This window comes from Verrucomicrobiales bacterium (assembly GCA_016793885.1).
Lineage (GTDB): Bacteria > Verrucomicrobiota > Verrucomicrobiia > Limisphaerales > UBA11320 > UBA11320.
In genome coordinates, this window is record JAEUHE010000079.1 from 57,672 (window position 1) to 147,220 (window position 89,549).

Annotated in this window: 64 protein-coding genes and 1 tRNA gene (1 of these 65 only partly in view); 39 read left to right on the forward strand and 26 right to left on the reverse strand. The window is 59.6% G+C overall.

The features are described 5' to 3' along the window. The 5 genes from JNN07_09505 to JNN07_09525 form a co-directional block, all read left to right on the forward strand. On the forward strand, window positions 1–535 hold the 3' portion of the coding sequence (locus JNN07_09505) for an aminoacyl-tRNA hydrolase (GenBank protein ID MBL9167964.1). 56 nt of this gene lie to the left of the window's left edge; the window shows 535 of its 591 coding nt (coding positions 57–591); its start codon lies beyond the left edge, outside the window; it ends in the stop codon at window positions 533–535. 15 nt (window positions 536–550) lie between these two features. Next, window positions 551–877 (forward strand): 30S ribosomal protein S6, encoded by a 327-nt coding sequence (rpsF, locus tag JNN07_09510; GenBank protein MBL9167965.1) that lies wholly within the window; start codon window positions 551–553, stop codon window positions 875–877. A gap of 29 nt (window positions 878–906) precedes the next feature. Further along, window positions 907–1,404, forward strand: a complete 498-nt coding sequence (gene ssb, locus JNN07_09515) for a single-stranded DNA-binding protein (protein ID MBL9167966.1) — start codon at window positions 907–909, stop codon at window positions 1,402–1,404. A gap of 82 nt (window positions 1,405–1,486) precedes the next feature. Then, a complete protein-coding gene (locus tag JNN07_09520) occupies window positions 1,487–2,071 on the forward strand; it encodes a 50S ribosomal protein L9 (protein MBL9167967.1) in 585 nt (194 codons plus the stop codon). Window positions 2,072–2,658: 587 nt separating this feature from the next. Then, a complete protein-coding gene (locus tag JNN07_09525; GenBank protein ID MBL9167968.1) occupies window positions 2,659–3,468 on the forward strand; it encodes a hypothetical protein in 810 nt (269 codons plus the stop codon). A 6-nt stretch (window positions 3,469–3,474) separates the two neighbouring features. Here the strand turns inward: JNN07_09525 and JNN07_09530 are convergent, their stop codons facing one another. Continuing rightward, a complete protein-coding gene (locus JNN07_09530; protein MBL9167969.1) occupies window positions 3,475–6,444 on the reverse strand; it encodes a M28 family peptidase in 2,970 nt (989 codons plus the stop codon). A gap of 214 nt (window positions 6,445–6,658) precedes the next feature. Here JNN07_09530 and JNN07_09535 point away from each other — a divergent pair, with 214 nt between their 5' ends. The 7 genes from JNN07_09535 (at window position 6,659) to JNN07_09565 (ending at window position 17,949) form a co-directional block, all read left to right on the forward strand. Further along, window positions 6,659–7,087, forward strand: a complete 429-nt coding sequence (locus JNN07_09535; GenBank protein MBL9167970.1) for an RNA-binding protein — start codon at window positions 6,659–6,661, stop codon at window positions 7,085–7,087. 221 nt (window positions 7,088–7,308) lie between these two features. Next, on the forward strand, window positions 7,309–7,800 hold the full coding sequence (locus JNN07_09540) for a hypothetical protein (protein ID MBL9167971.1): 492 nt from the start codon (window positions 7,309–7,311) through the stop codon (window positions 7,798–7,800). Between the two features lie 143 nt (window positions 7,801–7,943). Next, a complete protein-coding gene (trxA, locus tag JNN07_09545) occupies window positions 7,944–8,276 on the forward strand; it encodes a thioredoxin (protein ID MBL9167972.1) in 333 nt (110 codons plus the stop codon). 70 nt (window positions 8,277–8,346) lie between these two features. Beyond that, window positions 8,347–9,348, forward strand: coding sequence for a type II secretion system F family protein (locus tag JNN07_09550; protein MBL9167973.1), 1,002 nt, complete (start codon window positions 8,347–8,349; stop codon window positions 9,346–9,348). Between the two features lie 134 nt (window positions 9,349–9,482). Then, window positions 9,483–11,642, forward strand: a complete 2,160-nt coding sequence (locus tag JNN07_09555) for a hypothetical protein (protein MBL9167974.1) — start codon at window positions 9,483–9,485, stop codon at window positions 11,640–11,642. A gap of 11 nt (window positions 11,643–11,653) precedes the next feature. Beyond that, a complete protein-coding gene (locus tag JNN07_09560; protein MBL9167975.1) occupies window positions 11,654–17,113 on the forward strand; it encodes a DNA repair ATPase in 5,460 nt (1,819 codons plus the stop codon). Next, on the forward strand, window positions 17,110–17,949 hold the full coding sequence (locus JNN07_09565; protein MBL9167976.1) for a hypothetical protein: 840 nt from the start codon (window positions 17,110–17,112) through the stop codon (window positions 17,947–17,949). Before JNN07_09560 ends, JNN07_09565 begins: the two co-directional genes overlap by 4 nt. A gap of 132 nt (window positions 17,950–18,081) precedes the next feature. Here JNN07_09565 and JNN07_09570 read toward each other — a convergent pair whose 3' ends face one another. From JNN07_09570 to JNN07_09595, 6 genes are all read right to left on the reverse strand, one after another. Next, window positions 18,082–19,137, reverse strand: coding sequence for a metallophosphoesterase (locus tag JNN07_09570; GenBank protein MBL9167977.1), 1,056 nt, complete (start codon window positions 19,135–19,137; stop codon window positions 18,082–18,084). A 20-nt stretch (window positions 19,138–19,157) separates the two neighbouring features. After that, entirely contained in the window at window positions 19,158–20,147 is a 990-nt protein-coding gene (locus JNN07_09575; protein ID MBL9167978.1) for an ABC transporter permease, read from the reverse strand. Then, complete coding sequence (locus JNN07_09580) at window positions 20,144–21,646, reverse strand: sugar ABC transporter ATP-binding protein (protein MBL9167979.1); 1,503 nt, start codon at window positions 21,644–21,646, stop codon at window positions 20,144–20,146. Before JNN07_09580 ends, JNN07_09575 begins: the two co-directional genes overlap by 4 nt. A 183-nt stretch (window positions 21,647–21,829) precedes the next feature. Then, window positions 21,830–22,873 (reverse strand): sugar-binding protein, encoded by a 1,044-nt coding sequence (locus JNN07_09585; GenBank protein ID MBL9167980.1) that lies wholly within the window; start codon window positions 22,871–22,873, stop codon window positions 21,830–21,832. Window positions 22,874–23,703: 830 nt separating this feature from the next. Further along, window positions 23,704–24,468: a class I SAM-dependent methyltransferase gene (locus JNN07_09590; GenBank protein ID MBL9167981.1), complete on the reverse strand. Its 765-nt coding sequence runs from the start codon at window positions 24,466–24,468 to the stop codon at window positions 23,704–23,706. Further along, entirely contained in the window at window positions 24,465–25,562 is a 1,098-nt protein-coding gene (locus tag JNN07_09595) for a pyridoxal phosphate-dependent aminotransferase (protein MBL9167982.1), read from the reverse strand. The genes JNN07_09590 and JNN07_09595 overlap by 4 nt, the downstream gene beginning before the upstream one ends. A gap of 131 nt (window positions 25,563–25,693) precedes the next feature. Here JNN07_09595 and JNN07_09600 point away from each other — a divergent pair, with 131 nt between their 5' ends. After that, window positions 25,694–27,052, forward strand: a complete 1,359-nt coding sequence (locus tag JNN07_09600; GenBank protein ID MBL9167983.1) for a DUF1080 domain-containing protein — start codon at window positions 25,694–25,696, stop codon at window positions 27,050–27,052. A 119-nt stretch (window positions 27,053–27,171) separates the two neighbouring features. Here the strand turns inward: JNN07_09600 and JNN07_09605 are convergent, their stop codons facing one another. Continuing rightward, window positions 27,172–28,017 carry a FliA/WhiG family RNA polymerase sigma factor gene (locus JNN07_09605; protein MBL9167984.1) on the reverse strand — a complete coding sequence of 282 codons (846 nt, stop codon included), beginning with the start codon at window positions 28,015–28,017 and terminating at the stop codon, window positions 27,172–27,174. Between the two features lie 500 nt (window positions 28,018–28,517). Here JNN07_09605 and JNN07_09610 point away from each other — a divergent pair, with 500 nt between their 5' ends. Continuing rightward, window positions 28,518–29,732, forward strand: a complete 1,215-nt coding sequence (locus tag JNN07_09610; GenBank protein MBL9167985.1) for a phosphodiester glycosidase family protein — start codon at window positions 28,518–28,520, stop codon at window positions 29,730–29,732. Here the strand turns inward: JNN07_09610 and JNN07_09615 are convergent. Then, on the reverse strand, window positions 29,729–32,338 hold the full coding sequence (locus tag JNN07_09615) for a glycosyltransferase (protein ID MBL9167986.1): 2,610 nt from the start codon (window positions 32,336–32,338) through the stop codon (window positions 29,729–29,731). The genes JNN07_09610 and JNN07_09615 overlap by 4 nt on opposite strands. A gap of 156 nt (window positions 32,339–32,494) precedes the next feature. On the opposite strand from JNN07_09615, the gene JNN07_09620 reads away from it, so the two are divergent. The 3 genes from JNN07_09620 (at window position 32,495) to JNN07_09630 (ending at window position 34,939) form a co-directional block, all read left to right on the forward strand. Continuing rightward, the gene (locus JNN07_09620) at window positions 32,495–32,983 is read left to right on the forward strand and encodes a cupin domain-containing protein (GenBank protein MBL9167987.1); all 489 of its coding nucleotides are present in this window, start codon (window positions 32,495–32,497) and stop codon (window positions 32,981–32,983) included. 74 nt (window positions 32,984–33,057) lie between these two features. After that, entirely contained in the window at window positions 33,058–34,107 is a 1,050-nt protein-coding gene (gene gap, locus JNN07_09625) for a type I glyceraldehyde-3-phosphate dehydrogenase (protein ID MBL9167988.1), read from the forward strand. Window positions 34,108–34,315: 208 nt separating this feature from the next. Next, a complete protein-coding gene (locus JNN07_09630) occupies window positions 34,316–34,939 on the forward strand; it encodes a riboflavin synthase (protein MBL9167989.1) in 624 nt (207 codons plus the stop codon). A gap of 182 nt (window positions 34,940–35,121) precedes the next feature. Here JNN07_09630 and hisA read toward each other — a convergent pair whose 3' ends face one another. Continuing rightward, entirely contained in the window at window positions 35,122–35,880 is a 759-nt protein-coding gene (hisA, locus tag JNN07_09635; GenBank protein ID MBL9167990.1) for a phosphoribosylformimino-5-aminoimidazole carboxamide ribotide isomerase, read from the reverse strand. A 97-nt stretch (window positions 35,881–35,977) separates the two neighbouring features. On the opposite strand from hisA, the gene nadC reads away from it, so the two are divergent. Next, complete coding sequence (gene nadC / locus JNN07_09640) at window positions 35,978–36,856, forward strand: carboxylating nicotinate-nucleotide diphosphorylase (protein MBL9167991.1); 879 nt, start codon at window positions 35,978–35,980, stop codon at window positions 36,854–36,856. Window positions 36,857–36,919: 63 nt separating this feature from the next. Then, window positions 36,920–37,258 carry a glutaredoxin gene (locus JNN07_09645; protein ID MBL9167992.1) on the forward strand — a complete coding sequence of 113 codons (339 nt, stop codon included), beginning with the start codon at window positions 36,920–36,922 and terminating at the stop codon, window positions 37,256–37,258. Between the two features lie 16 nt (window positions 37,259–37,274). Here JNN07_09645 and JNN07_09650 read toward each other — a convergent pair. Beyond that, window positions 37,275–37,362: transfer RNA gene (locus tag JNN07_09650), tRNA-Ser, on the reverse strand. Window positions 37,363–37,690: 328 nt separating this feature from the next. Here JNN07_09650 and JNN07_09655 point away from each other — a divergent pair. Then, entirely contained in the window at window positions 37,691–38,413 is a 723-nt protein-coding gene (locus JNN07_09655) for a YebC/PmpR family DNA-binding transcriptional regulator (protein ID MBL9167993.1), read from the forward strand. A gap of 186 nt (window positions 38,414–38,599) precedes the next feature. On the opposite strand, the gene JNN07_09660 is transcribed toward JNN07_09655, so the two are convergent. Further along, window positions 38,600–39,475 carry a phosphatidylinositol-specific phospholipase C/glycerophosphodiester phosphodiesterase family protein gene (locus JNN07_09660; protein MBL9167994.1) on the reverse strand — a complete coding sequence of 292 codons (876 nt, stop codon included), beginning with the start codon at window positions 39,473–39,475 and terminating at the stop codon, window positions 38,600–38,602. Window positions 39,476–39,628: 153 nt separating this feature from the next. Between JNN07_09660 and rlmN the strand changes: the two genes are divergently transcribed. Both rlmN and hisH read left to right on the forward strand, forming a co-directional pair. Further along, window positions 39,629–40,780, forward strand: a complete 1,152-nt coding sequence (gene rlmN, locus JNN07_09665) for a 23S rRNA (adenine(2503)-C(2))-methyltransferase RlmN (protein MBL9167995.1) — start codon at window positions 39,629–39,631, stop codon at window positions 40,778–40,780. A 59-nt stretch (window positions 40,781–40,839) separates the two neighbouring features. Further along, a complete protein-coding gene (hisH, locus tag JNN07_09670; GenBank protein ID MBL9167996.1) occupies window positions 40,840–41,460 on the forward strand; it encodes an imidazole glycerol phosphate synthase subunit HisH in 621 nt (206 codons plus the stop codon). A 7-nt stretch (window positions 41,461–41,467) separates the two neighbouring features. Here the strand turns inward: hisH and JNN07_09675 are convergent, their stop codons facing one another. After that, complete coding sequence (locus JNN07_09675; GenBank protein MBL9167997.1) at window positions 41,468–43,459, reverse strand: NAD+ synthetase; 1,992 nt, start codon at window positions 43,457–43,459, stop codon at window positions 41,468–41,470. 186 nt (window positions 43,460–43,645) lie between these two features. On the opposite strand from JNN07_09675, the gene JNN07_09680 reads away from it, so the two are divergent. The 3 genes from JNN07_09680 to ispH all read left to right on the forward strand — a co-directional run bounded on the left by JNN07_09680 (window position 43,646) and on the right by ispH (window position 46,316). Beyond that, a complete protein-coding gene (locus tag JNN07_09680; protein MBL9167998.1) occupies window positions 43,646–44,395 on the forward strand; it encodes a GNAT family N-acetyltransferase in 750 nt (249 codons plus the stop codon). A 30-nt stretch (window positions 44,396–44,425) separates the two neighbouring features. Next, complete coding sequence (locus tag JNN07_09685) at window positions 44,426–45,187, forward strand: 1-acyl-sn-glycerol-3-phosphate acyltransferase (GenBank protein ID MBL9167999.1); 762 nt, start codon at window positions 44,426–44,428, stop codon at window positions 45,185–45,187. A 268-nt stretch (window positions 45,188–45,455) separates the two neighbouring features. Beyond that, window positions 45,456–46,316 (forward strand): 4-hydroxy-3-methylbut-2-enyl diphosphate reductase, encoded by an 861-nt coding sequence (gene ispH / locus JNN07_09690; GenBank protein MBL9168000.1) that lies wholly within the window; start codon window positions 45,456–45,458, stop codon window positions 46,314–46,316. 397 nt (window positions 46,317–46,713) lie between these two features. On the opposite strand, the gene JNN07_09695 is transcribed toward ispH, so the two are convergent. Both JNN07_09695 and JNN07_09700 read right to left on the reverse strand, forming a co-directional pair. Continuing rightward, window positions 46,714–47,481, reverse strand: coding sequence for a polyprenol monophosphomannose synthase (locus tag JNN07_09695; protein MBL9168001.1), 768 nt, complete (start codon window positions 47,479–47,481; stop codon window positions 46,714–46,716). A gap of 67 nt (window positions 47,482–47,548) precedes the next feature. Beyond that, the gene (locus JNN07_09700) at window positions 47,549–48,862 is read right to left on the reverse strand and encodes a phosphodiester glycosidase family protein (GenBank protein ID MBL9168002.1); all 1,314 of its coding nucleotides are present in this window, start codon (window positions 48,860–48,862) and stop codon (window positions 47,549–47,551) included. Between the two features lie 168 nt (window positions 48,863–49,030). Here JNN07_09700 and JNN07_09705 point away from each other — a divergent pair, with 168 nt between their 5' ends. After that, window positions 49,031–49,927, forward strand: coding sequence for a hypothetical protein (locus JNN07_09705; protein MBL9168003.1), 897 nt, complete (start codon window positions 49,031–49,033; stop codon window positions 49,925–49,927). Between the two features lie 26 nt (window positions 49,928–49,953). On the opposite strand, the gene JNN07_09710 is transcribed toward JNN07_09705, so the two are convergent. Beyond that, a complete protein-coding gene (locus JNN07_09710; protein ID MBL9168004.1) occupies window positions 49,954–51,321 on the reverse strand; it encodes a hypothetical protein in 1,368 nt (455 codons plus the stop codon). Next, the gene (locus tag JNN07_09715; GenBank protein MBL9168005.1) at window positions 51,318–52,592 is read right to left on the reverse strand and encodes a glutamate-5-semialdehyde dehydrogenase; all 1,275 of its coding nucleotides are present in this window, start codon (window positions 52,590–52,592) and stop codon (window positions 51,318–51,320) included. Before JNN07_09715 ends, JNN07_09710 begins: the two co-directional genes overlap by 4 nt. Window positions 52,593–52,659: 67 nt before the next feature. On the opposite strand from JNN07_09715, the gene JNN07_09720 reads away from it, so the two are divergent. The 9 genes from JNN07_09720 (at window position 52,660) to JNN07_09760 (ending at window position 68,049) form a co-directional block, all read left to right on the forward strand. Further along, on the forward strand, window positions 52,660–53,952 hold the full coding sequence (locus JNN07_09720) for a hypothetical protein (GenBank protein ID MBL9168006.1): 1,293 nt from the start codon (window positions 52,660–52,662) through the stop codon (window positions 53,950–53,952). A gap of 359 nt (window positions 53,953–54,311) precedes the next feature. Next, window positions 54,312–55,307, forward strand: a complete 996-nt coding sequence (locus JNN07_09725; GenBank protein MBL9168007.1) for a PmoA family protein — start codon at window positions 54,312–54,314, stop codon at window positions 55,305–55,307. Window positions 55,308–55,384: 77 nt separating this feature from the next. After that, the gene (locus JNN07_09730) at window positions 55,385–56,836 is read left to right on the forward strand and encodes a Gfo/Idh/MocA family oxidoreductase (GenBank protein ID MBL9168008.1); all 1,452 of its coding nucleotides are present in this window, start codon (window positions 55,385–55,387) and stop codon (window positions 56,834–56,836) included. 66 nt (window positions 56,837–56,902) lie between these two features. Further along, window positions 56,903–57,763 carry a GntR family transcriptional regulator gene (locus JNN07_09735; protein MBL9168009.1) on the forward strand — a complete coding sequence of 287 codons (861 nt, stop codon included), beginning with the start codon at window positions 56,903–56,905 and terminating at the stop codon, window positions 57,761–57,763. 256 nt (window positions 57,764–58,019) lie between these two features. Then, the gene (locus tag JNN07_09740; GenBank protein MBL9168010.1) at window positions 58,020–58,649 is read left to right on the forward strand and encodes a hypothetical protein; all 630 of its coding nucleotides are present in this window, start codon (window positions 58,020–58,022) and stop codon (window positions 58,647–58,649) included. Between the two features lie 75 nt (window positions 58,650–58,724). Next, window positions 58,725–61,226, forward strand: a complete 2,502-nt coding sequence (locus JNN07_09745; protein MBL9168011.1) for a hypothetical protein — start codon at window positions 58,725–58,727, stop codon at window positions 61,224–61,226. A gap of 178 nt (window positions 61,227–61,404) precedes the next feature. Continuing rightward, window positions 61,405–62,343 carry a hypothetical protein gene (locus JNN07_09750; protein MBL9168012.1) on the forward strand — a complete coding sequence of 313 codons (939 nt, stop codon included), beginning with the start codon at window positions 61,405–61,407 and terminating at the stop codon, window positions 62,341–62,343. 44 nt (window positions 62,344–62,387) lie between these two features. Then, the gene (locus JNN07_09755) at window positions 62,388–66,275 is read left to right on the forward strand and encodes a hypothetical protein (GenBank protein MBL9168013.1); all 3,888 of its coding nucleotides are present in this window, start codon (window positions 62,388–62,390) and stop codon (window positions 66,273–66,275) included. Window positions 66,276–66,285: 10 nt separating this feature from the next. Beyond that, window positions 66,286–68,049 carry a sel1 repeat family protein gene (locus JNN07_09760; GenBank protein MBL9168014.1) on the forward strand — a complete coding sequence of 588 codons (1,764 nt, stop codon included), beginning with the start codon at window positions 66,286–66,288 and terminating at the stop codon, window positions 68,047–68,049. Here the strand turns inward: JNN07_09760 and JNN07_09765 are convergent, their stop codons facing one another. From JNN07_09765 to JNN07_09775, 3 genes are all read right to left on the reverse strand, one after another. Next, entirely contained in the window at window positions 68,050–68,586 is a 537-nt protein-coding gene (locus JNN07_09765) for a D-alanyl-D-alanine carboxypeptidase family protein (GenBank protein MBL9168015.1), read from the reverse strand. A 20-nt stretch (window positions 68,587–68,606) separates the two neighbouring features. Next, entirely contained in the window at window positions 68,607–69,956 is a 1,350-nt protein-coding gene (locus tag JNN07_09770) for an amidohydrolase (protein MBL9168016.1), read from the reverse strand. A gap of 335 nt (window positions 69,957–70,291) precedes the next feature. Beyond that, complete coding sequence (locus tag JNN07_09775; GenBank protein ID MBL9168017.1) at window positions 70,292–71,902, reverse strand: sigma 54-interacting transcriptional regulator; 1,611 nt, start codon at window positions 71,900–71,902, stop codon at window positions 70,292–70,294. A 189-nt stretch (window positions 71,903–72,091) separates the two neighbouring features. Here JNN07_09775 and JNN07_09780 point away from each other — a divergent pair, with 189 nt between their 5' ends. The 3 genes from JNN07_09780 to JNN07_09790 all read left to right on the forward strand — a co-directional run bounded on the left by JNN07_09780 (window position 72,092) and on the right by JNN07_09790 (window position 76,036). Continuing rightward, window positions 72,092–73,654 carry a TROVE domain-containing protein gene (locus JNN07_09780; protein ID MBL9168018.1) on the forward strand — a complete coding sequence of 521 codons (1,563 nt, stop codon included), beginning with the start codon at window positions 72,092–72,094 and terminating at the stop codon, window positions 73,652–73,654. A 318-nt stretch (window positions 73,655–73,972) separates the two neighbouring features. Beyond that, the gene (locus JNN07_09785) at window positions 73,973–75,484 is read left to right on the forward strand and encodes an RtcB family protein (GenBank protein MBL9168019.1); all 1,512 of its coding nucleotides are present in this window, start codon (window positions 73,973–73,975) and stop codon (window positions 75,482–75,484) included. 348 nt (window positions 75,485–75,832) lie between these two features. After that, window positions 75,833–76,036 carry a DUF2892 domain-containing protein gene (locus JNN07_09790; GenBank protein ID MBL9168020.1) on the forward strand — a complete coding sequence of 68 codons (204 nt, stop codon included), beginning with the start codon at window positions 75,833–75,835 and terminating at the stop codon, window positions 76,034–76,036. Here the strand turns inward: JNN07_09790 and JNN07_09795 are convergent. The 6 genes from JNN07_09795 to JNN07_09820 all read right to left on the reverse strand — a co-directional run bounded on the left by JNN07_09795 (window position 76,033) and on the right by JNN07_09820 (window position 87,759). Beyond that, window positions 76,033–78,072 carry an alpha-L-fucosidase gene (locus tag JNN07_09795; GenBank protein MBL9168021.1) on the reverse strand — a complete coding sequence of 680 codons (2,040 nt, stop codon included), beginning with the start codon at window positions 78,070–78,072 and terminating at the stop codon, window positions 76,033–76,035. The genes JNN07_09790 and JNN07_09795 overlap by 4 nt on opposite strands. Window positions 78,073–78,235: 163 nt before the next feature. Then, window positions 78,236–80,020: an immunoglobulin domain-containing protein gene (locus JNN07_09800; protein ID MBL9168022.1), complete on the reverse strand. Its 1,785-nt coding sequence runs from the start codon at window positions 80,018–80,020 to the stop codon at window positions 78,236–78,238. 527 nt (window positions 80,021–80,547) lie between these two features. After that, window positions 80,548–82,272, reverse strand: a complete 1,725-nt coding sequence (locus tag JNN07_09805) for a type VI secretion system tube protein Hcp (protein MBL9168023.1) — start codon at window positions 82,270–82,272, stop codon at window positions 80,548–80,550. Between the two features lie 72 nt (window positions 82,273–82,344). Continuing rightward, window positions 82,345–82,977, reverse strand: a complete 633-nt coding sequence (locus JNN07_09810; protein MBL9168024.1) for a type VI secretion system tube protein Hcp — start codon at window positions 82,975–82,977, stop codon at window positions 82,345–82,347. Window positions 82,978–83,646: 669 nt separating this feature from the next. Continuing rightward, a complete protein-coding gene (locus JNN07_09815; protein ID MBL9168025.1) occupies window positions 83,647–86,829 on the reverse strand; it encodes a protein kinase in 3,183 nt (1,060 codons plus the stop codon). Between the two features lie 180 nt (window positions 86,830–87,009). Continuing rightward, complete coding sequence (locus JNN07_09820) at window positions 87,010–87,759, reverse strand: sigma-70 family RNA polymerase sigma factor (GenBank protein ID MBL9168026.1); 750 nt, start codon at window positions 87,757–87,759, stop codon at window positions 87,010–87,012. A gap of 225 nt (window positions 87,760–87,984) precedes the next feature. Between JNN07_09820 and JNN07_09825 the strand changes: the two genes are divergently transcribed. Next, on the forward strand, window positions 87,985–89,361 hold the full coding sequence (locus JNN07_09825; protein MBL9168027.1) for a hypothetical protein: 1,377 nt from the start codon (window positions 87,985–87,987) through the stop codon (window positions 89,359–89,361). Window positions 89,362–89,549 lie beyond the last annotated feature (188 nt).

Genomic DNA, 89,549 nt, shown 5'->3' on the forward strand with positions numbered 1-89,549 from the left:
AACCCGTCACAACGCCGGGTTTCTTGTGGTTGAAAAGTTTTGCGAGCAATTCCGCGGTTCATGGATTGCTGAGAAACGATTTACTGCCCGGGTGGCGCGAGTTAATCTCGATGCCCGGGCGGTGCTCTTGTGTGAGCCGCTCACGTATATGAATGTGAGCGGGGAAGCGGTAGGCAAGCTCATCAGCTACTTTCGCATCCCTTTGGATCGGTTTATCGCGGTGGTGGACGATGCAGATCTGGCTTTGGGGCAAATTCGCCTGCGACCCAGTGGCAGCAGCGGCGGTCATCACGGGCTGGATTCGATCGAAAGCCACCTCGGAACCCGAGATTACGCCCGGTTGAGGGTGGGAATCGGCCGGACAGCGGACGGGCGCCGTGACATCGCCAACCACGTGTTGGGTAAATTCGGTGCCAATGAAGAGTCGGTATTGGGGCAAGTGCAGGATCGATGCTGTCGGCAGCTGCAGTGCTGGGTCTCCGAAGGCATCGGCAAAGCGATGAGTCAATTTAATGGGGCCGTGGGCCCCGCATGAAAAAAAGGCAATAGAGTGAAAAAGTACGAAGGTCTGTTCATCCTGAACACAGCTGGCAAAGAAGAAGGCATCAAGGAAGCCATCGACAAGATCTCTGCGGAGATCACCCAGGCGGGTGGAAAAGTGGAAACTGTCCAGAAGATGGACAAGAAGAACTTCTCCCGCGTGGCCATCAACAAGTTCACCTCGGGTTTCTATGTGAACATCATTTTCGAGGGCAAGCCGGCGATCGTTTCCCAGCTGCAATCGCGCTTCTCGCTCAACGAAGAGGTTTTTCGAGTTCTCTTCACTCACGCGGGACCTACACCGGTGACACCTCAGGTGCCAGCCCCTGTTAAGTAGCCGAACGCGAGGCATCCCCTTCCCCACCCATGGCCAATTTCAACAAAGTGATTATCGCAGGGAACCTGACCCGGGACCCTGAGCTTCGCTACACTCCGAAGGGCACCGCGACGGCGCGGATCGGAATGGCCATCAACCGCAGTTGGAAGGCGGAGACCGGCGAAACCCGCGAAGAGGTGACCTTCGTGGACGTGGATGTCTTCGGGCGTCAAGCGGAGGTCATCGCCCAGTATGTGCGCAAGGGCCGTCCGCTGCTCGTGGAAGGACGTTTGAAGCTGGACCAATGGGAAGACAAGACGACTCACCAGAAGCAAAGCAAGCTGAAGGTGATTCTCGAAAGCTTTAGCTTCCTGGACAGCAACCGCGGTTCTGAAGGGGGAGGTGCCCCTGGTGGTGGTGCCGGCGATATGCCCCGTGAGATGGCCCGGCCGAGATCCACAGCGCCGGCCGCAGCCGCCCCGGTCGCCAGCGCCCCGATGGGTGATGCCGACCAACCTCCTTCCGAGGAGGATGATGTTCCCTTTTGATCCCGTGTTGATCCCTGATTGAGAAATGGCCTGGTAAACGGCCTGGCTTCCAGGCCCCCGAATTTATTAAAGAAAGACTCTTATGGCAAAAGTTGAAGTGATCCTGGTTGAAAATGTAATCGGCCTCGGAGCGGAATCCGATCAAGTGAAAGTCGCATCCGGTTACGCACGCAATTTCCTGCTTCCCAACCGGCTCGCGATCCCGGTGACGTCGGCCAACAAGCGCCGGCTCGAAGTTCTCCGCCAACGGCGCGCGGAACGCGAAGCCCACGAGTTCAATGCGATGACGGAATTGGCCAAGAGCCTATCCAAGCTCACCGCTGTCCTCAGTGTGAAAACCGGGGATGACGGAAAGATGTTCGGATCCGTTACGGCGGGCACCATCGCCGACCAACTCAAAAACCAGTTCGATATCGCCCTCGATAAGAAAAAGATCCACCTCGCAGAACCCATCCGCAGTTTGGGTGATCATGAGGTCGAACTGAAGCTCCACGCTGAGGTCAAAACCACTCTCAAAGTGAAAGTCCAAAGCCTCACACCTCCGCCGGCCGCGACAACCGAAGACGCTGCTGGTAAGGACAAGCAGGGAGAAGCGGGCGGAGATCGCCGCACTGAAAAGCGCGGCCGCAAGCCCGCTGAAGGCAAAAAGCCCGAAGCCAAAGCGTAATCCACGCTTACCAAAGAAACCCATCTATTTGATAAAAAGGCAGATCCGAAAGGATCTGCCTTTTTTAATGAATTCATAAGAATAGTCTAAACTTCTCCTTAACTATTCCAAAAGAGGACCGATTAATTAGGTAGACTCGCAGGAGTCAAACGGAATCAGAGAATCAGGAACTTCGGTGGTTTGCGGGCAGCGAACGTGAACCAAAACCGACACGGATTCAAAATCTTCTAGGTGTGGTTACGAGAGCAGGCCTGTGACAGGGCGCTTCGGACACACAACCGAGAAACCAATTTGCGGGAGAGGATCAGTCGGTCCGCCCCCCCCCCTCTCCACCCCAGGCTTGCTGACCTGAACTCTCCCGCATTCCCGCCTCGCGCGAGGCGGACCTGACTAGGGGCCCCCCCTCTCCACCCCAACCCCTAGTCCCGGTCCGCCCGCGCTCTTCTTTTCTCAGGACTTCCCCCCAGACTTGCGGATTCTTCGAACTTGAGCGATTAATGACTCAATCCGTTATATCCTGGCCCACGATCACTCCGGACGTTTAGTTGAGCGTTCGGCTTGAGTGGCTGGTCCATGAGTCCCGTTGTATGAAGACCCTAAGATGTTTGTCCCTGCTGACCCTCTCAGCCTCATTCTGGCTCTCCCTGCCTGCCCCCGTGAGTGCCCTGGACGAAAAGCCAGTCTCACCGTCGTCTCTGGAGATACCGCAGTTTCCGGCGGTCATGGACTTTCCCAAGATCAGCGGAGTTTTCGTTCAAGGGGGAGCGTTGTTTCGCTGGGACAACGGGGTTAAAACGTCGATTTCAGGACCCCTACGCTTCGGGGCCGACTACGAGATCAAACCCGACGGAGAGGTGCTCCGGGCCACGTCCGCACTCTGGCGTCTGACCGAAGGTCAGATCCTCTTCCACGACGGCTCGATCCTCCTGGACGACGGCACCATGTCCTACCTTGAGGATCACTATATTCAGCAGGCCGGAAAGTTGGTTAAGGTGTCAGGAGGCAAACAGACCGTGCAAGCTCCGGGCCTGCGCCTCCCCAATGGGATTATCGTGAAAGAGTATGGCCGCATGCTCATGCCCAACGGATACCTTTCCATCCTGCAGGACGGTCAAGTCCTCCGGGCAGATGGTGAGGAACTTGCCGCGTGGGATACCATCCAGTTCCAGAACGGGGCGGTGACGCTTTTCAAGGATGGTTCCAAACTCGCGCTGGCTCCGGGGCGCCTGATGGTGATGAATGACGGCACCAAAGTATGGGGTAACGGGATGATTTCCCGACGGACACGGCTCAGCAACTGGGACGAGGTTAAGTTTCAGCTGCCCGAGGGAGCAACGGTGCGGGTGCCGCGCGTGGCCGGCGCTACCAATAAGCGCCGAGCCGAACGGGGATATTGAGCCGCATCACTTGCGGGCTTCCGGAGTCACCGTCAGCGTCAGGCTTTCGGCCCCCCGCTGCACGACCACCACCACCGGCTGGCCGATCTTAACGGCGTCGAGCGCGTAGGTGTAGTCGTAGATATTGGCGATTTTTTGTCCCGCAAACTGCGTGATGACGTCTCCCCCCTTCAAACCAGCTTTGTCAGCCGGGCTTCCGCCACGCACGCCGCTTAACTTCACTCCGCTGACCTCGGTCGCATAGTCAGGGATGGTCCCCAGGTAGGCCCGCAGATTGTCCCGGCTTCCACCCTCGGTGGCGGCCCGCGCGACCTTCACATAACCGATCGTTTCTCCAGGCTGCAGGAGGTCCTTCACCAACCGCGAGGCAAACTGAGTGATGCGTTCCAAACCCTCGTAGTTCAAGGTTTCCGGCTTGTCGGTGGGTCGATGGTAGTCCTCATGGCTGCCAGTGAAGAAGTTGAGCACCGGAATGCCCTTGGGGTAAAACGCCGTCACATCGGTAGGTAGATACGGGTCCTCCTGAAGATTGAGATTGAATCCCGCGGCCACGTTTCGTTTTTCGATCAAACGTCGCCATCCGGTGGAGGACCCGATGCCCTGTAAACTCAATCGGTTCTCCCGAAGCCTTCCGACCATGTCAAAATTGACGTAGGCAGCGATGTTTCTCAACCCGAGAGGCGGATGCTCCGCGAAATAGGAACTGCCGAGCAGTCCCATTTCCTCACCCGACCAGAATGCCACCATGAGACCACGTCGAGGCTCGCCGGCCCGGGCCGCTGTGGCCGCGGCAATCGATGAAGCCAACTCCAGCACTGCGGCAACGCCCGAGGCATTGTCGTCGGCACCCGAATGAATCTGGTTCTCCTCGCCTTTGTGGTGGAGTGAGTTGCCATCCCCATGGCCTAGATGATCATAGTGGGCTCCCACCATTACATACTCCGACACTCCGGTGCTGGGAGGCAGGATCGCCACGACATTTCGGTCCGTCTGCTTGATCTGTCGAACCGCGGCGGCCAGGGATAGCTTGGCCTTCGAAAGCCGGAAACCGCCCTCGGCATGAGGATTTTCGGTATCGAAACCGGTTTGCAGTTCCTTCAAGTCCTTGCCCTCGGCAGCAAACCAAGGCGCCACGACCGATGCCTTGACGGACATGGCCACAATGCCGGAGCCCGAGAGGCTGCCATCGGAGGACAGCGAGATCAGATCTTCCGGATGAGGCGAATTGGGACCGCTGACCACCAGCAAAGCGCGGGCTCCGTGCTCCCGTGCCATCATCGCCTTGTAGCGCAGACCTGCGTAACGGTTCAGCTCCTGGCGGCGCTTGGGCTCCACCTCCTCAGGCACATACCTCAGCACCAAAACCACCTTATTCGACACGTCCAAGCCCGCATAGGAATCATACCCCACCCCTGGCTTACCAGGCACCACCAACCCATATCCAGCGAACACCACCTCTCCTTCCACCGCGCCGTTGGCCGTGAAACTCAGCGGCCTAAAGTCCTGTTCCACCGCGTAGGTCCGCTGGGCCCCCTCAGAACTCGTCCAGGTCATCCGTGTCTCACCGGTGACCACCTGACTGCTGGCGGTGAATTCGAAGGGCTGAAAGCAGTTGGTGCCGCCGTCGGTCCCAGTCAAGGAAGCCTTTTGGAGCAAGCGGCTCAGATAGTCGGCGGCCAACCTCGCGCCTTCGGATCCGGTCAAGCGGCCCGCCAAACGATCGGACGCCAGGAAGTCCACATGTTGCCGGAGATCGGACAGGCGGATCTCCGGGCTCAGCTCACGGTCGCCCGCCAACTTCGCTTCGGGAGGATGAACATGAGCCGCACCCAGGCCGGCGGCTGGGGAGGTTCCCGTTGGGGAATGGCGCCGCGGGGCCTTAGCGAGCGCTTCCAAAGCGGCATCGTGATTCCACTGGGCAAGGAAAAGCTGAGACTGCTTTTCGGGCGTCCGATTGGAGGTCCAACACAGCTGGCGGCCATTGGGAGAGAAAACGGGCAGCCCGTCAAAGCCCTCCGAGAATGTCACCCGCACGGGTTCGCGCTCGCCCTCGCTGTCCACGAGGAAGAGCTCAAAGTTCTCAAAGCCGAGCTTGTTGGCAGTAAAGATCGCGTAGCGACCCGAGGGATGAAAATACGGAGCCCAGGACATCGCTCCAAAATCGGTCAACCGCCGCACGTCCGTGCCGTCCAACTTCATCGTAAAAACATCAGCGTTCACCCCCGTGGAATCGAATCGACGCCAGATGATGCGTTGTCCGTCGGGGGAGAAAAACGGCCCACCGTCATACCCGGGCTGGCGGGTGAGCCGCCTCACCTCGGATCCATCGATCCTCATGAGGTAGATTTCACCAAACCAGGACGGGTCCTGCGCCAGACGCTGGCGATCCTCGGCCGACAGTCGGTCGGCGGGATAAGCGTCGCGCAAGGAGCAAAACACCACCCATTGTCCATCGGGTGAAACCGCGCCTTCGGCATCGTAGCCCTGAGAGTCCGTCAGCCGGCGCAGTCCCCCGCCCTGGCGATCCGCCAGGTATATGTCCATCTGAGCATCGTAATCCCACGAATAACGACGGGTCTTGCCGCTGGCCCGAAACTCGAGTTCCTCCTGCTGCTTCTTGACCGCGTCGGGATCGGCGTGCGTGGAGGCGAAGAGCACCTGGTCGGTGCCGGGACGAAAGAAAGCGCAGGTGGTTTTACCCACGCCGGGAGAAACCCGATGAGTGTCACCGCTCCGGAGATCCAGCACGTAGATCTGATAAAATGGATTGGCGGGCTCCCGCTCACTCTGAAAAACCAGCTGGGTGCCGTCGGGAGAGAAGTATCCTTCGCCACTTCTTCGGCCCTCGAAAAGCAGCTGCCGAGTCTGGCTCAAAAAAGTGGATTCCAGTTCAGAAGGGGCGGCACTGGTCGATACACACATTGAAAATGCCAGGGCAGCGCTGAGGAAGATCAGGCGGTTCGAGAGTGGCGACATACGGTCGGAAACTACCGTGGGCCGCCGAAAAACTCGAGTGTGAATCTCAGATTGACGACCGTCCGAATTTACCGCAGCTTGCCCGGGTTGGTTCAAAAACGTGCGGTGTCGGTGTCACGGTGACAGCTTGTCCGGACTCCAGTCAAATGATGGGCAAACAGAATTCCTGCCAGGGCAGAATCTCCCACCGGTTTTTGGGCGTTTCAGATGGGTTATGAACGAATCGAGACTGTTTGTCGGCAATCTCTCGTACCAGACAACGGACAACGACCTCCAGGATTACTTCGCCGCCGCAGGGGTTGTGACTTCCGTTAACGTCGTGATGGACAAGCTCACCGGGCGCTCTCGCGGGTTTGCATTCATCGAATTCGGCTCGGCCGAAGACGCGAACAAGGCCGTGGAGATGTTTCACCAGAAGGAGTTCCAAGGCCGGGTTCTGACCGTCAACGTGGCTCGACCACGCGAAGAACGTCCTCCCGGCGGCGGGGGTGGCGGTGGCTTCCGCGGCGGCGGTGACCGGGGCGGACGCGGCGGCGGTGGAGACCGCCCAGATCGCGGCGGTCGCGGTGGTGACCGGGGCGGCGGGGATCGCGGAGACCGTGGCGATCGGGGAGATCGCGGCGAGCGGCGATACCGCGGTTGATAGCCCGCTCGGTTATGTCCGCGAGCTTAGGCTCGAGAGTCGTCTTGCGGTGCTGTTGGAACCAGGCTGGCTGACCAAGTCACCTGGGCCGGCTGAGTCAGGGTGAATTAGCGGCCTTTTTGATGGAACGGATTGGCCCTGAGTCCCAAAGATGATGTATTCCTTGAGTTGAGGTTTGACACCGATCCGAACCAACCCTAGTTTCACGCAGGAAACGTTTTATGTCCGAGAACACTCCTAATCCAGGTGCCGTTCCGCCCACACCGGCGGAAGCAGCGAAGGTTCAACCCAAAAAGGAAACCGTCCGCATTCCTCTTCCGACTCCGCCCCCCAAGGCGGCTGCCTCGACCATTAAGTTGCCCTCGATTCCGGCGGGAGGCCCTCCTCCTCCGACCGCGGCCACTCAAGCAGCGCCGGCTCCGGTGGCAGCTGCCCCAGCCCCCGCTGTGAGATCGGCAGCGCCGGCGGCTCCCGTGCCCCCCTCGACCGGTGCACCCAGCTCCACTTTGGCCAAGCCCGCCGGTCACCAGACCGCGGCTCCCTCTCCGGCGACCCCTGCCAAACAGGCTCCGGCACCAAGACCCGCCGCTGCGCCAAGCGGCCGCCTCGCCACCATTGATCTCGTGCTCGGGATTGCCGCAGCCGTCGCTGCGATCGCGGCCGTGGTAAGCATTTTCTTGCTGAACCAGTTAGCTCAAACGTCGGCGATCTGATGAGAGTGCGGATCACTTCAGGCCGAGTTGGCTCCCATCTAGGGATGGCGCTGACAGAATTTTGACTATATTTTGACCAAAAGTTGACCGAGTCCAAAGTTGACCGAGTCCGAACTTGATCTACCAAACTAAGACCTGAATTTATGGCCGCAGCCAACGTACTGACTTTCACCTCCGCCAATTTTAAACAAGAGGTTTTGAGCTCGAGCACCCCGGTTTTTGTAGATTTTTGGGCCGAGTGGTGCGGACCGTGCAAGATGCTCGCCCCAACGATCGATGAACTTGCCGGGGACTACGCCGGCCGAGTGAAGTTCGGCAAGGTCAACATCGATAACGACCAAGACTTGGCCGTTCAATACAACATTCAGTCCATTCCGACCGTGTTGCTCTTCCGCGATGGCCAGATTGCCGGCCAGATTGTGGGCAGCGGCCCCAAGAAGAAATTCAAAGACGCGATCGACAAGGTCGCGGTCTAGCTCTCGCTCGTTTGCGGAGCAGAGTTGGCCTGCCCAGGTGTAACGCTGCTCCGCAACGCATTCCGAGGCCATGATCCTCACGCCTCGACAGCTGGTCCAAAAAGCCGACTTTTACCGTCAGCTCGGTCAGATGACAGAGGTAGGACTGACGCTGCAGCTGGCGTTGGAGACTGCCCTTAAGCACGCCCAATCCGGCCAGATGAAGCGGGCTCTTACCCGCGTAATCGAATCGATCCATCAAGGCTCCAGCTTCGGCGAGGCCTTGTTAGCCCAGGGCCGGTGGATGCCCGCCTTCGACATTGCCTTGCTGGGTGCCGGAGAGCAAAGCGGCCGGTTGCCTGCGTGTTTTCTCAAGCTCGCCGGCTACTACGATGACCGCGCACGGCTTCTCCGTCGCGTGCTGGCTTCCCTCGCCTACCCTATCTTCCTCGTCCACATCGCCGCCTTGGTCTTTCCGATCGGCGCGCTCCAAAACCTTGTGACGCAGGGAGCCATCGGATATTTCCTACTGACCAAGATTCTCATCCTCGGCCCGATCTACCTCACCGCCGGAGCCATCGCCTACTACTCTCAAAGCGACCGCAGTGAGTTCGTTCGCCGACTGCTCGACCGGGTGCTCGACCTAACTCCGGTCGTCGGCTCGTCCCGCCGCAGCATGGCCCTCTCCCGCTTCTGCCTCGCGCTGGAGGCTCTGATTAATGCCGGCGTGGAAACCATCCACGCCTTCGAGCTTTCCGCCGTGGCCAGCGGGTCCTTCCGCCTTCAGAACGCCTCGCGCGATTTCCGCTCGCAGCTGGAGTCAGGCGTGCCGCCGTCGCAAATGCTGGATCAAGCCGGCATCTTCCCTACTGAGTTCCTCCAGCAGTATCATTCCGCCGAACTGAGCGGTAAGATCGATGAAACCCTGGTGCGCATGCACAAGTATTATGAAGACCAGGGAGCCCGCCAGTCCCACCTGGCGGTTGTGCTCGGCGGAGGCATCATCTTTGGGGTAGTGATCATCACCATCGCGTGGCAGGTCATCCAGTTCTGGCTGGGGTATTTCAATCAGATCAACCAGGTCATCCCCTAGCAGCCTGCCGCCTGCTAGCCCGCACAAATAGTGTTGGCTCTCCCAGCCCCATCTGGTAATCACACCTCTCACATTCGAGGTTAACAACAGATATTCGCACCTGCTCCTGTGATGAGCCAACTTTACTGAGAACCATGTCACCCATCCTTCTCATCCCCATCTTCGTCGTTCTCGCCGCCATCCTCACCATCGTGGCGCTGTGCATCCGCAAGATCCAGCCAGGCCGCGCCGGCGTCGCCACCGGCTTCGGCGGCATCAAGGTGGCCTTCGACTATCTGATCCGCCTGCCCGTGCTGCAAAGCTACCACGTGGTGGATATCTCCGTGAAAAAGCTGGAGATCTCCCGCAAGGGAAAAGATGGCCTGGTCTGCAAGGACAACATCCGGGCCGACATCTCGGTCGCCTTTTACATCCGCGTGGAAGCCACCGAGGAAAGCGTTCGCAAGGTGGCTCAGATGCTCACCCCGGAGCGCGTGTCGGATGTCAACCAGCTGCGCGAGCTCTTCGAGGCCAAGTTCTCCGAAGCCCTCAAAACCGCCGGCAAGCAGATGCAGTTCCATGAGCTGTTTACCGAACGAATCAAATTCCGCGACCAGATTCAGAACACCATCGGCAAGGATCTGGATGGCTTCATCCTGCAGGATGTCGCGATCGACTATCTGGAGCAGACTCCGCTGGACCAACACGATCCCAGCAATGTGCTCGACTCCGAGGGCATCAAGAAAATTACCGAAATCACCCAACGGGAAAGGGTCGTCGCCAACGAATTCTCGCAGCGCGCAGCGGTGCAGATCGAACGCGAGAATGCGGACGCCGACATCGCCAAGCGCGAACAGAAGCGCCGCAACGAGGAAGATACGGCCAAGCAGACCCGCGCAATCACGGAAATCAAGGCCAACGAAGAGGCCGAAGCGCGAAAGGTCATCGAGGGCCGCAGAATGGAGGTGGAGCGCAAGCGGCTGGAGGCAGATGAGGCAATCCGGCTCCGCACCGAGGACATGAACCGCTCCGTGCAGGAACGTGAGTTTACCGTGAAGAAGGAGAAACAACGGCTCGAGCAGGAATCCATCCAAGAGGGTGAGGAAGCGCGAGTTCGTCGAGAGCGCTCGGTGTCGCTTTCGGAGATGGATAAGGAGATCAAGATCGCAGAGGCGGCAGTCGATGTGGAACGCAAGCGCGCCGTGGTCGTCGCCGAGCAAAAGGCGGTTGTCCAGCAGCAGGAGGAAAAGACCAACATCGAGGCTCGGATGACCGCCGAGCGGGTTCGGGAGGTCACCCTCATCGAGGCGGAGATGATAGCCAAGAAAGACCAGGTCGAGAAGGTGGTTGCCTCGGAAGCTCAGCGGGAGGCGGGACGCAACTTGGCGGAAGCCGAAAAGATCAAGCTGGTCATGGCCGCCGAGGGGGCGCGCGAGGCCGCCCTGCGGGACGCCGAGCGCATGCTGACCATGGCGGATGCCGAGGCCAAGTCGTCCGAGAAGCACCGCCAAGCCATGGAACAGAACGCCGAGGGGGTCGCGGCGCAAGAAGCCGCGAAAGGACTGGCGGAGGCCCGAGTGATCACGGCGCGAGCCGGCGCTCGCAAATCCGAGGCGGTCGCCCTCCGCGAAATCGGCCTGGCCGAGGCCGAGGTCACCAAGGCCAAGGGTGATGTCAGCGCGGAGGTCACCCAAACGCAGGCGGCGGCCGAAGCGGATGGCACGCGGAACCGGGAAAACGCCACCGCCACCGGAATCGAGGCCAAGATGCGAGCCGAGGCCAAGGGCATTGAGGAGAAAGCCAAGGCCATGAAGCTCCTCCATGAAGCCGGTCAACAACACGAGGAGTTCCGGCTCCGACTCGCCAAGGAACGGGACATCGAACTGGCCGCCCTCACCACTCAGCGGGAGATCGCCCAGGCTCACTCCACTCTGGTCGGCGAGGCTCTCAAGAGCGCCAAAATCGACATCGTGGGCGGGGAGAATGACTTCTTTGAGAAGGTGGTTCGCGCCGTCGGCAACGGCAAGGCGGTGGACCGGCTGGTCCACAACAGCAACACGCTGACCGAGATCAAAAACACGTTCTTTAACGGCGACGCCGAACACTTCAAGGCGCAGCTCCGGCGCTGGGTGCAGGATTTCGGGATCAAGACCGAGGATCTGAAAAATCTCACGCTCTCGGCGCTGCTCGGAAGGATGCTCGCTTCAACCCAGGACGCCGACTTGAAGTCGGTGCTGAAATCCAGCTTGAACGCCGCGAAAGAAGCCGGGATCGCTTCCGCTCCCGCGAGTCAAGTCATGGGTGAACCGAGCTAACGCCTGTCAACATGGCCGAGGCTCCACCAGGCTCCTCTCCTGATACCCGGGAAGGCGCTCCGCCCCCACCATCAGGGGCGGCCGCCTCCAACGCCTCATTGGCGGGAGCCACTTACGACCTGATCCGAACCAGGCTCCAGGCCGAAGGAGCACGTCTCCGCGAGCGGATGACCGCCCTGGATGAACGCCGCCAGGAGGTCTTCGGATCCATCGAGTTTAAGCTCCTGCGGGCTGACCGCATCGTCACGGCTCATAACTGCCTGCCGAAGGACATGGTCCAGCTGGGGGAAAAACGCTTCCTGTTCGGGTTCAATGTTCAGTTCGGACTCAAGCGAGAGATGGACCTGTCCGACGTGTTCGCCATCTATGAGCATGACAGCGAAACCGGCGCCTGGAAAGAATCGCCGCTGGACGTACTGCGCGATAAGAATTTCCTGGTCGATTTCAAGCGGCTCTACAACGTCTACGAGAAAAGTTCATTTCAGAAGTTCTCGCTGGTCGAAGGCAGGCTCTATCTCATCTTTTCCACCGGCCCTGGCATCGACGACATTGCGGCGTTCAAATGGGAATACAACGACGGTGCGCCGCGTTACCTGGACGGCCGAGCCGAGGCCGAGTTTCGCCGGATCGGCTTCCCCCCTCCGCACGAGTTCAAGTGGCTGCTACCGGACCGCAACTCGTTCCGCTACGGGAACCATCCGCATGTGTCCATCGAGGACCGGGTGTTCGTCGAGTGCATCGGGGGCGACCTGACCATCAAGATCGAGGATAGCACCGTCAGCGGCGAAGGCATCTACTCGGAGCCGGTTGACGACAAGCACCAGAAGCTGGATGACGCCGAGATCGCCTACGCGATCGTCGATCACCTGATCCTCCTCAAAGTCCGCCCCTACAAGGAGAACACCGCACGGTTCTTCATTTTTAACGAGAAGACTGAGCAGGCTGTCCGCGTCGATTCCATAGGCCAGTCCTGCGTGTTCCTACCGGAGGGTCATGGGCTGATCTTCCCTGATGGCTACTATCTGGCCACCGGGGAACTCAAGCAGTTCGCCATCGATGAGCCATCGCTGGTATTCGAGCGCGTCATCCATGCGCCAAATGGAGAGGACTCGCTTTTCGTGTTCTTCGAACGGAACTCGGGATCGTACGCGCTCTTCCCCTACCGGCTCATCCAGCAGCGCGTCGAGGAGCGAATCACCTGCAACGGCTACTCGCTTTTCCCCAATGGAAATCTGGTGCTTTTCCGCGCCGATCGCGAGCCGCAAAAACACCACACCGTCCAGCTCCGCCAAACCCCTTTCCATAAACCGGGCTTCGAACCTCCCGGCAATCGGGACGCCTTTCTCTACCAGGTCGGAAACAAGGAGGTGGTCCGATGCCTCGCCGAGTGCAACGAGGTGCTGACGTTGGTCCGCAAGGAAAGTCCCTACGCCGCGCTCTACGACGACCTGGTCAAGCGCTGCCGAAGCATTCTGGACACATACGCCTGGCTCAACCACGCCGAGGGCTCCGGCCTCAATGAGGCGTTATTGAAGACTGCCGAGATCGCCGACAAGGCGGTGGCGGAGTTTGACAAAGTCCGCCGATTGCAGCGCGAGGCGGCCGATCGTCTCAAGGATGCGACGAAACGCTCTCAGGATTGTTTTCAGGACATTCGGCGCGGTTCGTTCCGCACGCTCAACGAGTTCGTGCGCAGCCTCTCGGCGCTTCGGCAACTGCGCGGAGAACTCATCACGCTCAAGGAAGTTCGCTACATCTCGATCCCGTCCATCGAGGCCCTTGAAAAATCTGTTGCCGAGCAGCTGGTCCAACTTTCCGGAACCTGCGTCCAGTTCCTGCTGCGCCCCGAGTCCTTGGATCCCTATCGAAAGCAGGCGGAGGAGCAGCGTGCCGCCGTCGAGAAGGTCGCCAAAGCAGCCGAAGGCCGAAAAATCGAGAAAGCTGTGTCGGATGCCGGCGCGGAGCTGGAGATGCTGATTGAAGTGGTGAACGGCCTCCGGATCGAAGACGCCACCGAAACCACGCGGATCATCGACGGCATCACCTCCGTCTACTCCACGCTCAACCAGATTCGGGCCGCGCTCAAAAAGAAGCTCAGCTCGCTCGTCTCCACCGAAAGCACCGCCCAGTTCACCGCCCAGGTCAAGCTGCTGAGCCAGGCGGCGGCAAGCTATCTCGATCTCTGCGACTCTCCGGCCAAATGCGACGATTACCTCAACCGCCTCTCGGTGCAGATTGAGGAACTGGAAGGCGCGTTCGCCGACTTTGAAGAGTTCACTGTCCAGCTGACGGAGCGGAGGACGGAGATCTACGAGGCGTTCGAACAGCGAAAGATCGCCTTGGTGGAGCAGCGCAGCCGGAAGGCCTCGGCGCTGATGAGCGCCGCCGAACGAATTCTGAAGGTGATTCAGAACCGGCTCGCGAGCTTCAAATCCCTCGAGGACATCAACGCCTACGTCGCGTCCGACCAGATGGTCGCCAAGGTACGCGACCTGACGGCCCAGCTGCTCGCCCTGGAGGATGCCGTCAAAGCCGATGATCTTCAGGGCCGGCTCAAGAGCATCCAACAGGAGGCGGTGCGCCAGCTCAAGGATCGTCAGGAGCTGTTTGCGGAGGGACCAGGAATCATCAAGCTGGGACGCCACAGTTTCAACATCAACACCCAGCCTTTGGACCTGACGGTGGTGATGCAGGACGACGCCCCCCATCTCCATCTCACCAGCACGAAATATTTCGAGCCTATCCTGGACGCCGCCTTTCTGGCCACCCGGGAAGCCTGGGGCCAGGAGGCCATCTCGGAGAGCCCCGAGGTGTACCGAGCCGAGTTCCTGGCCTGGCAGCTCGCCAAGACTCTGGTCGAACCCGGGCCTCAGCTTCCCGAGGCATCAAGGGACCCCGCCAACACCCTCGAAGCCATCCTGCAGGAATCATCCGCGCAACGGCTGGCCCGCGTTCAGGCAGGCATGGCTTCACGCTATCAGGACGGGTATACCAAGGGGGTGCATGACCTTGATGCGGCGCGCATCTTCGAGGCCTGGATTACTACCCACCACGCCCTGCAGCTCGCTCGCTACTCTCCCACGGCACGCGGTTGCGCACTGGTTTACTGGACCCGATTTTGCGGGGATCAGGAGCGGGTGCTTTGGATGGCCAAGCTCCGGGGCTTCGCCGAGCGAAATCGAGTCTTTCCTGGCGACGCCGTGCAACAGGGCTACATCGGCGAGCTGCGCACCTCGGTAGCCGGATTTCTCCACCAACATGGCCTCTTCCCGCGCGGGACCGAGTCCGAGGCCGGGGAGTATTTGTTTCATCAGCTCCTGGAGGGGGAACGCTTGGTCTCCAGCCAAGAGGCGGAGTCGCTGCTCACCGTGTTCCGACAACATCTCGCCGCCAAAGGCAGCGAGGAGACGTTCTTGAAGGCCCGCCTTGCCCTGAAGGACCACCCTGGCAGCGAACTCGAGCTGGTGCGGGACTGGGTGCGTGGCTTCCTGCTCGACAAACCGCAGGCCCGACCGTTCCTGGAGGAAGTCGCGGCCTTCCTCTTCGCCGGCGACACCGTCCAGCGTCAGCCCGTCCAGGCCCCCGCCCAAACGATGCTGGAGGGGATGCAAGGTCAGCACCCCCGGGTTCAAACCAGCCGTTACACGTTTGACTATCACGACTTCACCGCGCGACTCCATCGCCACGAGCGCGACTTCGTGCCGCGCTTTCAGGCCTACCATCAGATCAAACAGGGCCTGCTGGAGCGCGAGCGCAAACGGCTGCGACTGGGCGAATTCAAGCCGAGGGTCCTGAGTTCCTTCGTCCGGAACCAACTGGTCGACCATGTCTACTTGCCGCGAGTCGGCGACAATCTCGCCAAACAGATAGGCGCCGCCGGCGATGCCAAGCGAACCGATCTCATGGGCCTACTGCTGCTCATCTCGCCTCCGGGCTATGGCAAGACCACTCTCATGGAGTATGTGGCCGCCCGACTCGGAATCGTCTTCGTCAAGATCAACGGCCCCGCCATCGGCCACGCCGTCACGTCGCTGGATCCGGAGGAGGCCCCCAACGCCGCCGCTCGGGAGGAAATCCACAAGCTCAACCTGGCCCTGGAAATGGGCGACAACGTGCTCATCTGCGTCGATGACATCCAGCACTGCAATCCGGAGTTCCTGCAGAAATTCATCTCGCTTTGCGACGGCCAGCGGAAGATCGAAGGGGTGTGGCGGGGCCAACCTCGAACCTACGATTTGCGCGGGCGAAAGGTGGTGGTGGTCATGGCCGGCAACCCTTACACGGAGAGCGGACAGAAGTTCAAGATTCCCGACATGCTTGCCAACCGGGCCGACACCTACAACCTGGGCGACATCATTGGGGGCAGCGCGGAAGCGTTCAAAGCCAGTTACCTCGAAAACGCCATTACTTCCAACGCCGTGCTGGCGCCGCTGACTAACAAGAGCCAGAAGGACATTCGCTCCTTCATCCACCTGGCCGAAACCGGGGAGCGTCCTGCCGATGGGTTCGAGGCCAACTACTCCACTCAGGAGCTGGATGAGATCGTCGCCACGCTCAAGCAGCTGATCCGGATCCGGGAGATCATCCTGCTCGTCAACCAAGAGTACATCCGCTCAGCGGCGCAAACCGATGACTATCGAACCGAGCCGCCGTTCCGCCTGCAGGGGTCGTATCGGAACATGAACCGGCTGGCCGAGAAGGTGGTGCCCATGATGAACGACGAGGAGGTGCTCCGTCTGGTCACCGATCATTATCAGGGGGAGTCCCAAACTCTGACGACCGGCGCGGAGTCCAATTTGCTGAAGTTCCGCCAAATGATCGGGATTCAAACCCCGGACGAGAAGAAGCGTTGGGAGGATATCTGTGCGACCTTCCGACGAAACCTCATTGGAAAAGGAGGCTCGGACCAGGATCCGGTGAACCGCGTGGTACAGCAGCTCTCGGCCGTCCATACAGGCTTGGAGTCGATTCAGAGCACGCTGGCCGGGCACCTCGCCCAGAAGGCAATCCCGCCCCAGATCTCCATCGACCTTGGTCCGCTGAACGACAACCTGGGAGCCTTGCAGTCAACCCTGCGCGCGCAGGCTGGCTCGGCGGCGGCGCCCGCCGCGCTGGGCACACAGCTGAGTGACGGGCTTCGGGCTTTGCGCGAGGATCTCAGCCGCGCCATCACCGCCGTCCACACCGGAGCCATGGCCGAGAAAGTGAGCAGCCTCTCCCACGAGATGGAGATGATCCACAGCACCCTGGCGACCCTGAAAGACATCTCCGCTCAGCAGCGAGATCATGTTCGCAAGATCGACGAGATGCTGGTCGCTCGAGCCAAGGACGGAACCGTGGAACTGCCACTCACTCAGGAAATGTTGAACAACGAGCGGGTGTTCTTGGAGAAAATCCAGCAGGCGCTGGCCGAAGCCCAAAACCAGCCGACCGCCCCTGCCCCTCCCCCACTGCCTGGAAACCAAACATGAAAACCTTCGCCCAGAAAATCCAAGAAGCCGCCCAGAAGGCGATTCGAATGAAGCAAGCGGTCGAAGGCGCTCCGCTGAAAGTGGCGGAATTCCGCCACGCGCTGCAACAGACGACCCATGAGCTGCAAGGGATCGGCCAAGATGTCCAGTCCACGATCTCCGGGCTCAAGCTCACGGATCCCAGCGGCCTGCCCGAGGCAGTGCATCAGATCACTGCCGCCGCCCCGGTGTTGCGGGAGGCGGGGTATGAGGTTTCCGGATTCGAGATGGAATTGGGTCCGATCCACCGGTTGGTCCTCCTGCTCGACCGAGCTCAGGCCGTCCCCTTGCCCCTGCTCAGCAGTCTCGTTCAGCGGCATGCCGGCGAGGCCATTCTTCAGGGACTGCTGGAGGCGGTGCTCGAAGCGGAAACAATGGTGGTGGGCCTCGAGTTGCCAAAGCTCTCGTATCGCCGCCTGCGCATCCATCTCGGTGCGATCCCGACGATTCGCCTCATCTGGGAAGCCCATGAAAACGCCAAAGCGGCCTCTCGGTTCGTGGCCGGCCACGAATCCGGCGTGCTTCCCTCTTCCATGACCGGCTCAGTGCAGACGACCACTCCCAATATTCCCACCTACGGACAGTCTTCCTTCTTCGAGCGTCGGCCGACAGCCGCGCCCTCCAGTCCACCGCCGCTGCCCAACGCCGGGGTTCCACCTCACCCTGAGCATCCGGCCCCCGCTGCCACCCCGGCAGCAATCCCGCCCCCGCAGCCGCATAGCTACTCCAAGGATTGGGGACGTGGCGCTCTCGATCGTTTCAAAAAGATGCCCAACCTGGGATCCGACAATGGTTAATCACCCATAAAGATGATCATTTTTCACCACCCTCTCCCGATTATTTCATACGTACGTTAGGAATAATCGGGCATGGATCGTGGGCTAACCGGGGGAGGATGAGGGCTGGGCGGACGGTATCAAGTCCCGTGGCTACGTCCGATGTACCGGGTTACTGCCTGACGAGTTCAGGGGCTGGAACCGAAGATCCAGATGCGCGCCGAAGGCGTTGGCGTGGGTCACCAACTGAGGCACGCCTTGGATCACGTCTAACGCCGGTTTGTGAACGTGACCCGCACAAACCCCCAACAGCGTCTTCGCTGCAAACACCTCGCGATGAAACGCCAGGGTGGCACTCGAGTGCCCGCCCTCCGGCCAGCGAGGCCGCCGTTCAAGTTCATATCCTTTATCGGAAGACGCCCCCCAATCCGGATGGCCGCAACCGAACCCCACCGAACGCCCCGGAGCATACAAGGGGATATGAACCAACAAAACCATCGGCTGTCCGCGACGGACCTCAGTCCTCCAGAACCGCAATTGCGCAGGCGTAATCTGGTAGTCCGAGTTATCAATGCTCACGAACCGAACCCCCTGAACTTCGACTGAGCTGGCCATCGGATCCCGACCTTGGTAGAGCGGCAGCAGGCGCTTTTGGATCCAGGTGGCTCGTAACGACTCGATGGATCCCTCCATTCCCTCGTAGTGCCAGTCGTGATTGCCCGCGACGTACACATAAGGCAGCCCGGCGAAGCGCAACCGGTCCAACACCCATTCAATCGCGGCCTCCGAGGGAAAACTAAAGAGATCTCCGACAATCGCAACGAGATCGGCCTTGATTAGCTGCGCCTGGCGCAACGAAGCCTCGAAGCATTCCTGGGGATGCGTGGCCTGGCCGGTCAAAAAATGCAGTGGCCGATTGTAAGCGCCAGCCATTCGGCCGCTGAACGAGCGGAACGGGATCCCTCGAACGTCGTCCAGGAACAAATGGGTATCGGCCAACATCAGCACGCGAAGCGGCCGAGAAATCAGCGGGGAATAAAAACTGGCGTTCTGGCCCTCCAGCGCGAAGGTCCCTCGGGGCTGGGCTCCCGGAAATCGCGGGACAGTGCGACCCGCAGCTCCCTCCGGATAGGCCGCGGCTTGAGCTCCCAGAGCCACGCCGGCCGTGGCGGAAACCGACAGCGAACGAAGGAAACCACGACGGTTCATAACTTGTTGGACGTACCCGCTCAGCCAGCGGAAAGCTGGCGAGCCGCCTTACGCTTGGCCAGGTAACGCTTCACCACTTCATCAGCAATCACTCCACCCAGGATCACTGTTCCAATAATCGCGAATTCGATATTCTTCGGCAGGGCATCGACCAGGGTGATCATGGTTCGAAGCACTTGCATCAGGGCGGTTCCCAAAATCACGCCGATGATGGTCCCCTGCCCGCCTCGCAAACTGCATCCCCCCAACACGGCGGCGGCAATCGCATAGAGCTCATAAAAGTTGCCGAAGTCGGCCGGCTGTGCGGAATTAACATCGAGCACGAACAGCAGCCCGCCGAGGCCCGAAAGGGTAGCGCAGATCACATACGCCAGAATGATCATCCGTTCCGTGCGAATGCCGCTGTACTTGGCGGCGTCCTCGTTGCGTCCCAACGCCAGCAAATATCGGCCGTAGATGGTCTGATTGAGCAGAATGGCGGCCAGGATGGCGACTACCAGGAGGATGATGCAGGGAAAAGGAATGGCGAAGTTATCCAAGCCGGGGATGGCGATTTTCTCGGTAGCCAGCCAGCGTAACCCTTTAAAGTCATTTCCAAACCCCATGGTTTGGTCCCGGGTGATCCCGCGGGCGATCCCGCGGTAGATGAGAAGCCCGCACAGCGTGACGACAAAGGGCTGGATTCGAAGACGGGTGATCAGCCACCCATGCACAAACCCGATCGCGACGGAGACTCCAATGGCGATGCCCAGGGCAGCCCCGAGCGGCACCTTGATTTCAGTCAACAGCCACGGCAGGCCCACTCCGACCAGGCAGACGACAGACCCGATGGAGAGATCGATGCCGCTGGTGATGATCACAAACGCGACCCCGATGCTCAGGATCCCGAACAGCGCGGTTCGGCGAAACAGGTTCTCGATGTTGTAGGGGGTAAGAAATTGCGGGCTCATCAGGTGTGTGGCCACGCACACCACCAGCAGCAGTCCAAAAATACCCAATAGCTTCTTCATGACAAATCTCCCACCTGACCCGTCGCCAACCTCATCACGGCCTCTTCACTGAGCTGATGCCGCCGCAGTTCACCCGCGATGCGCCCCTCGTGCATGACCAGAGTTCGATCCGATAGCCCCAGAACCTCCTCCATCTCGCTCGAGACGAAGAGAATCGCCACCCCCTGCTCCACCAACTCTTCCATGATCCGATAAATCTCCGCCTTGGCCCCGACATCGATGCCCCGCGTGGGCTCATCCAAAAGCAGCACTCTAGGCTCCAGCGCCAGCCACTTGCCCAGAACAACCTTTTGTTGGTTGCCTCCCGAGAGAAAACGGACCTCCTGCCGGTCATTCGGTGTCTTGATCCTCAGCCGCTGAATCATGTCGACGGACAGCTGGACTTCGTAGGATTTCGGCAACCGTCCCCACCGCTGCTGCCGTCGCAGACTGGCCAGGCTGAGGTTTTCCCGCACCGCCATCTCGAGCACCAGCCCCTGCTGCTTACGATCCTCGGGCACCAAGGCCAAGCCGCCATCGATGGCATCCAGCGGCGTCTTGATGCAGCGCGCCTGACCGGAGATGGAAATCTGACCGGAGACAGCCGGCGTGATTCCAAAAAGAGTCTGTAAAACCTCAGTCCGACCGGCTCCCACCAAACCTGCCAGGCCGACCATCTCTCCAGCGAACAACCGAAAGCTGATGGGCTGGTCCGGATGCGCCGGAGTTCGGAGTTCCTGCACGTCCAGCAATGGAGCCTGCCGCTCAGCCTGATGCGTAGACTTCGCCGCGGCGGCGGATTGGCCGCGGCGATAGAACTGTGAAACATCCCGCCCGACCATCAAGCGCACCAAATTGTCATGCGTGATCTCCCCGGCGGACAGTTCCCCGGCATTCTCGCCGTCACGGAGCACCACCACGCGATGCGACAACTCGCGCACTTCACCCAATCGATGGCTGATGTAGAGGATACTCACCCCGCGCGAGCTCAGATCACGAATCACGTTCTTGAGCTGCTCCGCTTCGTGCTGGCTTAAGCTGGAAGTCGGCTCATCCATGATCAGCAGCTGCGCATTGACCGAAAGGGCTTTGGCGATCTCTACCATCTGCTGGTGCCCGATGGTCAGGTCGCTGACGAGGGTCCGGGGATCCACCTTCAGTCCGACCCGATCCAGGAAACCGACCGCTTCACGGCGGATTCGGGCATGGTCGATGAAGCCTCCGCGGAGAGGTTCCCGGCCGAGGAAAATATTGGCTCCGACCTCCAGGTTGTCGGCCAGGTTCAGCTCCTGATGAATCAGGGCGATGCCTAGCTCCAAGGCAGCTTCGACCGAGTCGATCACCACTCGACGTCCTTGCAGCACGAGTTCCCCTTCATCCGGCGGCTGAACTCCGGCCAGGATCTTCATCAGGGTGCTCTTGCCCGCACCGTTCTCCCCCACCACCGAAACCACCTCACCACGCCCAATGGAAAGACTCACGCCCCGAAGTGCCTTCACCCCGGGGAATTGCTTAACCATCCCTCGGGCTTCGAGGAACGGGGCTGCCGACTCAGTTGGAGAAGTAGGGGCGACCATGGATCCAGCAAAAATGGCAACCTTCGGGAAGTGCAACCCACCCAGGCCGGAGTTCGACATGCAAGTCGAACCTTACGGACACCAGCGGACTCTGGGGCTGCACCGCCGAAAGAAATCCGGGCTGCGTTATTTCTTGGTCATCTCCTTCAGCTCCTTCCAAAACTCCGCCACGTTGTCCTTGCGGATGTGACGAGCCGGGATGTCGATGAACTTGCTCGCTGGAATCACAGCTTGGTTTCCCAGGGCCAGCTCCTTGAGGATCTCAACGGAACGATAGCCATACAGGTAGGGGTTCTGAACCACAGTCCCATAGACGTTTCCCTTTTGAATTCCATCAAGGGTCTCATCGGCCTCATCGAAGGCGATCAGCTTGATCTTGCCGAGCTTGCCGGCTCGGTCGAGAGCTTCGATGAGCAAGGGAGGATTGTACCCAAACAGCCCGATCATTCCGTCGAGATCCGGGTAGCGCGCCATCGCGTCCTCGGCGTTCGCTTTGCCTTTGGCCCGATCGAATTGGTCCGTCAAGGTACCCAACACGGTGAACCCGTTGCCCTGGATGACATCGCCGGGCGGATCGTAGCGTGTAGGATCCTCCGATCGACCCATGATTTCATCAATCACACCCTGGCGGCGGCGCTTGGCGTTGTCCTGCTCCAGCCGACCGATAAAGATCATGAGTTTACCGCCGTTGGGCAAAGCCTCCTTCACCAACTGGCCGCACATCCGCCCGGCTTTGTAGTTGTCCATGCCGATGTAGAGCAGCCGGTTGGAGTCAGGCGCGTCGGAGTCGTGCGTGATAACTTTGGTGTTGGCGGCGGCCTTGTTCAAGATCTCGGTCTGATTGACCGGGTCGATCGGGCTTACCGCAATCCCGTCCACCCCTCGGGTGATGAGATCCTCGATCGTGCGTTTCTGATCCTCGATTCCAGCGGGAAAGTGGACACTCGCTTCCACGTCCAGCTTCTGCGCCGCATGGTTGACCCCCGTTTCAGCGATGGTCCAGAACGCCGCCACGCCGTTGCTGATAAAGGCGACTCGCGGCTTCTTGCCGGGCTTCTTGCCGGCATCGGATTGTCCAGCAGACCCTGGAGGAGTGGACGGCTGACATGCGGTCAGCATCAGCAAAGCAATGCCGACAAGATTCCATAGATGACGTGGACGGTGGCTCATAGGCGGAAAGTTAATATCGGAAATGGGGACCGGGTCAAGGCAAGCAACAACCGAGTTCAGGCCGAGACGGAACCGAGGATCTCAGGTTTCCGAAAAAAAATCTCGGAATTCTGTAATATTGGAGGCTCGCCAGCGTAGTACTTAAGAACAGGTGCGCGGTGTCCACCCGCAAATCGGGTCTTGGATCAGCAAGCCTGGGGCAAGAAACGGCACGATGCGGTTGATTTTCTGTCGCTTTTCGCATGCGACAGGCTGAGGAGATGGGGACCCGCCCGTGCGCACGGGCGGGTATGAGGCACAGGGGGTGTCAGTGGCTTCAGGGCTGCTGGCACCCTCCATCATTTCGGGGACAACCTCACGCTCACCTCATCGCGAGTAGCACCCTTCCCGAAGTGTCCACAATCCAGACAATCCCCCTCACAACCGGGCAAGAATTACCCCATTCGGGAGTCACCAACCCAGCGATTACGACTCGGTAGGATGCGGGTTAGATTAAGATTCACGTCGGCAGGCAACGAGACACTGCCGGGCACCGTCGTGAGTGCTGGTCTGAATCGTTAAGAAGTCGACATCGGTTCGAAGAAGAGAACACGATTTTGCTAATTTTTAGCAAAACCCTGTTGCATCCCGACCGTGAAAAGACTATCTAAAGATTGGTTTGGGCAGCTGAACGTTTCTTCAGCGGGGTTCTCCACCCCCACCTCCTTGGCGTCGGTTGCCCATTCCATCTATTTCGTCAGCTTCATGAAAAACTTGAGAACCAGTTTTTCAATGAGACCATTGCCTCGCAGCCACTCATCCATTGTCCCTCTCTTGGCGCGGGCTTGGAGTCATCGTTTGCGGAAGACTATCAAGTGTTGAGACGGAAGATCCCGCAAGGTTTCAACCCACTCGAGCGGATGCAACGCCATCTCGGCGCGCACTTGCGCCTCGGACATTTTGTGGACTTCCTTGATGGGAACGAGCGGATCTTCTTTACGAAACTCGACGAACGCCAATCGTCCTCCGGTCTTAAGGGCACGACACATCGCCACCGTCATCTCATAGGGATGGGAGAATTCGTGATACACGTCCACCATGATGATGAAGTCCAGGGACGCGGGGGGCAGCTTAGGATCAAGGATCTCCCCCAATACCGGAATCACATTAGTGATCCCCGCCCGACTTAGCTTATTGGTCAGCAGCACCAGCATCTCCGGCTGAATATCCACCGCGAAGATGCGTCCACCTGGTGAAACAAGCCCAGCCATGCGCCGAGTGAGATAGCCCGTCCCCGCACCGATATCCGCCACCTGATCTCCAGGCTTGAGCTTAAGCAAGGGAAGCAGCCGACTCGTCTTTTCTTCGGCTTCTCGGCTCGGCCGCTCCAGCCAATCGGCCGCCTGATGCCCCATGACGTAGGCGATTTCGCGCCCCATGAAGAACTTGCCGATTCCATTCGGATCATGCTCCTCCCGATACGTATAAAGCGGCTGCGGAACGACCGCTGGAGGCGGGGTGGCCCCCTCCGCAGCCTCGGCCCACTGAATCTCCCCCCAGCACGCCACGACCAGCGCCCAACAGCGAATACCACTCCAAAACAGTTTTTTTTTCATGGGTTCCATTCCTCCAATGCGGTTCTGACTTGTTCGAGTCCGGCCTTCACCGTCTCGCATGGGCCGCCAAGACCGATCCGAAAATGATCCGGATGACCAAAAAATGTCCCCGGCACCACCGAAGTCTGGTAACGGTCACGCAAGAAACGACAGAACTCGGTGGCATCACCCGTCTTGAGCCGCGGAAAAACAATGGTGCCATACCCCGGCGCGCAGACCTCCAAACGGGGATGCGGCTGAAGGATTGAACGAAAGGCCGCCTGGTTCACTTGAAGGTGCTCCAGAGTGCGTCGGCGCAAGTCTGGCATTCGACGAAACGCGATCACGCTCAGTCGTTCGGACAGGTGCGACGGGATGACGCCAAACAAGTCGTTCAACCGCCACATTTTCCGAGCCAGGGCGGGCTCGGCGAGCGCCCACCCACAGCGCAGCCCGTTGAGACCATAGACCTTGGTCAGGCTGTTGGTGGTGACGAACTCGGGACCCAGGTGAAAGGCCGATGGCGGCGGGGTTGGCCCCATCGCCTCCAGATAGACCTCATCCACGAGCACTCGCGCGCCCACCTGGCGCGCCAGCTCTCCGATTCGACGGAGAAGCGACTCAGGCATCCAGGCACTGGACGGATTGTGCAGCTGAGTGAGCACAATCAGCTTGGTGCGACTGGACATCACCGCGGCCAGGTCGTCGGGATCGGGAAGAAACCGGGTTTCTCGACCACGAGGAAAGCGTTTGATCCTTGCGCCCAGATAACCCGCCAGGGACAGGAGCAGTTCGTAGGTAGGATCCTCGACCAGCACTTCGTCGCCTGGCTCCACCAAGCTGGCCATGGCCAAGTGGTTAACCATCGAAGTCCCCTCCGCACAGACCACGTTTTCAGGAGCGACTCCGGAGTGCTGAGCCACCGCGCGGACCAGCGGCTCATAACCGTAGAAGCTCGGGCCATTGACCTCGAGATCCTCCAGGGTGCCCCCCAAGAAAGACAAAGGGCAGAACATCATCCCGCTGGTCAGGAGGCCGAAGCGAGCCGGGGTCTGCGTCTTCACCCACTCCATGTAGGCGGAGGATCGAGTGCGCTCGGGGTTCGCAGGGTGCATGTTGTGAGAGAGCCTAGCGGAGGCAGGACGTTTTCCCAGCCGTATGTTTTGGGAAGGCGGCCTGATTCTTTACTCTAAAAAATGGTTCGCGTTTCTCAGCGGACTGTTATGAACTCGCCTGAGTAAAGCCTATGAAGATTCATGTGCCCGCTCTATCCAAGATTCTCGCTCTGACCTCGTTGCTAGCCTCGTCCGCCCTTGCGCCGCACGCGCGAGCCGCCGTGGCCACACCGCCGGCCGGTTTCACCAGCCTCTACAACGGCAAGGACCTCACCGGTTGGCGTGGAGGTGACACCTATGACCACCGCAAGCTAACCAGCCTGCCCACCGCCGACCTCATCAAGCAGGTTTCCTCCTGGACCCGGTCCATGATGGCCGTGAATAAGGACACCGGCAAACCCCACTGGACCGCCCAGGGGGAGGAGTTGGTCAACGATGGTTTCGGAGCCTACGCGACGACCGAGAAGGACTACGGCGACTTCGAACTCCTGATCGACTACAAGACCGTCCCCAAAGCGGACTCGGGCATCTACCTGCGCGGCGTGCCCCAGGTGCAGATCTGGGATTCCACGGAACCAGACCCGCAGCAAAAACTTGGTCGTGCAAAAGGATCGGGGGGTCTCTGGAACAACAGCCCAGGCGCTCCCGGCAAGGATCCCTTGGAACTGGCCGACAAGCCATTTGGCGAATGGAACACTTTCCGTATTCTCATGGTTGGATCCCGAGTGAGCATCTGGCTGAACTCCAAGAAAGTGGTCGATTTCGCAAACCTGGAGAACTATTACGACCGCAAGACGCCCATCCCGGCCAAAGGCCCGATCCAACTCCAAACCCACGGCGGCGAGATTCGCTGGCGGAACATCTTCATCCGGGAGATTCCGGGCGCCGAGGCCAACCAGATTCTGTCGAACCACGGCAACGCCGGCTTCGAATCCAAGTTCAACGGCAAGGACCTCACCGGTTGGGCCGGTCCGCTGAACAACTACGAAGTGGTGGATGGAACGATCGGCTGCAAACCCAAGCAAGGCGGCACGATCTATGTTAAAGAGGAGCTCACCGACTTCGTGGCTCGCGTGGAATTCAAGTTGCCTCCTGGCGGAAACAACGGCCTCGCGATCCGCTATCCCGGAGAGGGCGACACGGCCTATGTAGGCATGTGCGAACTCCAGGTGCTCGATGACGGTGCCGAGATGTACAAGAAGCTCGACGCGCGACAATACCACGGCTCCGCTTATGGCATGATCGCCGCCCATCGGGGTTACCAGCGCCCGGTAGGCGAGTGGAATTTCCAAGAGGTCACGGTCAAAGGTTCGACTATCAAGGTGGAACTGAACGGCACGGTGATTCTCGACGGCGATCTGTCCCAAGTGAAGGATATCATGGCCAACTCCCCGCACCCCGGTAAGGACCGGACTTCAGGATACTTCGGCTTCGCCGGCCATGGGGACGCGGTGACCTTCCGGAACATCTCCTTAAAGTCGCTCAAGTAAGCTTCAAGAAACCGATTCAAAAAACAACCCCTGGCGCGGCCTTCTGAGAAGCCAACTGCGCCAGGGGTTTTTGTTTCCGTCGTTAAGGTCGGCGAAAAGTGAGCGCGACCGCAGCCGCGTCAGAAACTGTAGGGCTGCATAAAGCAGGGATCGCACCGTTGCAGACACCCTTTGATGGATTGCAGCGCTTGGGCATGAATTTGACAGATGCGGGATTCGGTCAGCCCAAACGCCGCGGCGATCTCCGCCAGCCGCAGCTCTTCAAAATAATAGAGCGCCAACACTTTGCGCTGCATCTCGGGGAGCTGATGAAGCTCCCGGGCGATCAACTCCGCTAACTCACGTCGGAAGGCCCCTTCGACCGGATCCTCCGCCCGAATGTCCGCCAAACTCTCGTATTGAGACAAGGAGTCGTCGGTCTCGGACTGCAGATCGGCATCCAGGTTAATGATCGTCGCCGGACGAATCTCCTCGGCCCAGCGCTGATACTCCTTCAAAGATAACTTCAGGCCTTTCGCCAACTCCTCTTCCGTGGCCGGACGACCCTTCTTTTGCTCAATGGTCTTCGCAACCGCCTGAACCTTCCTGGCTTTGGTATGGATCGATCGGGGGACCCAGTCCATCCGCCGCAATTCATCAAGAATGGATCCGCGTATACGCACTCGAGCGTAAGTCTCAAAACTCGTGCCCGCTCGCGGGTTGTAGGCTCGAATGGCGTTGAGCAACCCAGCCAAACCGGCGCTGTAGAGATCATCTCCATCCACGTGGGTAGGCAGGCCCAGGCTCAGGCGGGAAACAACGCTCCGAACCATCCCTAGGTTCTCCTCCACCATCTGAGCTTCCTCAGGTGTTCCGGGTTTCGGCCAGGGCCCGGTAAACGGCGTGGCCGCCGCGGACTTCTTCCTTGATTTGGTTGTCCGCGAAGAGGGCTTTTCTTCGAGACAAATGACGGAATTTTTACTCATACGACTTCCTGAATTCGCTTCCTTACAAACCGCAGGCACGAACGGTCGTCCATGACCGTGGGATCTCGTGGACGGCGACAATCGCCGTGGGTTCCTCTCACTGAAAGGGCGGGCTCGGGACAATCCGGGGGAGTCAGTTCGCGGGACGGTTCCTCGCTTGGATCAGGCCGCTTTTCGTTCAGCGCAGTCGTCCTTAAGCAGGGTGTTTGCCATACTTGGGACACCCACCGAGACAGCTGCCTGATTCTCGGTTCGAATCCCGGAACGGGACAATGTTGCGCCGGATCAGGACGATCCGTTCTCAACGCAGACCGAAATGAACCCCCGACGGCGCGGGGGCTGACGAAGCCAGCGAGGGCCGTCCCACAACAGGACGAAGTCCGGACACTCCTGGACAGTCCGGCAATTGGCTTCGTGTCCCGGCCTCAGACAGACACTCCCTAAATCCAGACACAAACCCGATTGCCTTCCACACCAGGGATCCTCTACAAGATGCAGCTATGAATTGGCACCCCTCCTCAGCCTGCCTGCTCCTCAGCCTGCTCGTCTGTGTTCAAGCCGAGGACACTTCGAAAACCACGGCCAGGGGTTCGGGAGCGAGACCGGAACCAGCCCATGCGCGCCGTTGGCCCGGAGTGGTCTACTGGCAGGATCGTATTCCGGACGAGCCGTGGTCTGTGCACGTCGTTAAGATTGACCGCGCGCAACCGGATCTAAAGCTCGTCACCGGCTTGGCTCGAAACACGGTGGTCGGCCTGGCAACTCTGGGGAGCATGATTCGATCGGTTCCCAAGGACTGGGGAAAACCCATCGCCGGGATCAACGGTGATTTTTACGAGGTCGACCGCGGTTCGTTCGCCGGAGATCCGCGCGGAATCCAGATCCTCAACGGCGAACTGGTCAGCGGCCCTGGAGATCAGATGGCATTCTGGATCGATGCAGCCGGCCAGCCCCACGTCCAGACCATTGTCTCGCGGTTCAGCCTCACCTGGCCCGACGGATCCAAATCCCCCCTCAAGATCAACGAGCAACGCGGCATGAAGGAGGTCGTGCTCTATACTCCTCGTCTGGGCACCAGCACCAGGGCTCCAGGAGGCCGGGAGGTAGTTTTGGAGGCCGAAGGCGAAGGACCATGGCTGCCCCTCGCGGCCGCCAAGGACTACCGAGCCAGGATTATCAGCATCAACGACAACGGTGACACCCCCCTTCAGCCAGGCAAACTCGTCTTGTCGTTCGGACAGAAAGTGACCCGGTCGGCCGGACTGGCGGTCGGAGCGACAGTGTTACTCTCCACCTCCACGGAGCCGGAGTTGACCGGGGTCCAGATGGCTATCGGAGGTGGGAATCACATGGTGCAGGGCGGCAAGGCCCAGACGTTCGATATGCCCGCGGGGGGAGCCTACAAGTATCGGTCGGTCGTGGAACGTCACCCACGCTCGGCCGTGGGATTCAACGCCACCCATCTCTTTCTGGTGCAGGTGGACGGACGCCAGCCGGAGCTTTCGGTCGGAATGACGCTTGAGGAGCTGGGAAGATACATGCAACGACTCGGATGCCAAGAAGCCATCAATCTGGATGGCGGAGCCTCCTCGACGCTCTGGCTGGACGGAAAAGTGGTGAACAGCCCATCCAGCGGCGGCGAGCGCGACATCGGCAACTCGCTCATCCTGCTCCGGAAACCTGCCCCGCTCCCGGAGAGCCGAGTCGGCCCCTAGCAGGCCGTCGGACTCGGACCTTCGAGGGGAATCAACCGTTTTCGAGGAGCGTCCCACTCCATGCGCTGCATGCGATGGCCCCGAGCCACCTCATCCAGAAACGCGGCGACTAGCCGCTGAAGATCCTTTTTCTCCTGCTCAAGCCACCAGGCCAGGATGGGAAGGGTGAGCAGCACCAGCCAAATCCAGGGAAAATCGGTCTGCATGACTCCGATGACCAGCAGCTCGATGGCGAGAAAACTGGCAAGCAGAAGTTTGGCCGGAAGAGACATCAGCGGGCGGAGCCGACAACGCACCAAGCCCGGCAGTATGCCCTCGGAAACCGTGGTGATCTGACACTGGCTCCAACGGTTTCCATAAATTTCCACATCATAATCGTTCCAGCCTTGATCCGTCTTGCTCTGCCATCCCTGCTGATCCAGACAGCGCAGCACGGTTGCCAGAAACGTGTGACGATCGATTCCAGCATCGGACCAGTAGCAGGCTTGATCCAACGATGTCGTCCGGGGCAACCGTTCCAAAGCTTCGTGCTGGGTCCAGCTCTCCGGAGGCGAATTGGGAACGCCGATACGACCTCGATACCGGGCAAACCCGCGAACAATCGGCTGCAGAAAGAAGAGGAGCCCAACCAAAGGCTTGGACCAAAGCCGCGACTTATCCACCGGCAACTCCGCCTGCGCCCCCGCCAGCACACAAACACCGAAGGTCAGCAGAATCGCCGCACACGCCAGGGGAAGCACCGGAGGGAACGCAACCGAGAGCACCAGCAGAGGCAAAGTAACCCCAAAATGATATTCGATGCTGATGAAGAATCCCAACACCGCCGCAGGCTGGGCCTCATACAGCGTTTGGAACAAACCCGTGCCGAACGGCCCCCGATAGATCATCGCGGGCCGGAACAGGATTCCCAGTTTCGCCGGCGCATAGATCCGCCCACGCCAGATGCTCGCCCCGATGGAATTGAAATTCTCCGGGTGCTTGCGAACAAGCAGCGCTTCCGCCTCTCCATAACCACGCTGTTGCTTGAGATACGCGCCCAGCGTGGAACGACGATAGTGCCAGACAAATCCGGCGGAGCTAAAACCGATGCGATATCCCCTCTGCTGCAAGCGCCAGCAGACGTCGACATCGTCGCCCGCCAGGCGAAAAATGGGATCGAAGCCCAAAATCTCTTCCAACGCCCACTTGTAGAACACCATGTTGCACCCGGGAATGTGCTCAGCCAGAGTGTCGTCCAACATCACGTGCGCCGGCCCACCAGGGGAGGCCATCACCGCAGCAGCGACTGGGGAATCGTCCGGAGGCAGCAGATTATGTCCGCCCATGCCTACGAAACCGTCCGCCAGCAGGTCCCCCACAATATAGTGAAGCCAGTCCTCATCCACGCGGCAATCGGCATCGGTGAACGCCACGATCTCTCCACGGGCAACTCGAATCCCCGTATTTCGAGCGAAGGAGAGTCCCTGGTTGATATGCCGCTCATACCGCACGGTCTTGTAAAGCTGGGCAATCAGCGGCGTGCTGTCGGTCGATCCGTCGTCCACCAGAATGATCTCCACATTCGGGTAGTTCAAGGTGAGCAGCGAATCCAGGCAGGCTTTGAGCGTTTTGGCTCCGTTGTAACACGCGACCACCACCGACACGAGCGGGTAGCGAGGCAAGGGAAAGTAAGGGGCCTTGAGGAACCCCTCGCGCACCGCCTCATACGAGGGCCGCGGTTCCCGATCCGCCGCCGTCAGTCCAAAGTTCCACCCCTCCACCTGCCGTCCGTCCTTGTACCAGTCGTCGGTAAAGCTGAAGAGGATGGTTCCCGCCAATCCCGAGCGAAACACCAGCTCGATCTGCCAGGCGAGGATGCGACACTTGGCGGCTTCGCCCTCCCGCAGCGAATCGATCCCGAATTCTCCAATGATCAGCGGCTTGGAATCCGCGATCATCTGCAGTCGGGCGAGGTAATTCTGAAACGGCTGGGGATGGTGAAGATAAACGTTGTAACAAAGAAAATCCAACTGACGCGGCCGCAAAAACTCCGTCGGGGGATAGTTCGCGAACGTGCAGAGGCAGTCCGGATCGATCGCCTTGGCCTCCGCGATCAGCAGATCAATGAAATCCTCCACCGCCCGCGCCCCGCTCCAGCGAACGATGTCCGCGGGAACCTCGTTCACCAGGCTAAAGGCGAAAACCGCCGGATGCCCCGCACAATGCTCCACGGCTTGACGAACCGCCGCACACGCTTCCTGCTGCGGCAGCGGATGGTCCAAGAAACACAGATGCTTGCTCCAAGGAATATCGACCAGCAGCTTGAGTTGAAACTCGTCCGCCAAGTCCAGCAGCCAACGAGGCGGAACATGATAAACTCGGATCAGGTTCGCGTTGAGGCGGCGAATCAACGCGAAATCCTGGCGCGTTCGCTCAGGGTCGGCAAAGGGCTCTCCTGCGGAGTTGGGAGCGAAGGGGCCATAGGTCACACCACGGGGATGGAATTTCCCGGCATCCAGCCGAAAAGACTTTCCATCCACCCTCACCCGATGGGCTAAACTGTGGTTGCCACCCATGAGTCTCAGACTGCACTGGAAAAATGATTCATGAACAAGAAAGGGCTTCATAGCAGACAACCCTTCCAGGAGCAAGTCGCTGTCACACAGGTCCATCGTCCATGGATTCGGGGGTGATTGGAAACGGGTGAGATCCAAAGCCTGCTCCGCGTGACGAGGCAGGTCGAAACCCCTTGCAAATCCGGAGCTCTTCAGGATCCTGGCCGAATGTCACAGCCAGCGCACTTGATCCATCTCGGGCCGGCGGAAGGCCAATCATTCTCCGCAGTAGGGGACGTTTACCGCATCCTCGCGTCCGGAGACCAGACTGGAGGCTCCCACGTGCTGGTCGAGGCCAAGGTGCCCCCCGGGGGCGGACCTCCGCCGCATATTCATCATCGAGAGGATGAATCTTTTTACGTCGTGGAAGGCGAAATCACCTTCCAGATCGACGGCAAACGCGTGGTGGCAGGTCCGGGAAGCTTCCTCCAAGGCCCGCGCGGTATCCCACACGCCTTCAGGAACGAGACGGCTAAACCGGCACGAATGCTGATCTTAGTGGTTCCGCCAGGATTCGACAAATTCATCGAGGAGTTCGCTCATCCCTTGGCCTCCTTCGATTCGCCCGCCGTGCCAGTCAGTCCTGAAGAGATCGCCAAACTTGCCGCCGCGGCTCCCAAATATGGCATCGAACTGCTCCCCCCGCCTCAAAACTAAGTTGACGCACCCGCCTTCACCGCTAGGATGCGCGGCGCTGACGTCAAGTCAGGCAAACTCAAACACAGAAAAGTATGGCAATCAAAGTCGGTATTAACGGGTTCGGCCGGATCGGCCGCCTGGTCTTTCGTGCAATCGTCGAGCAGGGCCTGCTCGGCAAAGAGGTCCAAGTGGTCGCGGTGGGCGACATCGTGCCCTCGGATAACTTGGCTTACCTCTTGAAATACGATTCGACCCAAGGTCGTTTCCAAGGAGAGGTGTCCTCCAAGAAATCGTCTCCTGATAAGCCTGAGGACGATGTCTTGGTCGTCAATGGACAAGAAATCCTGGTGGTCAGCGCCAAGGATCCCTCCGGATTGCCCTGGAAACAGCTCGGCGTCGACCTCGTCATCGAGTCAACCGGCCTGTTTGTCGATGCAGAAAAGGCCAAGGGTCACATCGCCGCTGGCGCCAAGAAGGTCATCCTTTCGGCCCCCGGCAAGAACGAGGACATCACCATCGTCATGGGCGTGAACCATGAGAAGTACGATGCCTCCAAGCACCATATCATTTCCAACGCCTCCTGCACCACCAACTGCCTCGCTCCGCTGGTCCATGTCCTGTTGAAGGAAGGCTTCGGCATCGAGGAAGGTCTGATGACCACCGTGCACAGCTATACGGCCACCCAGAAGACGGTGGACGGGCCCAGCAAAAAAGACTGGAAGGGCGGACGCTCGGCAGCCATCAACCTGATTCCCTCCAGCACCGGCGCCGCCAAGGCAGTCGGTCTGGTCTGCCCCGAGGTTAAGGGTAAACTGACGGGCATGGCGTTCCGCGTGCCTACCCCGACGGTCTCGGTCGTCGACCTCACGGTTCGCACCGTCAAGGAGACCAGCTACGAAGAGATCGCCGCTGCGATGAAGCGCGCGAGCCAAACCTATCTCAAGGGAGTCTTGGACTACACCGAGGACGAAGTGGTCAGCACCGACTTCATCCACGACAAGGCCTCCTCGATCTTCGACAAGACCTCGGGGCTCGAGCTCAACAAGCGATTCTTTAAACTCGTGAGCTGGTACGACAACGAATGGGGCTACAGCAACCGCGTCGTCGACCTGATGAAGTATCTCATCAGCAAAGGCCTCTAAGCCAAACTGACGTTTTCACCGGGCGAGGGGCATCAACACCCCTCGCCCTTTTTTGTTGGATCGGTCGGCTGCCAGTGCCTGGAGCGATACGGCCGCAAAGTAAGGAGTTCCGCCGTCAGGCGGTTCCCCAGACAACCATCCCAAGCGCAGGGGTAGACCTCGATCAACTCAGTCCGTTCGGTTCACTCAACCGCTTCTCACAAACCTGATGTTTACTGGAATCATCGAAGAACTCGGCCAAATCGCCTGGATCCGCCCGGGATCCTCAGGAATCAAACTGGGGATTCGTGCCCGCAAAACCGCGAAAGGGGTCAAACTGGGCGACAGCATCGCGGTCAACGGTTGCTGCCTCACGGTGGCTCGCGTTCAGCGTCAGACCCGAGGAACCGTTTGGACTTTCGATCTGCTGCAGGAAACTTGGGATCGCACCAATCTCAAAGACGCGGTCGCGGGACAAGGCGTCAACCTCGAACGTTCCATGGCTGCGAACGGCCGCTTCGGCGGACACTTTGTCACGGGTCACATTGATGGGGTGGGCCGGATCACGAGATGGGAGCGCAAAGGTGCGGACCACGTGCTCGAGGTGGAAGCTCCCGCGTCCATCCGACCCTACCTCGTCGAAAAAGGTTCGGTTGCGGTGGACGGAATCAGCCTGACCGTCGCCGCGGTCTCTCCACAGGGGTTTCGCATCTGGATTATTCCACACACCTTCGATGTCACTTCCTTGCGGGAGCGCAGCGTGGGATCGCCCGTGAACCTGGAAGCCGACCTCCTGGGCAAATATATCGCACGCTTTATCGAAGCCCGTGACGCAAACTCCTCTAATCGTTGAGTATCGGGAAACGTGCCAAATGCCTTAAGTTTCTTTCGGCATTTGACGATGGAAGGGATGGCGTCGGGCAGTGTGTGTTTCTGTTCTCATGTGGCTTTCCTGTTTGAAAGCCCACCGACGCTCCTTTTCCTCCGCCTTTGCAAACCCGAAGGCGGAGGAAAGGGTTTTCCCCGGGTTAAAGCCTAAGCCGTCCGATTGAAAGCAACTGCATCGGCATACTTCACGCCGGAGCCTCCAAAGATATCGAGCGCGGAGCCGATGGTTAGGTGGACCTTCCCCTGCCCCAAGCGCGAGACGGTAGCCAGATCTTCAATCGAGTTCGCACCACCGGCATACGTGAGGGGGATGGTGGTCCAGTCGCCCAAAAGTCGAACGAGTTCGAGGTCAATTCCACGACAGAGCCCCTCGACGTCGGCGGCATGAATCAAGAACTCAGCGCAGGATCCCGACAGCTCTAGCAGCAACTCACGCGACAGAGTTTGGTCGGTGAAGGTCTGCCACCGATCGGTGACCACCCAGTATTTCGAATCGCGCATCCGGCAGCTCAGGTCGAGCACCAACCGTTCGCGGCCGACTCGCTTCACCAAGGATCGAAGTCGCTCTCGATCGATCCGTCCCTGCCGGAACACCCACGAGGTTACGATCACATGCGAAGCGCCGCTGTCCAGCCAGGCGAGGCAGTTCTCCTCCTGTATGCCGCCTCCCACCTGAAGTCCGCCGGGGTAGGCGGCTAATGCCTCACGAGCGGGGGCTTCGTTGCCCGCGCCAAGCATGATGACATGCCCACCGGTCAACCCGTCGCGGCGGTACAGATCGGCATACCAAGAAGCCGGCCGGTCGGACACAAAGTTGGTGCGCAACTGGGCGGCAGCATCGGTCAGCGTGCCGCCGACGATCTGCTTCACCTTGCCTTCGTGCAAGTCAATGCAGGGACGAAACATAGTCCCATGTTCCTCGGGGCCCAGCCAAAAAGTCGAGCGGAGAGTTGTCACCTACTTTTTGCTTCTCCGGCCGCGCTTCCGGGGGCATCTTTCGGACATGGCACTCTCAGGAGATGAGCTCAGAATGTTGGTCCGGATGGCACTGAAGGAAGATGTCGGCACTGGGGACGTCACAACTGCGGCGTTAGTGCCCCCCAAGGCCACCACCTCCGCCATCATGGTGGCACGCGAACCCTTGACCGTCTGCGGGTTGGAGATGGCGGAATTGACGTTCCGAGAACTGGGGCCAGGAATCCAGATCGTGCGCTGTTCTACCGATGGCGAGGCGGTAGAGAAAGGTCGAACCTTGCTCAAGATCAGCGGCCCCACCGCCCCGATCTTGACGGCCGAACGGGTGGCCCTGAATTTCGTCCAACGGCTATCGGGAGTTGCCACCCTGACCGCGCGATACGTGCAGGCGGCAGCTGGCACCAAAGCGCAAATCCTGGATACCAGGAAGACCACACCAGGCCTGCGGCGGCTGGAGAAATATGCCGTCTCCTGCGGCGGGGGGAAAAATCACCGCATGGGACTCTATGACATGATCCTCATCAAGGACAACCATGTGGCAGCCCTGAAGACCGAATCGGACAAGCCGATCCGTTTGGCCATTCGACGGGCTCGGGAGTCGGACCCCTACATGAAGATAGAAGTGGAGGCCGATACGCTCGACCAAGTGCAGCAAGCCGTAGAGGGCGGAGCCAACATCATCCTGTTGGACAATATGGACACCGAAACCATCCGTGCCGCCATCCGACTCACTCAAGGTCGCGCCAAGACCGAGGCAAGCGGGGGCGTGAACCTGGAAACCGTGCGCGCCATCGCCGAAACGGGGGTCGACTTCATCTCGGTTGGTGCCCTGACGCACTCCGCCCGAAGCATGGACATCGCGCTCGATTTCATCGAAGGGGCGCATGGGGCGAATATCGAAGTTTGAATCGCTGCGATTTCCTTGCCAAAACGCTTGGCTATGACAGGTTAGCTGTCACAATAAACGACTATGGAAAAGCCTAAGATTATCGCCTATCTCAAACCTTCGTGTGGCTGGAGCATGGGTGTGCGTGCCATTCTCAAAAAGCATGAGCTTCCCTACGAGGATCGAGACATCATCAATGACCCTTCGCAGCGGCAGGAAATGATCGAAAAGAGCGGCCAAATGCTCAGTCCTTGTGTGGAAATCAACGGCAAGATGCTGCCGGACATCAGCGGCGAGGAAGTGGAGGCATACCTGCTGGCGCACAAACTGGTGCAGCCCAACGATCGCAAGCCGGAGGCTCCGATCAATCAGCCTTGCGCTCACGAGATACCGGCCCCTTCGGCCCTGAACTTCAAAAGGTAATCCCGAGAAAACAAAGTGGCGGAGAGAGTGGGATTTGAACCCACGGTAGTGTTACCTACGCACGCTTTCCAGGCGTGTGCCTTAAACCACTCAGCCATCTCTCCACCGAGGAGCGGATAATCTGCCGGACCGACGGGTCGCCTGCAAGTATTTTGGAGAGAATCCTGACAGGCGAACACGGAGTGCGGCAGTCCTCTGCCCCCTTGGTCTTCCTCAGCGGAGCTGGGATCCCCCTCCGGGGGTCGTGAAAAGCTGTAGAGGGCTACAGCACTCCAAGACGCTCCGCGAGGACGCTAACCCCTATGGAGTGCGGCAGCCCTCTGCCGCTTTCGTCCACCTAGCGGAGCTGGGATCCCCCTCCCACCTCCACGGCCGCCTTCTACGAATTTAGGTTGAATCTGCCTGCTCAAGCTTCCAAACTCACTGCCTCTCATGGGTGCTCAATGGAAACAAGCCGGTCGTGAAGCCAATGCCCAAAAAAAGGGGCAGATGGTGGTCAAATTGGTACGTGAAATCATGGTCGCTGCCAAATTGGGTGGCGCCGACCCCGATCTGAACGCACGGCTCGCGGCGGCGGTCGAGAAGGCCCGGAAAAGCTCGGTCACACGCGACACCATCGAACGCGCGATCAAGAAAGGTGCGGGGCTAACCGAAGAGAAAGTAATCTTCGAACAGGTTACCTACGAAGGGTTTGCACCCCACAAAGTTCCAGTCGTCGTGGAATGCCTGACCGACAACCGCAACCGAACTGCCCCCGAGATTCGCAACCTCTTTAAGGCCGGATCCCTCGGTCAGCCCGGCAGTGTCGCCTTCTTCTTCAACCATTGCGGGGTAGTGGAAGGCAACCATCCCGATGCCCAACGAGACGCCGAGGGAGATGCCATCGAGTGCGGCGCCCAAGAGATCGAACCGCTCGAGGCGGAGGAGACCCCGGAAGGCACCAAAGGGGCCCGCTTTATTGCGGCCATCAAAGATCTGGATTCGGTGTCCAAGGCGCTCAAAGCCGCAGGCTGGAAAGTCACCGCCTCTGAAATCCGTTACGTGGCCAAGAACTTTACGGAACTGAGCGACACGGCCCGCAAGGAGGTCATCGAATTCTTAAACGAACTCGACGATCACGACGACGTCCAGCACGTCTACGCGGCCATGAAATAGGGAGCAGAAGCGCGAGTGCGCTCCCGCGCTGCGGTCAGCTCTCGATGAAGTCTTTGCTCTCCGCGCTCTCCGCGCCTCCGCGAGAGATTCCGGCGGAACGTCAGTTCTCCGCAACAGCGGAGCCCGACCAGGTTCATGGCCCCGATTCACGTCCGCTCTTCGGAGGTGGCCCCTCTCCACGATCACCTATCGGTTGGTTCCGTGGTTCACTGAGTCCGTCAACCAACGGTGCAGTCCGGCCAGATCATCAGCTCCGAGGAGGTCAACCCCCGCTCTCTGCAACACCTTCCATCCGCGAGGATCATTGCCCGTGGCCCAGAAGCGGAGACGGCGATTCTGGGCGTGAGCCTTCGCCACCACCGCCTGCAGCTTCACCCAGTCCGCCGTTGAAATCTCCCCTTCCCCACGCCACGTAAAGTGAGAAACCCAATTGTCGCTGACCCAGGGGAAGAGATGCGGAGATGGGTTGGTTTCCAGATCCTTAAGCCGCCCATCGATTCCACACCACCGACGCTTCTGCTGCTCCACCAGCCGGATGGGCCGATCCCCTGAAAGCACCACGGTCACCGCCCCGGTGCGGGTGCTGTCAGCGGTAAACGACGTCAACATCCCGCGATAGCGACGCAGAAGGCGATCCAGCACCGGATACACCTTCTCCGCATCCTCCTTGATGTCGATCAGCAACGTGAAGGGCGCCTTTTCCGGGTAGACCCTGCCACCGTTCCGACGGACCCGGGCGCGCAAGGGATCCAAGTACAACCCCTCCAATGTGCGATCCGGCCGCACATCCTGGCGATCATGTGCGACCAGCAGCTTGCCTTCCACGAGATAGATATCCGCCTCTACATTGCAAAAGCCCAGCGCCAGGGCGTCCTGGAGCGGACGAGCCTGCTCGTAATCATTGTGGGAATGCGCCTGGATCAAGGGCTGAGGAGATCCTGCGAGCTTGACGGCTTCCGCAGCAGGGGCGGCCGGCAACCCGAACCCCGACAGGGTCAAGAACGCGCCCACGATGACCATGAGACCGAGGTTGAAAGGAGTCAGGCAACGGCGCGTCGTCATGAGCCTGGGGGAAAAGTGCATAACGGAGGCTGATTCGCCGCTCGCGATTTGAAAAGCCGAAACCAGCCAAAGCGCACCCCCTCGTCCCACCACACTTTGCTTCTTCACAGCGCCGCACAGAAGGCTACACTCTAGTCCTTCGAGCCGACGACGATGACGACGACCAAAAAGCCAGACATCCGATCCCAGACCCGCGACGAGCTTGTGGCCCAGTTTGCCGAATGGGGCCAGGCGGCGTATCGCGTCGACCAGCTCCTCACCTGGCTTTACCCGCGCCGGGCCGATTCCTGGGAAGCCATGACGAACCTGCCCAAAGCGCTGCGCGAAAAGCTGGGGGCCACTTACTCGCTCCACCTCCCTGCGCTGGTCACCAAGCAGGGTTCTCGGGACACCACTCAGAAGTTTCTTTGGCGCCTCCAGGACGGCTCGTTCATCGAGAGCGTGCTGATCCCGGCCTCCCCCGCCCTCTACGGCGAGCAAAGCGACCGACATACCCTTTGCATCTCCACCCAAGTCGGCTGTGCTTACGGCTGCAAGTTCTGTGCGAGCGGGCTGGAGGGGTGGAAACGGAATCTGGGTCCGGAGGAAATCTTGGGGCAAGTGCTCGCGATTGAACGTTGGCATCAGGAACAGAAACCTGAGGATCAGCGGGCCACCTCGACGGCCGACGATCGGCTGGTGAGCAACATTGTGGTCATGGGCATGGGCGAACCGCTGGCGAACTACGACTCCCTGATGCGCGCCCTCGGAATCCTCAACTCCCCCTGGGGAGGAGGAATTGGCGCCCGTAAAATCACCATCTCGACCAGCGGCCTGGCACCTCAGATTCGCAAACTCGCCGATGATCCGCTGCAGTTCCGGCTGGCCATCTCGTTGCACGGGGCCACGGATGAAGTGCGACAGCAGATCATGCCGGTCAATCGCAAGTACCCGTTGAAAGAACTCACCGCCGCCGGAGAATATTACCAGCAAAAGAAGGGGCGGATGATCACCTTCGAGTATATTTTGATCGCCGGCATCAACGATCACATCAGCCAGGTCAAACCCTTGGCCACTCTGGCCAAAAAGCTTCATGCGAAGGTGAACCTGATCCCCTATAACAAGGTGGAAGGACTCCCTTGGGAACGGCCAAGCGAGAAGGTCCAAGAGTCATTTCTGGCTCACTTGGAGCAGGAACGCGTCACAGCGACCTTGCGCCGGGAAAAAGGCCACGATATCGACGCCGCCTGCGGACAACTCCGACTGCGCACCGAGCGGGCAACGGTGCCCAGTGCCAGTGCCACCCCGGAACTCCCCGCTCGTTAACCTCCGCGAAACCGGACTTCACTATTTGCAGCCGGCCAGAACTCTGGCTCAATAGACACATGATTGCGTTGCTTGATTACGGTTCTGGCAACCTGAGAAGCGTCGAGAAGGCGTTGCTTAAGGTGGGAGCCGACGTGCGTCTCATCACGCGTCCCGAAGGCATGAAGGACGCGCGCGCCATCGTGCTGCCCGGCGTCGGCGCCTTCGATGACTGCCTCAGCGCCATGCAGCGCCAGGATCTCCAAGCCGGGGTGGTCGAGTTCATCCGCACCGGCCGTCCCTTTCTCGGCATCTGCGTGGGCTATCAAGCCTTGTTCGAACGGAGCGAGGAATTCAACAGCTGCGCCTTGGGACTTCGAGTGTTCGACGGCAGCGTGGTACGATTTTCCTCCAAGACCGGAGTGAAAATCCCTCAGATCGGCTGGAACCAGATCGAAATTCAAAACCCGGATTGCCCGCTCTATCGCGGGATTCCCAACCAGAGCTATGTCTACTTCGTACATAGTTTCTTCCCCCAGCCGAAAGACCCCTCGATCGTCGCCACCACCACCAGCTATGGGGAAAACTTCACTTCCTCAGTATGGCGCGACAACGTCTTCGCGACGCAGTTCCATCCGGAAAAAAGCCAAACCGTCGGGCTCAAACTGCTGCAGAACTTTGTGACTCTCGCAGGAGGCTAATGCCCCATTAAAGCTTCCGCACCGCCTGCCGAAGCTCCTCCAACTCGACTTCGAATCCTCCCGACAAAATCGGAAAACGACACCAGGTCTTGGGATCGAGGTTCTCGTCGTCAAGATGGAACGAGGGCGCATATCGCTCGCGCTTCCACTGATTGCGACACCACAACCGGAAAAACCGTTCCACCCAGACTCCCAGCTGCATCGGAGTATACTGGGGAAATTGGAGGCGCATGTTGCGGAAAACATCCACGGGCGTGTGCTTGTCCCGAATCGCCGCCCGCTCAATCGCGTCCAGAAGCGGATAAGGCATCAGGTCCGCCTCATCGGTCTGCAGCGACGAAGGCGGACGGAGTTCCGCGGTGGGAGCCTGCACGTTGACCACCGACAGTGCCGAAATCGGATGCAGCCCGGTGGGCCCCTGCTTCTCGAGCCAAACAAGCCACTCGCGTAGAAACGCTTTATCGATCCCCGCAATAGGACTCACCCCGCCGCTGGTATCACCGTCCATCGTGGCATAACCGACCGCCGCTTCCGACCGATTGCTGGTGGAAAGCAGGAGTGCCCCCTTAAGGTTGGCCAGCAACCATACCCCGGGCGACCGCACCCGAGCCTGGATGTTCTGCAGGGCCAGATCGTCCCGATCCCAGACCAACTCCCGCTTCAGGGCGGTGGAAACCAACTTGAGATAGCTCTCGTGGATTTCAGCCACTTCGAGCTCCAAGTGATCTGCTCCGACCGCGCTGGCCACGGTTCGCGCCGCCTCCCGGGTCACCGGACCGCTGTGACGGGTCGCCTGATAGACAGTCGTCAGCAAACGCCGAACAATCGACTTCACGTCCGGGCATTCCGCGAGCCCCGGAATGAACGCGAGTTTGGCCACAAAGCCAGCCAGCCCTAGCTCACGGACCCCAAACTCCACCATGAGAGAGATGAGGCAGGTGATGGCCGAGGAATCCGCCCCTCCGCTCAAGGACACCACAAACCCATGCGATCGACTCTTGCGCATGTAGTCGAAGAGCGCCAACGGCACGGCTCGGGCGAACTCCTCTTCCTTAATACACGAGGAGTGCTCCCAAGGTTCGGTTTGAGGTCGGGCCAGCTGAGGCTCAATGGCAGGAAAGTCAAACGGAACACGGATGTATCCATCGGTCGCATCCTGAAGCTGAGGGTCGTAGCTCGCGGTGCGGGATTGATTCATCCGGGTGACATCGATATCCACCACCGCTGTCGTGACCAGGGAATCGGCATAGCTGAATCGCGGACCGGTAGCGACCAACTTGCCCCCGGAGGCAATCATCGCTTCTCCATCATAGATCGCCCGCCCGGCCTCGTTTCCTAGGAGGTTCGCATACAAATAACTCACCCCAAAGGCCCTCGAACCCTCGAGCACAAAACGCTTTCGAACCTCAATCTTCCCGAACGCAAAGTGGCTGGCACTGGGGTTCAGAATCAGATCGGCGCCCTTCAACGCCAACTGCGTTCCCGGTCGGTTCGCGACCCAAGCATCCTCGCAAATCTCAAATCCCAGTTTGACCCCGCCAATGTCGAAAAACAAATCCCCGATCGGATGGCTTTCACCACCCACCATCACCCGGTTCTGCACCCCAGCAGGCCACGCCTTGAACCATCGAGGTTCATAATGGATGCCGTCCCCCGCCAGAAAACGCTTGGCCACAAATCCCACGATCTTGCCGTCCACCACCAGGCAAGCGGTGTTGAACAAGCCGTTCTGATGCAACACCGGCAGACCAAACGATACCACCATCCCCCGCGTGGCCGGTAAACAATCGAACAAAACCTTAACCGCCATTTCATGAACTCCATGCCCATGGAACGCATCTTCGCAGCCGTAGCCGGTAATGCATAGTTCGGGAAGGCAGAGAATCGAAGCTCCCGAATGCCGGGCTGACTCGATGGCGGCCAGGATGTGGGCCGCATTGCCACGCCAATCCAGCGGAGTTTGATTCAATACCGCGGCGGCGAGTTTGATGAGCTTCATAGCGCGTCGTGAGCGTAGAAAAGCCTGAGCTGAAGGAAAAGCCCCTTTCGTCCCCCGTTTTCGGACGGAATACCTCATTGACTAAAGCAAACCGGCTCGGAAGGATCAGCCGGACTCAGAGCGAGGTAGCCTTGCTCGGTTTCTCACATGGTGAATACAGACCCCACCAGCCCCGCCCCTAATTCCATGGGCGATCGCATCCTCGCACGCAGCGAGGCTCGATCGCATTACACATTACGCTTGGCCAGCTCCGAGAAGGAGATTCGTTCAGCTCAAGAGCTTCGCTTTCAAGTCTTTAACCTCGAACTCAACGAGGGATTGGACAGTTCTTACGAGACCTGCCTGGATGCCGATCCTTTTGATGAGGTCTGCGATCACCTCTTGGTCGAGGATTCCCGCTCGGCTCAGGTGGTGGGCACTTATCGACTGCAGACTGGGGCGAAAGCCAAGGCGTGTTTGGGATACTACAGCGAGCAAGAATTCGATTTCAGCCCGTTCGAACCCCGGCGCGGTGAGATTGTTGAACTGGGTAGAGCCTGCGTGCATGCCGACCATCGCAACCTGGCCGTACTCGGACTGCTCTGGAAGGGAATCTCGGCCTATGCACGGGAACATCAGGGCCGATACCTGATCGGCTGCAGTTCGCTCACCTCCCAAGACCCAGGAGTAGGGGCGGCGATGTACGGCGATCTGGAAAAGTCCTATCTCGCTCCCACCGAATGGCGGACCCAACCGCAGGAGGCCTATCGTTGTCCCCTCGACACGCTGGCGGACCGGTCCCCCAAGGTCCCCAAACTGCTCCTCGCGTATCTCTCCCTCGGTGCCCGAATCTGTGGCCCACCCGCCATCGACCGCGAGTTCAAGACCATCGACTTCCTAACCCTGTTGGACCTGGATGAGCTTCCACGAAATACGGTGTTGAAGTATCTCACCTAACCCGCGCCGAACCCTCGTCTCAGTCCATCCATGGGTGCCTCGTTCCGACTGCTCTATCGCTTGATCGGCTTCTGTGCTATCGCCTTGACGTGCGTGCTGGATTTCCTGCTTCGAATCTGGCTCACCGGCCGAGCCGGAGACATGCGGCTGCGCGCGAAGTGGTGCTGCCGGTGGGGAAATGCCTTCCTTAATTTGCTCGGGGTCCGCCTGACGATGCACGGAACTCCTCCCTCCGAGGGAATGATGGCGAGCAACCATCTCAGCTACTTGGATATCGTAGTCTATGCCGCCTGCCGCCCGTTTGTGTTCGTGTCCAAAGCAGAGGTCAAATCCTGGCCCATCGTAGGTCAAATGATTCGGTGCGCCGGCACGCTCTTCATCCAACGTGAGCAGCGGTCCGATGTGAAACGCCTCGCGGAGGCTTTTGCCCCCATCATCCGAGACGGAAACCCCATCGTTCTTTTCCCGGAAGGCACCAGCACCGGCGGCGATCGCATTCTTCCGTTTCATTCCTCGCTGTTCGAGCCGGCAGCGGCCAACCAATGGTCCGTTTCGCCCGCCTGGATCGGTTACGTGGTCCCCGGAGGCGACGCTTCGGAGGATGTGGCTTACTGGAAGGACATGACTTTCGCTCCGCATCTCCTGCATCTGTTCACCCTCAAGGAAATCCAGGCCACTGTTCGCTTCGCGCCCGCACTGCCCAAAGGTCTCTCGCGAAAAGAAATCGCGAGGCAGCTTCACCACACCGTCTGCGAGCTGGCCCGTCAGGAAGGCCGCACGTTGGTGTCCTGATATCAACCAGATGTCACCCACCATGCCAGGCTCGCGCCGCGGAGGCGCCCCCCCCCGCCAAGCGATCCCCCCGCGCGAAAGGCACCTCGTGTCCCCCTAGCAGGCCGTCGGACTTGTTTTCTTCCCCTCTCCATGAACGAAGCTGCGATCGGACTGTCTGATTCTGCGAGTATACTGGGTGAGTGAGCAACCAGGAGAGAGTGCTGTAAGGAAGTCATTTTCTGCCGATACCTCCTCCAGGCAGTTGAGTATCTAAGGTATCTAACGCATGAAAATTATTCGTGCCGAACATTTAGGCATGTGCTTTGGCGTTCGCGATGCAATCGCGCTCGCTGTCACTGAAAGCCGCCGCCAGCCGGTCACCATTCTGGGAGATCTGGTGCACAATCCCGTAGTGATTCGGGAGCTGCGCCAAAAAGGTGTCCAGATCGAACACGAGCTGGCCAGCGTGTCGACTCCCGTGGTCATGATCACCGCGCACGGCGCTTCCGAATCCGCCAAGACCCGTATTCGCAGTCAGGGACACCAGGTCATCGAAGCCACCTGTCCGCTCGTCCACGTCGCGCACGCGGCGCTGCATCAGCTGGTGAAGGACGGGTTCTATCCCGTCATCATCGGCAAACGAGATCACGTGGAAGTGCGAGGCATGACGGGCGACCTGACGCACCACGATGTCATCCTGTCGGAGGAGGATATTCTAACGCTCGAAGAGCACCCCAAAATTGGAATCGTCGCACAGACGACTCAGCCAGTGGATAAAGTCCGTCGTCTCGTGCAGCTGGTTCGAGAACGCTTCCCCCGGTCGGAGATTCGGTTCAAGGACACCGTCTGTCAGCCCACCAAACAACGGCAGGCGGCGGCGGTTGAACTCGCAACCAAATGCGACGTTGTCGTCGTGGTCGGCGGACATCAGAGCAATAACACCCGAGAGTTGGTGGAAACCTGCCGACGCCACTGCCGCCGGGTGGAACAGGTTGAAAGCGCCCACGAGCTGAAGCAGGAATGGTTTCGCGATGCGGAAACCGTCGGGCTCACCGCGGGCACCTCCACGCCCGATAGCACAATCGAGGCAGTGGAAGGGGCGATCCGAGCGATGAGCCCCAACCACACCCTGGCCTCCGCGAGCTAGCAATCACCCCGACTCGGAGTCGGGAGGGGGACGATTCCGACAGGCTCTCCATGAACTCTTTCCTCTCCGCGTTCTCCGCGCCTCCGCGAGAGATTCCGGCAGTCCTTCCGAGTCAGGGGAGGGATCTTTTCTCGCGGAGGCGCGGAGGGCGCGGAGGAGCACTAAATCAGTGAGAGCCGACGGATCGTGCCGACCAGCCCGATCATAGCCATCTCCCCTCCATGAACCAAGCCTCGTTACCTCCCTTCGGACGTCCCGTCCACTCGCCCCGCACCCGCGGTCGGGGTTGCGGTCTCTCCTCGGATCCGTGTGGTCCGCGTGGTCCGTGGGCAATATGTCCCCGCTCCCAAGGCTTCCGCACCTCACACCATCCGTGCCATCGCGACGGCGCTGTTTGCTAGCGGGGCTTCCGCGGCTCCTTGTTAGGTTTATCGCTCGGGGCCTTCGGAGACCGCCTCAGCCCGTGTTGGAACCACAGTCTCCACACCATCCAGAGCGCCTCCTTCACAATCTTCCCCGACATTTTGGAGTTCCCCTGAAAGCGGTCGGTGAAGATGATCGGCACCTCGAGCACGCGCAATCCCTGCCGCCAAGTCTTGTGGGTCATCTCGATTTGAAAGCTGTACCCGTTGGACCGCACCGCGTCTAAATCGATGCTCTCCAGCGTTCGACGACGAAAGCATTTGTAGCCACCGGTGGGATCCGCGAACGGCATTCCCGTGATCCACCGCACATACATGGCGGCGCCCATGCTGAGCAGCAGCCGGTTCAGAGGCCAATTGATGACGCGAATTCCATCCGTATAGCGCGAGCCCAACACCAAGTCTGCCTTTTGGGCGGCTTCGAGAAACGACGGAATATCGCTCGGGTTGTGGGAAAAATCTCCATCCATCTCGAACACAAAATCGTAAGACTTCGCCAGCGCCCACTTGAAGCCCGCGATGTAAGCCCGCCCCAGACCGTCCTTCTCCTGACGATGCAAGACGTGAACCCGAGGATTGGCAGCGGCAAGCTCGTCCGCGATCCGCCCTGTGCCATCCGGCGAATTGTCATCCACCACCAGCAAATCCACGTGGGCTGGCAGCGACATGACCTTGGCCGCCAGGGGCGGAAGATTCTCCCGCTCGTTGTAAGTCGGCACTATAACAAGGACTTTATCGCTCATGACATGGCCGAAGGCCTTGAAGATAAGTAAGGTAGGTTAGGAGCGAAAACAAGCCCCACTTTGGCAATCAAGGCGCGGTCGGCTTGCGAATCACGAAGATGGAGTTGGCCACCGTGTCCTCACCCTGACAGGGATCGTTCATGATCTGCCCCTTCATCCACATCTGAGCCGATTTGCCTCCATCCAGGTTCATCGCGTCCGTACAGCCCAGCTTGACCATGTACTGCGCCAACTCGGCGAGCTTCATACCTACCGACAGTCCCGGTTGACGGCCGTCCACCGTCACCAAATAAACATGGGTAGGACTCCATCCAATCGCCGACCTTGGATGACGCTGATACTTCGACGCCTCGCTGTAGTTTCCCGAGGTCCCCGCCGGCTGCTGCGTGAGCTTGAAGGGAACGCCATCCTTGATGATCGCCGGCCCTCCAGCGATGGCTGCATGGGCTCCGCTGAGGTCGGGCGTGGTGGCCGTCGAAAGCCGGATGACCGTTCCAACCGGAACCGCCTCCGCCAGGGGGGCGAGACGAGTGCCCAAGGAGAGCACCAAGGTCCCGGGAGCAATCTTGGAGTCTCCGCCCTCTCTCACCTGCTTGACTCGCGCTTGATAGCTTTGGCCGGCGCGCAGCGGCAACCAAGGATTGTCCCCATCGCGTTCCAGAACGATCTCCCGCCCCTCTCTCGGCGAACGAGTGGAAGATCCATACGAGGGGGTGTAGAGGACCGCCGAACCTCCCGTCCGCTCTTCATTCAGACCGAAAGGGGTTCGGCGGCCATCAGGCCAGGTCACCTCGAATCGGCCCTTCACCTCGTCCAGGTGCGGATTACCCGCGGCATCGAACCACACGCAGACCGTGCTCGGCCCACTGATAAGTTCGCCCTGGATAATCTGGATGCCCCGCGGATCGCCGGTATAGGTGGGATGATCCCGAATGTAAAAGTCCCCATTCACCCCCGCGATGGCCTGCCCCACCTGCGCAGGAATGGCCCGGGCCTGATCCGCGAGCAGGCTCACACCCAGGATCTGGTTGCGCGCATGCGCCGAATAAAAACCAAGGTCCGGGCGGGACCGATCCACCTGAACGACATGGATCGACCAGGGTTCGGAGGCGATTCGGTCGTTGCGATAGGCCACGCCCGCCTCGGACTTGGCAGGGCGCGCGGAGTGGCTCGATGCGCGGAGGAAGGAACCAACCTTGAAAAGAATCACCATCAACGCCAAAGCGATGGCCAGCATCCCCAGGATCCCCAACCGAAATCGCTTTCGCCCTTGGTTCGACGGAGGCAGCGGAGGCGGCAGAGACTTAACCCCGCCTGTTGACGAGGAAGGCGTGCCTGAGGGCCTGGTCTCACCGGGTTGGTCGCTGCTCGGATGATTCACAACTCTTATCAATAAGGCGGCCACCGCCGGCTGGGCAATTCCAGAGTTGTGACGTTTTTAACCACCTTTTTTATTGCCACCGCCAAACGGCCTGGTTTATGTGTTCGATACAAGGAGTCACTTATGAAGTTCACCTACACCACGGTCTCCGACCGTACCAAACTAACAATGCTACAAGAACATGCTTTCGGTGTCGAATGGCCGAATCTAAACCACAAGAACTGGTGCCTGCACTGCGAGAAGGAATTCGAGGGCCGATCCGTCCGAGTGCTCCAGGTCAGCGGGGGCGGTTTCTACCTCGAATGCGGAACCCCCGGCTGCGATGGCTCCCCCATCGACTGGGCTCCCTACCCATGGTGGGACCCAGAACACCCAGTCACCATCGCCTATCTCCAGGCCCACCCGGAAGAGGCGCAACACCTCGTCGAGATCGAAGACAATGCCGACCTCGACGGATTACTCCCTCCACCGGGGTCGGACGAACCCTGCGAATCGAATCGACTGGTTGCTTCGACCTCCGACTACGGCTTCTCCGATGTGCCAGACGCCAGTATGTCTGCTCCACCGAAGGCGCCGTTGTTCACCGAGCACCAGGCTTTTTCTCCCTATGCCCCCGGCGAGCAACTGCCTCGGTTCCTACCGCGATTCGGGACCGACAGCGGAATGCCAATCGGCTCGGGATCGCCAGACTGGGCCATGCCGCTGATCGAATTGGAAAACTGGTTAAAGGACGACCAGCACTACGAGTGTTCCTGGGATTGTTTTCTCCAATATTTCGCTGGAAACGCTGGCTTTTTGGCCAGCTCCCTCCGGGTCGACTATCCCCAGCTTTCATCCGCCTTCGAGGCCATACTCCGAAGGGCATTTCCTCAGGATCAATCCACCTGCCAAATCCTGATCATGCAGTTCGCTCAAACCGACCTGTTCCACGGCGCGATCCATTCAGAAAACTCGCTCTACCTGTTTTATTATCTAGCCCGCATCGACTATGGATTCGTCTGTCCCACCAGCGTGGGCGCAGGTAAGACCGTGGTGGCCCGTTTCCGAATCAATCAAGGCGGGTGAGGGCACCGACACCCCCGGTCTGCCTGCTAGAGTGGAGACTGAATGGAACAGGGAGCGAGCACGGCATCCCGCATGCCGTGAATGATTTTCTTGTCGGCCGGACAGGCGGTGGCCAGCACCCCGCCCAGCTGGGCGCGCGCCGCATCACCATCGCCGGCCACGAAATAGTAGGGACAAAGCCGCACTCGCGACGGCATAGGCACTTCCTGGCCCGCCGTAAAATCGAGGTAAGAAAAGTCCACCACCTTCGGCTTGTGATAGCGCTGGAGCACGAAGGGAGAACGATCAAAGTGGCCAACCGCCTTGTCCACCGCCGACGACCAATCCGCCTGCGACAGATCGCTGCCCAGATAAACCCCGCGCGCACCCCAGGCTTCCTCGGAGTAACCGGACACCTTCAAAATCAGATCACGCTCCTTTTGCGATAGCTGCTTGAGCTGCTGCCAATCGGTAAGCCCCAGCTCCGGAATGGCCGCATGGGGAGGCAAGGGCGTCGGATCCACGACCCACGAATACGGGACGATCTTCTGCAACCGCGTCAGGAAACCGTCACCCAATTCCTGCCGCCAATAGCTCCGCAAGTTGCGATTCCAGAGCAAGGCCAGGGACAGCTTTTCCTCGAGGACCGGCTTGTAAGCCGGAGTCAGCCGGATTCGCTTCTCCGCCGCCTTCTCCAGCCAGGCGCCCGATGCGGGAATGTTCGCCAGGTCGAAAAGCTCAAAGAAACGATAGATCGCGTCGCCATCCTCAGTCGGATCCGCATCCACTCCCGTGACCTGGAAACGTTCTCTGCCCAGTTCACCACACAGCCACTCCATCTCGGGACGATACGAGCCAGACTCGGCCGACACGGCGACATGAACGCGCCGGGCATCACCAAAGATGCTCCGAAATCCTTCGACCATCCCGTCCGGGCCACCGATCAGCCGGGGCTCCCCCGCGGTATTCCCCTTCTGGGCGGCTAGGGCTAGTTGGGAGTAAGTTCGATGCAGCCACGCCGTCAATCCGATGCCTCCCGGCACGCTGTCCAGCTCCGTCAGCGCGAATCCCTGCTCTGTCCACAGCAAGTCCGGCCGGATAACGCGCGGAAGCTCCCCCTTGAAGGCAGGATGACGCTGCCAGTCGAGCAGCGAAGCGGGCTTGCCCTGATCGTACAGATGAGCGATCCACTCGGGCTGCTTGCCGGCCACGCTCTGACGGTACAGGAGGTTGATGGCTTTGTAGAACTGCAGCAGCACCCGCCCCAGGCTTTCCAGCTCAGCGACCATCGAAGCCGGCAGGGCCAACGGTACTGGGGAGATGCGCCAATGCTGATCGGCGAATAAACCTCCCGGCGGGATCTGATCACGAACCCAGCGGGCCGATTGCTCCCGGCTCCATTCAGGGGAATTCATTGACGGATTTGCCCTTCACCATAGACCAGCCACTTGTAAGTCGTCAGCTCTTCCAACCCCATGGGACCGCGCGCTCCCACCTTGTCCGTGCTGATTCCAATCTCGGCTCCCATGCCAAACTCGCCGCCATCGGTGAACCGGGTCGAAGCATTCCAGTAGACCGCGGCTGAATCCACCTCCGCCATAAAACGTCGGGCGGTGGCTTGGTTGCTGGTAACAATGCTGTCCGAATGCGCTGAGCCATAGCGGGCAATGTGATCGACCGCTTCGCTCACTCCGTCGACCACCCGGATGTTCATGATGAAGTTATTGTACTCGGTCGAGTAGTCCGCCGAGGAAGCCGCGACCACCTTCAGTCCTGAGTCCTTCAGCCACTGCATCGATTCAGCATCGGCGTGAACCTCAACGGCATAGTTAGCGAGATCCGCAACCAAGGATGACAACACGGCGCCAGCCACCGGACGATCAACCAACAGGGTTTCCATGGCGTTGCAAGTGGACGGTCTCTGGCACTTGGAGTTCACCACGATGCGTCCCGCCATCGCCAGATCGGCATCCCGATCCACGTAAACATGGCAGACACCCTTGTAGTGTTTGATGACGGGCACCTTGGAACATTCAGTAACCGCTCGAATCAAACCCTCGCCGCCCCGCGGCATGCACAGATCCACATATTCCGTCAGCGAAAGCAGGACCGGGATGGCCTCGCGATCCGGGGTTGGAACCACCTGGATCGCCCCGCGGGGAAATCCAGGAACCCGGGCTCTCGCTGCGGACACCATCAGTTCGGCGATCATCTGATTGGAGTTCAGGGCTTCTTTTCCCCCGCGCAAAATGCAGGCGTTCCCGGATTTGAGGCACAGGCTGGCGGCATCCGCCGTCACATTCGGGCGCGATTCATAGATGATCACGACCACCCCGATCGGGGATGAAACCTTGTCGATGCGCAGGCCGTTCGGACGCGTGCGTTGATCCAGCAAGCGGCCCACCGGATCAGGCAAGGCCGCAACCTCGCGCAACCCGCGAGCCATTGCCTGGATTCGGGCCGAATTCAGTTCAAGCCGATCCAGCATAGCCGGGGTCAGCCCCAGCTGCCGGCCGACCTGCATGTCCTTGGCATTGGCTGAGCGCAATGCCTCGGTGTTGGACTCCAATGCATCGGCCATCGCCTCCAGGGCCGCATTCTTGTCGGCGGTCCGGAGTTGTGACAGCTGCCGAGAGGCCTGCTTCGCCCCCCGAGCCAGCTGCGTCAGTTGCTCGATCAACGTCATAGGACAAACTTACGGGAATTTCTCCTTGGGAAAAGGGGAAATTCAGCATTAGAATTGGTGAAACTCTATGCGCAGCCGTGGGTTATTCATCGGATTCGTGGTTTTAAATGTCGCGTTCGCCGTGGCGCTCATCGTCTTTGTGGCCGGTTCAGGGTCCAAGTCGTCGGTCCCGCCGCCGGCTACTCTGTCCAGCCTGCCCGCCCCTCCGATCTCGATTTCCCCTTCCAACACTGCCCCGACCACAGTGACCTCCACCCCTGCTGCGACACTCCCAGTCGAGACGACCGGCTCGACCGGCTCGGTTGCGAACGTCACCGCCCCAACCCCACCTGCCCCACCCGCTGGCAAGCAGTTCGGCTGGCAGGACATCGAGACTGCCTCCTATGGTGGCTATCTGGAGAACCTGCGTCGCGTTGGCTGCCCGGAGAAGATGATCCGCCAGATTATTTTTCACGATGCCAATGAGCTGTTCAACCAACGGCGACTCGAGGCATCCGTCAAGCATGACTTCAAATGGTGGCAGCCGGACGACCGCATGACCGCGGGTGGTTACAATCCGGAATTCCAATCGCGCATGCAAACGCTGGTTCTGGAACGACGCGAGCTGCTCACCAAACTGCTGGGCGAGAACTGGGAGCAGGAGGACAATGCGCCCTCGCTGGCCAATCACACTGTGGCTCTCACCGGTCCCGTGTTGGGAGGGCTTCCGGTGGAAACTTACATGGCGGTTCAGGAGATCTGCGCCCGATCCGTCTCTCGTCACCAGGATTACCTGATGGGCCGGTTCAACGAAGGTCAGGCCAGCAGCCAGGTGGAACTGGCCAAGCTGCGTGATATGACCCGCAAAGACTTGTCGGTGGTGCTGGATCGGGAGGGGCTGGAGGAGTTCCTCCTGCGCTTCTCCCACAATTCGAGCAAGCTCCGGCAAGACCTGCGCGGCCTCGGCATCGGGGCTGATGAATTTCGTAAAATTTTCCGGGCCACCGACCAGATCGATCACCAGATCCAGCTGGAATACGGCGGTGAAGAATCGTTGAGTTCGAAGCAGCGCGAGCAGCTGACCCGGCAGCGCGAAAAGGCCATCGCCGGAGTTCTGGGACAAGATCGCTACGAACGCCTCATTCTCAGCCGGGATCCGTTGTTCCGACAGGCTCAGATGATCGTGATGCAATCCGGAGCCGCCGAAAACCTCACCCAGCCGATGTTCGACATCCTGAAGCGAGCTCAACTCAAGCGTCAGCAGGTGCAGGTCAACACCGACATGACCCAGGAGCAAAAGCAAAGCGCCATGATCGCCATCAACCAGGAACAGGTGCAGGAGCAACGCAAGCTGCTGCAACCGCCCCCCCCGCAGAAATAGCTCGAAGGTTCGCCGACCGACGCGGCTTGACGGTGCACCGGTGGCCGCAAAGCCCGAGGGGGGCAGCGCCGGGTGTGATTAAATCCGGGTGAGGCTGTTGCTGTTCCAAGGTCGGATAGTACGATCGTTCTCTTCTATGGAGTTCCGCCTTGTATGGAGTTCCGCCTTCAGGCGGAAAGGCGGAGGAATTGTCCTAGCGGCATAGAATTTAGCCAACCAACAGACATCCATTCCCAGGGAACCGCCTAAAGGCGGAACTCCATACGGGGTCGAGCCTCACCCGGATTTAATCGCACCCGGTGCGCCTCCATCCACAACTCTCCTATTGACCCCGCGCAAGTCTTCCATAGGCTTTGACCATGAATCCGCTCTGGTCAATGTCCACGCTTGCGTGTGCTTTTCTGTCGCTTTGGACCCTATCAACTCCGCTGCGCTCCTGGGCGGCCGAAGGTGTTCAAATCACCGAAGGACCCGAGAAAGCTCGCGTGGAGATCAACGGGGAACTCTTCACCGAATACTGCTTTAAAGGGGCCCCGCACGTGTATTTCTACCCCCTGCTGGGCCCGGCCGGAGTGCCCATGACGCGAGACTTCCCCATGAAGAAGACCGAGGGGGAAGAGCAGGATCACAAGCATCATCGCTCCCTTTGGTACTCGCATGGCTCGGTGAACGGTCTCGATTTTTGGTCCGAGAGCGACACCGCCGGCAGCATCCGCCACGTCAAGTTTCTGGAGATCAAATCGGGAAAATTTGCGGGCTGGATTCGTTCCACCAACGAATGGGTCAACACGGAAGGCGGCGTGATCTGCACGGACGAACGGATGTTCCGGGTTTACACGCGCCCCAACAATGAACGCCTCTTCGACTTCGAGATCACTCTCTTCGCCGGCAACAAGGAACTGGTCCTCGGCGACACCAAGGAAGGCTCGATGGCCATCCGGTTGAACGAATCGCTGCGCTTAAAACCCAACAAGTTCAATGTCGGCAAGCCCGTGGGAACCATTCTCCAGGATACCGGGGTCAAGGACGACGCGACCTGGGGGAAGCGAGCTGCCTGGTGCGATTATCATGGCCTCATCGGGGGGAAGCGTGTGGGCGTCGCCATCTTCGATCACCCGCACAACCCGCGCCATCCCACGCATTGGCACGTGCGTGATTACGGCCTGTTTGCGGCCAATCCGTTCGGCATTCACGACTTTGAAAAGAAGGCCAAAGGTGCCGGCAACCTGGTCATCCCAGCCGGACGCAGCATCACCTTCCGTTACCGTTTCTATGTCCACGAAGGCGATACCGAGGCGGCTAAGGTGGCTGAACGCTACAAGGAATACAGCTCCATCAACCCCGTGCAGTTCTAGGTAGCGTTCGGACTGGCCTCAACTTTTTTGAAATACTACCGCATCTAACGCGTCCATTCTTTCCACATCACCCACTTATGAAATCGCTAAACCGTCGTTCCTTTCTCACCAAGAGCGCCCTCGCCGCCACGACGCTCTCCTGGTCCGCGCGCAGCTGGGGCCAGGTCAAGAGCGCCAACGAGGCAGTCCGAGTCGCCGTCATCGGTTTCGGCGGCCGGGGCAAAGACCATCTGGGTGGCCTCGCCAAAGTGGGCGGCGTGCGCATCGCGGGGCTTTGCGATGTCGACGATCGGGTTCTGAAGGCGGAAGCGGAGAAACGTCCCGGAGCGGAAACCTACACCGACATCCGGAAGTTGCTGGAGAGCAAAAATATCGACGCTGTTTCGATCGCCACCCCCAATCACTGGCATGCCCTGGGGGCGATTTGGGCCATTCAGGCCGGCAAGGATGTCTATGTCGAGAAGCCCGTTTCCCACAATGTCTGGGAAGGGCGCAAGCTCGTCGAAGCCGCGCGCAAATACGGAAAAATTGTTCAAACCGGCACCCAGAGCCGCTCCAGCTTCGCGATCCGCCAAGCCGTGGAGTGGGTGCAGAAAGGGAACCTCGGGAAAATCCTCGTGGCACGCGGACTCTGCTACAAACCCCGCCGCAGCATCGGAAAGGTCGATGGACCCCAGCCGATTCCCGCCGGAATTGATTATGACAAGTGGTGCGGGCCAGCCTTGAAACTGCCCCTGATGCGCAAGAACCTCCACTACGATTGGCACTGGGATTTCAACACGGGCAACGGTGACCTCGGCAACCAGGGCATCCACCAGATGGACATCGCCCGCTGGTTCCTCGGGGAAAAAGAACTCTCCCCCAGCGTGATGAGCGTGGGAGGGCGGCTGGGCTATGTGGATGATGGCAACACACCCAACACCCAGTACGTATGGCACGGCTACAAGAAGGCTCCTTTGATCTTCGAGGTACGCGGCCTGCCCAAGGGCAAGGAGTTCCAGACGGACAAGGAATGGAGCGGCAACATGGACAAGTTCCATGGCGGCAGTGTCGCGGTGATCATCCACTGCGAAGGTGGAATGGTCCTCGTTCCCAACTACTCGAGCGCCGTGGCCGTGGACCATGAGGGCAAGCAGATCCAAAAGTGGCAGGGCAACGAAGACCACTACGAAAACTTCGTCAAAGCCGTCCGCAGCCGGAAGCACACCGACCTGAATGCCGACATCCTGGAGGGCCATCTGTCCAGCGCCCTCTGCCACACGGGGAACGTCTCCTACCTCCTCGGCAAGCAGAGCTCCCCCGAGGAAATCCGCGAGCAGATCGCGTCGGACAAGGACCAATTGGAAACCTTCGAACGAATGGCGGCTCACCTGTCGGCCAACGGAGTGTTCATTGCCCAGGACCAGCTCAAATTGGGTGCCCTGCTGCGCATGAATCCCAAGAAGGAGCAGTTCATCCGGAATGACCAGGCCAACAAACTCCTGACGCGTCCGTACCGCGCGCCGTATATCGTTCCTGAGAAGGTGTGACCGACCCGCGGGCGATCGGGAAAGAAAGGCGTTCCTTAACGCCCAGAGCCTGCTAGGTTGCTGGCGATGTCCATCATTGGAAAGATCTGCACCCTGCGCGCCGTAAGACAAGCTCCTCCTGGGCTTTACCTCGACGGAGGGGAGAAGGGCGAGATCTTGCTGCCCCGACGCTACGCCTCGCACAACACCGTCGCCGGCGAGATGCTGGAGGTGTTTGTCTACCGCGATTCGGAGGATCGACTGGTCGCGACTACTGAAAGACCGCTGGCCTGTGTCGGAGACTTTGCCTGCCTTAAGGTAGTCGGGATAAACCCGAACGTAGGCGCCTTTCTAGATTGGGGGCTTAGCAAGGATCTCCTGCTGCCCTTCCGCGAGCAGAATTTCCCCGTCGGCGTCGGCGACAAACTCGTGGTTCACGTCAACCTGGATGTCAAAACCGACCGGATTATCGCGACCACCCGACTCAACCGTCACCTCAACCGCACCGCACCGCTCTACCGTGTCGGACAGCAGGTCGACTTGGTCATCGTGGGAAAAACTCCCTTGGGCTACAACGCGATCGTGGAGAACGCCCACCTCGGACTGGTATTCCACAACGGCCGATCCACAACCCTAGAGACCGGGCAAAAGGTCAAAGGCTTCGTTCGTGCCATCCGCCCCGGCGGTAAGATCGACCTCAACTTGGATGGATCTGGCTACAAGCGGGTGCTGTCCTTGCGCGATCAGATTCTCGAGGCACTCCAGGAGAAGGGCGGAAAGATGGACCTCGATGATGACAGCTCCCCCGAAACCATTCGACTCGCGTTCAACACCAGCAAGAAGGCCTTTAAACAGGCGCTGGGAGCCCTCTACAAATCGCGCCGGATCGAGTTCCTGAAACCAGGAGTTGCGCTGGTCGACCAAAAACCCTGGTCGCCTGGCGAATGAGCCGGCCTCAGTTCCGACGCAGCACCTCCGGTCGTGGCATAGAACCGGTCATCTCCTAGCCTCTCGTTAAACGAGGTAGGGCGAGACTCTGCTCGAGCCCATTCCTGCCCCAGGCTCAGGATAACAAAGAGGCAACTCCGCGAGGGCCACCAGGCTTCACATCACCACACACCCTTCCGAGGGCTGTGGAGGATCGCTATGAATAGCCGCTAATTTGTTGTGAACCTCCCTTCACCAGTCGTAATCTGTCGATGATATGAAACGGAATCTAGCTTCGCTCCTGGGAGGCGCTCTGATCTTCCTCGGAATCATGATCCCCATAGGCACAATCCCGGTCGTCTTTGCTCTCCCTCCGGAATATCGAAGCCAGACGAGGTTGATGATTCCACCCTCGCCCAAGGTGCTCTTGGAAAGCGAAGCCGAGATCATTCAATCCCGCCGGATACTTTCCGTGGTCGTCACCAACCTAAACCTACCCAGGCGTTTTGCGGAACAGCACAAGATGGAGCAGGACATGCCGCCCGAGGTCGCACTCGCCTTGCTCCAGCGACAAGTGAACGTGAAGGTCCATCCCACGACCCGAATCCTCGAGACGTCGGTCTACAGTCGAGACCGGTCGGAGGCCGCCGACATCGCCAACGAGATCGCCAATGTGTATCTCGCCTCGGCCGCCGCGGATGCCATCGATCCCGGAAACCCGGCCAGACTCCTCGATGCGGCCAGCCCCGCCTTCAGGCCGTCGCGCCCCAACCGCCCGTTGGCGATGGCCAGCTCGATGGCTGTCGGGCTGAGCTTGGTCCTGGGCGGGGCCTGGCTTATCTACGCGAGTTGGAAGAATCGAAACCGATCATCGAAACCCGTTCCCCCGGCACTCCCGGCAGTTTGATCTCCGGCCAATCGCCCCCGGCGGCGGGTCTCCGCTCTGAATAGCGACCTTGATTAGCCCGTCAGGCTCTAACGCATGATTGGATCCTCCCCGGCAATGATGCCTCAAACCCTTGCTCTGATGGTCGCTGTGACCTCGATCTTGGCTGAAGCCGCCTCCCCTGAAACTCACACCTCTATGGTCCGTCGCGAGGCCCTGGAGAAAATCTCCCAACAACGTGGGGTGTTCGTGCGTCCACCGGTCCTCATGCCTACGCGCAAACTTCCCGATGGCCCCCTACTCGGGAACGGGGACGTCGGAGTTGCCATCGGCGGTGTGATCGAACGTCAGCGCTACTTCGGCCTAGGACAACCCGGGGGTGCCCAGGTCAACACCCGATCCATTGCGGTGACCAACTGCCCCGAACGCCATCGCTTCTGGATTTCCAAAAACGATTTTTGGAAATCCAAATCCATCTATCCCAACGCCAGCCCCTGCCCCATCGGCGGCATCGACATCCATATCCCGGCCCTGGTCGACGGCCAATACTTGGCCGAGCAAGTCTTGGAGAACGCCGAGGTGCGGCACACGCTCCGCACCGCGATCCGAACCGAGGACCCGCCTCCGTTCACACGAGCCGGTGCCACGATTCACTTCCGATCCTGGGTTGCCGCGACCGAGAACCTCTTGGTGATCGAACTCACGGTCGAAGGCAATCCCGCCGACAACGACCCGTTCCGTCCAACCGATCTCGTGGGCGTCGATGTCACCCTCTGGCCCATGACTGGAAACGAAGCGGAAACCGCGACCGGAAATCTTCCCGATGGCTACTGGGCGGTTCGCCGGTTCACCTCCACCACCAACTCGATCGCCCTGGAGCAGAAACCTTCGAAGTGGACGAGCGAGGCGGCCGTGGCGATGCGGCTATTCAACCATCGCCAGCCCGGGCTCCCCTGGAGCCGCGGCGATGGCTGGTCGGCCGACCGCTTTGTCCTCTCACCCGCGCGACCGACCTACATCGTTGCTTCCATCGTCACGAGCGAAGAATCCCAAGATCCGCTGCGGGAAGCTCAGCGGCGGGTAGCGAGTCTTTCCCTGGACCGTATCGACTCACTGCGCCAGCAGCATCGGGAGTGGTGGCGGGCGTTCTGGAGCAAGTCGTTCATCGACATCGGAGATCCGCTGGTCGAACGTTTCTACTATGGATCCCACTACCTAATGGCGTCCTGCAGCCGAAATCCCAAGTTCCCGCCATCGCTCTTCGGAAACTGGACCACTGCCGATGGCCCCTCGTGGCAGGCCGACTACCATCTGAATTACAACCACCAAGCTCCCTGGTGGGGAGTCTTCTCCTCCAATCATCCCGAGCTGGCGGACCCCTACGACACACCCATCCTGGACTACCTGCCTATCGCGCAAGCCAACGCCAAACATTACTTGAAGTCTCGGGGTGTCTATTACGACGTGGGTGTGGGACCGAAGGGACTGGAAACCGCCTTCATGCCAGACGGACACTCGATCCCCGGCGAGGGCAACCGGATGTTCCTGGGCCAGAAGAGCAATGCGGCGTTCTCGGCCATGAACATGCTGATGCGCTTCTCACACACCTACGATCTGGACTACGCCCGCAAGGTTTATCCCTTCCTCAGCGAAACGGCGCTGTTCTGGGAAGATTACCTGCAGGAAGAAAAGGGACGCTATGTCATCACGAAGGATGCCTCGGGCGAGGTGGGTGACGGAGGGAGCGACAAGAACAACTGCCTCTCGCTCGGGCTGGTCAGAGCGCTGTTTCACGGTATTTTGGAGATGAGCGTGGAACTCGGCACCGACGCCGAACGTCGAGGCAAGTGGCGAGACATCCTGAATCGGCTGAGCGACTTTCCCACGGTGACGGTAGATGGCGTGCGCCGCATCCGCGGGGCGGACGCCGGACCGGCGTCGCAGCGCATCGGACCTCAGCGGGACAACACCAGAATCGAGTTCATGGGAATGGTCTGGCCCTCCGGAGTCCTGGGCCTGGGATCCGACCCCGCCATGCTTCAAGTCCTTCGTGAGGATGTGCGAGGCTGGCCCCTACCCGAATGGATCGGCCATTTCAACGGCTTCAGCATGACATTTCCGGGAGCCGTGCGAGTGGGACACGATCCGGAGGACATTTTGAACAAACTCCATCAACAGCTCACGGCGTCGACATTCCCCAACCTCATGATTTTCGGAGGCGGAGGTGGTATTGAGAACTGTTCAGGCGTTCCCGCTACGATCAACGAAATGCTTCTGCAAAGTCATGACGGGATCATGCGGTTGTTTCCGGTGTGGCCCAAACAGAAGCCGGCTCGATTCGGGCGACTCAGAACCCATGGCGCATTCCTGGTAAGCAGCGAATTTCGGGATGGCACGGTGCAATCCCTGGTCATCGAGAGCGAGCGGGGTCGCGAGTGCATCCTGCAGAACCCTTGGCCCAACCAGGCAGTAACCCTGAACCGAGACGGTCGGGACGCTGAGATGCTCTCCGGAAGCCGGTTGCGTTTCCAGACGAAGATGGGAGAACAGCTGGCAGTCAGCGTCAGCGCTCGGCCAGCGAAGAATCGGGAACCCTAGAAAGGGGAATCGAGCAATAACGAGATGCCCAACAGTTTGGATGGGCATGGCTTGCGTCGAAGCGAGTGCCACCCACCCGGCGTCAGATTCCTCCACCCCGGGATGATTGCGTTCAAGGAACGAGGGGCTGGAACCGATAGAGAATCAAGAGAAGGACTGTGTCCTGCTCTCAAGGAACATGACACACCCCCTAAAGCACCTACTCTGCCTGCTCGTGATCGGTCTCACCTCCGCCGCTTCCGCAGCGCTGCCGGTAGCCGTCCTCGACTTCGAATCATACGATGAAGGCAGTCAGGGTCTGGGCACCAAGGTGGCGAGTGTCATCACTGCTCAACTCGCAACCCTTCCGGAACTCACGCTGATCGAACGGGCCGAAATCCATAAAATTCTGAGTATCCAGGAGGAGGGTCAATCCGGCCTGGTAAGCCCCGAAAGCGCAGCAAAAGTAGGTCGATTGATAGGTGCCAAGGTTCTGGTGACGGGCAAGGTGATTCGGGTGGAACAAGACTACCTTGTCACCGCCAAGATCCTCAGTTGCGAAACGGGTCGGGTTCTGGGAGAGACCGCCCGAGGAAAGGCATCCGACCTTCTCACCAGCGTCGCTGGAAGCCTGGCCACCAAACTCGGATCCCGACTCAGCAGCTCGTCCGCCGAGCTGCTAGCGGCTGACCAGCCCGCGGTCGATGTAGCCAAACAGCTTCGTCAAACGCTCGGAAATAAACCCCTGCCCTCGGTATCGATCTCCATTCCCGAACAACACTACGGAGCGCCAGCCAATGACCCTGCGGCGGAAACCGAGATGTCCAAGATTTTGCTGAACGCTGGGTTCGTCCTCCTCGATCAGTCACACGCCGCCGAGGCGGATGTGCGAATCAGCGGAGAAGCCTTTAGCGTGGCTGCCTTGCGCAAAGGGAATCTCCACTCGTGCAAGGCGCGGGTGGAAATCAAGGCCGTGCATAAGTCAGGTAGAATTCTGGCGTCGGATCGAGAAACCTCAGTCAGCGTCGATATCAGCGAGCAGACCGCCGCCAAGAACGCCCTTCAGAAATCGGCCAATGACTTGGCTCTCCGGTTCATACCCAGCGTCATGCAACGCTTACCCGCTCCGCAGCCCTAGCAAAATCCCACCCCCTGCCCCGACAACGCATGGATGCCCACGCTATGACTGACGTTTGCCGCACCTGGTCAATCCGCCTTCTCTTCATCGGACTCTGCATCTGGCCCGCGGACGCCGCCCCCAAACCCAAGGCGGCGATGATGATGTTCCGGGCCGACACCACTTCATTCCAGGAGGCAAACACCGCCCGCCAATTCAGCGACATCCTCCAAATGAGCCTGGCTGGGTATGAGGGGATTGACTGGGTGGAACGATCCGATGCCCGAACCTTACGCACCGAGCTGGAACTGAGTGCCGCCGGATGGGTAGAACCCGAGACTCGCGCACGGGCAGGACACTGGGCAGCCTGCGATTTTCTCCTCTTCGGACGCTTCGAAACCTTGGCAAAACCCACCCCTCAACTGCTGATCGAACTCATTCACCCGGTTCGTGGAGAACTGATCGGCACGCTCCAACTGCCCTGGCCCAACCTTTCGCTGACGAACAAGCAAAGCACTTTCCAGGAGCTTCCCCGAATCAAGCTGGCCTGTGTGGAGTTCCTGAAAGAAGTGACGGAACGCCACTATGGAACAAGCCGCATCCCGTCGCTTTCGGTGATCGATCACGTCCATTCTCAGAGCATCCAGGCCCCGCATGATCTTCCGCTCCGGGAGATCAGCCGAGAGTTCCTCGATGTCCTCGATCAGTCAACGCTGCCAGGGCAATCGATCCGAATCCAGCCGAGCACGCGGCCTCGGCAGGGTCGCAGGGAGGTGGATCTGCTCGCGGGCGGATTCGTGCGCGGAGGGTCGACGGCCTGGAGCAACGCCTCCACCGCGCTGCTGGTGGTGCTGAGCAGCAATCAAGTGTCCCTAAGCTCTTCACCTACCGGGACAATCACCCGCGAAGTCTTCAGCCTCGGGGTCGCTTTGCTGACCGCCAGCGGGCAATATCTAACGCTCGGGGCCACCAACCTCACGGCCGAGAAGCTGTCGAGCGCGTACCGGGATCTCGCCACGAAGGTACTGAGTCAGGTCGCCGGTAGAGACGTTCAAACCCCGGTCACGACGGCCTCGCCGACTCCCTCTCTCTCGGGGCCACGTCTGATGGCCGACCACCTGGCCAAGCTGACCTGGGACGGCGGAGCCCCGTCCACGCGGCCCTACGATCTAGCAGCTCCCTCGATCCGGCGGCGATGGCTGCGCGAACTCCAGTTCATCGAGACAGCCTGCCTGCTGGCTCCAGACGATCCGGAACTTCGACGGCAGCAATTCCGCTTACGCTACCTGGCCGGGACCGGCACCTCGCAGGAGGAGGATCCCGAATTCCTGCGTGAGATGGGCGACTCCTGGCAGCAGCTCGTCGAAGACTTCATGTCTTCGGAGGGGCTCACCGCTGCCACCGCGGCTCGGGCTATCGAATGGCTGTCACCAGATGCACGACGACGCGTGCTCAACAGTCACTATCGGAACCTCACTCTTGTGCGGTCACCGGCGATGAAACACTATCCCACGGACGCCACCGCTCAGTTTATCCAGTTGGCGGAGCAGCGGCTTATCGACTGGGCGGCACTCATTTCAACGGCCGATTCGGGGCCCGAAGCCGCACTGTCACTTCAGACCGCCGACTACCTCTGCCAGCTTCCCGAGAGCATCCAGAGGCTCTCCGAACTGCGCCGACGCATCCGCCCCCTTCAACTCGCCCGCCAGGCGGAAGAAAAGCAGCACCGAGCGCTGCTGCCCCAACTGACGATCACCAACGAGAACACTCCGGAGTTCAATTGGGACCGGTTCTATCGAGTCCCTAATACACTTCCCGCCCCGATCCAGGTTGCGCTGGAGCCTTTGGCGTTTCGTCGCAACCCGAAGGTCGACCGAGTCGTGGACCTCTGCTGGTTAGAGGGAAATCTCTGGCTGCTCACCCAAGGCCACGAACGTCGCCAGCTTACCCAGCCGAAGGAACGTGGTCTCGAGGTGGACATCGAGGGCGTCACTCTGGACTCCTGGCGGGTTTGGGAATACTCGCTCGCCGAGCGCAGCTATCGGGAGGTTACTGGGTTCGAGACCACTAATCGGTTCAATCGAATCTTCACCCGTTCCAATCGGGTGTGGCTGGCCGGGGCAAAACTGGTGGAAATTGACGCCACCTCCCGAAAAGCCCTTCGTACGCTGCTGCTCCCCAGCCGGTTTTCGGGTGTGATCAACCAGATCGCAGTTCAAGGATCCCATCTCTATGTGGCGTCAAGTCGAGGATCGGCGTCGCGGTTCGATTTCGAGACTGCCATGTGGGGCAGCTACCCGAGCCTGCCTCCTCACTTTCTCTGGCAATCCGTGACCGAAACCGCGGTGGCGTCCGGAGGCTCACTCGTGTTCGGCGAAGCCGAACCAATGAAGCTCAATTCCGAAGGAAACGCTTGGATACCACTGCGCTACCAGTCTTCAGCCCACCCGGGACGTCAGATTGGTCCGCCGACATCGGTCGTTCCCGGACTCAGCAACTCGATCTGGATCGCCTCGTCGGCGGGACTCTTCCATTGCCTCCCTTCCGGGAACTTCGACGCCGCCTGGTTCACCCCGGCAGCCGGTGTTGGAAATATTCCCCTGGATGAGCTGCAGGCAAGTATCGAGAAATCACGGGGCCTTTTGGGTGCAAGCTATCATCCCGCCCTTGAGTTGAATCGCTTCCCCGGCCCGATTCAGAAGCTGATCCCCGATGGTGCCTTCTTGTGGGTGGTCTGCAGCTCATCGGATCCCGGGACGGGCTGGATCTGCGCCTTGCTGCACCAGCCCACCATGCGCTGGATCGGGCACTTTGCGGCCCCCACCGGGATGGGGTCTGATGCCAAGTCTATTGTGCTTCGAGACCGGACTCTCTGGCTCGGCGGCACGAAATGGAGCCCGCTGGGAATGTTGGCGCGAGTTGATTGCCGGTCGCTCTATGAACGACCCGAATCCGAATGGACTTCGTTGGAGATATCTCGGGAAGCGCTGCTCAAAGACGTGGCCCAATGGTCACCCCACCAAAGAGTGTTCCATCACTTCCTGGATGCCGATTATCCCCAAGTCCTGAAAGCCATCGATGAAATCTCTCCCCTGGATGAATCCTTCGAAATCGAATGGATGGGAGCGCTCGCTTCGCTCGCCAGCCCGGTAAACCAGCCTGAGCGGGCCCTGCGCCATCTGGACACGCTGCTGGCATGGCTGCCGCCCGGAAGCGGCTGGACGGGAATTGCCGAGACGCTTCGAGTGGATGCAGGAAACCGGATGCATCTAAACCAGTTTGGCAAGATCTCAACACTCGCTGTCGGCACCCATTCCACTGCCCGTGAGGCCGAAGCGGCTTGGGCGAGTCCGGACCTGGCGCGCAGCCTCTATCGTCGGTTCGATGCGAACGCGGATGGCAGGCTGGGGACCGCGGAGGTATTAAGCGTTCCGCTGGACAAAGACCCCTTCGCCGGACGCTTGTTCGTTTACGATCTCAATCGAAATCGGAAGCTGGATCCAGAGGAGACGCTCCTCCATTTCGGAGTCATGCGTGCTCGCGTTCAGATGCTCATCGCGGGGCGAGACAAAGATCACGACGGACTGATCGGGATCACCGAGGCGGAACCGCTCTTCACCCCGGAGAACCCGAAGCCCGGCTACGACTTCAGCCAACCGAACCTGGGCCGGACGTTTGCCGAGGCGATCCGAACTCTCGATGAGAATAAGGATGCCAAGATCTCCGCGGCCGAGGTGGCTTGGGACATGGCGAGGAAGGCCACGGCTGCCGCCTCCGAAAATCCCGGGTTGCTGACTCCCGAGATGATCGGTGGAGCCTCCTCTCCGGATGATCGGAATGGCAATGGCCGTTGGGATCTGGCGGAGATGGAGATCAAAATGAAAGAGTTGCGCACCTACTGGGCCAGCCGGGTGAAGCCGCTACCACCCGAGCAAACCAATGCGAGACGTTGAGGAAGATTCTATGAATGCCGTAGTGAAAACGCTCCGCTGCGTGTGGGTTCTTCTGCTTGTCACCGCTGCCGCCGACTCAACCGCGGCCGGACCAGCATCCGCTGACTATGAAAAGGAAGTGACGGAGTGGATGGGTAAGGATTTTCAGAGCCTGAAACAGGGGGCGGAGCAGAAGCTTCCGCCTGCGATGCTGGTTCTGAGTTTCGCCTATCGGGAAGGATATGGCGTCGGAGCCAACGCAAAGCTGGGCAAGCAGTGGCTTGATAAGGCGGTCGAGGCGAACTACGCGCCGGCGCTGTGTGAGATGGGTATCGTCAGCATGCTGGCGTTGACCAACGGGACGCCGGAGGTGGGCTCGCGTGAGGCGCACCATTGGCTGAAGCGGGCGGCAGATGAAGGTTTCATCCCCGCCTACCGCTGGCTGGCCAGTTTATACGCCATCCCGGGAACCGCCTGGGCCAGCCAGGAAAAGGCGGTGCTCTGGATGAGCAAAGGAGCGGAGGCGAACGACGCCCCATCGCAATACCTGCTGGGCCTCGCTTACGAGGCTGACGCCAAACGCAAATCAAACATCATGGGTGCCACGATCTATCCCTGGCGGGAATGGATCGAAAAGTCGGCCGCGCAGGGATTCCCCGCTGCGCAAATCAAACTGGGAGACCTGCACCTCGAAAAGACCGGCGATGATCCGGCGAACCTGGAACGGGCGCTGGCCTGGTTCCGCCGAGCCGCGGACCAGGGTTCGAGCGAAGGGATGATTCAAATAGCCATGGCGCTGTACCATCATCAGAAGGACGCAACAGAGGGCTTCGATGAGATTAAGATGTGGCTGAACAAGGCAGCATCGTCGGGTAGCGGAAACGCCAGGCACCTTCTGAAGCAACTCGCCAAAGGTCAGCCACTCGATGCCAAGGAGTATGACTCCATTCCCGACCCCGGACTAATGCTATACGCCGCCAATCAAGGCCGGGCTGATTGCATGTCCACTGTCGGAGAGATGTATCGGACAGGCCAGGGACTGCGAAGGGATCCCCGGGAGGCGGCCGCTTGGTTTCGTCGCGCCGCCCAGGCAAAGGATCCTCATGGCATGATGAGATATGCGGAATGCCTCGAACGAGGCTACGGAGTCCCAGTTTCATTTTCCGAGGCGGCGCGCTGGTATCAGCGGGCGGCTGACAAACAGATGGGATCGACAGCGGCGGCGTATCTACGCCTGGTCCATACCGGAGCCACGCCGCCAGTCGACACAGCGACATTTCATTATTGGATTGAAGGAAAGCTGACCAACAGTCCGGCCGATCGCACCACCTGGATGGCCGAGATCTACTGGAAAGGAGCGCTGGTGGAACAAGACAAGCGAAAGGCGTTGGAACTCTTTCGCGAGGCGGCTCTGGGCGGACATCCGCAGGCCCAGAATCGCGTCGGGGAGTTCCACCTGGCCGGCGTAGGCGGCACACCTGACGTATCTCAAGCGCTGCTGTGGTTTCGCGCCGCCGCCACCAATCATTTTCCAGAGGCGCAACTCAACCTGGCCAAGTTGTACGCGGCTGGACAAGGGGTCCCCAAGAACCTGGATAAGGCCTGGATGCTCGCCTCGGCAGCCGCCCGACATCCCCTACCACAGGCCGAGACGCTGGTCCGGAGCACGGCAGCGCAGCTCTCGCCGGAGCGGTTGGCGAAATTACACGTCCATCTCAAGAAGTATGAGGAGGCTCATCCGATCACGGAGCCTGACTGGAACCCCATCTTCTTCACCGCCCCCCTGGCCCGATGATCACCCTTCGCCCAGACACCAATGCCAGGGCTCGTAAACAACCCCATGCGGGTTGTTCCTAGGATAGCTCATCGCGAACCCAAACTGCCCGGCATGGGCTGCCAACCAGGTAAAGGCCGGTAGAGTCTCAAAAGCCTCCGTTAAGGGCTCGCATCCAGCTGCGGTCAAGTCCAACGCACGTCCCGTGTGATGCTCGCTATAGCCCGGAGGCGCGCTCACGGTCAGAATCTGAGCGACGCTCTGCCCGGCGGCTAATTTCCGATCCCAGATCTGACGCTGGTAGTCGACACTACGAAACGCCGACACCAAGAGCAGATCAACGCCCTGCCCTGCTGCTGACGAGCGCATCGCTTCCCAACCCGCCGCAGCCGCCGGAGTCAATCGCTGCTCGCGCCCATACATGTCCTTGCCCACCGAGACCAACTCCGTCGCCTCGCGATGAAGAATCATCCCTCGCTCCGTCCCATACGCGGCTGGGATACCCAACTCGGAGAGGTGTCGGGCGATGCGGTCTTCGTAAGTCTCAGGTGATGTCATGAGCGACGGAAGGATGCGGGCTATTTGTGAAGCAACTCAAGCACAGCAGCCGTCATGGAGCTCACACAGGCCTTGAGCGTGGGCTCGGCTACAGGGGCAAATGTGGGAGAGTGGTTGGAAGGCAGGGGCACCCCTGAACGCTCACTCTGCTCGATAAGCGCCGCATCCGTAGCTCCTACGAACCACATGCAGATGGGAATTCGATGAGCCGTGCGGCCCAACTCCGAAAAATCCTCCCCTCCCGTGATCGGCGTCTGAACGCGGACCCGATCGGATCCAAACCACTCAGTAAAGGTTCCAGCCAAACGACGCGCCAACTTGGGGTCGTTGCTGGTCACAGGAACCGACTCTGGAGTCACTACCACGATCGGTAGCAACGCATCGGGAACGCCTGCGGCCCGTGCCAACCCATCGCACACACGACGAATCGAGGCGACGAGCTGAGCCATCACCTTCTCGTCGAAGCTGCGAAGCGTCAGCTCCAGCTTAACCGAGTCCGAGATGATGTTGCGCTTGAGCCCACCCTGAATTGTCCCGACGGTGACCACCGCCGGAGTGCCTGGTTTCATCTCTCGACTGACGATCGTCTGCAACGCCAACACGATCTGAGAAGCGAGCACGATGGGATCCTTGGTGGTATGAGGCGCCGAACCGTGCCCACCCACACCACGCACCTGGATATCCATCGACGTCACACTGGCGAGCAATGGCCCCTCGGCATAGCCAATCACGCCCGCCGGCAATGCGGACATGACATGCAAAGCAATCGCGTAGTCTGGCTTGGGGAATCGCGTGAACAAACCGTCCGCCAACATCGCCCGGGCTCCGGCCACGATTTCCTCAGCCGGTTGCGCCATCAGCACTAGGGTCCCAGACCACTCGGCCTTCAGGGTCACGAGCAGCCGCGCGGTGCCGATCAAGCCGGCAATATGGGCGTCATGAGCGCAAGCGTGCATGGCCGGCTGATCCTTACCGGAAAGATCCTTCACAATATCCGTGCTGGCATACGAGACTCCGGACGCCTCCTTCACCGGAAGCCCATCCATGTCCGCGCGGACAAGCAAAGTGGGCCCCGCTCCGTTTGTCAGCACTCCCACCACCCCGGTGTTCCCGACTTTTTCGGTCACTGCAAAGCCAAGCAAACGCAGCTCACGGGCGACCAAGGCGGCCGTTTTCACCTCCATGAACGAGAGCTCCGGGTGAGCGTGCAGATTGCGGTAGATCGCTTCGATCGGAGCATATTCCGCCTGCACCCGCTCATTCACATGCTTTCGGAGTTCCTGGGAGACCGAAGCAGCCGTGGCCTGGAACCGCGACAGGGCTGCGATCAAACTGACAAGGACGGAAAGAGTGGCGAAGTTCGATTTCATGAAACCCAGATTGGTGACCCAGCCTAGCCTCACGGCGCGCCATGACAACCTCAAAGCCGGGTGGCGGAGGGGTAGCCGGGTGTGATTTGAAGTGAGCGAGCTGGAACTGATTGCATCGGAGGGGACCAAAGCGGCACAGGGGTGCACGCACTCCAAGACGCTCCGCGCGGTGGCAAAGCTATTTGGAGTGCTGTAGTCCTCTACAGCTTTCAGCACCCGACGGAGTCGGAAATACCGCTGACGAGGAAACACTCTCACCCACTTTAATCACACCCGCCTCGCTGGGCTCCCCGCGTTAGCTAATCTCTTCAAACCAGGGGTTCTCACGTGCCAAATCAAGTGGAACTAGCCCTCACCTCCTCCCAATCAAGCTGAAACCGGGCGAGGTACTTGCGCAGCCGATCAGCATCGTTCGCCGTTCGCCGATTCTCGCGAGTCACGGCAAACAGTTTCCTTCCCGCTTCGGAGAGGGTGGCGGATTCCCGACAAACCCGAATCACTCCGGCGAGTTGCACCCGATCGAACAGATCAAGCTCCTTGAGACGTTTGGGACCCACCAGCGCGAGCAGCGTGGCGTCATCATCCCCTTCATCCCGTGCCTCGCTCCACGCCACGCGGAGACGGGTCACTTCACCGGACAGCACCTCGCGGGTGATTCTTCCTCCCGACGCGAGGGTCGCCATTCGGGTAACACAGGCATTGAGGTCCCGGAAGTTGGCCGACCAGCGAGCGGCCGGAGACCGAGCAAATTCGAGGAAGGCCTCGCGCACTTCCTTGCTGAGCGTGACCCGCTGACCGGATTTCCGCGCATACTGGTCAAGTTCGTAATCTAGATTGGGTTCAATATCCTCCGGACGCTCCCGTAATCCAGGCAACTGGAAGGTCCAGAGATTGATTCGAGCCAACAAATCCTCACGAAAACGTCCCTCCCGCACACTCTGGAGCAGATCGCGGTTCGTCCCCGCGATCAGCTGAAAATCGCTCCTCACCTCCTCATCCCCCCCAAAGGGGAGAAAACGCTTCTCCTCAAGCGCGCGCAAGAGCATCGCCTGCTCGTCGGCCCCCAGTTCGCCGATCTCATCCAGGAACAACACACCTCGATCGGCCGTGCGCAACAACCCAGCCCGATCCTTTTGGGCTCCCGTAAACGCCCCTTTCACATGACCGAACAACGCGCTCATCGCGGAATCCCCGCGCAAGGTGGCGCAGTTGACATCCACAAATCCGCCCTCGAGCTGGTGCCGGGATTTCTTGAGTTCGTAGATGCGGCGAGCCAGCTGTGATTTACCGGCACCCGTAGGTCCGGTCAGCAAGATCGGCTCCCGAGCCTGGATCGCCACATGTTCAATCTGCTCGATAAGCTCATTGAACCGGGCGTTGCGAGTGGCGATTCCCGACTTCAAAAAGGTGCGGGCTTCACGCTGCTCCGTGCCGAAGCGCGAGGCCAGGCGATCATACTTGGACAAATCGAGATCGATGATGGCGAACTTGCCGTCGGCTCCACGTCGCTTGGAATCCAACGGGGCGCTCTGCACCAGCCGCGCGGGAAAATGCCGCGATTCCGTCAGCAAGAACAAACAGATCTGCTGCACGTGGGTGCCGGTGGTGATATGAATCAGGTATTCCTCTTCGTCCGGTTTGAAGGGATAAGCCCGAGCGAAGTCATGCAATGCAGCATAGACCTCCTCAAAATCCCAGGGATCCCGCAGCGGCTGCGGCGTTCCGCGTGCAATGATGGATTCGGACACCCGTCGCAGGTCCGACAAGACCACATTGGCGATATTCTGAAACTGAGGGTCGTAGATCAGCTCGAACCGATCCACCGGCAGCTCCGGATGCTTGCACAAGGAAACCGTCGGACGCCATTTAGACCACCGCTCTTCGTGGTAGCCGAAGTCCAACACACTCCCCAGCAGTCCAATCACGACTCGTTTCTTGGTTGCCATAGCTTTAATTCGCTTACATTAGCTTATCGGCTACTCGCTTGAAGAGGCAAATCGTTTCGACAGAGGGCCCAACCTACTAAAGAGGACGTTTTCTGCGCGTTTTCAGCATTTCCACGAGTTCGGGGCCATCATCTCGAGGTTGGCATGCGCCTTGCAATAGGGTCGGCAGAACGAGACGAAAGAATCGATATGGCCAACAAGAACTTATTCCGATCCCAGCGAGGAGCACTGCTCCCGCAAACGGATGCCACCAATCAAGAGGGTGCCCCGGCCTATGCGTTCGGCCCGAGGCACGCCCTCGCGCAGTATGTCGCAACGGGTTGCTTGAACTCCACCTTCTACGCCTCCGCGAAGGACCAATTGCAGCAACTCCTGAGCTTGGCGCGAGACGTCGATGATCCGTTTCTCGCGAAAGCGGCGGTTTACGCCCGAACCAAGGGATTCATGAAGGATACCCCGGCGGTGCTCTGCGCCCTCCTGGCGACCCGCGATACTCAGCTTCTGCGACGGGTTTTCGATCGGGTGATCGACGATGGAAAAATGCTCCGGAACTTTGTGCAGGTCATGCGCTCCGGAGCCGTGGGACGCAAGTCTCTCGGCACGGTGCCGAAAAAGCTGGCTCAGGGCTGGTTGGAGTCCAGAACCGACGAGCAACTGTTTCGGGCGTCGGTTGGGAACGACCCCTCCATGGCGGACCTGATCAAGTTGGTTCACCCGAAACCGAACAGTCCACAGCGCGAGGCCCTGTATGGATACCTGCTCGAGCGAAAGCACGAAGCCACCGCACTGCCCGAAATCGTCAAACAGTTCGAGGCGTTTAAGGCGGCCGTTCCCAACCAGCGAGGTGTGGTGCCGGAGGTACCGTTCCAAATGCTCACGGCGCTCAACCTCGGTCAAACGGAATGGGCGGCAATCGCAAAACAGGCGCCTTGGCAGATGACTCGCATGAATCTGAACACCTTCGCTCGTCACGGGGTTTTCAACGATCGAGCTATGGTTAACACGGTCGCTCAGCGACTCAAGGATCCGAGTGCCGTCCGACGCGCTCGAGCGTTTCCGTATCAGCTGCTGGCCGCGTTTCGGTCGGCCGGGAACGAGGTGCCCAGCCCGATTTTAGAAGCACTGCAGGACGCCATGGAGGTGGCAACCGAGAACGTGCCCCGTCTCGAGGGAAAGATCTATGTGTGTCCGGATGTCTCCGGCTCCATGAGTTCCCCGGTGACGGGGCACCGGAAGGGGGCGACGAGCTCGGTGCGGTGCATCGATGTAGCTGCTCTGGTGGCCGCTTCCATCCTGCGACAGAATCCGCAGGCCGAAGTCCTGCCGTTCGAGTCGAACGTCGTGCCGGTGCGTCTGAACGCCCGCGACAGCATCATGACGAATGCAGAGAAGTTGGCTGCAGTGGGCGGAGGCGGAACGAACTGTTCCGCCCCGCTGGCCGAGTTGAACCGCCGCCAAGCGAAGGGCGACCTGGTCGTGTTCATCTCCGACAACGAATCGTGGGTGGACGCGACCAATGGCCGCGGAACCGGGACAATGCGCGAGTGGACCGTGTTTAAGCGGTTTAATCCGCAGGCTCAGTTGGTCTGTATCGATCTTCAGCCTTCGGCGACCACGCAGGCGAACGAGGGAGAATCGGTATTGAACGTCGGAGGATTTTCCGACCAAGTCTTCGAGGTGATCGCCGCCTTCACGGAAGGCCGCCTCGGGGCCGAGCATTGGGTGGGCGTCATGGACGCCATCTCTTTGTAGGACGCCACCGGAGGGCGGAGCAGCACAGCAAGCTGTGACTGTTTCCGCCCTCCTCGAAAGACGAATTTGCGGTTCGAATGCCGCCGAGACTACACGAAACCAAACCGTCTCGGTAACCTTTTGTCGAACCGCTCTTAATAACGGGCTCTCGTCGAGGGCCAAGTCAGATTTGTGACGAATGCCGATGGAACTACATCTCTAAAGAAGACGCGGTTCCGGGTTCGAGTCCCGGTGGCTCCAACAGATGGGGCCATAGCTCAATGGTAGAGCACGAAAACGTTTCATCACTCTTTGTCGTCACATACTTTTGCAATAGATATGGAAACTGCCACAAACCAAATGAGCATCCAATCCACCGGCGAAGCGACGGGATTTCTCCCAGCGCCGGAGAACAAAGGAAAACCGATCACCGTCATCGGAACCAAGGCCATCCGCGACGGCTTCGATGCCAAGTGCCTCGAGCAAGCGTTGAACTCACGCGGTGCGCCCGGTGTGACGGATCTGGTGCTGAACCCCGATGCCCATGCAGGCTATGGAGCCCCGGTCGGTTGCGTGCTCGTGTCCCCGACCCATGTGTATCCGGGGCCGGTGGGGGTGGATATCAAATGCTCCATGAGCCTGCTGCAGCTGGATCTTCCCGCCGCCGCGATCGAGGATAGGCCGACCCGCCGGGCGCTCATTGACGCCATTCTGGAGCGCACTCCAACCGGCGCAGGTAAGGGCCAGCGTTCCGTCAAGAAAGGGCGCGCGGTCGACAGTGCGCTAGGCCGTCGCGTTGCGATCGAAGGCGCTTCAGTCGGGGTCTGTCACGAACTCGGGATCCCGCCCGAGTGGGCGACCCGCTGCGAGGATTCCTTTCACCTGGGCCACAACAACCAAAGCGGCGATCTCGCCGAGCGCCTCGAGTTCCTCCTCTCGACTGGCCGCTTCGCCAAATTCGAAGACAAGGTGCGTCAACTCGGTTCCTACGGCGGCGGAAACCACTTTGGAGAATGCGAGACGGTGCAGGTGGGAACTGACGAACGGGCCCGGCGCGCCGCCGAGGTCTTCGGACTGCGCGATGGGCACGTGGCGTTTCTTTCCCACTGCGGATCTCGCGGGTTCGGGTATCAGCTCGCGAATGATCAGTTTCGGGTGCTCCAAAGCAAGTTTGCCACTTGGGACATCCCTCTACCGGGTGGGGATCGCGAATTGGTCTATGCCCCTCTCGGCACTCCCGAGGCGAACGACTATCTGAATGACATGGCCTTGGGTGCCAACTTTGCGACCGTGAATCATCTCTTGATCAATGCTCTGGTGTTGGAGGCATTCCAAGAGGTGCTACCCGGAGCCCGTGGATCCCTCGTGTACTTCATTAGCCACAATATCGCCCGACGCGAGATCGTCGAGAATCGCGAATGCTGGGTTCATCGAAAGGGAGCCACCCGGGCCTTTCCCGCCCACCATTATGCCCTGAAAGAAACACCGTTTTATGAAACCGGGCATCCGATCCTATTGCCGGGCAACCCGACGGCGGGATCCTGCGTGATGGTGGCCGATCCTGGCGCCGCTAAGAGCTGCTATAGCGTAAACCACGGCGCAGGCCGAGCCAAGGGGCGCAAGGCGGCAATCCGGGAACTGGACCAGTCAACGGTGGATCAAGAGTTTGCCGCTCACGATATCCTGACCAACTGCCGCACCTATCCGAAGGACGAGGCTCCGGCGGCCTACAAGGACTTCAACGAAGTCCTCAGCTCAGTCCGGCTCGCTGGCCTGGCCAGTGAAGTGGCGCGGCTGCGCGCCCGCTTCGTGATCAAGGATTCCGAGGACAGCCTGAAAGGGGCAGCCTAGAAGTTCCTGCTTGGGGCGTTCCCGTCGGCGTACGGAGTTTCCACTTCAGTGGGGGCGGCGTGCGTTCAGCGGTTCAGGCAGGAACTCGCCACCAATGCACGTAAGCCGACCGAGCTGGCCAGAACCTGAGTTTTTGCCCACGGAACACACAGAACACACGGATGAAACCAAGCCCACTGGCAGCCCGGTCAGAATAAAATCACCTCACCGGATTTCAGGTCCCATCCGTGTGATCCGCGTGATCCGTGGGCCAAATCGCCTCTTTCCCTGTTCCCAGTTCAGGGGCGGTTGCGAGTGTAACCTTTTTCCCATCCGTGGCTCGGTGCCAGCAGAAGGAACTTTGATACGATGACACTGGAACGAATCATTCGAATGGCGGCCGGGACCTTCGTCCTGTCGAGCTTGGCGCTGGCCCATTATCATAGCCCCAACTGGCTGTGGTTTACGGCCTTTGTAGGCTTCAACCTGCTCCAATCGTCCATGACGGGTTTCTGCCCGCTGGAAATCGTGCTTAAGAAACTCGGTGTCGGGAAGCAGCAGGGTTGCTGCTAGGGGTTCACCAGGATCTCGAGTTCCGCGGTGGCTACACACTTGGCGTGATTGACTTCGTCGAGATACACGACCCGCAGGTAACGTCCTTGCAGAGCGCGCGGGAATTCCAACTGACGCCAAGTCTGGGGATCCTTCTTGAAATTGGCGAACGATCCTTCGAATTGGGGCCTCTCCGCAAAGGCATCCGGTTTCTCACTCGCCCACACCGAAATGGCGCTCGGAAAATTCCCAACAGCGTCTTGACGGGACAAATAAGCCAGCCCGTTCACCGACCACGATTTTCCGAGGTCGACGACCACTTCATGAGGGGGCGGGAGGGTCGAGCTACGCCAGGCGGTATGCCACATGGTCTTGGGATCTCCATCAAATGCCGCCCCGGCGGGAGTGTCGTTCTCCTCTGAACTAGCCTTCACAACGCTGATTTGGGAAGGAGGGAGACCGAAACGACGGCTCACCACCGGCCCCCCGGCGGATGACGATGACGGGTTCTCGGTGTCAAAATAGCGCGCTTTCAGGATCCCACCCAGCGGCAGACGCTGAGGCTCTCGATAAACCAAGGACTTCCGACCCGGCTCAGAACCGTCAAGGGTATACCGAATCTCCCAAGCCGGAGTCGGGCTCTCGATGGCGAAATGACCGTCGCGACTACGGGACAGGGTGGGAGCTCGCATGGCAGGTTGTCCTCCCTCTCGATACGCCAGCGCGGGCACCGGACGATCGACATGGAACGCCGCGAATTCGCGGATCGTTACCGGCGCAACCTTCCCCTCGATCTTCAACCGCAGCTCCGTCACCGCCACAGCCGGGATGGGAATAATTTGGCGAACCCCAATCTGACTCCCTCGCGCCAAGACGACCGATTTCCCATTCTTACGCTTCCCTTCCACCATAAATTTCCGCACACGCTCACCGCCCGCGATGTCCTCACGCAGCACCAGATGATCGACGGTCTTCTCGCCGCTGAGATCCAGTGTTAAACCATCACCCTCACCTTCCATGACTGCCAGGGGCTTGGCGAACCGCGCACGAATGTCGTCCCCAAATTCACGCAACCGCGTCATCTGAGCGGCTGGCACTTCACCATGAGAATCGGGCGTCGCGTTGAGCAACAGATTCACTCCACGCCCGACGGAGAGGTAATAAATCTCGCTCAAGGAATCCAGGCTGAGGATGTTCTTGTCCGAACCCGGGGACCAGAACCAGCGCGGGCGCAAGATCGAGACATCGCACTCGGCGGGACACCAAGCATTGCCCGTTGGAGTGCCGGCACCTTCCTTGGGTGTCTCGCCTTCCTTCCAATCGATGGTGTTCCAGCAGGGATACGGAGCGAACCCATGTTCCGTGCCCACCCAGCGAGAGCCGCCGGCCATGCGACCCTGAAACGAGATGATGCCCGGCGCATGTTTTGTGATGATATCATTGATGGGAACAATGTTGCCCCCATCAAACCACATCTCGAACATCGGTCCGTACTGAGTCAGAATTTCGGTCAACTGCTGACGGTAGATTGCCTTGTACGCTGACTGTTTGGTGGGGTCTTTAGTGCGACCGCCCACTCCCGCGCCATGGGTTTCATCGTAGGGTCCCAGGTAAACACCGAGAGCCACCTGATCCTCCTGACACGCCTTCGCCAGCTCCGCCAGCATATCCCCTCGCCCCTCCTTCCACGGCGAAGTCTTGATAGAATAATCCGTGGTTTTCGTTTGCCAGGTGCAGTAGCCACCGCCGTGTTTCGCGACAAAGATCATGTATCCGGCGTTCGCCGCCTGCACGGCTTCCACCCACTGCTGAGCGTCAAAGCGGTCGGGGTTGATCTGAGTTCGAGGTGTCGAGAGATTATCACCCTCGCCTCCCTGGTACACATTGGGTGCCCAATGAAAGAACAATCCCACTCCGGCCTCATGCCAGGCAATTTGATTGGGAGTCGGGACGGGGATGCCCGGCACCGGAGCTGGCGCGGCCAGGAGGGAGGATGACAGCAGAGCAACCCACGCAGTGAAGCCACCAAGCCATCGGGAAACCAGGATTCGAGTCATAAAGCGATGCGGCCGACGACTCAAATAAGCGTAAGCCTGTCGGCACGACAAGAACCATCCCTACAAGCGTCCCCTCTGCCAAGGATTGTTTGTGAGGCGCGAGTTCATAGGTAGCATCATTTCCGAATTTGGAGCCGTGAAAGTTGGCGGAGGAGATGATGCTCTATGGAAGAGAGAATTGAGGCTTTACTCGATACCATCGGCGAATGTGATGCGGCAGCTCGGATTCGATAAAGACCGTGCTATCCCCGACGGACGTGATCGTCGAGTAAAGTTGCCAAGCTTGGAGGTCGCCTGAAACCTGGATGTCGTAGTTCAGCCCTCTCTCGCTGCTAAACTCAAAAGTTACTTTCCCTTCGGCCGTCAAGTGCGGCCGATGGATCTCTGGCACTGCAACCACCAAAGCGTCCGGGGTCACGACCGCTCCCGATTGATTACTGACCATGACTGAGTACCAACCTGAGTTGGTCGTTCCAATTTTGGAAATCGCAAGAGTGGAGTTTGTGGCTCCCCCTATTGCCTCACCTTGCAACAGCCACTGATAGGTTAGACCGCCTGGAGTCGATTGCTTCTCGGCGGCACGGACCGTCAGGAGTGCATGGGTGCCAAAGTTGGTTGTCAGATCACGAGGCGACTCGAGGATTTCAGGACGATTGGCTGGCTCCGTGATTAGGAACTCCCGGGTTTGATACTCGTAGTCCCAGTAAAACGGGAATGTATTGTCAGACTTGGTCCCAGAAAGAAGAAGATGGGTAGCACCACGAACATATGCATTGTTCACAGAAAAATAGAACCTGAGGGGGAACTCGTGGTCTTCTTCGATCGGAAATATCCAGTCAACGACTCCATCTCTGTTGACGTGAACAATCTCGGGAACCCGCCCGGGATTTTGAGGATACTTACTTGGCATGTTGGAGACAAAAATCGCGGCATCGCCGCTAGTGATAAGAAGTGGGTCTCCCCAGAAAGGTCCATGAAACGTGCTCCAAAGACGCACTCCTTCGGAAGTGTATTTAGATATTACCGTGGATCGGGAGCCTGAGAAACCTCGGGAGGCAACTAGGAGGTTTTCATCCCTGTCCAATGCCAACGTCGTTCCATACTCGCTAGAGTTCGAGGCCGAACCCAATGTGCTTTTATACAAAGCGAGCTGCTCTTGCTTTCCAGCCGGATCGAAGCGTACGAGATAGGTGTGCGTGAAGGTAAACTGAGAAGAGAGATCCTGCGTTCCTGTGACAAAGAGATCGCCACTTGAGGCCACAACTAAGGCGCTTCCGCGACTATTTTCACCCCCATTCACGAGGTTGATCCAGCAGAGAGATCCGTTGGAATCGACGCATTCCACCACGCTTCTTGCGCTGACCGGTGGTTGAGTGGTGTCAGAGAGCCCCATCAGAAAGACTTGGCCCGCAGGACCAATCGCTAAGAAATCCGCCTTGGCCCCTGCAAAACTGCCGCGATGGTCTGTCTCCCAAAGGATTTCTCCCTCCGCACTAAGTTTTTTAAGGTTAAACCCATCATTCCCCAGAATCCTCAAGCTTCCGGATCCCTCCACCTTTACCACGCGCCCATAAACATTAGTTTTTGCCCAAGCGATCGTTCCATCCGGACTGATTCGTGCGGAGCCACCTGATGAATGCACCACAACCAAGTCGCCCCCAGGGAGCAGCGCGAGACTCAATCCAGGTATGGGAACTACCCACTTCAGGTTTCCCTCACTGTCATACTTCAGAGTGACGGTTAACCCCGTTTGATAAAGGTTGCCGTGCTCATCTAAAACGGAGTCCTGGTTTACATCGCTGGCGGGTTTTTCGGGCTGGCTGCGAAACGACATTCTCCGTAACTCCAGGAGCTGCGCTTCAAGGTAACTGGCCCACATCAGCAACACCCCCACGGCAAACGCTTTAATCAACCCAGCACTAGCACTGCGGCGTTGCGAACGACTCATAACATCTAGTTAATATGGGATATCCAAGAACAATGCGAGTTCAGTTTCCTGCCGAAATGGGCCAACAAAGCTGCTGGCCCTCGCTATCGCGATGATCGCTGGGGCCTGTTTGGGCGTGAGGCGGCCTGAAGGAAAGCAACGTCGTGCCCTGATCTTTACCTCCATAAATGGCGACTAAACACGGTGGGCAACACGGTAGGTTCTCACCTTGGTGTTAGGGAACCCCAGGGTTCGAAGAAATTAGCCGGGAGTGCGCGCACTCCCGGAAACGGTAGAAGTATCGAGCATCGCGCAGCGATGCCACCGCCTCAACAGGGTTGCGTCCCCGCCGACTCAAGCAACCTGATCCATTCGTCAGCCCGTTCTCCGAAGGGTGGCACGCCTTGCAGGGCGCTGTTGAATAGGGGGCCGATAGACCGGGGGTGTCGCTGCGCTCGACGCCCCGGCTAATCTCTTGGAACCCTGCGGGTTCTCGGCCGCGGATTCAGGAACTCACCCAAAGAAGTAAGAAGAACGCGGGGTCCACTTCATGGCACCGGATCGCAGTTTCCCAGCTTTAAGGAGGCCTGGTAAAGCTGACCAATTTCTTGCACAGACAGCGTCCGGTCAAAGACCAGCATCTCGTCCACGGCTCCTCGAAGTCGGTCCCCTACTCCGCCCCCCATCGTGCTGAGTGGCAGCGGAATCCGATCCGGGATAACCTCGCTGAGCTGTCCATTCACATACAGCGCAGTGCCCGACGCCGTGTCGGCGAGAACCAGATGCACCCATACCCGGGTCGGCGCGGAGTAGGAGAAATACCGATCCCAGCGACCGAACCAGGTGATCCCAACGCGTCGACCGGCCTGCCCATATTGCTCCAACTTCACCGCCGTGCGAGCGTCCAACAACAAGGCGCTGGAGGCATCGATCGAATCATCGCGCCGCACCCAAACCGCCAGCGTCCAATCGCGCTCGATCAGGCTGCCCGGCTGCCCTTCCTCGATCAGGCTGAGCCGGTCGTCCTTCCCATCGAAGAGAAACGCGTTGCCGATGCGCCCGGGAGAGATCTCGGGTTCCCCGATCGCGACCAATGGCTCCCCCTGGACCTGATCGACCTCGCTCTCTCCGCGCCACCAATGCACGAGTCCCGTGGGCAAGGTGGGGCAACCGGTGAGCGTCTGCACGGCGCGGAAGAATCTCGTCGGGAAGCTGTCGATCCTCACCGACATCTCCATGTAGCCAACGTCAGGCAGCTCATGCGCCATCCCTTCTGGTTGCCACGGACCGGCGAGGCTCGGCGCCGACTCGATGCGGAAAAAGCGACCGGGGATCCCCTCGAGGCGGATCCGCCACTCGCTCGGATCCACACTCGCGTCCAGGAGGTGAATGCGTGGTCCGCTCGACACAACCAAGGTATAGGTTTGCTCATCGAAGTTGCCAACGAAGTCACCGCCCGCCACTCGAAAGGTGAACTGACCATTACGGCTCGGCGTCCCGGAAAGCACTCCGTCCCGAGACAACGTCATCCCGTCGGGCAACAGCCCGCCGCTCATCCAAAACTCATACGGTGGAGCCGTGTCTCCCGAAACCGAGAAGACCTGCCGATAGGGCATACCCTGCGCGGCAGAGGACAAGGACCTCGGAGTCAGCACAACACCGGGGAGAGGACCTTCCCCGGAGAGGGGTGCCGCTGGATCCCAGTGGACGGTTACCGAGCCCGTCAAGCGGGTGTCGTCAGCCGATTGAATCGTCCATTGAAACGCGGCCTTATCGAAGGTCACTTTTTCAAAAGGCGCTCCATCGAGATCGCAAGTCCATTCGATCCTAAGAACTCGGACCCTCTCCGCTTTGGCAAAATAGAAGGGCCGCGTCTTGGATTCAGTCCCAACCGATTTCGTGCGCATGGCGAACAGGAGATAGTTAAGGCGGCTTCCGTCGGCAAAGGAGCGAAAGAGTGCAGGAGAGACACCGTCGATGAGTTTTACTAGGGTCGTCGGATCGAATTGAAAGGGGCCCTGGGTACTGTCTCCGGTGGCGCCCTTGCCAGGATCCGGAGGGGCCTTGCTAGCACCCTCCTCAAAACCCACTACCCTACTCCACCCCTGGCTCCCTGGAAACTCGGGGTCGGTCGACTCACCGATCCCTGGCATCGATGGCTCCGAAAAGCCAAATCTCACAAAAACATCAAACGATTCCGCCCGAGCGCCAGGAACCGAAAGCAGAAGCAATGTTCCGAGAAACCACGGTGAAAGGATCCAAGAGAGGTTCATGAGAAATGAACGATGGGGTTAAAGGGGTAAAGATGAGACAGCGCGATCGTTAGGCTGATGTGGCGTATCGAACTACGGTACTGCGCTTCCGAAGGCTTCCTTATTTTCCTTGAAATCCCACTTTGCCACCACGGGGGCTCCCAACTCTCCAGTGGAGGATTGGGAGCGAAGGGTCATTCGAAGCGCCTCATACTCGAATCGAATGGTCTCGATCGGTTCATCCTCGTTTCCAGCCCAATTCTGACGTATCGGCAACGCATCCAGAAATTCATACTTAAGATAGGCCTCCCCGCTTCGCGCGCCCTGCTTGCGAACTACCATCTCCATCATCTTAAACGGAGATCCCTTAGCCATCGCGAGGAAGATCGAGGGAGAGATCACTTTCATTTCCTTCCCGATATCGAACCCGATGGAACTCACCCTTCGACCCGCTCCACCACCGCCAACCGGCGTGACGAAGGTGAGCTCCGCTCCCAACGAGAAAGATCTAATACGGCACCATCCCTCTGTGCTCTTATAAACCGAATCATCGCTCTCTCCCGGGAACGAATTACCACGATCGTCTTTTAAAAATCTTATGAAGACGTCAACCTGGGCATGTGACACGACGGTTGAAGTGAGGCTCAGCAGGACGATCAACATCCACCGGCTGATCCGGGGCGCGACCCCTGCGCAATGATAGGGGTAAGTAGGATGGTTTTTCATAGATTGATTGGTTCGCCAAATTTGTTTTGTGGACACTGCATGATTTCAAGAGTCAGGGACCGTGTTCACCTCATATCTGAAGCGTTCCGGGATCCGTGTTGCAGAGAAAATGAAGTTTCCAAGAATGACGACCTCTCCGTGAACCGATCGTTCGCTTCGGTGTCCAGACCTGTGCAGCCTCACGCGAAGAAACCAGGTTCCATGGAGCTGACCGTGAAGCGGTCCGACGGGGTTTATAGCTCTGATCTCCGGTGGCGCGATCTCTTCTTCACCTCCAATAATGCGGGCCAAAAATGCTGTAGGAGACCCTCATTTCTTCGGGTGAGTTCCTAAATCCGCGGCCGAGAACCCGCAGGGTTCCAAAAGATTAGCCGGGGCGTAGAGCGCAGCGACACCCCCGGTCTGTCGGCCCCCTATGGAATAGCACCCTGAAAGGCGTGCCACCAGCCGGCGAACGGACTGAAGAACCGATCGGGTTCCCTGAGTAGGCGTGACGCAGGCCTCGGAAGCCGGTGGCATCGCTGCGCGATGCTCGAGACTGCTAACGGTTCCGGGGGTGCCGGCACCCCCGGCTTATTTCTGGGAACCCTACGGGTTCGAGGTGGTCCGCGTCGTCCGTGGGCAATATGTCCCCGCTCCAGAAACCCCTTCCTCAACGATCTAAAAGCATCAGCGGATGGCTCCCCCTCCGAGGCGCCGCGCGATCGCTTGCATCTCGGTGAGGGATTGTTGATCGGCGGGAATCTCCCAAACTCGCGCGACAAGGTCATTGCCGGCCGTTGCAAAGGCGAGTCCATCGCCGCGCACATCCAACTTCAAGACCCAGCCGCCATGCTGCAACGGGGCGCCCAGAGGCTCACCGGTCGACGTGTCCCAGAGGCGGAGTGTGTTGTCATGCCCTCCTGAAGCAAGGATTCGGCCGTCGGGTGTGAATCGCAGGTCGCGGATCGTGCCGGCGTGAACGAGAGGGCCGCACACCTTACGGCCCGATGGATACTCATAGATCGTGACGGAAAAATCGCTGGCCGCAACCGCGATGCGATCCCCTGCGGCGCTGATCGTCACCGCGGTGCCGCTGGTGGGAAGCTTCATGGGCTTACCGGACACCCGTTCCGTAGACAGATCCCAAAGTTGGACCGTCACGCCATTCAAGGCCACCATCCAGCGACCACCCGGGGAAAACGCGACGGTGCCAAGCGCGGAAGCCCCCACCTCAAACCGGCGTTTGCCGCTGGCCACCGTCCAGACCCCAGCGGGCCGTCCCGGCAAAACCGCCACGAAGAGTCGACCGTCGGGCGAGAAATGCTCGTTCAAACGATCTCGGACCCGCCCCTCGATCGAAACAGTATCCAGCAAACGACCGGTGGTTGCATCCCAAGTCCGCAAGTGGTCGTCAGAGCAGCTCGTCACCACCCGACGGACATCCAGCCAGGCCGCGGCGATGGCCCGTGCCGGGTGAGGGAGGGCAATAGCCGCCCCCTGGTTTGTAAGACTCCAGATCCGTGCTTCCTTCTTCAGCCCCAAGGCCACCAACCGTGCGCCGTCGGGGCTGAATGCAACGGCCTGGACCTGGCTGTCATGAGGCCGGCTCCAACGCGCCGGCCCGTTCGTTCCAATATGCCACAGTCTCGCCGCCCCCTCCGACCCCGCGGAAACCAAACGAGTGCCATCCGGGCTCCACGCGAGATCCCGAACAATTCCCGAATGCCGCAGACCGTCGCGCTGACCCTCCCCGGTCCGAGCGTCAAAGAGTCGGACGAATCCATCCCAGCCCGCAGTACTAAACCAACGCTCGTCAGGGCTGAACGCCACAGCAAAGACGGGCCCAACATGCCGCCTCGGCGGCATCAAGGACTTCCCCGTCCTCGCCTCAAACATCCGGGCAGTGCCGTCGTAGCTGCTGGTCAGCAGCCGCTCGCCATCACGGCTGAATTGTAGAGAGAGAGGAGTATCCTCATGCACCAATTCGACGGGATCGAGGTAACCACGGCCCACGTGGAATAAACGGGCAGTAAAGTTGGCGCTGGAGAGCGCGAGCCACTCACCGTCAGGCGACCAGGCTCCATTGCGCCAGCCGATCCCGGAGGGATGCTGGCGTGTCTCCTTGGTAACCAAATCGTGAATGACCAGCGGACCGCGTTCCAGCAAAATGGCCACCCGCTGGTCATCGGGTGCGAACAAGACCTGGTTAGGCCGAGCGACACAGGCCAAGGGTTCTCCCACCAACTCTCCATCCGCGGTTCGGCGAATCTCAACCGCGGTCTTCTTCATCACGGCAAACCACTGCTGATCGGAAGAAAACGAAACGCCAGCCGATGCGCCATCCCGAGTGCTCCCCGAACCCACCCCTTCGAAAGGACCAAAAGCCGGGGCACCACTGTCGGCCTCCCACACCTGGATCTGCCCCGTGACGGTTCGTGTGAACACCAAACGATCCTGGGCTGAGAAGCCCGCCCAATTGACGCCAGCCGTATGAGGCATGGGGCCAGTGATCGCTTCGCCAGAGAGCGCATCCCAGACCCGCGACGTACGATCGCGGCTCGCTGTCACCACGCGCAGCCCGTCGGAGCTGAAGCGGGCGGTCATGACCGACCCCGTGTGCATCCACTGGTGCTCGAGACGCGGCATATGAGCGAGCGTCTGGTTGAACCGGAGACGGTGCATGGCAAATCGCTCGGAATCGCCTTCATCCAGTCGCGCAGCCTCCACAAACGAGGCGAGAGCGCTGAAGGCGTCACCCGACTCGGCCTGGCGATTGCCGCTGGCGACATTCAATCGAACCAGATCCCGCCGCTGGGCTTCGGCCTGGCCGGCGAGCTGCGCCCGGGCACCGGTCAGCCGGACATTCATGACGGATGAAACCACGGTCACCGTCGTCGCGCTGATCGCCGCCAGGGCAAGCAAGGCCGCTTGAGCTCGGTTGCGTCGAACCCACTTGACCGCGCGCTCCAACCAATGGCTGGGTCGCGCCAGAATGGGCTCGTTCCTCTTCCAGCGGTCGAGGTCGTCTGCCAGAGCTTCCGCCGACCCATAGCGGCGCGCCGGCTCCTTCTCCAGGCACTTCAAACAAATCACCTCCAGGTCCCGATCCACAGCGGGATCCAATGCCGATGGCCGCTTAGGATCCTGTTCCAAAACTTGTCGGATGGTCTCCATCGTGGTACCCCCGGCGAAGGGAGGCTGCCCGGTGAGCAGATGGAAAAGCACGGCGCCGAGACCATACACATCCACCGCGGTGGTCAGCTGCTTCGTATCGCCCCTGGCCTGTTCGGGCGACATGTAGCTGGGGGTCCCGATCACTGCCTGGGTCCGGGTGATGGCACTGTCCTGCTCGATAACCTTGGCGAGGCCAAAATCCGTCAGGTGCGGCTCCCCCCGGCCATCGAGCAGAATGTTGCCGGGTTTCAGATCGCGATGAAGGATGCCGCGTTGATGCGCGTAATGAACGGCGCGGGAAATGGTCGAGACCAGACGAGCAGCGCTCTGGTTTCGCTCATGGGCTCCGGAAGGAATTCGATCGCAGGAAAGCGGCCCACCCTCCACCAGCTTCATCGTAAAGAAGTGCTGGCCATCGTGCTCTCCCACTTCATAAATAGGGACAATGTTAACGTGGTCCAGCCTCGCCGCCGCTTCCGCTTCCGTGCGAAAACGCTCCACGAGTTCAGGCGAAGCTAGCCAGCCCCCCGAAAGGACCTTGAGCGCCACAATGCGGTTCAGTCGCCGCTGCCTGGCCCGCCAGACCGTGCCCATGCCTCCGCGGGCAACTTCCTCGATCAATTCGTAGTCTCCTAGGCGTCGCGCTGGAATGTCCGTCCCTCCACGCCCTCCCTGATCCTCACCCTCTTCCGACATCAGTGATCCCAAGAGACAGCGCGGGCACAGCCCATCAGCCACCCCCGCCCGGTGAGGTTCACCGCATCGGGGGCAAACTGGACCCAATTCTGTCATGCTGGAGGACGGATTCACCGGTTACTCTGTTTCTGAAGCAGGAGCAGCCGCCTGTTGCAAACAAAGTGCTCCTCTGGAGCGATCTCAACCCGCGAGAGCTGAAAAAAGATAGGCAATCTCTCCGTCGATGTCCTCGGGACGGGCCACCGTATGGGCAATTTCGGCCCGAACCAACTCACGAAAGCGCTTGCGGAAGCGATGAACGACGGAACGAACTCCTGTCTCACTGATTCCCAGCCTGGCGGAAGCGTCGGCATACGACTGAGAACCCTCTCCACCCAGGAGGAATGGCTTTAAAACCTCATAGCGTTCGGTATCCCCGCTCTCAGCGACCTCTCGCCGGAACCGCACAAACACCGCCTCTAAAACCGCTTCGGCCCAACGACGATCAAAGACCTTCTCAGCCGACCAATCCGGAGAGGATTCCAGGAGATATCGTGACTCCGCGTCGGCGTCATCCAATGAGACCACCGACACTCCACCACCCCGCTTGAGTCGTCGCGACTTATCCCACTCATTCGCCAAAAAGTGGTTCAGCAAGGTCAACAGGTAGGTGCGAAACTTCCCGCGCGAAGCATCTGCGTCGGCAACATCGTTCTTCTCCAACAGCCGCGCAAAGAAGCCTTGGGTCAAATCCTTGGCTTCATGCTCATCATAACCACGGCGTCGGACGAAGCCATAAAGTGGACGCCAATAGGCGCGGCAAAGGTTTTCCAGGGCCTCCGAGCGCCCCGAACAAGAGATGTCCCCAGCCCGCAGCACAAGACTCCAATGGGTGGTGCGGAATTCGGTTCCGACCGGCTCGCGATTGTTCAACGGTTCCGTATTGGCCACAAATACTTTAACTGACGCATCCCTGCTCCCGCCGCCCAGAATGTCCACATCCCCGGCCATCAACGGGCCCTGACTGCGTGAGAGGATCAGTTATCCCAGCCCACCGCAGAAATGCAACCGTTTAGGAGGCAGGTTCCGTTTGAAATGGGTGAGGCCAGGAGAACTCGCCTCCGTCGGCTTGCGGCCCACTGATCCAGAGGGAACGCTTCCTGCTTGACCGCCAGGGTGTCGACAGTACGCCTGTGCATCCTATTGTGGTTGAGCCTGCCTTGGGGCCTGGGAGCCCAGCGGATCAACCACGCCGGCCGAATACTAGGACCGCTGCCCGTAGTTACCAACGCCGTCCTGTTCAATACCCCCGAATCCGATGACGTGGTGTCACGTTTGCAGATCTTCCCTCCAGACAATGCCTGGAATGAGGATGTTTCTCGTCGGCCCCTGCTGACCAACTCCGCGGCGATGATGTCTCAAATTGTGGCCGACCTCCAGCCCAGCCGACGGGGGATACGCGCCTTTTACGAGATGAACTTCGCCTTGGTTCCGCCCAACCAACCGCTGGTGCCGATCGTGTTCGACCTCTACGGTGATGAGTCAGACCCCAGTCCATATCCTATCCCTTCAATACTGCCGGTTGAAACCTGGCCCAGGGACACGCCCTCCACCTATACCCTGTTCGATTGGCAACGGGATCTGTACGGGGACGGCGGCGACCGCCATGCCATCATCCTGCAGCCCAGCTCCGGACTGCTCTGGGAGACCTGGCAGACTCGCCTATCCGTTGTGGGTGGCCAAAGTCAGTGGCAGGCAGCCAACGGGGCGAAGTTCAATCTCAACAGCAACACGCTGCGCCCGGAAGGCTGGACCTCGGCCGACGCGGCCGGATTGAGCATGTTCGCGGGCCTGGTGCGCTACGACGAATGCCAGCGCGGAGTCGTCGAGCACGCGCTGAGGCTCGTGGTCGCCAAAACACGACGGAGCCACATTTATCCCGCCACCCACCACGCATCCTCAGACACCAGCCCAAACCGGCCCGCGATGGGACAGCGCCTGCGCCTGCGCTCTTCGTTCGTCATTCCTCCAAGCTGGTCGACGGAGGAGAAGGCGGTGTTGGTGGCGCTGAAAAAGTATGGCGCGCTGGTGGCGGACAATGGAGGCTTTTTCTCCCTGTCGGTCGCCCCGGACCAGCGCTGGTCCAGTTCAGCGTTCAGCCACTTATCCAGCGTGTCGGTCACAAATTTCGAAGTGATCCAGAGCACCGGCATTAGCGAAGGGCCTCGGTCACCGGGGGCGCCGATGGTCAATGTCGGCCAGGATCGAACCGTGCGGGTGGGGGCCAGCGTCTCGCTGGTGGCCCAGGTGAACCATACCAACACCTTGCCGTTGGCTTTGGAATGGCGGCTGTATTCAGGGCCGTCCGCGGTGACCTTGACCGGTACGAACCAGGCCGCGGCCACCGCCGTATTCCATACCCCGGGTGAATACACGCTGATGCTCAAAGCGGACGATGGTGTGCATACCCCTGCCTACGACGCTACCGTGGTGCGGGTACTGAACGCCGCCCCGCCACCGCCCCTCAACCTCCACGTGCTCTACGCGCGGTGAGAAGCCCGACAAAAACCCCAACATTCTGAGGGCTCTTGACTATGGACCGCGGTGGCACGACCTGAGCATTACCCACAAGTTCGGAGGGCTTCCTCCCTATCCCAACGGGATTGCGCCTCAAAGCCCAGGGTTGGGAGGAACGAGCTACCCTGGGGAAAACGCCATAGAATCCACAACCCCATCGTGGG

Excerpts from the sequence above, each read along its gene's own strand:
- ssb (MBL9167966.1), top strand. The coding sequence starts at position 907 with ATGGCCAATTTCAACAAAGTGATTATCGCAGGGAACCTGACCCGGGAC.
- JNN07_09520 (MBL9167967.1), top strand. The coding sequence starts at position 1,487 with ATGGCAAAAGTTGAAGTGATCCTGGTTGAAAATGTAATCGGCCTCGGA.
- JNN07_09525 (MBL9167968.1), top strand. The coding sequence starts at position 2,659 with ATGAAGACCCTAAGATGTTTGTCCCTGCTGACCCTCTCAGCCTCATTC.
- JNN07_09530 (MBL9167969.1), bottom strand. The coding sequence starts at position 6,444 with ATGTCGCCACTCTCGAACCGCCTGATCTTCCTCAGCGCTGCCCTGGCA.
- JNN07_09535 (MBL9167970.1), top strand. The coding sequence starts at position 6,659 with ATGAACGAATCGAGACTGTTTGTCGGCAATCTCTCGTACCAGACAACG.
- JNN07_09540 (MBL9167971.1), top strand. The coding sequence starts at position 7,309 with ATGTCCGAGAACACTCCTAATCCAGGTGCCGTTCCGCCCACACCGGCG.
- trxA (MBL9167972.1), top strand. The coding sequence starts at position 7,944 with ATGGCCGCAGCCAACGTACTGACTTTCACCTCCGCCAATTTTAAACAA.
- JNN07_09550 (MBL9167973.1), top strand. The coding sequence starts at position 8,347 with ATGATCCTCACGCCTCGACAGCTGGTCCAAAAAGCCGACTTTTACCGT.
- JNN07_09555 (MBL9167974.1), top strand. The coding sequence starts at position 9,483 with ATGTCACCCATCCTTCTCATCCCCATCTTCGTCGTTCTCGCCGCCATC.
- JNN07_09560 (MBL9167975.1), top strand. The coding sequence starts at position 11,654 with ATGGCCGAGGCTCCACCAGGCTCCTCTCCTGATACCCGGGAAGGCGCT.
- JNN07_09565 (MBL9167976.1), top strand. The coding sequence starts at position 17,110 with ATGAAAACCTTCGCCCAGAAAATCCAAGAAGCCGCCCAGAAGGCGATT.
- JNN07_09570 (MBL9167977.1), bottom strand. The coding sequence starts at position 19,137 with ATGAACCGTCGTGGTTTCCTTCGTTCGCTGTCGGTTTCCGCCACGGCC.
- JNN07_09575 (MBL9167978.1), bottom strand. The coding sequence starts at position 20,147 with ATGAAGAAGCTATTGGGTATTTTTGGACTGCTGCTGGTGGTGTGCGTG.
- JNN07_09580 (MBL9167979.1), bottom strand. The coding sequence starts at position 21,646 with ATGGTTAAGCAATTCCCCGGGGTGAAGGCACTTCGGGGCGTGAGTCTT.
- JNN07_09585 (MBL9167980.1), bottom strand. The coding sequence starts at position 22,873 with ATGAGCCACCGTCCACGTCATCTATGGAATCTTGTCGGCATTGCTTTG.
- JNN07_09590 (MBL9167981.1), bottom strand. The coding sequence starts at position 24,468 with ATGAAAAAAAAACTGTTTTGGAGTGGTATTCGCTGTTGGGCGCTGGTC.
- JNN07_09595 (MBL9167982.1), bottom strand. The coding sequence starts at position 25,562 with ATGCACCCTGCGAACCCCGAGCGCACTCGATCCTCCGCCTACATGGAG.
- JNN07_09600 (MBL9167983.1), top strand. The coding sequence starts at position 25,694 with ATGAAGATTCATGTGCCCGCTCTATCCAAGATTCTCGCTCTGACCTCG.
- JNN07_09605 (MBL9167984.1), bottom strand. The coding sequence starts at position 28,017 with ATGAGTAAAAATTCCGTCATTTGTCTCGAAGAAAAGCCCTCTTCGCGG.
- JNN07_09610 (MBL9167985.1), top strand. The coding sequence starts at position 28,518 with ATGAATTGGCACCCCTCCTCAGCCTGCCTGCTCCTCAGCCTGCTCGTC.
- JNN07_09615 (MBL9167986.1), bottom strand. The coding sequence starts at position 32,338 with ATGAAGCCCTTTCTTGTTCATGAATCATTTTTCCAGTGCAGTCTGAGA.
- JNN07_09620 (MBL9167987.1), top strand. The coding sequence starts at position 32,495 with ATGTCACAGCCAGCGCACTTGATCCATCTCGGGCCGGCGGAAGGCCAA.
- gap (MBL9167988.1), top strand. The coding sequence starts at position 33,058 with ATGGCAATCAAAGTCGGTATTAACGGGTTCGGCCGGATCGGCCGCCTG.
- JNN07_09630 (MBL9167989.1), top strand. The coding sequence starts at position 34,316 with ATGTTTACTGGAATCATCGAAGAACTCGGCCAAATCGCCTGGATCCGC.
- hisA (MBL9167990.1), bottom strand. The coding sequence starts at position 35,880 with ATGTTTCGTCCCTGCATTGACTTGCACGAAGGCAAGGTGAAGCAGATC.
- nadC (MBL9167991.1), top strand. The coding sequence starts at position 35,978 with ATGGCACTCTCAGGAGATGAGCTCAGAATGTTGGTCCGGATGGCACTG.
- JNN07_09645 (MBL9167992.1), top strand. The coding sequence starts at position 36,920 with ATGGAAAAGCCTAAGATTATCGCCTATCTCAAACCTTCGTGTGGCTGG.
- JNN07_09655 (MBL9167993.1), top strand. The coding sequence starts at position 37,691 with ATGGGTGCTCAATGGAAACAAGCCGGTCGTGAAGCCAATGCCCAAAAA.
- JNN07_09660 (MBL9167994.1), bottom strand. The coding sequence starts at position 39,475 with ATGACGACGCGCCGTTGCCTGACTCCTTTCAACCTCGGTCTCATGGTC.
- rlmN (MBL9167995.1), top strand. The coding sequence starts at position 39,629 with ATGACGACGACCAAAAAGCCAGACATCCGATCCCAGACCCGCGACGAG.
- hisH (MBL9167996.1), top strand. The coding sequence starts at position 40,840 with ATGATTGCGTTGCTTGATTACGGTTCTGGCAACCTGAGAAGCGTCGAG.
- JNN07_09675 (MBL9167997.1), bottom strand. The coding sequence starts at position 43,459 with ATGAAGCTCATCAAACTCGCCGCCGCGGTATTGAATCAAACTCCGCTG.
- JNN07_09680 (MBL9167998.1), top strand. The coding sequence starts at position 43,646 with ATGGGCGATCGCATCCTCGCACGCAGCGAGGCTCGATCGCATTACACA.
- JNN07_09685 (MBL9167999.1), top strand. The coding sequence starts at position 44,426 with ATGGGTGCCTCGTTCCGACTGCTCTATCGCTTGATCGGCTTCTGTGCT.
- ispH (MBL9168000.1), top strand. The coding sequence starts at position 45,456 with ATGAAAATTATTCGTGCCGAACATTTAGGCATGTGCTTTGGCGTTCGC.
- JNN07_09695 (MBL9168001.1), bottom strand. The coding sequence starts at position 47,481 with ATGAGCGATAAAGTCCTTGTTATAGTGCCGACTTACAACGAGCGGGAG.
- JNN07_09705 (MBL9168003.1), top strand. The coding sequence starts at position 49,031 with ATGCTACAAGAACATGCTTTCGGTGTCGAATGGCCGAATCTAAACCAC.
- JNN07_09710 (MBL9168004.1), bottom strand. The coding sequence starts at position 51,321 with ATGAATTCCCCTGAATGGAGCCGGGAGCAATCGGCCCGCTGGGTTCGT.
- JNN07_09715 (MBL9168005.1), bottom strand. The coding sequence starts at position 52,592 with ATGACGTTGATCGAGCAACTGACGCAGCTGGCTCGGGGGGCGAAGCAG.
- JNN07_09720 (MBL9168006.1), top strand. The coding sequence starts at position 52,660 with ATGCGCAGCCGTGGGTTATTCATCGGATTCGTGGTTTTAAATGTCGCG.
- JNN07_09725 (MBL9168007.1), top strand. The coding sequence starts at position 54,312 with ATGAATCCGCTCTGGTCAATGTCCACGCTTGCGTGTGCTTTTCTGTCG.
- JNN07_09730 (MBL9168008.1), top strand. The coding sequence starts at position 55,385 with ATGAAATCGCTAAACCGTCGTTCCTTTCTCACCAAGAGCGCCCTCGCC.
- JNN07_09735 (MBL9168009.1), top strand. The coding sequence starts at position 56,903 with ATGTCCATCATTGGAAAGATCTGCACCCTGCGCGCCGTAAGACAAGCT.
- JNN07_09740 (MBL9168010.1), top strand. The coding sequence starts at position 58,020 with ATGAAACGGAATCTAGCTTCGCTCCTGGGAGGCGCTCTGATCTTCCTC.
- JNN07_09745 (MBL9168011.1), top strand. The coding sequence starts at position 58,725 with ATGATTGGATCCTCCCCGGCAATGATGCCTCAAACCCTTGCTCTGATG.
- JNN07_09750 (MBL9168012.1), top strand. The coding sequence starts at position 61,405 with ATGACACACCCCCTAAAGCACCTACTCTGCCTGCTCGTGATCGGTCTC.
- JNN07_09755 (MBL9168013.1), top strand. The coding sequence starts at position 62,388 with ATGACTGACGTTTGCCGCACCTGGTCAATCCGCCTTCTCTTCATCGGA.
- JNN07_09760 (MBL9168014.1), top strand. The coding sequence starts at position 66,286 with ATGAATGCCGTAGTGAAAACGCTCCGCTGCGTGTGGGTTCTTCTGCTT.
- JNN07_09765 (MBL9168015.1), bottom strand. The coding sequence starts at position 68,586 with ATGACATCACCTGAGACTTACGAAGACCGCATCGCCCGACACCTCTCC.
- JNN07_09770 (MBL9168016.1), bottom strand. The coding sequence starts at position 69,956 with ATGAAATCGAACTTCGCCACTCTTTCCGTCCTTGTCAGTTTGATCGCA.
- JNN07_09775 (MBL9168017.1), bottom strand. The coding sequence starts at position 71,902 with ATGGCAACCAAGAAACGAGTCGTGATTGGACTGCTGGGGAGTGTGTTG.
- JNN07_09780 (MBL9168018.1), top strand. The coding sequence starts at position 72,092 with ATGGCCAACAAGAACTTATTCCGATCCCAGCGAGGAGCACTGCTCCCG.
- JNN07_09785 (MBL9168019.1), top strand. The coding sequence starts at position 73,973 with ATGGAAACTGCCACAAACCAAATGAGCATCCAATCCACCGGCGAAGCG.
- JNN07_09790 (MBL9168020.1), top strand. The coding sequence starts at position 75,833 with ATGACACTGGAACGAATCATTCGAATGGCGGCCGGGACCTTCGTCCTG.
- JNN07_09795 (MBL9168021.1), bottom strand. The coding sequence starts at position 78,072 with ATGACTCGAATCCTGGTTTCCCGATGGCTTGGTGGCTTCACTGCGTGG.
- JNN07_09800 (MBL9168022.1), bottom strand. The coding sequence starts at position 80,020 with ATGAGTCGTTCGCAACGCCGCAGTGCTAGTGCTGGGTTGATTAAAGCG.
- JNN07_09805 (MBL9168023.1), bottom strand. The coding sequence starts at position 82,272 with ATGAACCTCTCTTGGATCCTTTCACCGTGGTTTCTCGGAACATTGCTT.
- JNN07_09810 (MBL9168024.1), bottom strand. The coding sequence starts at position 82,977 with ATGAAAAACCATCCTACTTACCCCTATCATTGCGCAGGGGTCGCGCCC.
- JNN07_09815 (MBL9168025.1), bottom strand. The coding sequence starts at position 86,829 with ATGTCGGAAGAGGGTGAGGATCAGGGAGGGCGTGGAGGGACGGACATT.